Source organism: Psychrobacter sp. KFRI-CH2-11, assembly GCF_038239325.1.
Classification (GTDB): domain Bacteria; phylum Pseudomonadota; class Gammaproteobacteria; order Pseudomonadales; family Moraxellaceae; genus Psychrobacter; species Psychrobacter celer.
Genome location: NZ_CP151283.1, coordinates 115,343 through 230,685, shown reverse-complemented (window position 1 = coordinate 230,685; position 115,343 = coordinate 115,343). Strand labels below are relative to the sequence as shown.

Genomic DNA, 115,343 nt, shown 5'->3' with positions numbered 1-115,343 from the left:
TACAACCATAAGCGGGTATATCGCATCTACTGCGAGCTTGAACTCAACCTTAGAATCAAGCCTAAGCGTCGCATTAAACGTGCTAAACCAATACCATTAGCAGTACCTGATAGGATTAACCAAAGCTGGAGCATGGACTTTATGCACGACAGCTTAACTGATGGCCGCGGCTTTAGACTGTTCAATGTCATTGATGATTACAACCGTGAGGCACTCACCGTTGAAGTTGACTTCTCGCTACCGGCCGGGAGGGTCATACGCAGTCTTAATCAGCTTATTGAGTACCGAGGCAAACCTGTGCAGATAAGATGCGATAACGGCCCTGAATACATCAGCAATGCGCTCAAAGACTGGGCTGAGCAGCAAGGTATCATCTTAAGCTATATTGAACCTGGCAATCCACAGCAAAATGCGTATGTAGAGCGCTTTAACAGAACCATGAGATATGATTGGTTAAATCAGGAGCTGTTTGATAATCTAGAGCAGGTACGCGCACAAGCAGAAAACTGGTTATACCATTATAATCATAAGCGCCCAAACATGGGCAATGGCGGTTTTACACCGATACAGAAACTCAATCAGGCAGCTTAATTCTATTTATTAGGTGTCTTAAGTTTGGGAGGGTTACCAGCATACTTCATTATCACCGTTTATCGTCGGTTCTTTGCATGAGCTGCAACAAAACGGCGCTTTTACGATTTCATTTTCATCATATATATATGTTTCAGAACTATCGTTTGTCAAATAAGGCGTTGATGTTGTTTTCCCCACATTTACTTGCAGAAAAGGAATATTATACTTTTTTGATAATTCGATACCCTGCTGTAAAAAATTAGGTTTTATTCTCGGACCTGCAATTATTTTACTGATACAGTCTAATGGTATATACAAAATCATGTTTCCATTTATATTTTCAATATCCCTGTCATTAACTATCAACCTTCTTTCTAGTTCATAATTCCAACATGAACTCTTCGTGAAATAAGCAGCATAATACGCAGCTTGTCTTAGAAACATAAGATGCCTCGGCTTTCCTATCTGATAAGCCATCTGAAGACTGCTCTCTATTTCTGACCTTGCTTCGTCTTGATATGCGACATCATCTAAGCCTTTATGATCTATATGACTAGATAGCTTATCTTCATCGATCTCTATTACAAAACCTGTTCCATTATTAGCATAATGTGCCCACATTGGCGTCACAATAGGAGATTTTGAAAAGCAGGTTGTAGGATACTGACCTATCTCACTGACTACTTCTTTGTAAAAAGCAAGTACATCAGGGGTTTGTTGAAAACTGATTGTTAAAAAAAGCTCATAAGGATCATTATAATCTTTGGGGTAAGAGCATTTTAAGCTATAGTTAAGTCTTTATAAAATCGATACAGCCCATATCATGAAACAGTTTAGGTAGATTATTCTCCATCCACCCTTGGCGCAGAAACTTAGCCTGTGCCCATTTTTTCTCGATAGGGTTTAGATCAGGGCTGTACGGCGGCAGCCAAAGAATACGATGACCATGTCTGTTGAGTAGTTTTTGGATACGTCTGCTTTTATGAAACCTGGCATTATCCATAACGATCACGCATTTAGTCTTGAGACTTGGAATAAGTGTGAACTTACACCAGTCATAAAATATATTGCTATTGATATTCTGTTCAAAGTAATCAAGTGCAAACAGCATCTTGTTATAAAGAGCACCGATGACGTTAGTTCTCTTTTTTGCTTGCCAGTTGTAGCGATCAGTACAAGGTTTGCCTATCGGTGCATAGCCATAAGGACGTATGGTTTCAGCCTCAAAGCCACTTTCATCCATATAGACAACGGGATAGCCTTGCTGCATAAAGTGATCAAGCCTACTCTGGAATATCGCTCTTTTTATCGGACACGCTTTTGGATGTTCTAAGGTCTTTTTTTTGACTGATACCAAGACGCTTTAAAGCATTGAAGATACCTGTTTTACTACAGTTCAAGCGACGAGCTCTTTCGTAGTTATAATCATCGGGATATCTTTTTACGTCTTCAATCAAGGCGTCATCAGGTATTTTAGTCGGTGCTTTATTTCTGTTGGTTTTAGGAGCTAAATTCTGCTGCCAACTATGAATGGTGCTGGTACTAAGTCCATAAAAAAGCGCAGCTTCTCGTATGGTCATGCCATCAGCGATGCTATAGTCAGTTCAAAATAAAATTGTTATGCCTTGAACAAATATCATAAAACAATTTAGATAAATCATTCTCCATCCAGCCTTGGCGTAGAAACTTCACCTGAGCCCATTTTTTCTCGATAGGGTTCAAATCAGGGCTATAAGGTGGCAGCCATAGTATACGATGACCATGCCTGTTGAGTAGCTTTTGAACGCGTTTGTTTTTGTGAAATCGAGCATTATCCATCACAATCACGCATTTTGTTTTAAGACTTGGGATTAGTTTGTGTTTGCACCAGTTGTAGAATATGCTGCTGTTAATGTTGAGATTAAAGTAATCAAGCGCAAACAGCATCTTTTCATACAGAGCACCAATAACGTTGGTTCGCTTTTTACCTTGCCAGTTGTAGCTATCGATACATGGCTTACCAATAGGCGCGTAACCATGAGAGCGGATGGTCTCGTGCTCAAAGCCGCTTTCATCCATATAGACGATGGGATAGCCTTGCTGCGTAAAGCGATCAAGCTTTCCCTGATACGCCGCTCTTTTGATCGGACAAGCTTTTGGATGTTCTAAGGTCTTTTTTTTGACTGATGCCAAGACGCTTTAGAGCATGATAAATGCCTGTTTTGCTACAGTTCAGACGACGCGCTCGCTCATACTGGTAATCATCGGGATGTTCTTTGACATCATTAAGTAGCACGTCATCTGGTATTTTATAGGGCTTGGTTTGCCTGGTTGTTTTGCTATAAATACGTCTCTTCCAGTTCTGTATAGTGGTTGGACTGAGATTGTAAAACTCAGCTGCCTCGGCAAAGGTCATACCGTCATCTATACTTTTTAGTACCTGTTTGCGAAAATCTAGTGAGTAAGTCATGGTCTTTATAATAACAATTGGGTTTGATAATTAGTTTATAACACTTTTATATGGTCTTGACTATAGAAAGTACCTGTTTGCGATAGTCGATTGAATAAGTCATCGTTTATTTCATTAAATGCAATTGTTAATAGGATTGTATCGGTTTTATTTGGATTAGACTATACAGAAACCATTTTTTGCAAAAGCCATATTGAGAACTTCTGCTCCCATATATTTATAAAGTTTTTTCCCCATCCTTACAAGATCCTTTAACATGTGATAGTGTGCCAAAAAACATTTTGGCGTTGAAATTTAAGAATAAATCATACCCAGTTTACTACTGCTATAAGACCTTAATCATGTTAGAAGCTATTCGATTTTTTTCTCAGTATATTTTTTGATACAGCTTCTCATAGCTTATTGACAGCAATACAATCCAATAAAGATAAGTTATCATACTCTCTTATTATTTATCATGATATGCACATAATGTCCTTTTCAAAACAACTATTTGCCCATCCTGTGCGCCTACTTGCTCCAATGGAAGGTTTGACCGATCCATTAATGCGGCAAATTTTAACGCAAATTGCCGCCGACTTAGGCCGCCCCTATGATTGGTCTGTCAGTGAGTTTATACGGGTGACTCAAACACTACTGCCCGCGCATGTGTTTTATAAATATGTGCCAGAGCTATATCAAGACACCAAAACGACTGCTGGCACGCCCATACATATCCAGTTGCTCGGCAGTGACGCTAGCCTGATGGCAGAAAACGCTGCGTACGCCTGTGAGCTTGGCGCGCCCGCCATCGATATCAACTTTGGTTGCCCTGCCAAGACCGTCAATAGCCACCGCGGCGGCTCGGTACTACTCGATGAGCCAGAGGTCATGTATGATATTATCAGTAGCGTACGCCGCGCAGTGCCTGCCCATATTGCCGTCTCAGCAAAGATTCGCTTGGGCTACACAGATACCAGCCGTATGGACGATATCCGAGGTGCGATTGGGGCGAGTGGCGCAGACTGGTTGACCATTCATGCCCGCACCAAAACCCAAGGCTACAAGCCGCCCGCTTATTGGGACAAAATCCAAAATTTTAATAAGGTTGATATCCCAGTGATTGCCAATGGCGAGATTTGGAACAGTGAGCAAGCACAGCAATGCATGAGGCAGGCAGGCACGCCGCACCTGATGCTAGGACGCGGCGCTGTGACCCGTCCTGACTTGATTGCCCGTGTCGATAGCAGCCATGATGATGAGAGCGCGGCGGCCAGCGTTAGAGCAGATAGCAAGACCTTGACGTGGCACGCGCTCATACCGCATCAAATTAAGTTTTTGGAAGGGGCAGCAAAAAACGATATGGTACTGGTGGGCCGCTATAAACAGTGGCTGGGGATGCTAACCAAAGGCTATGATGAGGCGCAACCGGTGTGGGAGCGCATCAAGCGTGAAAAAGACAAAGCCGTCATCATCGATGCTCTTATCGCCAGCGTCTCATCAGCGACGGCATAAACAGCAAAGACAATAACGGCTCGTCTTTTATCATAAAACAGAAGCTCGCCGCGGTGGCTAGTTGTTTATAAGCCCTAGCGCTAGACGCTCACACGTATTGCTAAATAAAACAGCATGAGTGGACACGCCATCGATAACGTCCAAAGTATCGAACGAAACGTCGCTAAATTGCTGATATAAGCGATGCAAAAGCCAATACGAATCAGTACGTACAACCAAGCCAACACGTTGACAATCAGCTGAGGCACAAAAAACAACATCGCCACTAGCACTGCTGCCAAAAATACCGGCAACGTCTCATAGCTGTTTTGCTGAGCGGCATTGGCGCGCGCAGCGGCGCCCGTTGTCTCTTGCAAAAAACGGCGCGGATGGGCATTGTCAGCCAGCCGAAAGCCGCCAAGGGCTTTCGCACTCAGCGCCATCACGAGTGGCAACAAGCTTGCCACCACCATCGCCCAAATCGCGGATGCGGCGGTATCAGGAATCAACCCAAAAAATACATTCATGCGCGCTCTCGCCTCTACCCTGCAACCACTTCAAAATCATGCGTAACATTCACCCCGCCCTGTACCAGCATACGACTGGCCGAGCAGTATTTTTCTGCTGATAGGTTCACCGCTTTTTCGACCTGCTTATCCTTGATGTCTTGACCGGTCACGATGAAGTGCATATGAATGTCGGTATAGACAGCAGGGACGGTCTCAGCGCGGTTTGCGGTCAGCTCACAACGTACATCCGTGACCGCTTGACGTGATTTTTGTAAGATAGACACCACATCATAGCTGGCACAGCCGCCCAAGCCGAGCAAAATCAGCTCCATCGGGCTTGCGCCATTTTCTTTGTCGGCGTCGATTTGTACATTATGTCCTGATGGTGAGACGCCCAAAAAGGCTTTTTTCTCTTGCCACGTGACACTTGCTTTTGATTCTGACATGTTCGTTTTTCCTTATTTTGATTGGCAGATAATCTGATTATTATTTTCAATAATACACGCGATAAGGTTAGTGTAGCACAAGCCAAAACCAGATTTTATAAAGACCTGATAAAGCAGCAGCCATCTGTATTTATTTGACGGCAACTTATCGTCATAACGTTGCATACCTTATTAATAAATAGCCAAAACCAGCAAACAACCAAACCCTAGTTTGGTTATATTTATCAAAATCATCTTAAGAAACTAACTTACAAAAGTTTGTTTATAAGCTATTGATTTTAATAGGTAAAACTCGTGAAACATTTTATAGCAAAATACTGTTACACATTTTGCTTGTTTCTTGGTTTAATAACGGTAATGAATCTTATTTTGGCCAGATATAGGTGACAATTGACTTATAATAATTAAGATTGTCATCATGGTATCGGTTTGAAATAAGCTATTTTTAAACAAATTAAAAGGGTTAGTCATGATAGATGCAGACGGCTTTCGCGCCAATGTCGGCATCATCTTGGCAAATACACAAGGGCAAGTACTGTGGGCAAAACGTATTGGTCACAACGCTTGGCAGTTTCCTCAAGGCGGCATCGACCGCGGGGAGACGCCGATGGATGCGATGTATCGCGAGCTCTGGGAAGAGGTCGGCCTACATCCGCGTCATGTAGACTTATTGGCCGTCACTCAAGACTGGCTGCGCTATCGTCTGCCTAAGCGTTATGTACGCCATGGACAGCACCCTTTGTGTATTGGGCAGAAACAAAAATGGTTTTTGCTGCGCTTAGATGAGCCGAATACTCAACACATTCGCTTTGATGAAGGTAAACCAGAGTTTGACCATTGGCAATGGGTCAGTTATTGGTACCCTCTGGGACAAGTGATTCATTTTAAACGTGGGGTATATCGCCGCGCCTTGCAAGAGCTAGTGCGCGAGCTTCCCCTAAAACAAGAGCTGATCCTTCCGGAACAGGACAACCATTTGCTGGCATGACTTTGACATAATTTTGATAGCGTTTTGACATAGTTTTGGTGTGATTTTGGCATCGCTAATTAACTATATATGCTCACCGTGATACTGTTATGGAATCACCGTGAGCATTTTTATGCGCGGGTAGCAGCCGCGCTTGCTTCGCGGCTAACGATCGTGGCGGTGGTTTTGACACTTGCACTTTTATGCTTGTCTTGGCGCAAGGTTAAGATGCTTTGAGTACGGGTACCATAAGTAGGGAGAGGTGTCTGCCGCTGATCAAATGCCACAGGCTCAATATAGATAGAGGACAGCATCTGCTCAACCTCCCTACTCATGCCGGTATCGGGTAGCTGATCGGCGGGGGCTTGTCGGTTGTCAGATAGCACCGCATAGGCAGCGTCCTGCCAGTAAGCAGGCGAGCTGTCTTCGGCGATAAGTGGCAACACTTCCTGACGCAGCCTACCACGCAGTTTTTCGGTTTTGAACCAACCGTCGTCTGGCTGACCGTTTGAGATCACATGCAACCCTGCATAAAGTGGCGTGGGCGCATGACCGCGATTATTGACCATCACTGCCTGCATTGCATCGCCAACGATCAGGTTAAAACCTGCATAGTCTTGCAACTCAATTTGCCGCGCAAAGTCCATCGGGCTTCTATCACTGGTCAAAAAATCTGTAACCAGTGCCCCACGCGAGCGCTCATCTGCCCCTGCCTGCACCCCATCACGAAAATTTAGCACCGCCGCCCATCGTCCATTTTGCTCATAAAGACCATCGTGCATGACTTGGTGAATACCCAGCCAAGTACCGCCACTTTGCTGATCGCGACCTGCATAAATCGGCTTATCAGGCCACTGGTGCAGTGGCTCAGTCGGACGCTGCAAAAACTCATCTCGGTTGGATAAGAGCACCAGCGGCATCTCATCAAACAACTGCCAAGCGATGGCGACGATACACATAGTTTTCCTTTTATGGGATTGGTAGTTTATGGGACTGGTAGTCTTTTTAATAGGTAATCTTTTCAGTACAAAATAACGTCGTTCAAAATAGCCTGCATCTTTCTATTCTTATATTAATTGGTGCGGAGTTTTTTATCAGCAGGATAGCTAATCTGTGTGGTCGATTGAATCACTTTTGATTGTTTACTTGGCAAGTCAAACTCCCAAGCGACCATGCCAGTATTGTCATTCCAGTCGCGTTCAGTGACGGGCGGGGTATGCACAGTGGTTACTTTAAGACTGTCATCACGGCTGATAGGCTCACTGCCCAGTACCTGCAAGCGTCTGGTGCGGCTATGCTGATTGGTCAATTGATAAGCTTCGGTACTACTTAAGGTTTGCTTACGATTAAACGCGCCCTTATCGCCTTGTTTATCTTCGTCGGTTATTTGTTTGATGAGGATATTTGGATCAACGCCAAAGCCGATACCTTGCTCTTTGAGCGTTTGATACTGATAGCGCGCTTGACCAATATAGTTATCATCACGGTAGAGCTGAAGCGCTCCATCGGCCCACGCAGGTGTTAAAAATGGTGCCGACGCATACCAATAAGCCGTTTGCTCAACACTTGGCGTACTGCGGATCCAAAGCTTACTACGACCAGACTGCTCATCGACGACCGTACGCACGTGCCTGCCATCGCTTGGCAGACTCACGCGCTGCGGCAACTGGTACTCAATGATGCCGTTTTTGTTTTGACGACTCACGCTAAAGCTTGGCAGCGGTGCCATCGTCGGTGCCGCTGCTTCCCTGTCAGCGCTACTTCTTTCTGAGACGACGATGGGAGCAGGCTCCATCATAGATGATGCAACCCTAGCACGTGATGCTGGCTCTTTTTCATATAAAGACAGGCGCGCCACATTTGGCAGCTGGCCTGTGGTGCGTTGATTGGGGTTGACTGAGCTGAGTACGACAGGGACGTTTTGCCAATTCTCTCCGGTCTGCTGGGCGATGATGGCTGATGCGGTAATGCTAAGCTGCTCGGTATTGGTATCGAGACGCGCCTGATAAGTCGGCTGCCAACCTGCGCCGCGCACTTGATAATGAAGCTTTACCGCGGCGGGCTTGCGGCTGGCAGTACGCACACTGACCTGTGTCACGCGACTTTGCGTCGATGTGCTACTGCCCGCCATCGTTTGATTAAGCGTGGCCTGTGCCCGTGCTTGCCGCTGCTTGATATCCCATATGCGTTTATTGATACTTGCCGCTTGTGTTTCTATATCACGGGCGTTATTGGCCACTGTGCCCTCTGTACTGAGTTGACTGACCTTGGTGAGGTTTTGTAGATAGGCTTTTGCCAGATTGGCGGCTTCTAGCTCGGCACTGATTTTAGCAAGCGCGGCTTGTTGCGCTTGTACATTGGCATCGCCCTCATACTGACACTGCGCTGCTTGCTCACCGCTTAGCGTCTCGATACTGACTTCACCGAGATTGACGCTTGTGACGGCCTGCACGCTCACGCTGTCTTTGTCGATATAAGGAGACAAGCAAGAAAACACCAGCGTCTGCTCTCCATTACCCTTGACAGGTAGCACGCGGGTGACACTGGCCAAGCCTTGATAAATAGTGACTTGCTCGATACTGCTACTTGCTGCATATGCAGGCGTCAGGGATAGTGCCAGCAGACTGGGTAGGCTGAGCAAGATCGGGCCTTTTTTTGCCCAACGGTACTCAGTGGCTGCTGCTACTTTTGATACATCAGCTTGCATAATCTATCCTTAAAATACGGTTTATCCATTCATACGGCCTATCAGCGCCAGCCCATATCCGCTCATGCTTCTGAAAATATTGAGGTATGTATCATTAGCAGCTTTTTTATATCTTAGCGGTTTTCTGTCGTGGTTTCTAGCGGCTGGCAGGCGCAAATCACATTTATGCAGTCTCTGTGATGCAATTGTCTAACCGTAATTTGGTATGCCTGCCAAGCTATTTTTGCTATTATGACCCCCATTCTATTATCAATAATTATGATGTCCTTATGATGATTCATCCTCAGTACGATCCCGTAGCGCTGTCCTTGGGCCCTGTAGAAGTACACTGGTATGGCTTGATGTATCTGCTGGCATTTGCCGCCGCGTTTGGTCTGGCATGGTACCGCAGTGGCCAGCGTGAGAGCTGGAACACTGACATGGTGTCAGACCTTGTTTTTTATGGCGCGCTCGGTGTCATTTTGGGTGGCCGTATCGGCTATGTGCTGTTTTATCAATTTGGTGAGCTGCTACAAAACCCCGCCTATTTATTTAAGGTGTGGGAAGGCGGTATGTCGTTCCACGGCGGCATGATTGGGGTTTTACTCGGCATGTTGTATTTTGCCCGTAAGTACAAAAAAACGCCTTTTCAAGTGCTGGATTTTATCGTGCCGTGTGTACCGACGGGGTTATTGTTTGGCCGTATCGGCAACTATATCAACGGTGAGCTGTGGGGGCGCGTCTCTGATGGCGGCTATAATTGGCTGACCTACTTCCCGCAGGCCGCGGCTTTTGATATGCAGCAATTGCAAGCCAACCCTCAACTACAAGAATTGATGGTGGAGGTCAACGGCCAGTATTTACTGCCCCGCCACCCATCACAGCTCTATGAGGCCTTTGCTGAAGGTCTGCTGCTATTCTTGTTTTTGTGGTGGTACTCTGCCAAGCCGCGTCCACGTATGGCGGCATCGGCGATATTCTTATTAGGTTACGGTATCAGCCGCTTTATCATCGAGTTTTTCCGTCAGCCAGATGCCGACCAAGGCTTTATTTTACTCGGCTGGATGACCAAAGGCCAAATACTGAGCACACCAATGATTATCATCGGCTTTGTACTGTTGGTTTATGCCTATAAACGCGGCATCTATGACTGGGGTAAGCAAGCGGCTTATTAAGCGCGCTTGCACTATAAATGTCCGAAAAACAGATTAAGACTTATTTAATGACGCGCTTTGATAGCGTAGAAGAGCAATATTATGAGCAGTTACAGTAGTAAAAACGAGCAAGCTTATTTGGACTTGCTGCGTCACGTCATGAGTGAAGGCAGCGAAAAAGGCGATCGTACGGGCACAGGTACACTAAGCCACTTCGGCGTGCAGATGCGTTTTAACTTATCAGACGGCTTCCCGTTACTGACCACCAAAAAAGTCCACTTTAAATCCATCGTGTATGAGCTATTGTGGTTTTTGAGCGGTAGCACTCATGTCGATTATCTACAAGAGAACGGCGTACGTATCTGGAACGAATGGGCCACAGCGGAGCAGACGGCGCGCTTCAATCGTCCTGCGGGCGACTTAGGGCCAGTATACGGTCACCAATGGCGCAACTACGGCGCGACCAAAGACGAGAATGGCCGCTATAACAATGACGGCGTCGATCAAATCGCCCAAGTCGTGGAGCAAATCAAGACCAATCCCAACTCCAGACGCTTGATCGTCTCTGGCTGGAACCCAGGTGAAGCCGAGCAAGTCGCCTTGCCGCCTTGTCATACGCTGTTTCAGTTTTTTGTCGCGGACAACAAACTCTCCTGCCAGCTTTACCAGCGCTCAGCGGATTTATTCCTAGGTGTGCCGTTCAATATCGCCAGCTATGCCCTGCTGACCCACATGATTGCGCAGGTTTGCGGGCTGGGCGTGGGCGAGTTTATCTGGACCGGCGGCGACTGTCATATTTATCAAAACCACCGCGAGCAAGTTGAGCTGCAACTGACGCGTGAGTGTTATGCACTACCGACATTGACGCTCAACCCTGATGTTGATGATATTTTTGCATTTAATTTTGAGGATATTAGCGTAAACGGTTATGAATCACATCCCGCTATCAAAGCAAAAGTCGCGGTATAAAGACTGTTTTTTACTTCATATGACTGACGAAAACAATAAGGACATATTATGAGTTATGCCAATACCCAAGTCGCCCAAATCGCGGCTATCAGTAGCAATCGCTGTATCGGCAAGGACAATGAGCTGCCGTGGCATATCTCAGCAGATTTGCAGCATTTCAAACAAATGACCACCAAAGCAACAGGCGGTGCGGTTCAAGGTATCGTCATCATGGGTCGCAAGACCTTTGAGTCGATGGGCAGCAAGCCGTTGCCAAAACGTGTCAGCTTTATTATCAGCAGTCAAATGGACTATGCCGAAAAGAGCGGCCTAGTAGGCAAAGACAATGCGTATGTGGTGCATAATTTGGATGATGCTTTAACGCAAGCTGCCAGTCTCGCCCATGGTGCTCACTTAGATACGATTTGGGTCATCGGCGGCGAGCGGGTGTTTCGTGATGCCTTTATGTACACCGATCGTATTGAGCTGACACACGTCGATACCGAGATCCCTGACGGCGAGGCGTTTTACCCTGAATTGCCGAGCGACTTTGCAGTCGCAGAAGCGTCTGAGTCGATGCATGATGAAAAAAGCGGATTGGATTTTAAGTTCGTGACTTATAGAAAAAAAGCCACTGAGTAATAGAAGCTATTTTACGAAAAATATTAAAAAATTGGGGCTGCCTTAGAATCATTTAAGGCAGCCCCGTTTTTTATTGCCATAAGTCCGAATTTAGCAAATATCAATCGGCCTACTCATGCAGCACTTTATAAATGGTCTTGGCCAATACTGGACCGATGCCCTGCACGCCTGCTAGTTCTTGCTGCGAAGCCCCTAGCAGTTGCTGCATCCCGCCAAAGTGATTGAGCAAGTCGCGGCGGCGCTTTTCTCCCAGCCCCGGTATCACCTCCAGCACCGACGACGAACGGCGCTTATCGCGCTTCTTACGGTGCGCTGTGATGGCAAAACGATGCGCCTCATCACGAATATGCATCAGTAAATGCAGCGCCTTGCTGTCCATGGGCAGATCCAGCGGTTCATGATCGATAAAATGTAATACTTCTAAACCCGCCTTGCGCCCTTCTCCTTTTGCCACACTCACAAGCAGCGTGTCATTTAAGATACCCAGCTCGGTCAGCACTTCTTTGGCGATATTAAGCTGACCTTTCCCGCCATCAATCAGCAACAGATCAGGCAGTGGCTGTTTTTTATAGCGCCGCGTCAGCACTTGCTGCATCGCCGCATAATCGTCACCGCCTTGGATATCATGAATCGCATACTGACGGTAATCGCGACGCCGCGAACCTCCTTGATCGAATACCACGCAGCTGCCGATGGTCGCCTCGCCCATGGTATGCGAGATATCAAAGCACTCGATACGGTCTATGGCACGATCAGTGACATCAGCCAGTACGTTCTTTAGCGCACCAAAGCGCGCATGCAGCTCTAGATAGTCGCCCAGTTTGGTTTTTAGTGCATTATTGGTATTGAGCTTTGCCAAGTCCAGCCACTCTGAACGATGCTCGCGCACATTGGTTTTGATAACGACTTTGCTCTCAAAGTGGGTGGCCAATGCTTCGCTGACTGCTTGTTGGTCAGGCAGCGCATGACTGAGAATAATCTCACTTGGCAAGTCGTCGGTCACCTGAAAATAAAATGAGGTAATAAATGCCGACAAATTATCCGCGAGTGACTCACTACTATCGACATCAGGGAAGTAGTTTTTGCCACCGAGTACGCGGCCGCCGCGCACCGTCAGCACATTGACACAGGTCATGCCAGCTTGGCTAGCAATGGCAATCACATCGGCCTCGCCTTGCACCGTATAGACGGCCTGCCGCGCTTGTACTTCGCGCAGCATAGAGAGCTGATCCCGATAAAAGACTGCTTTTTCAAAATCCAACACTTCAGCAGCACTTTCCATTTTTTCGATTAGCGCACTGTGTATATCACTTGAGTCGCCTTTAAGAAAACGAATGGTGTTATTCACGTCTTCTGCATACTCTTCTGGCGACACCAACCCCACGCAGGGCGCACGGCAACGCTTGATTTGATACTCAAGGCACGGACGCTTACGCTGCTTAAAAAACGTATTGGTACACTGGCGCATCTGAAACATCTTTTGCATGAGCACCAAGGTTTCTTTGGCCGCATGAGCAGAAGGAAAAGGCCCAAAAAACCGACCTTTTTGGTGATTGCCTTTGCCGCGGCCATAAGCCAATCTTGGATAAGGCTTATCCGCTGAGATAAACACATACAGATAAGATTTATCATCACGCAGTAGGACATTATAAGGGGGACGGTATTCTTTAATCAGGTTTTGCTCAAGCAACAATGCCTCGGTCTCACTACGGGTAATGATGGTCTCGATATCGTGAATCCGTGCCACCAGTGCTCGCGTTTTTGGATGGTCAATGGTCTTAGCGAAGTAGCTATTGACGCGACTTTTTAACGATTTTGCCTTGCCCACATATAAAATATCGCCGTTTTTTCCCAGCATTTTATAGACCCCTGGCAAGTTTGGCAGGCGCTGGATTAGATGTTTGAGGCGGGCTTTTTTATCATCGACAGGACTCGACTCTGAGACATTAACCATAAAATTTATTGCTCTTAAGACACTGATATACAGCTATTTATGGGGCGGTAGCCTGTGTTTTACAAGCCGTCAAATTATCCGCTTACGCACAAAAAAACCAGCACAAGGCTGGCTTTTCTTTTTTATGGTAGTCAAAATTTCTAATGACGGAAGTTCGGTAATAGTGCAGGAATGCCCGGCAACATCCCAACCACCGCCATAACACCGGTCAATATCACAAAGGTAATAACAGGTATAATCCAGCGGCTCATCTTTGATAGGCTCGCACTACGCTCTTTTGAGCCAATCAAACCTAGGTTATCAAGCACCAAGGTAATCGACCAGCCAAAGGCTGGGTTGACCAATGCCGAGGCAAAGACCACAATCGCAGCAGACTGCGTGGTTTTACCTTCGCGCGTCATCTCCATCCCCGCTTCAAGCAATGGAATAAAGACCCCGACGATCAGTGCCACACACATGACCGGCTCCCAGATCGCCAAATCCATCGGATAGCCCCAGATACCAGCGATCAAACAAAACAGTCCTGTGAGTACCGCACCCGCTGGAATCGGACGCTTGGCGATCGCCGCTGGTACGATATACGTACCCCATGATGACGCAAAGTTTGCGCCGCCAAGGACAGAGCCTGCGACCTGACGAATAGAAGCACTGGTCATCGTGTCATCGATATCCATCAGCACGCGCTCGGTACGCTTTGGGTAGCTGATCTTTTGAAAGACTTGATGACCCAAAAAATCCGGCGACCACATAGCGACGGCCAATACCGCAAACGGCAATACCACCACAAAGCTTTCAATCGTCGGCAGACCCAGCATCCAGCCCGTGTCCTCCCCCCACCAGTACATCGGGTTCATATTTGGCAGGCCAGGCGCTGTCTCAAAAGCAAAGGGCGCGCCCATGGCAAAGGCCACACCGCCACCGAGCAAGCAGCTTAATGGTACAGCCAGCCAGCGCTTTTGGAAGTTTTCTAATACCGCGTACAGGATGATGGTCAGTAAAATCACCACAAAGGCGATATGCGCCATGCCGATACCTTCGGCCCATGCAAATAGATTTTTGACCTGCGAGAGGGTGCCAATAAAACCCAAATAAAGCAGCAGACCACCACACACACCTTTACTGGTCAAGTTTGCCAGCAGACTGCCTCCTTTACTAATGGCTAGTAATAGACCAAAAGCACCGATGAGCAAGCCAAAGGCCATTGGGTGACCACCAGCGGCAACGACGATAGGAATCAGTGGAATCAATGGGCCATGCGTACCAGCAAGGTTGGCCGTCGGTAGCAAAAACCCTGAGAATAAAATCACAAAGAAAGCAACAATTAACAACTCATAGCGCACGTTTTCTAATACAAAGGCATCGCTTAGCCCAAGCGGCCCTGCAAACGTAGCGGCAATAGCGCCTACCATCACGACCTTACCGATCGTTGCGGCCATCGCAGGGATGGTGTCTTCATACTCAAAACGATAATCACGAAACGGCAAGTTTACCCGCCAGCGCTTGGGCTGCATGATTTGTAGTTCATGATTTAAATAGGCGTCACGACTCTCAAAGCTTGAGCTAGGCTTGTGTAGATCAAGGTAGCTGCCTTGTGGCTCGCTGTCGTAATTGGATGGATTTGATGGTGGCGGAGTAGACCCTGAGGCAGGGATCTGAGTGTTACTCATCACATTTCCTTATGTCGACTGAGGCTTCGATGGGCGGGCAGTGCACTGATATGACTTGATAAAATCACAGGGCAGTACAAATTGCAGGCTATTGTATGTCACAGGACAGTGAAATGCGAGCGCGGAACCATGTAAAGATACTATGCGTCTCTGTTTTATTGATAACTTAAAGTTTTAAGTTATCATTTTTGCAAACTTATCAATCATTTATTTTAGAAAAACAACCCCAAATTGCTTAGCAATGACCATGCTCAAGGCGACGTGCTGCCGCATATATTCATCATTTATCTTATTTATAATGAGGCATACTTACGCTTTAAACCTAGCGGTCAAGACGATTTTTACTTATGATAAATAGCTTTCACGCTAGATACCCTGCAACAGGTGTCAGCCATTTGACTGAATAATTAAAAATCGAAAAGAAGTAACAGGATTCCTTTATGAGCTTACTACCCACCAACTTTGAGACCTTAAAGCGTCGAGCCAAACAAAGCATCATGCCATTGTTGACACCGCATTTACTCAAACTGCGTATCAACACCTACGCGCCTTACGTCGGTGCTGGCATCAAAATCGAGCATATCAGCCTCGATCAAGGTTTATGTGTGGTCAGTATGGGTTTGAATAGCTTGAATAAAAACATCGTCGGCACCCAGTTCGGTGGCAGCCTCTACTCTATGGTCGATCCGTTTTATATGCTCATGCTGATGCATCAATTGGGCAGTCATTATGTGGTATGGGACAAAATCTCACATATCGATTTTGTCGCGCCAGGCCATAGCAAGGTCACCGCAAGGATGAAGATACCGAGCGCTGAAATCATTACCATTCAAGAGCTGGCCAAAGATGGAGGGGCGGTATTTCGCGACTACAGTGTCGATATCGTCGATGAGCAGCAAAAGGTTGTGGCCACTGTCACCAAGACACTGTATATCCGTTTGCGCAAGCACAGTAAATCAAAGAATCAAAGCATACGCATCGACACCGATGCTGATAGCGCTTAACCTCATGCATCTGCGTTCATAGGCACACATGTATTTGCGACCATGTGCACAATAGACTCAGCAAGCACAGCGGATACAGTTACGCCCATACAAAAACCCCAATCCAGCTATCGCATAGATTGGGGTTTTGTCTTTTTGGTATGGCCCGCTTATTTATAAATAAACCTATGAATAAGGGCTGGTATCTATGCGTGTCCGAGCCTTTGCTGGCGGTGATAATCACAGACTAACAAAGACTCAGAGCACCGCTTAGATACTTATGATCACGTATGTGCTCACGTAACTTGTGCTTAGATACCTGGCGCTGTTTCAACCGCATCAGGAACACCAGCGTCAGTTTTTTTCTGAGCTGCTGGACGAGCACCAAGCTTTTCGCGGATACGTGCTGATTTACCAGAGCGCTCACGTAAGTAGTATAGTTTCGCACGACGAACCGCACCACGGCGTTTCACTTCGATGCTATCGATCAGTGGTGAATGCAACTGGAATGCACGCTCAACACCGACGCCGCTTGAGATTTTACGTACGGTAAATGCTGAGTTTAAACCGCGGTTACGCTTAGCGATGACCACACCTTCAAAAGCCTGTAGACGCTCACGCTCACCTTCACGTACTTTTACTTGTACGACAATGGTATCACCGGGTGCAAAGCTTGGGTGTTCACGCAATTGAGCGTTTTCGATGACCTGAACCAATGGATGCTTGTTGCTCATGAGAGTTATCTCCTCACATTAGATAATAGAGGCTTCACGCATATCACCTGTTTGTAATAATGAATTGCATCTTATTATAAAAAGACGCAACGTAAATGGGTTATAACCAACGGCCACAATGTGATGACTCGTTTTATTATTGCTCAAAATTTTATTTTTTAACTGTTTATCAAATTTAAAAACGATAAAACGAAAGGTTAACCCCTATTTTTATCTGTTTTTGCCAGTGCCTTTAGCCACTTCGCTTGCTCTGCCGTGGGGATAAACGCCTGCCATAAGTCTGGCCGACGCGCTTGTGTGCGACTGACTTGCTGAGCAAAACGCCACTTAGCAATATTGGCATGATGACCTGAGAGTAATACCTCAGGGACGCTCATACCTGCAAACTCATGCGGCTTGGTATAATGCGGACAATCAAGCAAGCCATCGACAAACGAGTCTTGCTCAGCGGACTGATCATCGCCCATGATATCAGGCAAACGACGTATCACACTATCCATCAATACCATGGCAGGCAGCTCACCGCCTGTCAGCACATAATCCCCCAATGACACCTCCCTATCGACATATCGTGATAGTAAGCGCTCATCAATACCCTCGTAACGACCACACAATATAATCATGCCATCGTACTCGGCCATGCTGACCACACTACTCTCACTGAGCGTCTGTCCTTGTGGCGACATATAAATCACCGGACAGTGCTCACTATCGACACGGCAGCCGTGCTGACTCGCTCGCAAGCGCGCATCCTCTATGGCTTTTGATAATGGCTCGGCCATCATCACCATGCCAGGACCGCCACCATACGGGCGCTCATCAATACGGCGGTAGTTATCGGTGGTATAATCACGTGGATTAATGCACTCAATCGTCACGTGCTCTCCAGCGACTGCCCTTCCTGTGATACCAAAATCACGAATCGTGGCAAACATCTCAGGAAAAATACTAATGACGGCAAAATACATCTGATATCTACTTAATTGACGCAGTGATCATACTGGCGCTAACGCCAAAAAATTGTCTTACTCGTACTATTACTAGTTAGTTGCTTAATAGCTACTTGATTCATAGATATTTGACTAATATCTATTTAACTAATAGTCACTTGGCCATGCCACCAGCACCGTTTTTTCAGTCATATCGACCTCAATGACGGTTTGTTTGTGCCATGGAATCAGGCGCTCTTCATCATCCAAGCTGTCTGAGTTTGCTTTCACGCGCATGATGTCATGCGCGCCAGTTTCAAACATTTCGGTGATATCGCCCAGATACTCTTCTTGCTCGTTTATCACGCGCAAGTCGATCAAGTCTGACCAATAATATTCATCCTCAGCCGTTTCTGGCAAGACGTCTTGCTCGACCCAAACGGTCACACCGTTCATCGTCTCCGCAACATTGCGATCAGGTACCTGCTCAAACTGAGCGACGATTCCTGTGCCTTGTTGACGCCATGCTTTCACCGTCAAAGGCTTCATGCCAGTGGCAGTTTTCATCCACCACGGCTGCATGTCAAATATCGCCGTCCGATCCTCTGTATCACTAAACACCCACAGCCAGCCTTTAATACCATAAGGCTTCTTAAGCTGACCGATTTTCATAAGGGTATTAGCGGCTGGAGCAGATGACATAACGGCTAACCTAGTAATGACTAACAAACAGTAAGTAAAACAATCACGATTAAAGCAACAATCATTAAAAACTGCGTTAAAAGCGATAAACAGTTAATGGCGCACCCTGGTCAGACCAGTTACGCTATGTGTTCTCAAGTCTATTGAGATTGCCATAGTCAAACTATAACCACCTCAGCGACCAACAAACTTAAGCAGTGGCTTCAGTTTGAGCGGCAGACTTGCTATAAGCTTTTGCTAATGAAGCAACGCGATCTGAAGGCTGTGCACCTTTGGCGATCCACGCATTGTACGCTTCCATGTTTAGGCGTACTGCTTCTTCAGACTCTTTAGCGAGTGGGTTAAAAAAGCCGATATTTTCAATATAGCGACCGTCACGCGCGCGGCGTTGATCAGCAACAACTACTTGATAAAATGGGCGTTTCTTGGCACCGCCCCGTGCTAAACGAATAACAACCATGTGAATTCTCTCTTTCGCAGGTATACCAAAAAGGGCATAATTATATCACAGTCTTGATTTATTGAAAACATAAACTGTGCTTATTTAATTATTTATTAACAATAGCTTAAATGGCTATCGATGTAAAATCCTCCTAGGATTTGCGTATGGCAATCCTCTGCTATTGCGCCGTTATTTTTGGTGGATGACATCCTTTCTAGACCAAATAACGCTATACTTTATAACGCCTCATGTAACCTATTGGATTGTTATGACTCCATCAAATCTGCCAACCCGTCGCAAAGGCTGGCTTGCGCGCTCTTACTCCAACACTTGGCTGACGACTTTGATGGTCGCCTTTATTGTGCTGATCAGTGTCAGTTTATCGATTTTATTTTTTTGGCGCAGTCTGTATTTGCCAGAGCTCAAAAATCATGCGCGTTATTTGACCAGTGAGCTAAAGCTGATGAATAGCGTCAATAAAGATTGGCAAGCGCGTCCTGAGGTGCGCCAGTGGATTTATCGGCACTCGCATGTGGTGGTGGTGGACAATCCAAGCGACTTTCCGGAAGTGGCTGATAAAGCCTTTGTCGGTGTCTTTACCGACGTGTTGCAGCGAGAGATTGGCGCTCAATTAGGGCGACCTGTTGAGGTGTATTTTAAATTTAAGCCCACGCCGCAATTATGGGTACAAGACAGCCGTGACGACAGTTTTTGGATTCGTGAGCCTGTGGTGTATTACTCACAGTATAGCCCCAGTCTGCTGGTGTTATTTTTGATTGGTTTGCCTATCTTATCATTGCTCACCATTGTTTTACTGGCGCGGCAATTAAACCGCCCGCTGCGCTATCTGCAGCGCGCCGCGACCAATTATATTCGTCTTGGTCACGCCACCACCCTGCCCACCCAAAAAGGCCCAACAGAGATACGTCAGGTCAATATGGCCTTTAATCGACTATTTACCACGCTCAGCCAAGCGCAAAAAGAGCGTACCATCATGCTCGCTGGTATCTCTCATGATTTGCGGACGCCGCTGACCCGAATGCGGTTGACCGCCGAGATGCTGCCGGATGATTTTTTTCGTGAAGGACTGATTTATGATATTGAAGATATGGATGCGATTTTGGAGCAGTTTATCTCGTTTATGAAAGATGGCTCCGATGAGCCTGTGAGCCTGACCAACCTAGACACCATATTTAATGAAATCATGGTGCAATTTGCGCCAATGGAGTTTATCTATCAATCTGAGTGCCATAAAGTGGTACCCGTCAGGCCGCTTTCTATCAAACGTTTGATTATCAACCTTGTAAATAATGCCAATCGCTACGGCAAACCGCCCATCTATCTATCGGCAACCGTCATACCGACCTTTGTCGAAACCGCTGTAGATGAAGAAACCGATGTGGTGACGGAAAACGTGGTAAACCAAGAAGCACAAGAACAATTGGTAATTTGTGTACGCGATTGCGGCGATGGCGTGGCAGAAGACCAATTAGAACGAATCATGCAACCATTTGAGCGTGGCGAGACGGCACGTACCACACAAGGCAGTGGTCTAGGCTTAGCCATCGTCAGCCGTATTGCAGGGTTACATCATGGTACGGTTGAGGCCATCAATCACCCTGATGGCGGTTTACAAGTGTGCGTACGTATCCCGCTACTCTCTAAGGTGGCTGGCGATGAAACCTTAGCCGCCGATACGCCCACTACCTCAGAGCCATCTGATGAGAAACACGCCACAGACAAGCCGCCTAACCCTTAAAAGTTAGGGTTAGGGGCAGACTCAAGCCGGCCCTTGGTCTTAAATCTCAGTCTTTGCTGCCAATCACCGGCGGGATGTACTTAGCACTATTGGTAAAGGCCAGCGGCTGGGTAATCTCCGCTTTGGCCGCCTCTACGGTCTGAGTGCTACTCGGCTGCTGCACAAATAAATAATACCCCAAGGTAATCGCATTTACTATCACCAAACCGCCAAATAAGTATGGCATCCTTTGCCCTCCTCTACTATTGCTCTGCTGAGCACTGGCTGTCTTTGCTTATCATTGGTTTTCAATATCACGCTCACTTCTTTCTTGCGTCAACTCATCTGCCGCCAATATCTGTGTCAAGGGCTTAATCGGCCAAGTCATGACAAACCTCGCGCCGCCAAGCTCACGGCTTTCATCTACTTTCATACTGCCGTTAAACCAAAAGGCAATGCGCGAAACGATAGACAGACCAAGTCCATAGCCACCCGATGCACGGGTGCGACTGTCATCCAAGCGCGAAAACGGGATAAACACCTTTTCGCGGTCTTCTTCTGGGATACCGTGACCATCATCTTCGACACTGACAAAGGCATTGCCCTTTTTGACGCCAGCACTAATGATAATGGTGGTTTCTGCATAGCGTAGAGCGTTGCCAGCCAAATTCTGAATGACACGGTGTAAATAGCGCTTATCAGCCACCGCCGTGACCTTCGCACTGGGGAGTTTGGTCACTATCTTGATGGGTTTACCTAGCGCGTTGGTTTCGCGCTCGACCTGCTCTAGCAGCTCTCGAAGATTGACAGGCTCTAGATCAAGCTTTGGTGAGCCTTCTTCTAGCTTGGCATACGTCAAAATCTCGTCAATCAAACCATTTAGCGACTCAATATCTTCATCGATATAGTCACGCTGCATAAAGCGCGAGTCCTCATCATCGGTATCGGCCAGCATATCGACGGCAAACCGTATACGGGCAACAGGCGTACGCAGCTCATGCGAGACCGCGCGTGTCAGCTCACGCTGTGACTCAATCAAACGTTTGATATGCGAGGTCATGGCGTTAAATGTCGCTGACAAACGCGCAATCTCATCTTGGCCGATGACCTGTACTTGGATATCTAGATTGCCTTTACTGACTTCGTTGACGCCCACTTGTATCAATTGTAGCTTACGCTCAAGCGGAAAAATCAGCGCATACACACCCAAGCTAATAAGGAACATACTGATCAAAATCATACTGATGATCAGATTGAGCGGAAACCAGTTAAACAAAGGAACCGGGCCGATCAAGATAGCCATGTCATTGATTTCGGAGGGCACTATCACTCTGATCGCTGAGTTGCTCTTACTACTGTTGGTATCCTGCAAAGAGATGACCACCTCATCACGGCGCAAACGCGCTATCTGATCAGAATCCAGATCGAGGGTGTTGACCGCCTGAAACGCAAGCGGAAAAGAAAACTTGTCTTCTAGCTCAGCGAGACGTGCACGCTTATCTGATAAAGTCATGTGATAAGACAAGTCATCTAACAAAAACACAGCAATAGCACGCACTTGCTGTTCGGTCACCTGTGACACCCTCGCGGTCAAGACGCTTTGGCTGTCGGGCAGACGATAATAAACATCTGCATACACCGGCTGATTGTTATAACGAACCACGGTATTGTCATTTTCAAAACGGCGTAGCTCGCTGGCGGTGAAGTCCACTTTATCAATCGGTATGACACTAAATGTCGAACCAAACAAGCTACTGGCATCTGACAACCAATACGCTCGCTGCTGCTCATTGTCCTGATGCGCAATTCCTTCACTGACCAAATGAAACGCTCCTTTGGCCATGGTTTCTCGATAGGACTGCACCCGCTCTTTATTGATGGTGTCCATCAATAACTGCGCAAACAAGGCCACGCATAAACAAACGATAAGCAGCCCGGCATAAATCCGAACGAAAATACTGTGTTTTAAAGAAGAAACTAATGACATACGTGCCGTGACCAACTTAGTAAATAAAATCCGCTGATAGTACTCAGCATAGTGCTGCTACATTATGATGGCTTAATTAAACCACATAACGCTGTATTTAAGTTTAAAAATTAAAATTTAGCCACAAAAAAACCAGCAAAGGTGCTGGTTTTTTTGTGAGAATGCGAGACAATCTGTTTTCACTCAGATGTGAGCTGATTAGTTGCCTTCTTTAACAAACAGATAACCCTTACTACGGACGGTCTTGATACGTTTAGGGTTTTCTGGATCATCACCGATTTTTGGACGGATACGTGAGATACGCACATCAATGGAGCGGTCTTGACCATCATATTCAATACCGCGCAGGCGCTCAAAGATATCTTCACGCGATAAAATACGACCAGCATTCGATGCAAGTAACCATAATAGGTCATATTCGGCGCTAGTAAAATCTACCAGCTCATCACTAAGCGTGACTGAACGACCACCATTATCGATGACCAACTCACCAAATTCAAGACGCTGTGGCACATCTTCTGATGGCGCGTTTTCTGAGCGACGTAGCAACGCACGAATACGAGCAAGTAGGACGCGTGGCTGCGCCGGTTTGGCAACATAATCGTCAGCACCCATCTCAAGGCCGAGTACTTGATCCATGTCTTCAGTACGGGCTGTCAGCATCAAAATTGGATTCTGGTAATGGGGACGTACTTCACGGCACACTGTCAACCCATCGCTACCAGGAAGCATGACATCAAGCACCACCATATCAGGCTGTTCGTTGACGATACGGCGAATCGCACGATTGCCATCGGTTTCGATGGCGACTTCTAGACCGTTTTTGACCAAGTAGTCTTGGGTCAACATGGCCAGACGCTCATCATCTTCAACAATCAAGATTCGGGGGGTGTTGTCTTCTTCAGTCGTTGTCATTGTTATATCCTCTAATACATCTCATTTAAAAGCAGTAAAAGTAAGAGCGGTAAAATTAATAGCACCATATTGTGGCACGATTGATGTTTGTATAGCTGTTACAACTTGGTAGCACAGTATACTATTAAACGTACGGCTTCCTATACTATAGCCTATAGTCAGTAACAAAACCTATAAACTATAATGATTAAAACTTTAGTTTACGTCCAAAAACTCTACCTTTTTCATGCAAATTAACTGTTTAAAGACTTTTTTAGCGCTTTAATACTGGCATAGATATTGACGCATCACTGTTTACGCATCGCTCAGCACCTATGACAATAGCAATCATGTTTTCAACGCTCACGCAGCATTTACATACTATCGTCTCTAATATAACTAGATACGCTCATTGTCGCCAGTATCTTTTTATCTCTGTTAATAAAGTCAGCAGCAAACCACGATATTGATTACTTTTGTCATATGATTTTAGCTGACACCGAATATATGACAAACAAACCTATATAACAGACATAAAAAAACAGCCCATGATGGACTGTTTTTTATGACTACCAACCATACTAAATAAGAGAGGCTGCTTAGTACGATAGAAAATACATTAAGCGCGGTTTTTATATTTACGAATCGTTTGTAGCTGTGCCACGGACTCTGCTAAAGAAGCCAAAGCGGCATTGGTCTGAACCGTATCAGACTGATTGACCAGCATTTGCTCTGCTTTTTTACGAGCTTCGATGATTTTACTTTCATCAAGATTGTGTGCACGCATGGCGGTATCCGCCAGTACGGTGATCATCTTTGGCTGAACTTCTAAAACGCCACCTGAAACATAAATCACTTCTTCTTCACCGTTTGGTGTTTGCACGCGCATCGCACCCGGTTTTAGCAAAGTAATAAGCGGTGTGTGACCTGGCAATACACCAATCTCGCCTTCGGTACCCGTAGCTATTAGCATGCTGATCTCGCCCGAATACAACTCTTCACGAGCACTTACGACGCGACATTGTAACGTTGCCATATTTAACTCCTTACGATCAAAACTCAATCAAAACTGCGATGCGTTATCTACTGGCAAGTAGACAGATAGTAGCCCACTTGCCTTTTAGCAATTGCTAACGCAACTTACGCTGCAGTAGATTTCATTTTTTCTGCTTTGGCCACTACTTCTTCGATGCTACCAGCCATGTAGAACGCTTGCTCTGGTAGGTCATCGTACTCACCAGCGATGATTGCTTTAAAGCTGGCAATGGTATCGCGTAGTGGTACATATTTACCAGGCGCACCAGTAAAGACTTCGGCAACGTGGAATGGCTGAGATAAGAAGCGCTGGATCTTACGAGCGCGATAAACAACCAGTTTGTCTTCTTCTGACAACTCGTCCATACCTAGGATGGCGATGATGTCTTTTAGCTCTTTATAGCGCTGCAACACTTCCTGGACACCGCGAGCGACGTTATAGTGCTCTTCACCGATGACTTGTGGATCTAGCTGACGTGAGGTTGAATCTAGTGGATCAACCGCAGGATAGATACCTTGTGAGGCGATGTCACGGCTTAGTACGACTGTCGCATCCAAGTGAGCAAACGTCGTTGCTGGTGATGGATCCGTCAAGTCATCCGCTGGTACATAGACGGCTTGCACTGAAGTGATAGAGCCTGATTGCGTTGAGGTAATACGCTCTTGCAGCAGACCCATCTCTTCAGCGAGTGTTGGCTGATAACCAACCGCTGATGGCATACGACCAAGTAGTGCTGATACTTCAGTACCGGCTAGTGTATAACGGTAGATGTTATCAACAAATAGCAATACGTCACGACCTTTACCAGTGGCAGGATCTTTGGTGTCACGGAAGTACTCCGCCATGGTCAGACCCGATAGTGCAACACGTAGACGGTTACCTGGTGGCTCATTCATCTGGCCATATACCATCGCAACTTTAGACTTACTGAAGTCTTCAGTGTTGACAACACCAGCTTCTTGCATTTCGTGATAGAAATCGTTACCTTCACGCGTACGCTCACCCACACCAGCAAACACGGATAGACCTTCGTGTTTTAGAGCGATGTTGTTGATCAGCTCCATCATGTTGACGGTTTTACCAACACCGGCACCACCGAACAGACCAACTTTACCACCTTTAGCAAACGGGCAAAGTAGATCAATAACCTTGATACCCGTCTCTAGCAACTCAGTGCTGTTTGACTGCTCAGCATAGCTTGGTGCATCACGGTGAATCGACCATTTCTCGTCAGCGACAACTGGACCTTCTTCATCAATAGGACGACCAAGAACATCCATGATACGACCTAGCGTACCTGTACCAACTGGTACAGAAATAGCCGCGCCAGTGTTGGTCACAGGCAAGTTACGCTTTAGGCCTTCAGTTGATCCCATCGCAATAGTACGTACAATACCATCACCTAGCTGTTGCTGTACTTCTAGGGTAGTTTCGGTACCATCTACTTGCAAGGCATCAAAAATTTGAGGAACTTCATTACGGTCAAACTCAACGTCAAGAACCGCGCCAATAATCTGTACAATACGACCGCTACTCATTGCGTTCTCCTTGAACTTCTATATATAGGTGTAGTCAATTATGAAACAGCAGCAGCACCGCCAACGATTTCCGAGATTTCTCGGGTAATCGCCGCTTGACGCAGCTTGTTATAAACCAACTGTAAATCGTTAATAAGGTCACCAGCATTATCTGTCGCCGCTTTCATCGCAACCATACGAGAGGACTGCTCAGAGGCAATATTTTCCATTACCGCTTGATAGACAATCGATTCGATATAGCGACCAAGCAATTCATCAATCAATGTCTTGATGTCAGGCTCGTAGATATAATCCCAGCTAAGCTCTGTCTGTATGCCGCTCTCTTCGTCACCAAATGAACCCTCTGGTAGCGGTACTAATTGATTGACTATAGGCTTTTGAGTCATGGCATTTACAAACTGGTTGTATACCACATAGATACGGTCGATATTACCGTTACTATAATCTTCAAGCATGGCCTGAACTGGTGCGTTTAACTGTTCAAACGTTGGTTTGTCGCCGTAGTCAGTCACCGCTGACGTCACTTTACCACCAAAGTTTTTGAAAAAACTCACCCCTTTAGCGCCAATGACTGCAAACTCAGTTTGTACAGACTGGTCTTGATAATCTTGGATACTTTTAGATAAGGCTTTGAATAAGTTAATATTCAAACCACCCGCCAGACCGCGATCAGAGGTAATGACAATATAGCCAACCTTATTGACCGGACGCGATTCCATATACGGATGTTTGTAATCTGATGAGGCATGCACCAAATGTGAAATAACCCGGCGCATACTATCAGCATACGGGCGACCCACTTCCATGCGCTCTTGAGCACGGCGCATCTTACTCGCTGCTACCATTTGCATAGCGCGAGTGATTTTTTGGGTGCTTTTAATACTGGTGACTTTGGCACGTATCTCTTTTAAGCTTGCCATAATGATTCCAATATAAGAAGGTTAAAAAGCATTGGCGCATGCAGCATTTGATAAACACTCACCTTTAAAAAAGGCAATATTTTGTGCATAACGCGATCTAATACCGACGGTGGTTAAGACAGTGGCGCTTTTGTCTTAGCAAAAAGCGTATCAGACAACGCGCCACTTTTTAAACGATCAGTCATCACCAGATCGGCTTAACCCATTAAATTAATAACTGTGATTTTGTTTAAAAGTCTGTACTGCTGACTTTAAACGACCTGCGATATCATCGTTGTAGTTCGCAGTGTCATCAATCTCGCGCATCAATTCACTTTGCTCATCATGCATATAGCGTAAGTAGGCTTCTTCAAAAGCACCAATCTTTTCAACTGGTACATCAGCTAAGAACCCTTCGTTTGACGCATAGATAACGGCCGCTTGTTCAGAGATTGACATTGGCTGATACTGTTTTTGTTTCATCAGTTCAGTCACGCGCTCACCATGATCAAGCTGTTCACGAGTCGCATCATCAAGATCAGAGGCAAACTGAGCAAAAGCTGCCAATTCACGATACTGAGCCAGAGCGGTACGAATACCACCAGAGAGCTTTTTGATGATCTTAGTCTGCGCAGAACCACCAACACGAGATACCGAGATACCAGCGTTTACTGCAGGACGAATACCTGAGTTAAACAAGCTAGACTCTAAGAAAATCTGACCATCAGTGATTGAGATCACGTTGGTTGGTACGAATGCTGATACGTCACCTGCTTGGGTTTCGATGATAGGCAGAGCGGTCAAAGAACCGGTTTTACCTTTTACTTCGCCATTGGTGAATTTTTCTACATAATCAGCGTTGACGCGTGATGCACGCTCAAGTAGGCGTGAGTGTAAGTAGAATACGTCACCAGGGTATGCTTCACGACCTGGCGGACGACGTAGCAAGAGTGAAATCTGACGATACGCAACCGCTTGCTTTGATAAGTCATCAAAAACAATTAGGGCATCTTCACCGCGATCACGGAAGTATTCACCCATCGTACAGCCTGAGTATGGTGCAAGGTACTGTAGTGCTGCTGGCTCTGATGCCGAAGCGACTACAACGGTGGTATATTCTAGCGCACCGGTTTGCTCAAGCTTACGTACGACGTTGGCGATAGTAGAGCGTTTCTGACCGACTGCGACGTATACACACTTGATGCCAGAAGCTTTCTGGGCGATGATCGCATCGATGGCCATGGCGGTTTTACCAGTCTGACGGTCACCAATGATAAGCTCACGCTGGCCACGACCGATTGGAATCATGGTATCAACGGCTTTATAACCTGTCATCACTGGCTGATCGACTGATTGACGGTCGATAACGCCTGGAGCGATTTTTTCGACTTTATCTGTCAATTTGGCATCGATAGGGCCTTTGCCATCGATAGGATTACCCAAGGCATCTACAACACGGCCTAGCAACTCAGGACCTACTGGTACTTCAAGAATACGACCAGTACAATAGGCTTTTTGACCTTCTTGCAGCTGTAGGTAATCACCAAGTACTACCGCGCCGACAGAATCACGCTCTAAGTTAAGCGCCATTCCATAGATTTCGCCTTCAAACTCAATCATTTCGCCGTACATGGCATCTTCAAGACCATGAATCTGCACGATACCGTCAGATACTTTGACAATCGTGCCTTCATTCTTTGCAGTTGCACCCGCATCAAGGTCTTGAATACGCTGCTTAATCAGGTTACTGATTTCCGCTGGATTCAATTGTTGCATTGCCTTGTTTCCTTTAATTTATGATAACCCGCCCACTGACTTAAATGCTCTTACGCTCACGCAGATTTTATTTGGCTGCGCTACTGAGTGGCATTAGGCAGTTAGCTGTGTTTTTAACTGTTGTAACTTGCCGCGCATCGAATCATCAATGATTTTGTCACCGACTTTGATCGTAGCGCCTGCCAATAGACTTGGATCGACCGACTCGTGAATCACCACACTCGCATTTAACGAGGCAGCAAGACGCGTTTGAATCGTTTCACGCTGGGCGTCGGTCAATGGATAGGCAGAGGTCACATATGCGTCAAGCTGCTTTAAGCTTATTGCCTTGTGACGGCGATAATGCTCATAAACTTCAGGAAGCAGCGCCAGACGCTCTTGTTCTGATAACTGTTTAACGAAGTTACTAAGTGCTACTGATACTTTAGGATAGCTGGTGTCAGCGCTTGGTTGAGCACCTTGGTTCTCATCTAATAGTTGCTTAAAAGCAGAGTCATTAGAACCCGCTACTTGTGTATCATAAAGATCGACCAAAGCAGCTGACTTATGCTCAGCAGAAACAGCTGGATTGTCCAGCCAAGTACTGAACGACTTGTCATTGACAACGCGGCTGGCAATAAATAAGAAGCTTTCCCACTCATTTACCACACCATTTTCGTTGGCATAGTCAAACGCGGCTTTAGCGTACGGTCGTGCTAAGGTTGATAAGTCAGCCATGATATCCTCACAATTACAGCTTCGCCGCCAGTTGGTCTAACATACTGGCATGTTTTTGCTCATCGACTTTGTCTTGCAAAATCTTCTCAGCACCAAGTACAGCCAGTTCAGCAACTTGCGCACGTAATGATTCACGCGCTTGATTGATTTCTTGGTCGATAGATGCTTGTGCTTGTTGGCGAATGCGCTCACCTTCTGCTTGCGCTTGCGCTTTTGCATCTTCGACAAGCTGGTTGGCACTCTTGTTGGCTTGCTCGATTAAAGCCGCGGCTTTAGTCTTCGCAAGATCAAGCTCCTGCTGGACATCTTGCTCTGCGGTCGCCAAGTCTGCTTTTGCTTTTTCTGCGGCATTCAAGCCTTCAGCGATTTTACGCTGACGCTCATTAATGGCCCCGATAAGTGGTGGCCACACGAATTTCATGCAAAAAATCACAAATATTGCAAAAGCAATGGCTTGACCGACGAGGGTAAAATTGATATTCACGTGATCACCTCTTTGTTAATGAAAAATCAGTTTCATTGATCATGTTTGGCAGTCAAATCTTGACTATATTGGATAATAAATCTTTGAATACCAAACATTTACAACTGAGCTTTCGGATTAACCTGCTAGAGGGTTAGCGAACAACAACAGCATAGCAATACCAACACCGATCATCGGAATAGCATCAAGAAGACCTGCTACGATGAACATACGAGTTTGCAACTGAGAGCCAAGCTCTGGCTGGCGTGCAACACCTTCTAAGAACTTGCCACCTAGAATAGCAAAGCCAATACCTGTACCAAGTGCGCCAAGACCGATAAGTAGCGCTACTGCGATAACTGTGTAACCACCTAATACTGGATCCATTGATGTATCCTCATTTACCTATTGAATGTCTAATTAATGTTCAGTTGATGATGCAAGCGACAAGTAAACTATCGTGAGCATCATAAATACGAACGCTTGAAGTGTAATAATCAAAATGTGGAAGATAGCCCACGGTACCGATAACGCCCATTGAATCCAAAACGGCATTAGAGCAATCAGTATGAAAATCAATTCCCCAGCATACATGTTACCGAATAAACGCAAACCTAATGAGACAGGCTTTGCAATTAGAGTAACGGCTTCTAAGATGAAGTTGATGGGGATTAAAATAATTTGTAAGATAGGATTCTTGGCACTAAATGGATGCAGCGTTAGCTCACCAATAAAGCCGCCCACGCCTTTCTCTTTAATGCTATAAAAAAGAATTAACAAAAAGACAGAGAATGACATGCCAAGCGTGATATTAGGATCAGTCGTTGGAACAATCTTGAAGAACACATGATGTGGATCATGGCCCATCATAGCGCCGATCTGCCCTGCCAGACTTGGAATAAAGTCGATAGGCAATAGATCCATCAAGTTCATCAAGAAGATCCAGACAAAAATAGTCAACGCCAAAGGCGCAATTAGTTTTGACGTACCACTGTATGAATCGCGCACGTTGTTATCAACAAACTCAACGATCATCTCAACCGCAGCTTGCGTCTTGCTTGGCACGCCTGAGGTGACTTTTTTGGCAACCATCCAAAAGATGGCACAAAATAAAATACCCAGACCAATTGACCATAGCATAGAATCAAGATGGATAGCGTTAAAGCCCATTTGCCCTGCTTCTTCAGCAGTATAAGCAACTTTCCAGCCCTCGCCCGGCAGGTAACCGTACGTCCAATTCGTTAAGTGGTGAGAGATATATTCTGATGATGTTTGCTCGGATGCCATAATGTAAGCTTCTTATTAATCAACGATTTAATCAACTACCAAAAATATGGTTGTCATCTGATGAGGTGTGATCTTTCTATGTATGTTGCGATTAAGCAAATATATAGAACAAACCAAAGCACTCATGTAACCAATAACATCCAACCCATAGTTCTATTACGATGCGATGTTTGATGGCGTAAGTTAAATTTTAGCTATCAAAAAAGGGCTTATGATAATTCAGTAATAGCCCTTGCATGTATACGCAAAATTATTATATATGTGCTTGCTTACTGCCACATTTTTGTAGCTATCGCTCAATTCGGCGCTTATAAGCAAAATATTTAGCTGCCTATATTAATGCAGCGTTGTATTCGTGTAAAGTCAATTATGACTTTTTTATCCGCCGTATGAATAAGTTAGCGGCCACTGACCTTTAGTCGTATAGGTTTGCTTCATTTGCTGGGTAGAAATATTTAATACTAAACCCAAAGCTTATTGAGACGTTGTGTTGTTTTAATCGTCATTTTGCGCTTATCAATGAATCTTCGTCGCCTATATCGCTATCTTTATATTCCTATCGATAAAAATCATATCAATAGAAATAAAGCACATGTCATTTTTTGACTTTATAGAATCAGTCATAGAGAAATTGGACGGCAGGGTGACTTGCCTAGTACTATTTAATCAGTAACCATCGCAGATAGATCATCATCGATACCATCATGAGCTACCAGCACTAGCGTATGTGCCACAACATCCAACTGTGACTAATTTGCATTACCATAAAACCGATAAACAGCGCTGGCGCAGATAGGGGTTGTACGGTAATAAAAATTAGTGCAAAACCAAACACAGTCAATAGCCATTTGGCCATCTGACCTCGATATAGCTGGCTGACAATGTGTCTGCGCGCGCGATATCCGGTGTACCAAAAAACAAAAAAAGCAAATACAGCCTGTGTGATAAAGCTCAGTAGTGCACCGATTGCGGTGCTCTTTGCGATGATAAGCTGACTATGTAGCCAGCTTATATCTATTATCCAAGCGGCAATGATCAAGATAAATAACAGCCAGGCTTGGCGTTTGATATAAATACCAATCTTGTCTTTTTGGGTGCGTTTGGCAGGTTTGGTCATGGTACGCCTATAGCCTTATAGCATTGGGATAAGGCAGCAAAAATACTTGCGACCTTTTTATCCGTGAATGACTCACTCTACAGGTGTTACCTTTTAACCAAAATAAAACGCCACTTATTATAAGGAGGCTGCAGCCGTTAAGCAAGCAAAATCTACCTTTTATCCCTCCCCTACCCCAATCACTGCTCATGAATGCCATCAAGAGCGGCAAGCCTGTGCCCGTTATCATTCATCCTAAATAAAGGGAGTAGCGCTATACCAGCGTGCTCCTGTGTTTATCTTATCGTCGATCAACTATTTTTCAGATAGCTTAAAATCAGATGCCTTAAAAAATACTGTGGCATTTGTATAATAGCCGTCAGTCATGCACGTCAGTCAGATACTTGAGCGTTATTGCGCTTAATTGCGCTTATTTATCGATACACTGATGGATTTGCTGCGCCATCGTTTGCCAGCCACTGATAAAATCGGTGCTGTTACTCATGTCTTCTGCTTGTACTGTGGTACTGACGGGCTGTAATTTGGCCAGCAAGCCTTTGGCAGGTGCATTTGGACTGACCAAGCACATTCGCTTGGTTGGGCGCTGCTCATTTAACCGGCGTAATTGACTGGCTTTTGGTGCTAAGTGATGATCGACACTCAAGCTACCAATGAGCTGTAAATTGATGCTGTCTTCGATATATTGATACGCATCATGATAAGCCCAGTAGGGTGAGGGAGTTTTTGTGCTATAAAAGCTGGCGGCGGCCACCGCACTGTCCAAACGCTGGGCGAATTTTTGTGCATTGGCATGATAAAGGCTTTTATATTGCGGATTGGCATGGCTATGGATAACAGCCAAGGCACGAGTGATGGCTTTGGCATTATCAGGATCGAGCCAGATATGAGGGTCTAGCGTGCCGGCGATGGGTTTGCCTTGAACATCACGTAGCGGATGACGATTAAAGGCATCAAACTCAAATAAGGCAATGGCATTAGGCGCTGTCTTTAAGCTTGAGGCCAAGTTGTTTTCTAGCGACTCACCAAACCAAACCACAAACTTACTGTCGCGTATCGCCTTGATATCACCAGGGCTGATACTGCCATGATGCCCGACCTCGCCAGCTTGTAGTAGCCGCTTGGCAGACGGCGCACCTTCGGTCACCGCCTCACTCAATAAAAACAGCGGATAGTTGCTGACGCTGACGGTGGCTGCATGCGCACTCACACAGGCCAGCCCCAACCATAGCAGTAGCGATGCTAGCAGACGCTGCAAAATCGGATAGGCACGCAAATAATCATAAAACATTGGATTCATAGTCAGCTCTTTGGTATATAGTTGGTAAAAAGTTAAGCAAATATAGATACTGGGCATCGGACATATCGTTTTGTGGTTGCTATCACCCCAGCTCGATCATTCCCATCAGATCACCCTTTGACAGTGGCAGGTCAATTTACTTGGTTATTCAATATTTTGGTTGCTCGGTAATTTTATTTTATTATGTTATACTATAACACTAGAAAACGCCATTGCTAAAATGCTACGTAATTTTTAGGAGTTTGCCTCATGTCTACGAGTTTGTCAGTCTGCGATCACTTGCATGATGTGCAAGATTTTACGCCGCATGATGTGACTGAGCGCCTGCGCGCAGCAAAGGAGCAGTGCCGACTCAGTGGTGCGCGTTTTACGCCGTTACGGCAGCAGATATACCAGCTGGTACTCGAAGCCAACCAACCCGTCGGCGCGTATGATTTGATCACCCAGTTGCAGCAAATGCGACTAGTCGCACCTGATGGGGCTGATGATGCGTCGGCGCAAAAAACGACAAAAAATGTGGCACCACCCACGGTATATCGCAGCTTGGAGTTTTTACTCGGTGAAGGCTTGATTCATCAGCTCACTTCTATCAACGCCTACGTGCCCTGCTGTCATCCTCGCGCTCAGCATACGGCGGCGTTTTTGATCTGTGCGCAGTGTCAGCGGGTACAAGAATGCAGTAGCGTACCGGTACAAGAGATGATGAGCTTTGCTGAAAAAGATGTGGGGTTTGTGGTGGAGCGTAGTGTCATTGAGCTGAGTGGTCGTTGCCAAGCTTGTCAGTAATACCGACGGTTTATTATTTGCTCGTTGATTTATCATCCATCGTTTATCTTACCTTGAGTCCTTGCCCTATGAGCGCGCTTATGTCACCGTTTACGTCTACCACTACGACTGATACAACACTTGATCGTAAAAAGCTACTGAGCTTGAGTGACATCAGTTTTCATATTGGTCAGCAGCGTCTACTGACGCATATCGATATCGATATTGCTGTCGATGAAACACTTAGCCTCATTGGGCCCAATGGCGCGGGCAAGTCGACTTTGGTCAAGCTTATTTTAGGCTTGCTTGAGCCGACCAAAGGGCAAATCACCGCTCACCAGCCTCTACAGCTGGGTTATGTCCCGCAGCGCTTTGCCGTGCCGCCGATACTGCCATTACGCGTCTGTGATTTGTTGGCACAAGCGGACAAAAAACGCCTAACGGCCAAGCAGCGACAATTTATTTTTGACAACTTGTCTTTGACGCATCTGCTGTCACAGCAGATGCTGCATTTGTCAGGTGGTGAGACGCAGCGCGTGTTGTTGGCGCGGGCACTGCTGGACAAACCCAATTTGTTAATTTTAGATGAGCCGATGCAAGGGCTTGATCCTGATACTGAGGTTTGGCTGTATCAGTTTATTGATGAGCTACCAGCGTTTCTGCGCTGCGCCATGCTCGTGGTGTCGCATGATTTACATTGGGTGATGAAAGGCAGCCGGCGGGTGATTTGTCTCAACAAGCATATCTGCTGTGAAGGTCAGCCAAGCGAGCTTGCGATTAGTAGTGAGTTTCAAAAGCTGTTTGGTCACCACTATGAGCAACCGTATGTGCATCAGCCGCATGCTTGCGAGCATCATGCTCCCAGCGAATTATAATACATGCACTCAAACACGTTGATGACTGCCTTAAAAACACAGCGTTAATGCAAACTAAAAACTGTTACGGATATCTTTTATGAGCGCTTGGTTAGCCATCATTGCCCCGGCTTGGATTGCAGGTAGTATTTTAGCGTTGCTCTCAGCGCCTCTGGGGTGTCTGGTATTGTGGCGACGCATGGCTTTTTTTGCCGATGCACTGGCGCATGGTACGCTGCTGGGCGTTGCTTTGGCAGTGTGGTGGCAATTACCGATGGGCGTTGGGATTGCTATCATTAGTATCGCGGTGGTCTTAGGACTGGTCCTTATCGATGATGAACGCTTGCCTGTCGATGCAGTACTGGCCGTCGTCGCGGTGTCGCTGCTGTGCTTGGGGCTACTGGCATTGACTCAGCTGACCGACCAGCAGGCCAATGTACTGGGGTTTTTGTTCGGTAATTTACTTGAGCTGGATTGGGCTGATCTGCCGCTGCTTGCCACCAGTGTACTGGTGGGTTTAGGACTGCTTATCTATATATGGCCAGCGCAAATCAAGCTGGCCACTCATGAGGCCTTAGCACGGATTCAAGGTATCAATCCTGCGCGCCAGCGGTTATTTTTTATGGGGGTATTGGCAGGGTTTTGTGCCATTGCCTTGCAGGCGGTGGGTAGCCTACTGATTAGTGGCCTTTTGGTACTGCCAGCCTTGAGTGCACGCTTATGGGCATCTTCGCCCAAGCAAATGGTCCTCATGTCTTTACTGATCGCTCAGGTTGGCGTCACGGTGGGCGTGTGGGGCAGTATTTGGCTGGACATTCAGACCGGTCTTGCTATTGTTTTGATATTAGCGATTTTGTTTTTTATTGCGTTGTTTTTTAGCAAATTAAAAACGCTTAGGTTTTGGTCAGCAGAGCGCCGGCACTAGGTAACCACCGGGTTATAAACAAGTTTTACCTTAATGTTGTCCAACTTTATTTCATCAATATTGCTAGAGCTTTCATTCACTTTATGTTATAAACTTGCTTTAATAGGGCTGGCATCAGCCATGCCAAATTACCATTGTTTATCCATAGTCGTTCTGGCAACTTTGCTTGTTTTGAGTCGATGAGGGAGCGCCCCAATGCCAAGCTATCCTGTCAACACGCTTTGCCCACCTGATGAACAGCTCAATATTTTACAAATCACGGATTTGCACCTATCAACGCCTATCAACAAGGGCACAGACGATAGTAGCGGTGACGCTGTTTTGTGTCAGCACAGCTTTGAGACGGTACTGGCGCAAGCATTAAACGATGATATTCGCTGCGACTTGATTGTGGTGACGGGCGATTTGGTCAATCGAGTAAAACCTGATATCTACGATCATATTTTTGCCGTCCTACAAGCGACTGGCATTCCTTTTGCTTGTATCGCCGGCAACCATGATGTGACCGATGAGCTGGGCTATGATTTGCCGTTTTTTCAGCGTGAGCTGGTGGCCAAACCAGCTGACCCGCGTTTGCTCAGTCGGCATGTGATTGAGTCTGCTCATTGGCAGTTGTTGTTTTTGGACTCATCCATCGCAGGCAAGGTTTCAGGTGAGATCGCGCCAAGCGATATCGATTGGCTATGTCAGCAGCTCAGCCACTGTAGCAAGCCTGCGCTCATTGCCGTCCATCACCATCTGATTCCTGTCGATTCTGACTGGATCGATACCCATATGGCAAAAAACAGCGAGGATTTTTGGCGACAGATGAGTGCGTTTACGCACTTAAAAGCAATCATCAGCGGTCATACTCATCAAGAGCAAGTACGCCACTATCAAGGGGTCACGGTATATAGCACCCCTTCTACCTGCTATCAGTTCAAACCTTTTGCAAATGACTTTGCCTATGATAAACGTGCCCAGCCGGGTTACCGTTGGTTGCAATTAGCCAACAATGGAGAGGTTGCAAGCTGGGTAGAAAGACTGGATACTTGACGCCCAGATTTATCGCGGCGAGCGTGATGCAGCCCTGATGTATCGGACTTCTTGCTGATATTGCTGGCTTAGATAGGTGATGTCTGACTGCATTAAAACACCAACAATGATAAAAACTGCTTCATTATTATGAAAAACAGTGATACAACTTATAAAACCAGATGATGATTAAAATATAAAGATAACCTATAGCCGAGATTAGACAAAATTATAATAGCTAGGATGGCTAACCTGACCACACGCTAAGTATTCATAGTCCGTGTTTTGTTATATTGTTTAGCGACCCGTAGGCCAATTACCCTATTTACACTTAGGTATTTGCATCAAGGTATTTAAATAAAAATATACATAACCATATACTGGGGTACTGATATGTCGCTGTCGTCATATCGAGACAACTTTATTATTAGATCAGCTGTGTTACTTGTGTTACCAAGTGGTAAAACGTTTTATAAAGGGACAACTTATAGCGTTTATAAATTGATAACGTCTTGTCTTTTGATGCGTCGTTTTATTGAATTAATTTGAAAAAGTAGGATACCCATATGAGCACCCTGACCACGAATCCGAGTGAAGTGAAGTTTACTCCTTATGTGCCAGCCGAAGGCGAAGAGTATATGTCTGATGCGCAATTGGCGCACTTTAAGGCGATTTTATTGGACTGGAAAAACCAATTGATTGGTGAGGCAGACCGTACCAAGACTTATATTCAAGATGAGTCAAGCGCCATGCCAGATATCAATGATCGCGCCACTCAAGAAGAAGAGTTTGCTTTGGCGCTGCGTACGCGTGACCGTGAGCGTAAGCTCATTCGCAAAATCGACAAATCCATGGCAGAAATCGAAAATGACGACTATGGCTTTTGTGAAACCTGCGGCGTAGAGATTGGCTTGCGTCGTCTCGAAGCACGTCCAACCGCGACCCAGTGCATCGACTGTAAGACTCTCTCAGAAATCAAAGAGCGCCAAAACCAAGGTGCGTAGGCGCATAGGTATATAAATCTGAGAGATAACAAATCAATAGCGTTATCTCAGCACAAGCGACCACTATGTGGTCGCTTGTTGCGTTTTATAAACATCTTTTGGCCAGCAGATACAGTATCCTATATGACCTAGTCCGCGATAACGGTGTCCCTTAACCCGTCATCGTTTATTTTAATTATCCTATAAATGCCTATGCCCACGACCTCCATACCCACACCGCCTATCGGCCGCTTTGCCCCTTCCCCAACCGGCGAGCTACATCTTGGCTCACTGACCACCGCCCTTGCCAGCTACTGCCATATAAAATCACTTGGCGGTAAGTGGTTATTGCGTATCGAAGACACAGATACAGAGCGCTGCGATCGGCAGTTTACTGAGCAGATCTTGATCGACCTAGAAGTGCTGGGGTTACACTGGGATGGTGATGTGGTGTATCAATCTGAGCGCATCGATATCTATAATGAGTATCTGGCCTCGACCCTGCGGCCGTTGACCTATGGCTGTCAGTGCTCACGTAAAGACCTAGAGCAATATTGGGCGCAGCAAGATCAAATCCCTACCCATACAGATACTGCGACACAGCTGACTGTGCTGCCAAACAGAAAACGCTATCCGCGGCGCTGTGTCACCAAAGCATTAGATAGGCTACGGCACAAGCTACGCATACAGCTGCCCGATTATCTCATTGGGTTTCATGATGGTATTAAGGGACAACAGTGGGGCAATCCGCAGCAGACCTTGGGCGATATGGTGGTGCGTCGACAAGACGGCATGATCAATTATATTTTGGCCGCCAGTCTCGATGATGGCTTGCAGGGGGTTACGCACATCATGCGCGGCTTGGATATTCTGCCCATGACCACCGCCCAAATCAGCATCATGCAAGCAGCACGCCTGCCCGCGATTGACCGATGGTATCATCTGCCGCTGATTTTCAGCCCAAACGGACAAAAGCTGTCTAAACAAAACCTAGCACAGCCAATAGACACCCGCGACCCAAGTCAACTAATCGCGACCGCATTACAGCTCTTGCAGCAGCCGAGTGTCGAGATAGACACACCTGCGCGGATGCTCAAGCAGGCGACTGCACAGTGGGACAATACGCCGCTACAAGGCCAGCAGCAGTTAAGTTTGGTAAATAAATAATAGACCAACAGCAAAAAGCGCCACTCATAATAGCGACGCTTGTTAATCATCTTGCAAAGACACTAAAGCCCTAGGAATATAGTAACGGTGTTTGGTTTAGGGCTTAATAGTAACGACACTGACTCTTTTCAATCTCAGGGCTTTCTTTATGGATTTTTAGCAGCAGCGCTACCATCACAAGACTGATCAGCATAGATGAACCACCATAACTAAAAAATGGCATGGTCAAGCCTTTGGTCGGAATCGCTCCCATATTCATCGCCGCATTGATGATGGTTTGCGCAATAAACACCACACCGATACCAAAAGCGGTATAGCTCATGCGCATCTGCCGACGTTTTAGCGCGTTGTAACTGATGCGCATCGCACTACCGATGATCAGCGCCTCAAGCACCAAGACCATCGTCACCCCAACAAAACCCAGCTCCTCACCTGTGATGGCCAATAAAAAATCGGTATGCGCTTCAGGCAAATGCGAGAGTTTTTGAACACTCTCACCATAGCCCACGCCAGTAAACTGCCCACGACCAAAGGCAATCAAACTGCGCGCCAACTGATAGTCGGTATCTTGTACATCATCGAACGGATCCATAAACGACATCACGCGCACCAAGCGATACTGCGCCGTTGTCACCATCAACACAGCCCCACCGATGGCAGCGGCAGTCAGTGCGACAAAGTGCTTGTAAGGCGCACCTGCGATATAAAAAATCGCAAAAATCGTGCCTAAAATAACGACAAACGAGCCAAAGTCTGGCTGCGAGAGTAGGAGCATGGTAATCAGAACCACCACCAACATAATGCGCAAAAAGCCATCTAAACCATTGCGCACTTCAAACGAGCGGCGTACCACAAAGTCAGAGACAAAGACAATCATTACAAGCTTTGCCAGCTCGGCCACCTGAAAGTTAAAGACCCCCAAATTTAACCAGCGTTTTGAGCCGTTAATCGGAGTACTAAACAAGGTAGCAACGAGCAGCAAGCCGGTAACCCCTAGCAGTATAAACTGGGTCTCTGTCTTATAAAGTCGCCGCAAAGATACCCCATAATAAGGGATGGCGGCGATGATAAGTCCAATGGTCATGTAAAGCAGCTGGTTTTTAAAAAAGTACAGCTCGCTCATACCACGGCTCAGGGCGAATGGGATAGAAGCAGAGGCGACCATCAACAAGCTGAGCACCAGCATACAGCCAACGCTCGCTATCAAAACAGCACGCGCTGACGGCATCGATAAAATACCATCAGCGCCAGTGGCTGTCTTTGGTTGGGACGAAGAACGAAAAAGAGAAGAGAGCGCCATAATTTTATATACACTAACGAACGAAAAACACGGCGTCTATACAACGCCACCGTTTAAAAAAACACATACCAACAAACAAACCTGAGGCTGAGGCTAAGACAAACAACGACTGACCATCATCGACCATCGGCGAGATTAACCATTACTCAAGCAATGACACAGTCATCTCTACGCTTGATTAGTAGGCTGGCTATAAAAGACAGTAGCAGCAATCTATAAGCAAAACAATCATTTATCAAAAAACACCTGTGCGTCTTGCCCATTCACCAGCTGCCGGCATAGAATGCCAGATAGCCACTCATACCACTAAGGGGTCGCTGTCTCTGCCGACTCACTTGCTAACTGATGAACCAATCGACCAAAATGCTCACCGCGCGCAGCATAGCCGCTGTATTGATCAAAGCTGGCACACGCAGGCGACAACAGCACAGCCTGTACTTGCGAGAGACTGCTTGAGGTCACTTGCAAAATAGTGGCAAAGGCGTTTTCTAGCGTTTGGCACTGATGCAGCGTCACGTCATGACTAATCTTAGCCGCGCGCAAATGCTGCTCTATCAGAGGGGCATCTTCGCCAATAAACAAAACCTGGCTGACGTACTGATTGATAAAAGGCGTCAGCTCACCAAACGCCTGCCCCTTGCCCTGCCCGCCTAATACCAGCAGCAGCTTGCCATCTTTTGGCGCATAGACAGCGCCAAGCCCTTCGATGGCTGCTATGGTCGAGCCGATATTGGTGCCTTTTGAGTCATTAAAATAATCGATACCAGCCACGCTTGCCACGTATTCACAGCGATGCTCAAGACCTGTGAACTGCTGCAAAGTCGCCAGCATACTCGCCAGCGGCAACCCCGCCAGCTCGCCTAATGCCAGCGCCGCTTGCGCGTTGAGCAAATTATGCCGACCTTTAATCAACAGTTTGTCTGCCGACAGTAGTTTTTGTGTACCACGCGCCAAATAAATCTGCCCATCGGAATCGACAATCAGCCCATATTGGTCTTTGTCAGGCGCATGAATGCCTGTACTGATTCTGGGTAAGTTATCAGCCACCAGTGGTCGCGTCAACGCATCTTCGCGGTTGATGACCACTGATTTAGCGCCTTGAAAAATACGATGTTTGGCTTGATGGTAGCCAAGCATATCGCCATGACGATCGAGATGATCAGGCGACATATTGAGCACAGTCGCCACTTGCGCACCCAGATTGCTCACCGTCTCTAACTGAAAGCTCGACAATTCAAGTACAGCCAGCGCCATCTCACTATTTTCTAATAGCGTCAGCGCCGGTACGCCGATATTGCCACCGACACCGACATTGACGCCCGCATCTGCCGCCATCTGACCAACCAAGGTGGTTACCGTGCTTTTGGCATTAGAGCCTGTAATCGCGACGATAGGGACACGGCAAGCGTCACAAAACAATTGAATGTCGCTGACCACTGGGATATGGGCTTGACGCGCCGCCGCCACCGCAGGCGTGCTAAGGGCGATGCCTGGGCTGATAATGATACGCGCCGCCTGCTGCAATAGCTCAGCGTCAATCGCGCCAAACTGACGCGTTGTCACGGCCTCTGGCAGCTTCACTGCCAACGCTGGCGCCGCTTGCGCATCGGTGACAGCGACCTGATAGCCTTGCTTGACCAAATAATGCGCCACCGACAGCCCCGACTGCCCCAAACCGACCACGACTTGTAACCCACTGCCTTTATGAAGTAAGGCTTCTGTTGTAGTACTGGTGGTCATATCTATTCCTTCTATTAAAATTAAACAAGCAAACGATGGGTAATATGGCTAAGATACAGGATAAGACGAATAAAAGAGGCTGTATATAGTGGCTGAAGCGGCTGGCATGGCATTAGCGATGCTGCTGTACCAAGCGTCAAGCGCTACCGTTAAGATAACAATCATGATAACGGTATCGTTCAGGTTTCGGTACTGATTTTTTATGACTTTATGCTATTATGCGCCTGTTTTTATATTCAGGGTCTAATGCTATAATAGCCGCCCTGATCTATCAGCACAGGGTTTTTGCTAAGTCCTACTTTAAGTCTTGGGCTTGGCATTTTAGTGTAGCATGTTGTTAGCGTTTGCGTGCTATTTGCCCCTCAGTCACTTTTGATTTGCGGCGACTGTAGGCTACCTTGCTATCAAAATCAAACTACTGTGCTTGTTGGACAGCGTTTTATCACCTTCTATTGCAGCATCTCATTGCTGACTCTATACGTTATTGTAGGTGCTATTTTATATACACTACTTTAAGCACCCATTTTAAATACTATTTTTTAGGCAATCTGATAGGATTTATCATCATAGTTATTATTGGTGAGTGTATTTGTGATACCCATCAATAAATCCATCGATGTGTTGATGATTGACCTCTGATAATTCAATGCCACAACATGACAAGGCGCATGTTGTGGTAAAAAAAGATGAACCGCTATTTTATAGCGACGCGATCATTTTATGGATGATTACTTTTTTTGCCTCTAACCCTATGCAGTTTACTTATGACATCTTTTATTGATAACTTACGTGACGAGTGGTTTTCCAATGTTCGTGGTGATGTGTTATCAGGTCTGGTCGTTGCCCTCGCCTTAATCCCTGAAGCCATTGCCTTTTCTATCATCGCTGGGGTCGATCCAAAGGTCGGCTTGTATGCCTCGTTTTGTATCGCGGTGGTGATCAGTTTTGTCGGTGGTCGCCCAGGTATGATTTCAGCGGCGACAGGCGCGATGGCACTGGTGATGGTCGACTTGGTCGCTGAGCATGGTTTACAGTATCTACTGGCCGCGACTTTACTGTGCGGCGGCATTCAGATTGTGATGGGTATTTTAAAGCTGGGTAATTTGATGCGCTTTGTCTCGCGCTCGGTGGTGATTGGCTTTGTCAACGCCTTGGCGATACTCATCTTTGCCGCCCAGCTCCCTGAGCTAAATCCAATGACTGAGCGCGTCGGGATGACGGTCTACCTCATGACCGCAGCGGGCCTTGCGATTATTTACTTGTTTCCGCTGATTCCGAAAATCGGACGGGTGATCCCATCGCCGCTTATCTGTATCGTGGGCCTGACGGCGGTGGCGATGTATATGAACCTTGATATTCGTAACGTCGGCAGCATGGGTGATCTGCCAGATTCGCTGCCGATGTTTTTGTTGCCAGATATCCCTCTAAATCTCAATACTTTACTGATCATCGCGCCTTACTCTATCGCGCTTGCCATCGTAGGTCTGCTAGAGTCTATGATGACGGCGACCATCGTGGATGAGCTGACAGATACGCCAAGTGATAAAAACAAAGAATGCCGTGGTCAAGGGATGGCCAACGTGGTGTCAGGTTTCTTTGGCGGTATGGCCGGCTGTGCAATGATTGGCCAGTCGATGATCAACGTCAAATCTGGCGGTCGGACGCGCTTGTCGACTTTGATTGCTGGTGTGGTGCTACTCATCTTAGTGGTGTTTTTGAGCGACTGGGTCAGTCAAATCCCGATGGCCGCACTGGTGGCGGTGATGATTATGGTGTCGATTGGCACCTTTAATTGGCAGTCTATTCGTGAGTTTAAAACGCATCCGATGTCATTTAACATCGTCATGCTAGCCACGGTCGTGACCACAGTATTTACGCACAATCTGGCGTACGGTGTCGGCGTCGGTGTCCTGCTTTCTGCCTTGGCCTTTGCCAATAAGATTGGTCAATTCTTAACCATCTTTAGTGAGTACGATGAGCGTAGCAACACGCGTTATTACTATGTGCAAGGGCAGGTATTTTTTGCCTCGACCACGCAGTTTTTGCACAGCTTTGATACTAAAGAAGCCCTAGATAGTATCGAGATTGACGTCAGCCAAGCACACTTTTGGGACGTCAGCGCCGTGGACACTTTGGACAAGCTGGTCATGCGCTTGCAACGAGAAGGCATTGATGTCAAAGTGGTGGGACTCAATAATGCAAGCCGAACCCTGATTGACCGTTTTTCTATCCACGATCGCCGAGACATTGGCTTGCTGGATTAATGCATTACCAGTAGATAATTGAATATATAGTTTAATAAACAGCTGCGTTGGTTGAGAGAGTTGGGCATCAGTCACATTGCCCAGCTTTTCGCCAAGCAGCTGTCTTTTTATTGTCGGAATGATGTGGTGGTCTTATGAGTAATTTAAAACCAGATAGTGTGATTGCCTGCTTGGACTGTCCTGATCACGTGCAAGCCGTGTTAGAGGCCAGTATGTGGGCAGCGACTCGCCTGCAGGCGCCTATCGGCCTGTTGCACTCGGTGCCAAGCTTGCAACAAAAAGCCGCGGTAAACTACTCTGGCTGCCTAAATATCGACGACGAAAACACCTTGCTTGAGCAATTTACCAATAAAGAACATCTAAGCAACTGTGAATTAAAAGCCCAAGGCAAGCTGCTGTTGCATCAAGCCACTACCTACTGCGAGCAGCAACGACAAAAACTCAAAACCTATACGTTGCATCGGCACGAAAACCTCAGTGAAAGTATCGATTATGTCGATGACAAAGCGCAATTGATCGTCATCGGTCATCATGTCACTTGCAAATCGACTTTGAGCCGACTCATCAGAGTCAGTCTTTGCCCCATTTTGGTGACTCATGCACCATTTTTGCCCCCTACGACGGCGCTATTTGCCTTCGACAACAGTCCCACTTGTCATAAAATGCTCAACTGGCTCTGTAAAACGCCGCTTATTCGCGCCTTAACCGTCCACATCGTGATGGTGGGCAAAGAAAACTCTGAAAACTGCGATGCGCTGCGCGAAGCTTACGCACGCCTCAAACAAGCGGGCATCAAGTCGAAAAAGGCGTTACTCGATTGCCGCGACGTGACAGCAGCCCTCAATTATTATCAAACCGAAAATGACATTGGCCTGTTGATGTCAGGGGCATTTGGGCAGTCGCGCTTACGTGAGCTATTGCAAGGCAGCGATACGGAAAAATTACTGGTCAGCACCCAAACCCCTTATCTGCTTTTTCCTAAAGCATAAGAGCTATCCCAAAGGCTATACGCCGCACCGTCTGCTGCCTGATTCTCTTATCTTACCAGCGCTGAGTAATGTGTTTATGCTCGGCGCGTTTTTTGACCTCATCCCCTATACCTCATCCCTTATATAGTGATGATAGGTATCCCTTTTCGTTTTTATTATTTATAAAAACCGCTTAGCAAATCGTCACATGAAATAAATCGATAGCCTCCCCAAGCACCTAGAAAGTTGGTTATAATAAAGTTTTCATAGGCTTAACGCCAAAGGTTGATTGACGCGGTATAACGCATGACGATGAGTATGATCGCGGCGTTATAGTGCGTGATGTGTGTCATGATACTGGTGATTTTTGTACCAATAAGCCCACTCCTACCTACCCCCTTGAGTAGGTTTGGCACAGTTCTTGAATGACCTATATCAAGCATGACCACGATGAGACGCACCACAACTTCTCTCAACCTGCGGCATCACACAAATAAGGAATTTTTTATGAAGCTAATCACTGCGATCTTAAAACCGTTTAAGCTCGATGATGTGCGTGAAGCGCTTTCTGACATCGGTGTCAAAGGCGTCACAGTCACTGAAGTTAAAGGGTTCGGTCGCCAAAAAGGCCACACAGAGCTCTATCGCGGCGCAGAATACGTGGTGGACTTTTTACCTAAAGTAAAAGTCGAAGTGGCTGTTATTGACGAAATGGTTGAGCCTGCTATCGAAGCCATCACCCGCATCGCGAGCACAGGTAAGATCGGTGACGGCAAAATCTTTGTCACAGCACTCGAGCAAGTCATTCGTATTCGTACGGGCGAGACGGGTCCTGACGCTATCTAAAGCGCACGACCTACTTACAAACGCTGATTTGTAAGTCCTACCTAACGCTCTATATTGCATCAATTCAAGGGGGAATTAACATGCAAAACCAAATCTTTGAGCTTCAGTACGCACTTGATACGTTCTACTTTTTAATGTGTGGCGCGCTCGTCATGTGGATGGCAGCGGGCTTTACCATGCTAGAAGCAGGGCTGGTCCGCTCCAAAAACACCGTTGAGATTTTAACCAAAAACGTCGCTCTATTCGCCACCGCCTGTACCATGTATATGATTTGCGGTTATGCCATTATGTATGGCGGCGAGTGGTTTTTGAGCGGTATCGCAGGTGGCGACGCCTTGGTCGCCGATGCGCTAGCTGCCTCTAGCGAAAACGGCTTTGGCGGTGACTCTGTCTACTCTGCAGCCTCTGACTTTTTCTTTCAAGTGGTGTTTGTGGCGACCTGTATGTCTATCGTCTCAGGCGCGGTGGCTGAGCGTATGAAGCTATGGTCGTTTTTGTTGTTTGCAGTGGTCATGACAGGGCTGATTTACCCATTAGAAGGCAGCTGGACGTGGGGCGGCAACGATGTGTTTGGTTTATATAACCTTGGCGACTTGGGGTTCTCTGATTTTGCTGGCTCAGGTATTGTGCATATGGCAGGAGCGGCGGCGGCCTTGGCAGGCGTACTACTATTAGGTGCGCGCAAAGGCAAGTACGGACCAAAAGGTGAAATACGGGCGATACCGGGGGCCAACCTGCCATTGGCCGCCCTTGGGACTTTGATATTATGGATGGGCTGGTTTGGGTTTAATGGCGGCTCCGTCCTCAAGCTGGGCGATATCGCCAGTGCCAACTCTGTGGCCATGGTGTTTTTGAACACCAACGCCGCAGCCGCAGGCGGCGCTATCGGAGCATTGCTGCTGGCACGTTTGATCTTTGGTAAAGCAGATCTGACCATGCTCTTAAACGGCGCACTCGCTGGGCTGGTCGCCATCACTGCTGAGCCATCGACCCCTTCTGCCTTACAAACCACGCTCTTTGGGCTGATCGCTGGAGTTATCGTGGTCTTGTCTATCTTGGCACTCGATAAACTAAAAATAGATGACCCAGTGGGCGCAATATCGGTACACGGCGTCGTGGGTCTGTTTGGTTTACTTATCGTGCCTATTACCAATCCTGCAGCGACTTTTTTGGGTCAAATCGCAGGCGCGGCGACGATCTTTGTCTGGGTGTTTGTCGCAAGCCTAATCGTTTGGGCACTGATCAAGCTGATCATAGGTCTACGCATCTCTGAAGAGGATGAATACGAAGGCGCAGATATCGCAGAGTGTGGCATGGAAGCGTATCCTGAGTTTGTGATATAAGGCAAAACCTAGCGTTTCTTAATCCAGTGCCTCTTCATCTAGCGTACTTTCACCGACTGTATTAAAGAGATGCCCCATCAAAAATCCCGCCAGACCTCTCGGTTTGGCGGGATTTTTGTGGTCTAACGCTTAATATAATGCGTGTGGTTTATTTCTTTTTCCACTCTTGGCTACGTGAGAATGGACCGATATAGCCTTTTAGCTTTAGAGTGTTGCCATTTAAACTGGCTGTCATGCGATAGTCTTTACCCTTTTCTGGATCAGTGATCGTTCCACCGCTATATTTACCACCACCGTCAGCTTTCAGGCCTTTGATGACGGTCATGCCGACGTGTTTTTTGCCTTTGGCGGAGTTCGTTGCAATGAGTTTACCGGTCAACACCCCGTTAGACTCGGTGATTTTTACCGTGCCTTTTGGCTTACCGTCGTCATACGTCTGCCATGTTGTATTGTGTAATGGATCAGCGGCAAACGCCATGGTCGCCATACTGATACCGGCAGCTGCTAAAGCGGTTTTTGTAAATAGTTTCATAGAGTGACTCCCTTCATACAATGATTAATCAAACAATGATTACTCGAAACGTGATGTTTCTGCTGTTCTATGCTCATCCTTTGCTAGAATCTTTTATATAAGCGCTGCGATTTTACTCATCAACACCGCACATCGTGAGTTAACATGCGCCGTTTGATAGTGGTTATCGCGATTGCTCACAAGCTTTTGTTCAAAGATTTGAGCGACATAAGCGATGTCTTGACCCATTATAAGCAATTTTATCTGTTTGCCTAGTAATTTTTTTGTACTTTATTATTTCTATAAAACCAAAACCATATCAAAGAGTTACAGGAAAGGGTTGTCGATATTCTTGTCCGATTGGTCATCATTTTCTTTTGACTTTTCCTCGTTATTACTATAAGGCAAACCATCGTCAAAAGCTTGCATAATTTTGGTTGTCAGTTCGTGTAGCTGCTGAGCCTGATGACGTCCTGCCGCATCGAATGTCACATCGATATCGCCATAAATCGTGATTTTGTCCTGCTGGTTTTCGATGACCAGCTCTCCAATTTGCATGCTTTGGTGGTTATTGGCAAAGGGTTCAATCATTTTGTCATCCTTTTTATAGTAATTCAATCATGTATGTCAGCACATTTAGATGTCGCTAAAAGCGCGTTAAGCCTGTAATTGAGTCAGTAACCACTCAATAATCGCCCAAACAAACAGCAGCCATGTCGGTTCCTCTACCGGCTGATCAGGCAAGTCGGCGCTCTCACCTGCCTTTAGTGGCAGCGCAAACGCTTGCGCTTTGGTCTGGCGATCGAGCACCGGCAAAACATCAATACCGACTTTAGCCGTTAGCTCATCTACACTAATGACCTCTATGCGCTCTGACTCATCATTGGGCGCGTAATATACCCCTGCTTGATTGGTCGCTGGAATATAGACGGCCTTAAAAAAATGACTGGGTACCAATACGCGCTTGGCAAGCTGTTTGGTCTTTTTGCCCGTAAAAGCCACGCCCGTGATGGTATACACTTCGCCATACTGCTGGGTTAAGTAGCGGGTAGCAGACTCGATATTACGCCAAATATAGCGATTGTTGCGCGGTGACTGCGGGGCAATATTCGCCAGACTAAAACTGTCGTATTGCTGGCTGCGATTGGCCATATTGGCATTGGGCGCTAGATGCCCACGATCATAGCCTGAGCCTGAATAATCAGACAACGAGGCACGCATGGACTTAGGTAGACGGCTCTCCTCATGAAAGCTGTCTTCGCGGTCGATGGTTTTTGCTTGCTGCAAGCGGCGGCGGTCTAGATGCTCAGCTGACCACAATGGTGTCCGTGACACACCCGAGTACATAACGGCAAACCCGTCCATACACAAGGCTTGAGTATTCTTATCAAGCTTGGTATTGGTAAACTCTGGATAAACCCCGCCATAAAAAGATTGACTACACTGAGTAAGATCATCTGCCTGCGCTGATGATAGCCCTACTACAATAGCAAATACCGCCATTATGCTGTTGTTCAAAACACCTTGATACCCACCAACTCTTATCATGCAACTCTCAATCGTCTATACTGGTTATTTCGTATGCGTATCCTAGCAGGCGTCCATCAATAAAGAAAGATAAGGCGTAAGTCGTGACATTTTAAATGGTATCCGCTATACTTAGCCAGTCAAAAATCAGTATCGTGCAAATGCGGTCTGTCTAAATGGTGAAGTGGGTGAGTGGCTGAAACCGCACGCCTGGAAAGTGTGTATACGTTCATAGCGTATCGAGGGTTCGAATCCCTCCTTCACCGCCAATCTTAGCTTTTTATAAGCGCTTCCTACCTTCGCTGTTAAAAACAACCGACTGATACTCTAAAACCTCATGTTTTTGCATACATACTACTGAGTAACGACGCCCATCGTTAGACTATGGTTTCCTGAGTTTTTTAAGCTAGTATTATTTGGGTTCATATTCAGCCTAGTTCCTACGCCAAGCCAACAATACACGCCATCCCTTGCTGTAAAATACTGACCAGCACCAGGGTTTGTATGATATAGCTCAATATCAGCGGTCAACTGACTTACCCCACTATCTCTTGCAAGCTTTGCATTCTTAAATGTCCCAATAATGGGATCATTGCCTGGGACAAAAGAGGTCGTTGAAGCAGGCGTGATAACGAATCTCGTGGCGTTGTTTCTTAAGTATCCCTTCATCCGAGTGTACTCAGCTGGGCACTCAGACTCTCTATTCACTTTTGTATAAAAATTAAATAAGCTCTTTTTATTGTACCGCCCACCATTATTTGGGAAATCTCTTTGTAGCATATTTAAGTCTAAGGACAAATCTGAAGCCGAAAAACCAGATAAGTTAACACTGCCCATCAGAGGAAAGGTTTGAATGGTGTTTCCTTTTGAGATAGCTCGACTTTTACCAGTAAGTAGCGCTTCTTCAGTGGGTGTATAGCTTAACTGTGAGGGGGTAAATTCTTGTTTGCAGAAAAATATCGTTTTGCCGCCAGAAGTACCTATGTTTAGTGACTCAACATTAAAACCACTGGCATTAGCTATCGGGCACTGAGCAAAAGCTGACTGGGCAAAAAAACTCGCTGACATTATCAAACCAGTTTTCAATAGGGCTTTACGCAGCTTACCTATATAGGCGATTAAAGACATCTTAGACATAGCGGCCTCTGGTGTAATCTCATATGAAGTTAAGGATGACTCACGACTCGCTTTAACAGTCATCATTTGCGTTTATTGTGTCGCACTATGGGGCGTTGGCTGTAACATTACCTGCATGACAAAGTCATTGGTAATATCCACTTTTTGAGCCTCATAACCTTTGGCCTGAACGGTATAAGTGCCTGGGCTCAGACCAAATATCTGATAGTAACCATAACTGCCTGTGGTGACACGTTGTACCAACTTATTTTCTTGATAGACAGTCACAACTACCCCATCCTTAGCATCAGCCAACCTTCCTGATACACCATATGACTTCTCTAATTGTAGGGGCACAGAGGTAGGTGCGTAGTTGCTGACTCTAATTCGCGGGGTTTGCAGCTCACCTGTACTATACTCCAAAGGCAGGTTTTCGCTATCCATAGTGAGCGTATAGTCGCCCGCTTTAATATTACTAATCAAGTACTGGCTGCGTGTTGGCTGGCTGGCTAGTAAGCTGGCTTTGACCTCTTGATTATCCAGCTCAAAACGCATACTGTCATGGTCTATGGGCGAATCGGCATGGTGATTGATATCTACGACCACATTTCCTGCGCTCTGCCGCGGATAATTACCAAATTTTAGCCCTTGTTTTGGGGCTTTGAACAGATCAAAGGATAACTTGGCAAATACATAGTTATTCTGTGTCCAAGCTGGTAGCTCACGCTCATTGATAAACGAGCCATCATTTATCAAATCTGTATAGCGACTACTAGGTACTGCATCTACATAACGATGTTTATATCCTAGGCTAAAATCGATGCCTTTACGAGTGCTTAACTGCCAGTCAACTAGCCAGCCTACCTGTCCATCATACAAGCTATAACCAGCATTAACTGAGCTATCTGTTGAGCCCAGACCTATGTTATGCAATACATGACTGGCATCAAATCGATGACTAATATCGCCTTGATATAAGACATTGTTGTTTTCATGCAGCCGGCTGATTGACTGCCCTAAGCTGGTCCAGTTATCAAGCTGATGCCGTAACGAGAGCGTATCACTATCGTTATCGCCAGATATGCCTATCGTATTGCGCGTACCCGACATCTGAGTAGCATTATCCTTTGCACGGAGATTGTAACCATCCTGCCAAGTGAGACGATAACCATAGCGATCATCTCTACTGTTCCAATTAACCCCTGCATTTAATGACTCATTAAACCTGTGATTGACACTGGTATAGGCATAGTAATCATCGGAATTAGGCTTCTTAATAGCCAGATCATCGTAGTATTGGTTCAGACTGATATTGGTTTGGTCACTTGGGCTATAATTGAGCAACAACTGATGACGACGATCACTCAATCGATCTATTGACCCTTTATTTTGCAAAGAAGTGTTTGCCACAGTTTTGTCATACTGACGAGCCTGATACTGATAATTTGCCCATACTTTTTTTCGTTGATACTGCAACTGCGCTTGCCACAAATCTTGGGTAGGCGTATTGGCATAGCTAATATCAGCATTGCTGTAAGGCGATAGGCTATAGTTAGCACCAGCATGCCATGATATGGAGTCGTTATCTTTGGGTAAGTTTTGTATGTTGGTATTGACGCCGCCCCGTACTGCTAAACGGTTATTTACCCCATACTCGGTGTATAGATGCGCGGCAGTGTCACTATTGTCATTGTTGTTGATTGCTCTTCTAGCATCACTATTGATCAGATTGCCTGTACGGCCAATACCTGCCTCTATGATCAGCTCGTCAGTCGCCGCATTGGTGCGACGTTTACCCAGTAAAATCGGACGAATATCAAGTGGTTGACGGGCCAGAGGATAGGCATAAATGGCCACCTCTACCACAGTGTCGGTCAATGACAATTGACTAACATCAAGGTTTAAGAACTCGTAACGTCCATCGAGCCCGATTTGTACTCGAGCGACAGGACGGCCACTTATGCGCAGCTCTGCTACGCCGCCCGCTGCGCCAGTACCTCGTAGATGTTGATAATCTTGGCTGGTGTTTTGCAATAAGCTACGGCTGTCTTCATCAAAGTAAGAAAGATGCCGTGAAATGTCTTGGTTACTATAGGCAAGCATAGCACCCGTAAATTCAGACCCTGATGTCTGGGCACCTTGTCCTAACGAATTGGGTCGATTGATACCGAGGCGTGTCGCTAAATGTTTCTCAGACTTGGCCCAATACAAATTATCTATTTCCCAATCATCCCACTCTGATGGCAGATAACCAAAGCCATCTAAAGCCGTCTTTCCAAAACTGTCACGATTGGGCCGCTTATCTTCGCTGCCCGCACCATACTCTGAGCCACTATCATAATCATAACCCCTAGCGTTGATACCCCATACACCACCGAAGGCATAGCCATAAGCACCGATATCCGCATACATTTGACGATTAGTAGAGGACGCTTTGTTTTGATCATCCCTGCTTTCGCTAGCACTCAAGCTACTATCAAATGATAGCCCCAGCAGGCCTGCTCGACTCGGGTGATAATCAATGGGTATCTTTTTAGGGGTATTACCATTTGTTTGTGAAGTGGCGTCTTTTGATGGCCGCCAGCCCATATTTAATATGATAGCTAAATCTGGTTGGCTATAATCTGCGGTAATTCCCAGTTTTTTTAATGTGCTTAGAGAAAGATAACTTTTGCCGCGGTAAGAAACGATCTTGTCAGCAGATATCTGCGTCTCACCAATAGGGGTACTAACCTTATAAGCATCCTTATGCGAGCTATCCGCTCTATCATGGTCTTGCCTATGAACAGTGGCAAAGCTGACCTGAGTCAATGCCGCTAAATCATCAACGGATAAGTAATAACGATTATTTTGATTGTCATATCGAGCGTCAGAGTCCGACTCGTAGAGCGCATCGATATTGCCCTGCTCTTGGCCGTTTACCAATACCCCTACTAAAGTAAGCGTCAATGCCTTATCGCTTTTAGCAGCAGCTTTAGCGGATGAAACCGAGGCCCCTGAGTTGGCAGCAATACTTTGCATTTGTGCAAGCGCTGTTGGACAGTAAACCACTACATAAGGCAACGTCACTAACGTCGCTAGACGCAAAGGGGTGATTTTTTTATTCATAAACAACGTATAGAGTCCATTTTCTTAACACAGAAAGCATAGCGAATGCCTACCTTTACCTACTTAACATCGATACGAACTGGTAACGCATAACGAGAGCCAAGCTCAAGTGTCACACCCTTACCATTTTCATCATAGGTTAGAGATTTATCGACTTGTTGTTCGATTGACAACACAGCAAGGCGCTTACCTGTGGCAAAATCCATAGGTAAGCGTATCGACATACGTACTGTCTGATAGCCACCAGCAGGAATAGTAAACTGTGTAGGATTGATTAACGTCCATGGCTTTAGTGTATTTTCATTGGGCTCTATTTGCGCCCCTGTTGCATCCATATCTATCAAACTTAACTTAATATTTTTAGGCTTACTGCCGTAATTATATAACGTTAAAGACTGATTAAGCTTGCTTAGGTTTTTGCGCTTAGTTAACGAGACAGTCTCATTGATTTGAGAGGGCCGAATGCCTAGCTGTGCAGGTGGCAGCTTTTTTTGACGATCATCACGCACGACCATATTGGCTCGACCTTTATCATCCGCAGAGCTATTGGTGATAAGCTCTGCTTTGGCAGTCTGCGTAAAGCTGAGCGTCATGAATAAAGCTGCAGCCACAGAACTCGGTAGTAACTTAATCAGTTTTGGGTTGGAAGAAGTCGAAATTTTCATCTGTTAACCTTTTTATCTTAAGTTACTTGCAGCTCACCGCATTAGGAGAGAATACAAGTTGCTAAAATACCTTGAAACGAAAAGTGTCATAAAAAAATACCAGCACATTTTAGCTGGTACTTTTTGATCGAAGCGGACAGCTATGTAGCGTTATGGGTTAGCCGTTAGGGTTAAAAGGAAAGTATCAGTTGCATCCTCTGTTGGGCCAGCCGCTCCGGCGGTAGCGCGCGTATTATATTCGCCAGCACTATCGGCACCGGTTAAGTCTAGATCAAACTTGATGTCACCCAATACTGCCTCAAACCCTGAGTCAATGGTTACCGTACCTGAGCCACTGCCTGTAAGGCCAGCAGACTCTAAAACGGCATTAGAAGTCGTAACGCTCGATGTCTGATCTGTAACACTGGTCAGTGTAGAGTTAGGGTTTGTTAACGCAAGATTAACACCACTAGCAGTAGATAAGTTACGTACCGCCCAAGCATTTTTTAACGTCACACTGATTGAGGTAGGAAACGCCGCTGATGTTGTATTAACGTCAGTGTTGATGGTATAAGAGCCAGACCCTAAGTCTGCAGTCAACTCACGAGTAGTAGTGTCACTAATCTCCCTAGCGTCGCTATCATTAGCTGGCGTAGTACCAACTTCTTCTAGAATCAGATGTGCATCGTCCCAGTGATAAAGCACCAAAATCTCAGGTAACGTCACACGGAAGTCCGTCGAACCACTGATTGCCGCTGACGCAAATGAAGATACTGATAAAGCCAAACCTGCGACCGCAGCTTTCGTAAAAATATTCATAATGTAAATCTCAAAATTCAAACCAGTTTAAAGTTAAGCCATATCAGTAGTATTGTTTAGGTTTTCTAAGTACGCATAAGGCAAAGACCCATAATGCAGAAGATATGGCAAAATGTGGAAAGTAAATAAAGCACATCCTATTACACAACAGACAGTTTTACAAATGTCCATAGATTGAGCGGTCTTTATAACAGATAAACGGCAATAACTTAGATTATTAACCATTCTTATCAAATAAACGGCCTTTATCAGCTTGTGGTATTTGAGTCTAAGGCATTGATGTCTTTGAATGATTAAGCATTTAACTATCAGAATCCTTCGACTAGAGAGCATGGTGCAAAATCGTAGCCACAACCTTAAAACTAGAAATTTGTTTTTACAAAAAACATACTTATCTATTATTTAATCTCATACAGAAAGATAGCGGCTGGCTATGACAGGCGGTTCAATCAGTGTTCTGCAAGTGTCGGATTGATAGATTGCCTAATACAAAAAAAGCTGCATGATAAAAATAATGGATATCTGCCGAGTATGATGACGAAACAGTAGTACTGCCAGTTTACCAAAAACAACTAAGAAAGTAGCCAAACAGGCTCAACCATCCACGGTAATGGCGCGTTACTTTTATCAGTGAGATTTGCATTTATTATTTTCAGTAGCACCACCCTGTACGACTTTACCAATCAATACGGTCAAAGTTTTACAGTACGTTATAATTAGTCAGTACTGTGCGATACATCAATAAAAACAATAACACTGGATTGCCTTATGCTGTTAGACATCCTGCTCACCATCCACTTTCTCTTACTGGTGCTCATCTCTTTACGAGTATTGTCGCGCCATGATCTGAGCGCCCCTGCTCGGCTGGCTTGGATTGTCATTCTATTTATCTTGCCTTATCTGGGGGTGGTGGTTTACTGGATGTTTGGTGAGGTACATCTGGGCCGCAACTTTGCCCGCGAGCGTGAGCAAGTCATCGATAGATTGAGCGCCTATCGCCCCGATGTGCTGGGCAGTGAGGCGGCCTTGACACAGGCTGTCAAAACAGAGTACCGCGCAGCCTTTGCTTACTCTGCCAATGCCACAGGTTTCCGTACGACGGTGGGCAACCGTGCCGAGCTAATGGCCGATGCCAACGAGACGCGTAGACGCATGATTGCTGATTTTGATGCAGCGACCGATCATATCCATGTGCTGTATTATATTTGGCTGATTGATGGCATGGGTATCGACACTGCCCAAGCATTGATACGGGCGGCAAAGCGCGGGGTGACATGCCGCGCGATGGTCGATGGCATGGGCTCCCGTAAGATGGTGCGCTCAAAGATATGGCAAGAAATGAAAGACGCCGGCGTACACGTTAGCGTGGCATTACCGATTAACAACTTCTTAAAGGTAATGATGTTTAGTCGAATCGACTTGCGCAATCACCGCAAAATCACGGTGATTGATGGCAAGATTGGCTACTCTGGCAGTCGCAACTGCGCCGACCCTGAGTTTCGGGTAAAGCCCAAGTTTACGCCGTGGGTAGATATCATGATGCGTGTTGAGGGGCCAGTTGTGGCGCAAAACCAGATGCTGTTTGCCAGTGACTGGCTCAGCGAAAACCCTTATACCCCGCTTGAGAGCTTCCCTTTTTTTACCCAGCCTGCGACCGCCTTGGGTGACGGTGCTGAGTCGACGTCTGAGATACAACCAACCAACACCTTTGCCGCGCAAGTCTTCTCCGATGGGCCGACCCAGCGTCACGGCACCACACCGCAGTTTTTGGGCGCGTTAATCAGCCAAGCCCAGCATACTCTTATCATCTCGACGCCCTACTTTGTACCGGACTACTCGTTGGTCAATGTGTTGTGTGCCACCGCCTACCGCGGTGTAGACGTGACGATGATTTTCCCAAAGCACAACGACTCTATCGTGGTGGCAGCCACCAGCCACAGCTACTACTGGCAATTGCTCGAATCTGGGGTAAAGATATATGAGTACAAACCCGGTCTACTACACGCCAAAACCCTAACCGTCGATGGTGAAATCAGCCTGATTGGCTCAACCAATTTGGACTTGCGTAGTTTTGATTTAAATTATGAAAACAATATTATTTTTAGTGATAGAGCGCTCACCGCTGATATCGTCGCACGCCAACACCAGTATATCGCGGACTCAGATGAGGTGACCTGCGCGCAGGTGGAAAACTGGCCACTGTCTTATAGAATTTGGAATAATATCGTCGCGACCATGGGGCCTATTTTATAAATGGCCGTTTAGATGGCTAAATGTCTCTCGATTGACTTGAGGACACGCTCTCATATCGACTCTGTTAATAAGGATGCAGGCAGACTCATTTCATCTACAGATTGCACTATTTACCCGCATGCTTTTGCAAAACATACACCACAAACCTGGCCTCTGTATTAAATGGCGCATGCTCACTAAGCTCCAGTAACGCTCGGCGTTTTTCTGCGCGGGCGCGATAAGCATACGGGGTCATGGTCATCAAATCTGCCAAATCATTTGCCGCTAATGACAGCTCGGTACTGACGTGATGCGTCGCAAGCAGGGTAAAGTGCGGGGCTAATTCGTGCAAAAACTTATCAGAATCATGCTCGCGCACACTATCAAACAACGCCTCACGCATCGATGCAAGATGCTGACTATCGGGTTTGGCAATGATGAGATAGCCTGTGTCACACAATACTTTGGCAAAGGCCTCGGGCAAGATAGGACTAAAGATGCTACTGATACCCGTCACACTACGGGCGCGTAGCGGCAGATGGGCGGCGCTGGTCACTAGTGGATATACCGCCGTCTGAGTCGCGTCCTCTTTGGGCTGCTGATACCACAGCTGCCCTGCCGCTTTGCTTGCTTTGGCGAGAGTAGAGACAGCAGGCTTGCTGATGTCAGCCGCTATCAGCGATGCTATACCGTCTATCTGCGCCATTGCTTGGGTATAATATCCCTCACCGCAACCGACATCCAGCCAATTTGCGGCAGTCTCACTCTGCCCGAGTAGCTGCCTCATTTGCTGCTCAAGCAAAGCCTGTAATGGCTGGTAATGTCCTGCGGCCAAAAACCGCTGCCGCGCTTCGATAGAGGCTTGGCTGTCTCCTGGCGCTTTGGATTTTTTTTGTTGTACTGGTAACAAATTGACATAGCCTTGACGCGCCACATCGAAAGGGTGCTTGGTCTGCTTTGGATGCAAGCTGCCATCACAGCGCCATGTATCGGCTGCAGGCTGCATGGGTGACTGGCAAAGGGGACAAATAAATAACGACACAGGTTTCTCAAAATCAGTCAAATATGGCCGTCATTTTAGCAAAGTTTGCTTCAGCTGCGGCATAAAACCCCTCACTTAACAATAAGAGACAGAACCCAAAAAGCCACCTCAAACACGATGAGATGGCTTTTGCAGAGCGCTGGATCAAAAAGCTCAGCTTGCTAAAACACCAGCTTGTTAAAGCACCAATTTATTAAAAAACCAGCTTGTTAAAAAGTAGTTAGCGCAGTTTTAGCGTCATTAGCCCTAAGATTACAAGGATAATGGCAATAATCCAAAAGCGTGCCACCACTTGTGTTTCTTTCCAGCCAATCTCTTCAAAATGATGATGCAGCGGCGCCATACGAAAGACGCGTTTTTTGCGCAGCTTATATGAGCCAACCTGTAGCATCACCGACAGCGCTTCTGCGACAAACAAACCACCCATAATGGCAAAGGCAATCTCTTGACGAGTCATGACCGCGATGGTACCGAGCATCGCGCCCAGTGCCAGTGCTCCGACATCACCCATAAATACTTGGGCTGGATGGGCGTTAAACCACAAAAAGCCCAAGCCTGCCCCAATCATCGAACCACAGACAATGATGACCTCAGAGTTATAAGCGATATAAGGCACATGCAAGTAGTCAGCAAAACGCACATCACCTGAGACATAAGCCATCGCGCCCAAACCTGCCGCCACCAGTACCACTGGCAAGATAGCCAAACCATCCAAACCATCGGTTAAGTTGACGGCATTAGAAGCGCCATTAATCACAAAATAGGTAAAGATAATAAACCCAATACCAAAAGGTAGCGCAGAGAAAGGAACGATCCAGTTTTTAAAGACAGGCAGTAGTAAATCCTGCATCTCGCGGGTGGTCGCCATATCTGGCTGCAGCGTGGCGATATAGTACAGCGACACCCCAACAAATAACGCGCCCATCGACAGCCAAAAGTACTTTTTGCGAGCGATTAGGCCTTTGGGGTCTTTATACTTAATCTTTAGCCAGTCATCAGCCCAGCCAACCGCGCCAAACACCACCATCACCACCAGCAAGATCCATACATAAGGATTGTCTAAGCGCGCCCATAGCAAGGTCGATACCCCGATAGCACTGAGTATCAGGACGCCGCCCATGGTCGGTGTGCCCGTTTTGGCCAGATGCGACTGCGGTCCATCATTACGGATGGCCTGCCCATATTTGAGCGCACGCAAGTGGCGAATGACGCGGCCACCAAACATCATGCTAAAGACTAAAGCGGTAATGACCGCTAATAACGCGCGTAGCGTCAACGAAGAAACCGCAGAAAACGGTGTATAATACTGGCCAAGCCAGCCAAACAACCAAACTAACACCGCCTACTCCTCGACTAGCGCATTGATAAGGGTTTCCATTTGCATGGCACGTGAGCCTTTGAACAGCACGGTACAAGGCTTAGCCTGCTGCGCTTGCAAATACGGCTGTAAATATGCCAATAGGCTGTCTTTATCCGCAAACGCATGCGCACTGATATCAGAGATTTCTTGCGCACCTGCTACGGTATACGGCGCATACTCACCGACGCACAGCAACACGTTGATACCCGTGGTGGCAATGGTACGACCCAAGCTTTGATGCTCGCTCACTGCCGCGTCACCCAGCTCAGCGATATCGCCCAACACCATCACTTGCGTGCCTGTTTGCGCCGCCAGCACCTTGGCCGCTGCCCGCACGGAATGCGGATTGGCATTATACGTGTCATCGATCAGGCGATGCATCCCCAGTATCTGGCTATTGAGACGACCTTTGGCGGGGCGGGCGTTTTCTAAACCAATCACGATATCACTGACATCGATGTTTAGCGCATGCGCACAAGCGGCCGCCGCCAAGGCGTTATTGACATTATGCTCGCCCGCCAATGGTAGGTTGATGTCATGGACTTGATTACCAATATGCAGCTTGAACTCACTACGCTCAGGCTCGACATCCAAATGACTGGCACTGACATCGGTATTGCCAAAACCAATCACATGTGAGGTATGTTTTTCGGCGATACGGCGCAGTTGATTGGTAAAGTCGTCTTTGTCAGGGACAATAGCAAACTGAGTATCGGTTAATGTATGGTAAATCTCCGACTTGGTTTGACAGATGCCTTCACGGCTACCGAATTCACCCAAATGCGCGGTACCAATATTGAGGATACAAGCCACATCCGGTTGGACGATTTCTGCCGTGTAAGCAATCTCGCCGATATGGTTGGCGCCCAGCTCTAAGATGGCATAGCGATGATGATCGGACAACTCGAGCAGCATCGTCGGTACGCCCAAATCGTTGTTTAGGTTGCCACGGGTGATCAGAGTCGGTGCTAAACGACCAAAGATACTACCAAGCATCTCTTTGCAGGTGGTTTTACCGCTTGAGCCGGTGATAGCAATCACAGTCAAGTCTTGATGCTGCTGACGACGATAAGCGGCCAGCTGCCCCAAAGCCAGACGCGTATCACTCACGACCAACTGCGGGATGCTCGTCGAGATGGGACGTGAGACGATAGCGGCGACAGCACCTTGGGCAGCGGCTTGATTGATATAGTCATGACCATCAAAATTGGCACCGCTTAGCGCCAAAAAGATATCGCCGCTCTTTATCGTGCGGGTATCGGTGGCGATACGGTTGCTGGTGACCGTATTGTTGGCAAGCTCAGTTTGTCCTGCATTGCTTTGTCCTGCGTTGCTTTGTCCTGCTGCTAGCTGCCAATGCCCATCCAGCGAGGCTGTCGCAGCGAGCAGATTATCTACCTGCCAGACATAGAGACCTTGCGACTGAATGGTATTGTCGTTGTCGGCTGTCATAATGATTACCTTGTATGATGACTACTTAATTTTTATAAATACTGTTTGTTACGCTTAACATGATTTTATGAGCGCGCTTAAATGATGGCGCAACCCTCAAAATCATGACGCTGCAAACCCATCGCCTATCTGCGCCCAGCCTTTTGTAAGGCTTGTTGCAAGACCACACTGTCATCAAAATCATAACGGACATGATCGATCTCTTGATAGGTCTCATGACCTTTGCCAGCGATGACGACGATATCATTGGGCGCTGCTTGCATGACAGCATACTCAATCGCCGCTTGCCGTGCAGGCTCGATATGGGTGCGCTGATACTGCGCGGTGCTCATGCCCGCTTGCATATCTTGCAAGATGGCTTCTGGGTCTTCGGTGCGCGGATTATCCGCGGTCAATATAACCCTATCCGCGCCCGCCAGTCCTGCCTGCGCCATCAGCGGACGCTTGCCCGCGTCACGGTCTCCGCCGCAGCCAAACACCGCCCACAGCTGCCCCTCGCAGTGGGTGCGCAAACTGGCCAGCACCTGACTGAGCGCATCAGGGGTATGCGCATAATCAACGATAAAGCAGCCATCACGCGATGCGACGCGCTGCATACGTCCTACCGCGCCTTGTAACTGCGGGACGAGCTTAGCGATACGCTCAAGACTCATGCCCAACGCGGCGGCAGCGGCAATGGCAGCCAGCAAATTGGCGACATTAAAACGCCCGAGCAAAGGACTAACGATATTTATGCGACAGCTCTCTTTATGGCCAGGGTCTGTATCACCAGTTCCTTTATCAGCGGTATCTCCACCGGCGATGTCTGTCTGCAGTGTAATTTTCACCCCTTCTAAGCTTGGGGTAATATCGGTGGCAGCAAAAGTCGCAGGCTTTGAGGCATCCAGACTATACGTCCATACCGTCAAACCACTGGCATGCGCCATATCTAGCATGACCTGCGCGTACTCATCATCGATATTAATGATGGCGTGCGTCAAGGAAGGAAAATGCGTTTTGTCAAAGAGCCTAGCTTTTGCCGCGGCATACGCTGCCATATCGGCATGGTAATCTAAATGATCGCGGCTTAAGTTGGTATAAATCGCAACAGATATCGGCACGCCTTGTAGACGCTGCTGATCAAGGCCGTGCGAGCTGGCTTCTAACGCCAATATCTCTGCCTTCTCAAGCGCCATTTGATACACAAACTGCTGCACGGCAAGAGCGTCGCCCGTGGTATGGCTAGCCTGTACCAAGGCACCCAATCGACCGTTACCCGCGGTCCCCATCACAGCGCTGCTCATGCCAGTCAGCTGCGTCAATTGCGCTACTAGCTGGCTGATGGTGGTTTTGCCATTGGTGCCCGTCACTGCCACCACCGTGGGTAATCGGCTATGCTGCTGGTACTGCAAACGCGCCTGAATGAGACTGCCCAAAAAATCACGAATATACGGCGTGTATATCAAAGGACAGGGCAAGACATCTTCTGGCAACTGTCCATCATCAAACAAGTCGCTTGGGTCAATCTCCGAGAGAATAAAAGCCGCCTGTGATGCGGCTTGTAGCAGATAGTCGCGGCTTTTTTGACAGTGGCCTGTCTGGCTTTTTAGCAGGACAAACACATCGTGTGCCGCAACGTGGCGGCTATCCAACCGAAACTGTGCAAATGGTATATGCGCGACCGAGATGCCCTCACTGGTATTGTCCGCAGCAGCGAGCAGCGCGGTGAGCGATGACTGTAGCAAAGAATGCTGACGATCGGCGCGCTCTAAAAGCTGCTGCAAGGTAACCGCAGCGGTGCTGGGCGATGAGGTAAGCGTGGTCATGGGCAAATCCTAAACGGTGAACACAAATCAGCGGCTGGCGCTGGATACTGACCGACATCAGTCGTCGTGTTTATGTGGCAAGATACTTATGGCTCTTCGGTTTTTAGCGGCTTATCTAAAGGCACATTATACAAACGCAGCGCCTCTTTCATGACATTATGAAAGACAGGAGCGACCGTCAGACCCGCATAAATCTGCGCGCGCGGGTCTTCGATGAGCATCACGCCCACCAGCCTTGGGTTTGATGCTGGTGCCATACCCGCAAAGACGTTACGATACTGGTCAGTATAGTAGCCTCCTTTTGGGTTGATACGGCGCGACGTTCCTGTTTTACCCGCCACACGGTAGCCATCAATGGCCGCGCCTTTCGCGGTACCACCCGGCTCGGTGACGCTCTCCATCATCTGCACGATAGACATTGCTTGCTCGTGCGCCATAATGCGTTTACTTGGCTTCGGTTTGTCGTCTTTGATCAAGGTCAGCGGATGCATGACACCACCTGCGGCCAATGCCGAATAGGCCTGCGCGACCTGTGCAAGTGTCACCTGCAGACCATAACCATAACTGACGGTAGCGCGGCGCGAGGTTTCTTTTTCTTTTGGCGTGACCACCAGACCACTACCCTCACCAGGGAACTGTAATGGGGTTTTTTTACCAAAGCCAAACTGCTTTTGCATATTGGTAATGGCATCAGGCGGTAGGGATAATGCAATCTTGGTCGAGGCGACGTTACTCGATTTTTGTAGTAGTGTGCCCATGTTGATCATGCCGAGATTACGGTGATCGCGAATGGTATAACCACGGACACGGATGGAGCCTGGATTGGTATCAATCAATGATGTCGCGGTATATTTACCCGAGTCTAACGCCGCAGCTACAGTAAATGGCTTCATCACCGAGCCTGGCTCAAAGACGTCTAACAGCGCACGGTTTCGCTGGTTTTCACCGGTCATCTCATTGAGGTTATTGGAATTAAATGACGGCCATGTCGAGAGGGCGAGCACCTCGCCTGTCTGTACATCGACGACCATACCTGTCGACCAGCGCGCCCGCTGTAGGCGCCCTGCTTTTTCTAACTCTTTATAAAGCAGATACTGCAGGCGCGAGTCAATCGTCAGCGCCACATCTTTGCCCGGTATCTCAGGCTCGACTTGCTTGATTTCTTTTAGGCTGTTTTGTTTGGCATCTTTTAGCACCAGTACCTTGCCATCTTTGCCCGCCAGCTCCTTTTCGTACTGACGTTCGATACCCGCACGCCCTTCATAGCCGCCCTCAGGGTCATTGGCGTTTTGTCCCATAAAGCCGAGCAATTGCGAGTTGGGCTGAGGCTGCGGGTAATAACGCTGAAAGAAGTTTTTTTCATATACCCCAGGGAAATCTAAAGAGCTGACACTTTGGGCAATCTCTGGCGTGACTTTATTAAGAAGCGGTAAGTAGTGCGAGCCTGCGCCTGATGGCAACGCTGCTTTTACTGCTTCCTCGTCGGTGACATCGATGCTGTCATCGATCGCGGTGACTCGTTTTAGCTCACTTACTGAGATATTGGCGGCAGCGGCCAAGGTCGTCAAATCCATAGCATCCAAGCGTTTTTGCATGCGCGCTCGTAGCTGCGGACTGTCAGGGTTGGTCAAAATGATGCGTTTTAGCTCATAGTATTCACGCGCATAGTCATGCGGACTAAAGGACACTGTCGCCAGCGGCGCACTCACTGCCAGTGGCAGTTTGTTGCGATCGGTAATCATACCGCGATAAGATGTTTGTGTGCGTACGCTGGTGATCAGCTCATTGCCCTTATCTTGATAAAACTGGGCATTGGCGACTTGAATGTAGTAAGCACGGCCTATCAGTGCGACCAATATGGCAAGCGCCAATCCCCAAACCGTCCAAAATCGCGCTTTGTCTTGCTCAAAACCGCCCCGTGAGGATGCCCCTGATGCTTTATTTAAAAATGCGGTTTTACGGTTTTTAACACTGGTATAAGCACCTTGATTGTCATTCTTTTTTAGTCGCCCAAACAGTTTGGCCTTACGGCTATCTGCCGCACTACTATCAGTTTTTTTATTATCAGTTTTTTTATTTTTTTGTCCTGATTTGGCCGCACTGACACGGCGCAGCGGCTTGGTGACTTTGCCACTGGTGGGTTTTTTGCTGTTGTTTTTTGCTGTTGACTTACCGATTTTGGCTTTGGATTTTTTTTCACTCATCGCCCAGCCTCCGCCGCATTGGTATTAATTGATGTAGCTCTAGGCGGCGCATCAATCGACAAATCGGTACTGGCAACCTCTTGCATGACATCACTGTCATTGGCGGTGATATCTGCCTCGCTAGAGGCGGCTGGCGCCAGTGCCGTAGGAGCGCCTGGCTGAATAATCAACTTATCTTTGAGGGTTGGAGAGTACATGCCAAGCTCGGCCACAGCGCGGCTGGCAATTTGCGGCGTGGCACTAAAGGTTTGCTGCTCGATAAGCAACCGCTGATGCTCAACTTGTAGCTTGCGCTGTTGTTTTTTCATGTCTTGCAAGGTTTTATAGTCCTGATGGTATTGCTGGACGCCTTCAGCGGTCTTGATACCGCTCCAGATGATTGCCGCCGCCAGCAATAATAAAATCGTCACATAAATGCTGACCACATTAAACCGGCGCACAAACAGCTCGCCGATATCGACATTAGGAGGGGTGCCGGCGCGGCGAGTAGGTTTGTCAGATATTGCCATGACGCTCTCAAAAAGTGGACTTCAAATATAAAATCGGCGACGGTTTTAAATGGTTTTTATGCGCAAATGTCTCTATCAGATATTCAGGCCGCATCGGTGACATAAAACCAAATATCACTGTCATGCGCGCTACAAACAAAAAACCAACTGCTGAGCCTAGCAGGTAATATTTACAGCTTTTTAACACTAGCGTAGCCATTCGCACATTTGTATCTTATTTAGATGAACAACAGTAAGGCGATATGACTACTCTTAAACCGCTTCACTGAAAATGTAGCTAATCTTGGTTTGCCGCCTGTTGGTACTCAACATCGCTGCGCGTGGCCAGTCGTAACCATGCACTGCGCGCGCGCGGGTTGCCGCTGATCTCGCTCTTGCTAGGCCCCACCCGTTTTGGCTTACCAAAATAGCGCGGACGCTTGGGCGGCATCGGCAGATTGTCATCCTCTGGATATTGCCCTTTGCTATGGCGCTGCAAAAACTGCTTGATTCGGCGGTCCTCTAAGGAGTGAAAGCTAATCACTGCCAGCTGACCACCTGCTTTTAAAATCGGAATGCTTTGCGCCAAAAAGTCATCGACATCGCCCAGCTCGTTATTGATAAAAATACGCATGGCCTGAAAGCTTTGGGTCGCTGGATGCTTGCCGCGCTGCCAGTTGGGGTGCGCCGTTTTGATCACCTCTGCCAGCTCAAGCGTGGACTCATAGCTGTCCATCTGCTTGATGGCGCGCGCGATACGGCGACTGTGGCGCTCTTCGCCAAACTCATAAAGCACATTGGCCAAGGTTTCGTCATCGACCTGCTCGAGCCATTCGGCCACCGACTGGCCACGACTGGTATCCATACGCATATCGACCGCGCCATCACGCATAAAACTAAAACCGCGGCTACCATCATCAATCTGCGGCGATGAAATGCCCAAATCTGCCATCAAGCCATCCACCTGATCGATACCCAGCGCCGCTAAGCTGTCCGTTAAGGTCGCAAAACTATCATGCACCACTTTGACACGGCAGTCACTATTTGCCAATTCGTGAGCAACGCTAATGGCCGTTGGGTCTTTATCAAACACCACCAGCGTCGCGTCGTCACTCAGATGACTCAATAATAGACGGCTATGACCGCCACGGCCAAAGGTAGCATCGACGTAGATGCCGCTCATTTGCAAGCTGGGTTGTGGGGCGTCATCTGTGCGTTTGGGAAGAGATTTGACGCCCAGTACCGCCGCCACCGTCTCTTGCAATAGTACGGCATCATGGACAAAGCGCTGCTCGCTGGACGCCGCGCATGCAGACCCTCCGTCACGGGTGGGCTGCGCGGTATCAGAGGTTACAGCAAATAAATCAGCCGCCGACTTGGCAGGGTCAGTGGCCAAAGAAGGGCTTTGTTTATGAGTGGACGTACTGTTTTGCTTATTATTTGGTTTATCATTCAATGTGGACACAAACGACTCAGTAGATGACGACCATATCGGCCGGTAATAGTAAAAAATCAGATGAAAATAAACAAGTTATGTCTTGCTTTACCTTATTATCGCAAGGATACACGGTGAGTCAAGCACTAGACAGGCTTTTCATTAAAAATATCGCAGCTGTCTGTTATACTAGCGCTATATTTTACGCTATTTTTTGCTATTGACGGCCACTCTTTCATTGCTATTTTAGTCATATTTTTCCTTTAGTTATTTTGTGGCTATTGTTGCTATTTATCGCCCACGACTTTTTGAGATTTTTATTATGCAAACATCGACCCACGCTCCCTCCGATACGAGCAATGCCCGTCCTATTCGCACGCGTATTGCGCCCTCGCCGACTGGTTTTCCGCATGTCGGTACCGCTTATATCGCGCTCTTTAATTTAGCCTTTGCCAAAGCCCACGGCGGTGAGTTTATTTTGCGTATTGAGGACACCGATCAAACGCGCTCAACTGCCCAATCCGAGCAGATGATTTTGGACGCGCTACGCTGGGTCGGACTTGACTGGAGTGAGGGACCAGACGTTGGTGGCCCGCACGCACCTTATCGTCAGAGCGAGCGTAGCGATATTTATAAAAAACACGCCGAGCAGCTGATAGCAAGCGACCATGCGTTTCGCTGTTTTTGTACTACAGAAGAGCTAGATGCCATGCGCGCTGAGCAAATGGCCAATGGCGAGACCCCACGCTATGACGGCCGCTGTGCCCACCTACCTCCAGAAAAAACCGAGCAATTGGTAAGCGAGGGCACCCCGCACGTGGTTCGTATGCGTGTACCCACCGACGGTGTTTGCCAGGTACATGACATGCTGCGCGGCACCGTCGAGATTCCTTGGGCGCAGGTCGATATGCAAGTGCTGCTAAAAACTGACGGCATGCCAACTTACCATCTTGCCAACGTCGTCGATGACCATTTGATGGAGATCACTCACGTCATGCGCGGCGAAGAGTGGCTCAACTCTGCCCCCAAGCATCAGCTGCTTTATGATTACTTTGGTTGGGAGATGCCAACACTCTGCCACATGCCGCTACTGCGTAACCCCGACAAATCAAAGCTGTCGAAGCGTAAAAACCCAACCTCAATCACTTACTACCGTGATGCCGGCGTACTGCCTGAAGCGCTGCTCAACTACCTAGGCCGTATGGGCTACTCAATGCCTGACGATACCGAAAAATTCACCTTGGATGAAATGATTGCCAGCTTTGATATCCAGCGCGTGTCTCTTGGCGGCCCTATCTTCGATACCGAAAAACTCAATTGGCTAAACAGCGAATGGCTACGCGCGCTTACACCTGAAGAGCTTAAAAACAAAATCCTTGAGTGGGCCAGTGACAGCGATAAACTCACCGCGATCGCCGCTGCGATTCAGCCACGCATCGAGCTGTTGTCTGACGCGGTCAACTGGGGCGGCTTTTATTTCCAAAACCTGCCAGACATCACCGCTGAGAGCTTTACGCATAAATCACTTGAGCCTGAGCAAATCATCGAGCTGTTACAACTGGCGCTTTGGCAGCTTGAGACCTTGCCGACGTGGTCGGAGGAAAACATCTATACCACGCTAAAAGGCCTCGCCGCCCACCTCGATATCAAGATGCGCGACTTTATGGCGCCATTCTTTATCGCGATTGCGGGTAGCACCTCGTCGACGCCCGTTATGAACTCGATGGCGATTATTGGCGCGGACATGACCTTGACGCGCTTGCGCCATGCGGTTGATGTCCTAGGCGGCCTCGGTAAAAAGAAACTTAAAAAACTTGAGAAAAAAGCGGCGGATCTGCCTAATTTTTTGGCTGATGCATAGTTTGGCAGCAGGGTACTATCGTACTTGCCGATGAAGAGTAGAATGGACAAATAATAAAAAAGAGTCAGCTCGATACTGGCTCTTTTTTATGCAACCTCCATACTCAAACGCCCATAATTAGCCATTTAAATACTTTTAATGACTTTTTTTGCATTATTTTGCATTTTTTTAAAAATAGCGGTTGACAAGACTGCTGGTCTTACCTAAAATACGCACACTCTTAGCGAGGGGCTATAGCTCAGTTGGTAGAGCACTTGCATGGCATGCAAGGGGTCAACGGTTCGACTCCGTTTAGCTCCACCATACTATTTATCGCTCAACGGATAAATATTGCTTTGAGAACAATGTCAGCACCTAGGCAAGGCTTATTAATAAATAAGCGCTCTGATATTGTGAAGTACCGTTATAACCATAGGTTATGACACTCTATGCGTCCCCATCGTCTAGAGGCCTAGGACACCGCCCTTTCACGGCGGTAACGGGGGTTCGAATCCCCCTGGGGACGCCACTATTCGGCGTCACTTATTAGCACTTTTGCTTAGCATCAGGTTAGACTAATAAGCGAACACTAAAAAATCCCAGTCATCATCCGGTGACTGGGATTTTTTTCGTTTGGCGTTTATAAAAACCATCGATATGAGCTGCTCATGATGACCGATACCATGTAAACTACGAAATAAACGATAAATAAAACACTCCCTTATTATTGCTATCACAAGGAAGTATGAGCCATGTTCGGTATCGAAAACTATCTGGGCTTTGTCTTGGCGGCGATTTTGTTAAACCTCACTCCAGGCACCGATACAATGTATATCATTACCCGTAGCGTCTCACATGGCAGCGTAGCAGGGTTTTATTCTGTCCTCGGTATCATCTCAGGCATCTTGGTACACACGGTATTCGCCGCATTGGGTCTATCGATCATTTTGATCAACTCACCTCTGGCCTTTACGATTGTAAAATATATCGGTGCCAGCTACTTGTGTTATCTGGGTATAAAAATGCTGATGAGTAAGCAGCCCTCTTTACTGGCAAATCATTTACCAAAAAGCAGCCCATCGGCACCTGCCAACTCTATAGCGCACTGGCAAATATACAAACAGGGCGTATTAACCAATGTCTTTAACCCAAAAGTCGCGCTATTCTTCCTTGCATTTTTTCCGCAGTTTATCGATCCTAACTATGCTCATAGCGCCTTGTCATTTCTGATTTTGGGATTGAGTTTTGCGCTGACGGGCTTTGTATGGTGTTCGTGCCTTGCTTTATTGGCCTCAAAATTTAGTGCCAACTTAAGAAAAAACCCAGCTATCGAAGTGATTTTAAATAAAATAAGCGGCGTGGTGTTTATTGGTTTGGGAGTTAAGTTGCTTACAGAGAAGGGATAAACAAACTGCAAATAATGATCAAATAAGCTGATTTTTATAAAATCTAACTACCCATAAAAAAGCCCAATCCCAGATTTTACTGGAATTGGGCTTTGTATTATTTAAAAGCTAATCAATCATTACGCAGCGTCTTTGTGATCGCTTGCAAGCTGTCGCAGTACATAGTGCAATACACCGCCATGACGTACGTATTCACGCTCTTTTGGTGTCTGCAAGCCGACGTTGACCTCAAAGGTTTCGGTCGAGCCATCAGCACGGGTGGCAGTGACTTGAGCGGTCTTACTCTCGCCATTGTTCAGACCAGTGATGCTCAGCACTTCTGAGCCATCGAGCTTGTAGGTTTGAGCGTCTTCGCCATCTTTGAAAGTCAATGGCAGCACGCCCATGCCGACGAGGTTTGAGCGGTGAATACGCTCGAACGAGGTGGTCAATACCGCTTTTACACCAAGCAAAATCGTACCCTTCGCTGCCCAGTCACGGCTAGAGCCTGAGCCATACTCCGCCCCGCCGAGGACGACGAGTGGACGCTTATCTTCTTTATACTTCATCGCTGCATCATAGATAGCCATTTCTTCGCCATCTTGTAGCGTCGACTTATCGTCTTTGAAGTAATAGGTGTAGCCGCCCTCTTTGCCATCCATCATTTGGTTTTTGATACGGATATTGGCAAAGGTACCACGGGTCATGACTGCATCATTACCACGGCGTGAGCCATAACTGTTGAAGTCCGCTTCCATGACACCGCGCTCTTGCAGATACTTACCTGCTGGTGAGTTTGGATCAATGTTACCAGCTGGCGAAATATGGTCAGTGGTGATTGAGTCACCAAATAGACCTAAGATACGCGCGTCTTCGATATCAGGGATACCTTCTGGCTCCATGGTCATACCATCAAAGAACGGTGGATTTTTGATGTACGTTGAGCCTTCATCCCATGGATATAGCTGACTATCGGCTGAGCTAATCGCGTTCCATTCTTTACTACCATCGAACACTTCACCATAGTTTTTACGGAACATATCAGCATCAATGTTATTGGCAATCAGCTCATTGATCTCATCTGACGTTGGCCAAATGTCTTTTAGATAGACATCATTGCCGTCTTGGTCTTGACCAAGCGGCTGGGTGGTCAAGTCGATATCAACCGTACCTGCCAGCGCATAAGCGACGACTAATGGTGGCGACGCCAAATAGCTTGCCTTGACGTGTGAGTGAATACGACCTTCAAAGTTGCGGTTACCAGAGAGTACCGCTGCCGCAACTAAGTCGTTTTCTTCGATACCTTGTTCGATACTTTCAAGCAGTGGTCCTGAGTTACCGATACAAGTGGTACAACCATAACCGACGAGATAAAAGCCTGTTTTTTCTAGCTCATCCATCAGTTTGGTTTTTTCTAAGTAATCCGTCACCACTTTTGATCCTGGTGCCAATGAGGTCTTAACCCAAGGTTTGGCTTTGAGGCCTTTGGCAGCGGCCTTTTTGGCGACCAGTCCAGCACCGAGCATGACGGCTGGGTTTGAGGTGTTGGTACAAGAGGTAATCGCGGCAATCACCACCGCGCCGTCACGTAATTTATACTTCTCATCATTAATGTCAACGATACTACAGAAGTTACCGTCTTCATCACAGTTTTTCGGCTTAGCTGCTAGGTTTTTGGCTTGCTCTTGCTTACCGCCTTCTTCATCGAAACGTACCTTAGCTTCAACTTCTTTTTTACGGTCCTTGGTCATCTTCTCAAGCGTTTCGCCGAATTTTTCGTGCATATCAGATAAGTTGATACGCTGCTGCGGTAAGTTAGGGCCTGCCAGTGCTGGCTGGACAGAGGACAGTTCAAGCTCTAGCTTACTTGAGTAAGTTGCCGCTGGCGTATCGGCATCATGCCATAAGCCCTGTGCCTTGGCATATTTTTCGACCAGCTCAATTTGCGCTTCGTCACGGCCTGATAGACGCAGATAGTCAATCGCCATTTGGTCAATCGGGAAAATACCACAAGTCGCGCCATATTCTGGCGACATATTGGCAATCGTCGCTCGATCTGCTAATGGCATTTGATGCAAGCCTTCACCGTAAAATTCGACAAACTTACCGACCACACCATGCGCCCGTAGCATCTCAACCACACGCAATACCAAATCCGTCGCGGTGACGCCTTCTCTGAGTTTGCCTGTCAGCTCAAAACCAACCACTTGCGGAATGAGCATTGAGGATGGCTGACCGAGCATTGCCGCTTCAGCTTCGATACCACCAACACCCCAGCCAAGCACACCGATACCATTAATCATCGTGGTGTGACTGTCGGTACCAAACACCGTGTCAGGATAGGCCGTCAGTTCGCCATCGACATCTGCTGCCATGACTACGCGCGCAAGATACTCTAAGTTGACTTGGTGCACGATGCCGGTCGCTGGTGGAACAACGACAAAGTTTTCAAAGGCATTTCGGCCCCAATGGAGAAACTCATAACGCTCATTATTACGCTTAAACTCAATCTTCTCGTTGAGATCCAGCGCATCTTCGCGGCCATAAGCATCCACTTGTACCGAGTGGTCGACGACCAACTCACTGGGGATAAAGGGATTAATTTGCTCAGCACGACCACCCAGCTCTACTACCGCATCGCGCATCGCTGCCAGATCGACGACTGATGGCACGCCGGTGAAATCTTGCAGCACCACGCGTGCTGGCATGAATGCAATCTCTTTGGACGCCTCAGCGCCAGCGTCCCAGTTGGCCACTGCTTCGATGTGGTTTTTGCCCACAGACTGACCATCATCTTCGTTACGCAATAGGTTCTCTAGTACGACCTTCATACAGTACGGTAGCGTATTGATATTGTCGTAAGTCTCGGCAAGTTTGGGCAAGCTATAATAGGCATGCTCCTTGCCATCGACCGAAATGGTGTCTTTTACATTAAAGATATCACTCATGGTAGCTTCCTTATCGTTGTTATAAATCCTAAACATAAATGGCTAATCGTAAGTCAGCATTTATGTTGATATTGGTGGCTCAATAAATGGTGGTTTATTAAAGCAATACTGTGTCAAAGTAGGCACTAAAAACATTCATGACTACAAAACCATGTAAGACAAAATCCTAAGACATATGTTTTCATCAACCCAAGCTCTAAAGGTGCTTGTAAGACCTGACATCAGCTTGTTTTTACCATAACAAATATATAGTGCTTTGTTAACGTCTAGACGTAGTCAAATCGTGGCACAATCGTAACTGTAACAATGTGTTAGCGAGTTATTAATTAAAGGCTAGACAAATCCATTTTTATTACTTTTTACGGCGACCACTACGAAACACAAATGCATCATCATAAAAATGAGAATCTTCATTCTCGGCCCAAAAATGCGGCACACCTAAAATAGGCAGTGGCGATAAATGACGCGGTGTGACTGTGTCCTTTGATAATAATTCATTCATATAATCAGCCAATTTATCATCCAAAAAGGCGATGCGCTGCTGCGTTGACAAGGCAAAGAAATCTTGGCCGACGTTGATGACCACACTATGCGCGCACAAGGGCTTACGCGGTGCTATTAATTGCTCAAGAAGGGCATGACCAAAAATATAAACCGCCGCTTGCGCCTTTGGACTAGGACTTATAGGGTCATCCCACTGCGTGCGGGGCTGTACCAAACTGCCCTGCCAGTCAAAGTCGATCAACGCCTCGCCAATACTAGGATTTGCGGTAACCAATACCGCGCCGTTTTCATCAAACACAGTGATGGTATCGCGGACGCGGCCCCGACTGGCACCGTTCCCTTGCTGCTCAATCTCAAGCATATGATAGTGGTTTAGCAGGGCTTTGGTCTTAGGGAACGTCAGCCAAATACTGCCGTTAAATAAGTCGTGTAAGTTATCACGCGTCGGGATATTACCCGTACTGCCGATAAACCTTTCGTAAGCCTCGCCCTCTGGCAACGCATCTTGTGAGACAAACTGTAAAGCCTGCGCCTTATGGTTAGATGCAGGCTTGGTGTGTGGCAGTCGCTGCTGCAAGGCTGCTGCCTGCTGATGCAATGCGGTATTTAATACTTTAGCGATGATGTCTGGCGTGTTTTGTGTGCGGCTGATATCAAGGACTTGAGTCTCAGGAGCAGAGCTTTTAGTATTAGCGCACCTAATGCTCAAGCCTTTTGTCGCACTGAGCTGAGTAATAGTTTGACTAATGGCATCTAACTGCTGCACATGACGAAGCCACGGCGCGCGCCAGTCAATCTGGGCAAAGCTGTCATCAAGTCTGTTGGCAACTATGGCTGACGTCTGTACAGACGAATCATTTAGCAAAGGCTGGTCAAAACGCGCATCTAAACGATGCAAAGGAGGCAGGTTACTGGCAGTCATATCAAACTATCTCTCATGGGCAATGGGCGGCTTATGGTATCATGGTGCGCTTTTTTACGGCTAGACGGGCAGCTCGAAACGTTGTGTTCGTGCGCTATTTATTGATGAGTTTTTATGGCAAATTTTAACACCCACTTAAATGTTGCATTTATGGTCAGCGGTACACTGAGCTTAACGGTCTATAAAGCGGGGCTGGTTGATGACTCTGGGTTTTTGATGTGTGCAGCGCTCGGTACCATCGGCGGCCTCTTGCCAGACTTGGATTCGGATCACTCAACACCGATTAAGCTTGGCTTTAACCTCATCTCTTTTGTCTTCGCTTTTGGGCTGGTGATGCATTGGCGCGGTGAGCTGAGCTTATTGGCATTGATGGTATTGTGGCTGGCAGGCTATGGGTTTATGCGTTATGTAGTATTTCATATCTTCACCACGATGACGGTGCATCGCGGCGTTATCCATTCTGTGCCTTATATGGCGATATTGGGCTTGGCGCTGACGTATTTAAGCCATGATATTTTGCACCTGCCCTTAACGGTGAGCTGGTTTTATGGTTTGTTTTTATTTGGCGGCGCGATGGTGCATTTGGCTCTAGACGAATTATATAGCGTCAACTTGTCCAATATGAAAATGAAGCGATCGTCGGGTACGGCGATGAAGTTTTATCAGCATAAAGACAAATGGTGGTATTTGCTGCTATACGTTATTTTGGTGTTATTGTTATATATAGCGCCGCCGTTTGACACCTTTTGGCAGCAGGTCAGTGATCCTGCAGCTTGGGCAAAGCTTAAGCTCGGTCTATGGCCAGAATTGATAAAAGGCTGGCTAAGTTAAGGCCGCCTCTACCAGCAAAAAATGATAAATAATGAGAGTACACTATGTCGACTTCTGCCGCCCTCCAAACCTGCCCTTGCCAAATCAACCCCGCGTCAGAGACCGCCACCGCGCCCCTACTTTATAAAGACTGCTGTCAACCTTATCATGACAGCGTTTTAAATAAAGAAATGAATAAAGAAATGAATAAAGAAGTGAATAAAGAAGTGAATAAAGAAGTGAATAAAGAAGCGGATAAAACTGACGGCGTACAGGCAGAAACAGCGGAGCGTCTGATGCGCACGCGTTATAGCGCTTTTGTGCTTATCAAGCCAGAATACATCGTCAAAACCACACTACCCGCGCAGCAAAGCTTGCTCGATGTCACAGCGATTGAGGAATGGGCCACTAAGACCGATTGGGCAGGATTAGAGGTTGTAGAACACAGAGCAAAGCTTGGCAAACGGCACGCGCAGGTCGAATTTAAAGCTTATTTTAGAACGCCTGATGGCTTGCAAGCGCATCACGAGTTGTCTGCCTTTGTAAAGGTAGTGAGTAAAGCCCATCATGATACGCGTTGGTATTTTCTCGACCCAACCGTTCCTATGTCTGTCGCCCAAAAGCAGCCGTGTATTTGTGGCTCGGGTGAGAAGTTTAAGCGCTGTTGTGGATTATACAGTTAATTCACTTTAAAACCGATACGGTGCCTGCCGGCGCTATACACTGGCCCCAACCGCCCGTGCCACTGCAATCCCTTCATCAATGGTCAAAAACTTACGCTGGCTTGGGCTGTCTTTATAAATAATCTCACCCTCAGAGAATATCAGACATTCATTGACCGCCAACTGTTGCCATTTTTCATTTTCAGTCAATGGTACGGTCACCAAAATCGTCACCTTATCGGTATCGGTGGTGACATCGCTAAAGTTAATCGCTAAGTCATCGTCCGCCAGTTTCGCTTCACCAAATGGTGCTTGGCGGGTGAGATAAAACAACAAGCTACCGGCATACGCCAATTGCCAGCGGCCGTTGGAGATTAGGCAATTAAACAGGCCATTGGCCGATAAATAACGGCACTGCGTGGTCAAAAAGTTAAACAGCGTCTGGTCGTCAGGACGGGTTTTAAAAGTGCTTTTTAAGCGATTGACCAGATAACAAAACGCCATTTCTGAGTCGGTGCTGCCAACAGGTTGGCAGTGCGAGGCGTTGCCATTGTCTTGCAGACGCTGACAGCGCTTGATAAATTCACCATTCATCTGCCCGTTGTGGGCAAATACCCACTGCTCGCCCCAGACTTCGCGAACGAAAGGATGGGTATTTGCCAGACAGTTTTGTCCCTGCGTGGCTTTACGAATATGGGCGATGACATTCATGGCCTTAATCGGATAATTATTGACCAAATCTGCCACTGGCGACAGATGGCTTGGGCGATTGTCATGAAACAAACGTAGCCCTGTTGAGTCGTTTGCCGTCTCGCCATTATTGGTGCAGTCACTACGCTCAAAAAAAGCAATACCAAAGCCGTCCTCATGACTGTCCGTCATACCGCCGCGACGACGAAACCCTGCAAAGCTAAACCCAATATCGGTTGGGGTATTACAGTTCATTCCTAAGAGCTGGCACATTTATAGATCACCATCATGATTGTCGTTATGGTCGTCGTTTTTTGTAGGATGTACAGTCGCGCTTGCGCCATTTTCTGCCCCTTCATCAAACATCTCATAGGGCGTCGCGCCTTCGGTATCGATACTGTCCAAGATACGTTTGGCATGCGCCAGCTCGGTATCTTGTATCCATAGAATAATACCTGAATTCATCCCTGGCATCGCGCTGAGCGGCTGCAAGGACACCGTGATACCATTATTACGCAGCAGATTGGCATGCAGCTCACCTTGCATATTGGTGTCATAGCGTGCCAGTTTGTGCCAGTTATCAACTTGATCGGTCATAGGGTCACCTCTGTGGTTTGGATGCAAAAAATGGTATCGAGCAGAAAAAACTTACGCCAATTGATCGAGCGTATATTCTTTGATGCTCAACTCACGACGATTACGTAAAGTAGCACGCGCTTGCTCAGCGTGGGTGATATCACTAAATACGCCAATGATTTGCTTGTCGCTCTTATCATTTGATAATACAAATACCGTCTTTTGCGATTTTTCGACATGGGCCCAATGATAAGCCGCCAGACGCTTCATGAGGTCAGGATTTTTCACCATGATATTGTCGCCCGTCCGACCTTCGGTACGGTTGTAATGAATGACATTAAGACGCAAAAGCCAGAAAATCACCGCTGCCTTGGCAAGCATCACCGGCATGGCACGCTTTTCAATATCAGTAAGCACTCTTTTGGATTCATAGCCTTGTAAAAAGGCCGTCATTTTTTCACGGTCAAAATGAACCCTTTCACCTTGCTCGGCATCGCCCCACGTGGTACAAAAATCATTGATGGTAATGGCGATATCCATCACATAATGCTCGACACTGACCTCAGTAAAATCCAATAGACCTGTTAGCTTTTCCTGCCCTTTAGTCAAGTCCCATAGCGTATTGTCAGCGAACATATCGAGATGACACAAGCCTTTTGGTAAGTCGGTCAGAGGTAGATTTGAGTAAGCTTGCCAAATATCACGCATGAGCTTGGCTTCATCGCCGGGCATAAACTGCATTTCACGGTCGCGCACCTCGCTCCACGGGTAGAGGGGCACGCCGTAGTCTTGTGCCGGTTGTAGCGCTTGCAAGGTCTCATGCAGCATCGCTAACGCCGCGCCGATCTCATGACACATCGCAGGCGTGGTCTCTTGCGGATGGGCGCCTGCCAAGCACGGCACCAAGGTGATTGCTTTGTCCTCATAATGAATGACATAGCGTTTTTTCGTATCAGCGTTATCATCAGCACCTAATGCTACCAGTGCCAGCGGGGCAGCGACCGGCAGCTTGCCATCTAGTTGGTTTAATATCACTGCCATTTTTTCGATATCCTCTGGTGGGCGCTCTTCAAACAAGGTAAACACATAAGCGTGCGCGCCATCGACATCGTCCGTCGTTTGAATAAACCAGTTAGAGTTTTTGATGCCTTGGGTAATCGGAATCGCGCGGGAAAATGACACGCCAAAACGCTGGCAAAAGGCGGCAAATTGATCATCAGTTAACTGGGTATAGACGGACATGACATCTCACTTTGGCAATTGGATAAGAAGATAAATAGAATAAATCTGGACGCTAATGACAATAATCGTCCCGCGCATCAGCAAACCATCATAAATAGCATAATAATCTTGTGAAAACCTGCCTGATATGGCAGTGATTTTGCTAGACTAGCGCTTATGGTTGAATTGATTATAAGGTGAAAGACCCTATGTTAGCAAAGCGTATCATTCCTTGTTTGGACGTGGACAATGGCCGCGTGGTCAAAGGCGTACAGTTTGTCGATATCAAAGACGCTGGCGACCCTGTCGAAGTGGCGCAGCGCTACAACGAACAAGGCGCTGATGAGATTACTTTTTTGGATATTACTGCCACCAGCGATGAGCGTGATACCACTTATCATACCGTCGAGCGTATGGCGGAGACGGTATTTGTCCCATTAACCGTCGGCGGCGGTGTGCGTAAAATCGCTGATATTCGTAACCTGCTCAATGCTGGCGCGGACAAAGTGGCGATTAACTCAGCCGCTGTTTTTACGCCTGAATTCGTCGGAGAGGCGGCGCAAAAATTTGGCAACCAATGTATCGTCGTCGCCATCGATGCCAAACGCGTTGAAGATGTAGAGGTGGATGGCGTACTCACACCACGCTGGGAGATTTTTACCCATGGCGGACGTAAGCCGACTGGCATTGATGCCGTCGCTTGGGCAAGCAAGATGGCCGATCTGGGTGCTGGCGAGTTACTCGTTACTTCGATGGACGGTGACGGCACCAAAAAAGGCTATGATTTGGCGCTGATGCGTGAGATTACCCGCCGCGTCAATGTCCCTGTTATTGCCTCTGGCGGCGTGGGCAACCTGCAACATTTGGCGGATGGTGTGCTTGAAGGTGGTGCTGATGCGGTGCTGGCAGCCAGTATCTTTCACTTTGGCGAATACACCGTGTCGGAGGCCAAAGCCTATATGGCAGCAAAAGGCATACCCATGCGCCTATAAGCTTGGTAAAATACAACTGCCTTGACAAAAAATGTTATCATAGCGCTACTTATTTATTTTTGTCAGTTAACTATTGAAAACAATCGAGATTTTGTACAAAAATTTTGCTTATAATGCTACTTATTCAAAGGATTTTTTATGTCAAATTTACAGCAGCAGCGCAACGATATTACCCATATCGATGGTAACTTGCATCAAAACGAAGCGGCACGTATCGGTATCGTTGTTGGCCGCTTTAATGGGTTTGTCGTCGAGTCATTAGTTGACGGGGCTATCGACGCCTTACTACGTCATGGCGTATTGGGCAGCAACATCACTGTGATTCGTGTACCAGGTGCCTTTGAGCTACCCCTTGTCGCCCAGCGCGCCGCTGAGTCAGATCGTTTTGATGCCATCATTGCCCTCGGCGCGATCATCCGTGGTAGCACGCCACATTTTGACTTTGTCGCTAGCGAGTCAGCCAAGGGTCTGAGCAGCGTTGCGATTGATTATAATATCCCTGTGGCCAACGGCGTTATCACCACTGACAGCATCGAGCAGGCAATTGAGCGCTCAGGCACGAAGGCGGGCAATAAAGGCTCAGAAGCAGCGATGGTCGTCCTTGAGATGCTAGCGGTTTTATCACAGTTAGATATTGATGACGATTACGACAATGATAATGACGCGTAATATAGTCAGTTGAAAACCAAACTGGCATAAGTTCCAAAGCGCGACTGGGATGAATTTTGCGCAACCTCTGTGTATACAGCACGCAAGGAAAGTTTATACCAGTAGCGCTATAACATTTTTAAATTGAATCTACTACATCGCAGTCGTTTTATAGATTTATTATTTATTGTTTTACTGTTTTTGATTGGCGCTGATGGGTTAAAAACTCGTAGCGTCAGTGTCTTAAAGCTCGCGGCACTGCCGACAAAGCGCTGCAATTTTGCTTTAACACTCGATTGTCATCATCTGCCAGTCGATTACTATTTAACATTTTTAGTTCAAACGTCTATGCTTTTCTTATCACAGGCTATTTTTTACAATCAAGCTGATTGTACCCTGACGCTATTGGTATCAATATATCTATATTAAATAGTCGTTAAATAATTGATGAATACAGTCAATCAAAAAATAGTTAATAAAAGCAGTTACTCAAAACAGCCACTTAACATTCAGGTATTTACCCCCTATGACTGACCAACTCAAGCGCGCCATCAACGCTGCAAAAACCGCACAGACCAATGACCAACAAGCTGAAGCGACTCGTCTCGCAAGCAGCAGTGCAGGTGAGCAAAAATTTGATATGAGTGAGTCTTCTTATAAGACCAGTCACACCGCTGTGCGCAAAGCCAGACGCTTTGCCATGCAAGGCTTATATGAATGGCTGGTCACCGACCGCCGTTTTGATAAAGACGGTAAGCTTGGCTGGAAAGACAATGCGCCGCACGATATCGCCGCGCGCACCCGTGCGACCAACGCCATGCATACGGTACATATCGGCTACTATCACGAAATGATGCGCGATATTCCCGAGCAAATCGAAGCACTAGATGCGCTTATCAGTCAGCATCTCGATCGCGATATCGATAAATTAGACACTGTTGAGCATGCTATTTTATTGATTGGTGCCTACGAGCTGCAAAACCGCTTAGAGATTCCTTATAAAGTGGTACTAGATGAAGCAATGAAGCTCAACAATCACTTTGGCGCCACTGACGCGCACAAGTTAATCAACGCGGTGCTCGATAAAATGGCCACAGATCTGCGTGACCTCGAAGTACAGGCCGACATCAAGGCCAACCGCCGCAGCTCACAAAAAGCCGCTGCGCCCGCCGCACAGCCGCAGCCGCAAACTACTGATGAAACCAAGGCTGTCACTAACGCTGACGACACCAGCGAGACGCCGACCACAACTGGCAAACCTCGTATCAGTGCCAATAAAGCCATTAAACGGCCACGTGCTAACAAGGCTCAGGCAAATATCAGTGATTATAGAGCCAGCAAAAAAGCCAGTGCGCAAGGACATAATGAGGCAGCAGCCGCGCCTACCCCTGAGAGCACTGCCGCCGATGTGGGGCTACATGATTCAAACCTTGTCAACTCAGACGAAAAAAGTAAAGACTAACCATGAATGAATTTGAGCTGATCGAGCGCATCTTTGCACAGATGCAAATATCGCCAGCACGCACGGCAACGGACGTCGAAAAAGGCATCGGTGATGACGCGGCGGTGATGAGCGTGCCTACAGGCGCGCGCTTGGTCAGCTGCATTGATACTCTTGTTCAAGGGCGGCATTTTAGCGCCGACTGGGATGAGATACATCAATTAGCCTTTCAAATTGGCTATAAAGCGGTCGCGGTCAATGTCTCAGATATCGCTGCGATGGGTGCGGCGGCGCACAGTATTTTGTTGGCGCTGGCATTACCTGAGCGCTTAGCGACTGAGACTTGGCTCACTGAATTTGCCAAGGGTTTGTTTCATGCCTGCCAGCTCTTTGGCGTGACCCTGATAGGCGGTGATACCACGCGCAGCGATAACTTAGTGTTAAGCGTTAGCGCGCAAGGGTTTTTAGCCGCTGATACACCAGCCGTCTATCGCTCAGGCGCGCAAGTCGGTGATAAAGTCTATGTATCAGGCACGCTTGGGGATGCCGCATATGCGCTGCAGCATCCTGATAGCAGCCAAGGCATAGCGCTGGCGCATCGCTTGCACATGCCGACGCCGCGTATCACCTTAGGGGCCGCGCTGGCCAAAGTGGGCGCCACAGCGATGATCGATATCTCTGATGGTCTGTATCAAGACCTTGGGCATATCTGCGAGCAAAGTGGCGTTGGCATACGTCTTGATTTAGAGCAGCTGCCAACCAGCCAAGCGTTAGCGAGCGTGGATATATCTGAGCGCTTACTATGCCAGCTGGCAGGTGGCGACGACTACGAGCTGGCTTTTACTTTACCTGCTGATATCGAGCCACCCGTCAACGATATCAGTGATACGCCAGTGACCTGTATTGGCGAGGTGATAGCATTGGCCAAGGCAGACACGGCAACAAATAGGCATGCTGAGCTGTATTATCAAGGACAGCGGGTAACACCGACGCACCCTGCCCCTTTTGCCACATGGCCCACGCTGACGGGTTACCAACACTTTGCAGGTTAATCCATGACCGATCACGATCTATCCAAGCCTGACATCCGGCAAGCCAATGACTGCCCGCCTCTACCTGCCACGGCCAGCACGATCGATCGTGTGGTTTATTGGCTTGGTATTGGTCTCGGTAGTGGCCTGCCCCGCCGTGCCCCCGGCACATGGGGGACAGTGGGCGGGCTACTCGTCGCGATACCGCTGATGAGTTTCGGCTTTTTGCCGTTTTTGATAATCACTATATTGTCTTGTGTCGTTGGTAACTCAATATGCGGCAGAACCTCCACCCTGATGGGCGGTCACGATAACCCGCATATCGTCTGGGATGAATGGGCGGGTATGTGGCTCACTTTGCTGCCGATGTCTTATATGGGCGTTGCCGATAGCAGTTTTTGGCAAAATATCAGCCAAACCTCTTCTCTCATCGCGCTTCTTATCGCCTTTATCCTGTTTCGTTTTTTTGACATCATCAAGCCACCACCGATCGGCTGGGCGGATAAAAAAGTCGCCGGTGGCTTAGGTATCATGCTCGATGACATCATCGCAGGTATCATGGCGGCAATTGTTTGGATTGTTCTTTATAGTAGCGTATTATCACTTGCTAACTGATGCTGCTATGAGTCGTTAGCACATTTCGTGACGCTGCAAATAAGACGTTACAAAGATGTCACGACTTAGCAGTTTGGTTGGTTACGCATTTACGTTATAATTCAAATCATATCTTGTTACATTTGTAGGCCATTATGACTTCTCCTCTTTCGGTAATTATCCTAGCAGCGGGTAAAGGCACGCGTATGCAGTCGGCCAAACCCAAAGTCCTGCAGACATTGGCTGGCAAGTCTTTACTCGCTCACGTCTTAGATACCTGTCACCAGCTGACGGTCGATGAGACCATCATCGTGCATGGTTTTGGCGGTGAGCAAGTCAAAGCTGAAATCACCACCCAGTATGCCCAGTCAGCCCTTACTTGGGTGGCACAAACTGAGCAGCTAGGGACCGGGCATGCGGTCAAGGTCACGCTGTCTGATTTGCCAAAAGACGGGCAAAGCCTGATTCTTTATGGTGATGTACCATTGGTCAGTTGCCAGACGTTAACCGCATTACAGTCGGCCAATACCGATGGCATGTCGATGCTGACGCTAACGGTAGATAACCCATTTGGGCTAGGCCGTATCAAACGTGACAACAACGGTAATATCGAAGCCATCGTTGAACAAAAAGACGCCAGCGCTGATGAGCAAGCCATCAAAGAAATCAATAGCGGTATTTACTGCGTCGATAATGCTCTGCTTCATAAATACTTGCCGAAACTTTCAAACGACAATGCCCAACAAGAATACTATCTGACAGATATCGTCAAGATGGCCGTGGCCGATGGCATCGCTATCGCTGCGATCGAGCCTGAGCATACCTTTGAGATTGAAGGCGTCAATAACCGTCAGCAGCTCGCCAGCTTAGAGCGGACGTGGCAAGGAAAGTTAGTCGCCGACTTACAAGAAGCCGGCGTGCAGTTTGCCGATCCTAGTCGTGTCGATATTCGAGGGACCCTAAGCGCCGGTCAAGATGTGTTTGTCGATGTTGGCGTGGTGTTTGAGGGTGATTGTACCTTAGGCGACAATGTCTATATCGAGGCAGGATGCGTCATCAAAAACGCTCATATCGGCAATGCTTGTCACATCAAACCCTACTGCGTCATTGATCATGCCAAGATTGGCACTGGTGTCGATGTCGGGCCTTTTGCGCATTTGCGTCCTGAAAGCGTACTAGCAGACCAGAGCAAGGTCGGTAATTTTGTCGAAATCAAAAAATCCACCATCGGTCAAGGCAGCAAAGTCAATCACTTAAGCTACGTGGGCGACTCGACCGTCGGGACAGGCGTCAATATCGGTGCAGGTGTCATTACCTGTAATTATGATGGTGCCAATAAGTCACAAACCATCATTGAGGACAACGCCTTTATCGGCTCCAATGCCAGCTTGGTGGCACCGGTTACCATCGGTGATACAGCAACTGTAGCGGCAGGCTCGGTGATTACCAAGGATGTCGATGCCAGTGCCTTAGCGTTTGGCCGCGCTCGGCAAACGCAAAAAGAGAACTTTCAGCGTCCAACTAAAAAATAAAGACGGCGGTGATCGTCAACACGATAAAAACGGTGGTAAGACCACTAAGGCAGTACGACAATAATTTGTGGTGCTGCTTATTTATATTTATAGATTAATGATTATCCATGTGCTGATGCCTTGCAAAATCACATGGTATGAAAACATAAAATTTAAGGAATAATTATGTGCGGAATCGTTGGAGCAGTTGCTGAGCGTAATATCGCCAATATCTTACTTGAAGGACTAAAACGTTTGGAATACCGCGGCTACGACTCCGCTGGCCTAACAGTCATTCGTGATGGCGAGCTACATCGCGAACGCCAAGTGGGCAAGGTACAAGCCTTAATCGATGCCGTCGCCGTCAACCCTGAATTTTTTGATGGTCATATCGGTATTGCCCATACCCGCTGGGCGACACATGGCGAGCCTGCCCAGCGCAACGCCCATCCGCATATCTCTGGTAAGATCGCGGTGGTGCATAACGGCATTGTGGAAAACTATGCCGAGCTTAAAGAAACGCTGATAGCAAAAGGCTACGAGTTTACCTCAGAGACCGATACCGAAGTCGTTGCGCACTTAATCAATGATATCTATAAAAACACACCTGACTTATTAGACGCGGTGCGTGCGGTCATTCCCATGTTGCACGGCGCTTTTGCCCTTGGCATTGTGCATATCGATTGCCCAGGCGAGCTGATTACCGTCCGTTTAGGTTCGCCATTGGTCATCGGTGTGGGGATTGGCGAGAATTTTATCGCGTCCGATCAGCTAGCACTTCTGCCCGTGACCAACCGCTTTATGTATCTAGAAGAAGGCGATATCGCTAAATTAACCCGAAATAGCATTGAAGTATACGCAGACGGTATAAAAGTAAAACGTCAAATACATGAGATTGACGCCGCCCAGCATAATGCCGATAAAGGCGAGTTCAGACATTATATGCTCAAAGAAATCTACGAGCAGCCAGATGCAGTTGCTCGTACCATTGAGATGGCAGTAGATAGCGATGCGCCATCTAAGCTGCGCGATGATTTTTTACAGCGTCATGAAGCGCAGTTAAAAAGCATTAAACAGATCCAAGTCATCGCTTGTGGCACCAGTTATCACGCAGGTTTGGTGGCAAAGTATTGGTTTGAAAGTCTCATTCGTGTGCCGTGCTCAGTCGAAGTGGCTAGTGAGTTTCGCTACCGCAATCCGGTCGTCGTCGATAACACACTGGTCATTTGCATCTCGCAGTCTGGTGAGACAGCCGATACCTTATCGGCGCTACGCGATATTCAAAAACACACACCAGCCGGTCTTGTGAGCTTGGCACTGTGCAACGTACCGACGTCGTCTTTGGTACGTGAGACCGATATCTTTTTGCCAACGCTTGCAGGCCCTGAGATTGGTGTCGCTTCCACCAAAGCTTTTACCACTCAGCTGGCCGCCTTGATGCTACTGGTGCTAAAGGTAGGCGCCGTCCAAGCGCGCATGACAGGCGAGAAGCTGAGCATGCTGCTAGAGAAACTACAAGCGCTGCGCGGCCAACTGCATGCCAGCTTACACCTCGATGCGCCTATCAAAGTCATGAGCGAGCATTTTGAATATAAGAAAAGCTGCTTGTTTTTAGGTCGCGGTTTACAATTTCCTATTGCACTAGAAGGCGCATTGAAGCTAAAAGAGATCTCTTATATCCACGCTGAAGGCTATGCCGCCGGCGAGCTAAAACACGGCCCATTAGCCTTGGTGGATAAAGACATGCCAATCGTGGTGCTCGCGCCAAAAGACAGTATGTTTGATAAACTCAAAGCCAACATGCAAGAGGTGCATGCGCGCCATGGCGAGCTGTTTGTCTTCGCCAGTGAAGAGAGCAAGATGGTTGCAGAAGATAGAATGCACGTGGTCTATGTGCCTGAGGTTTGCGAGACACTGGCCCCTATCGTCTATAGCATACCTGTGCAGCTGCTGTCATACCATGTGGCCGTGATGCGCGGTACAGATGTCGACCAGCCTCGTAATCTCGCAAAATCAGTGACGGTCGAATAATACAACTTATTGATTTTAAATGGTTTTTTATAAATTAAACCATTGTATAACACTAAACCCTTTGCTGTCTAGCATTACTAGATAGCAAAGGGTTTAGTGAACGTTGTTAACGGAAATAATATGATTAGGGCGTGTTCTCTCTCTAAAGAGAACACGCCCTATTATACAAATATCACTCTCTAAACCAGCCCTTTATACAGAAAATAAAACCCAACGACGGTCAATAACACCGCAAAACATTTCTTTAATAATTGCGGTGATAATATATGAGCGACTTTTGCGCCCAATTTTGCGGTAAAAAAGCTCATGATACTAATACCTAAAAAGGCATAAATATGCACAAAGCCGATGGTATTGGGCACATCTACTTGCTTTTGCATCCCAAAGAGCATAAACCCTAGAGCGCCTGCAACCGCAATCGGTAGACCGCACGCCGCTGAGGTGCCCACCGCTTTTTGCATCACCACATTATAACGCGTCAGATATGGCACCGTTAAGCTGCCACCGCCAATCCCAAAGATAGCTGAGGCAATACCGATGACGCCGCCTACTGCGAGCTGCTTGGGTTTTGATGGTAGTGTTGTATTGCGATAGTTGGCACCACTACTGGCGCTATTGGCATTATTCATGGCTTGTTTTTTACCAGCAAAAAACATCTTATAAGCGACCCACAGCAAAAACACCCCAACAACAATCTGCAGATACAGCCCAGAGATTTGCCCAGCAATCCCTGCACCTAGAAAACACCCAAGCGCCATACCAGGTGCCAGATTTTTAAAGACCGGCCAGATGACGCCGCCCTTTTTATTATGCGCCATCAAAGAGCTGATCGAGGTGACGATGATGGTGGCAAGCGATGTCCCTAACGCCAGATGCATGATCGCGTCGGCATCATAACCCATTTGGGTAAAGACGATAAACAATAGCGGTACGATGATGGTACCACCGCCTACCCCAAACAGCCCTGCCGCAAACCCTGCGAGCGCGCCTATTACTAAAAAAATGATTAATTCCACAGGATAGCTACTTCTTATTTGATTTTAGTGAAAGGATGATTGTATTGATACACGCGTGCCCTGCATTTATGCCAAGTCTGTCTGACCCACGCGCGCGTAGGCTCGATTAAAATATACCAAACTCTCATCGTTGATACCTGCTGAGCCAGACTGTTTGATGGCGACCACGCGGCACATAAACACACTATGCGTGCCCACTTCTTGCACCTGTTCAATCTCACAATCAAAACTCACCAGCGCATCTTCTAGCACAGGCGCGCCAGTGCTCAGCTCCGTCCAAGCACCATGGGCAAATCGCTCTGCTGGGCTGAGCCTTGAGGCAAACACGTTAGATAACTGTTGGTGCTGAGTGCCCAACACATTGACGCTCAGCGTTTTATTGTCGATAAAATGACTGTGTGAGCGCGAGGCTTGGTTCATACAGACGAGCAGTGTTGGCGGCGTGTCTGTGACACTACATACCGCAGAGGCAGTAAAACCATGTCGGCCTGTGTCTCCGTTTGTAGTGACCACGTTGACTGCTGTCGTCAACAAAGACATGGCCTCTCTAAAACCGCTTGCTTCAATCATCGCTTTTATCCTCAGTTAGCATGTGACCCGTGTCAGACAGACGTTAAGCGCCCAGCTCTTTACGCACGATTGCCGCGCCCGCGCTCAACGCATTTAATTTACCGCGTGCAACGCCGCGAGATAGTGGTGCCATGCCGCAGTTGGTGGACGGATACAGCTTGTCTGCATCGACAAACTGCAAGGCTTTGCGTAGTATCTCTGCCACCGCTTCAGGCGTCTCGATACTATCGCTCGCCACATCGATGGCACCGACCATTACTTTTTTACCGCGGATTAGTTCAATCAGATCCATCGGGACGTGCGAGTTTTGGCACTCAAGCGAGACAATATCTATGCTCGACTGTTGCAGCTTTGGAAAGGCCTGCTCATACTGACGCCACTCTGAGCCCAGTGTCTTTTTCCAGTCGTTATTGGCTTTGATGCCATAACCATAACAAATATGCACCGCTGTTTCACACTTTAGGCCTTCGATAGCACGCTCCAACGTAGCGATGCCCCAATCATTGACGTCATCAAAAAACACGTTAAATGCAGGCTCGTCGAATTGAATGATATCCACACCAGCTGCTTCTAACTCTCGGGCTTCTTGATTTAAGATTTTAGCAAACTCCCACGCCAGTTTTTCACGGCTTTTATAATGACCATCATATAAAGTATCAATCATGGTCATCGGCCCGGGCAATGCCCATTTGATCGGCTGGTCAGTTTGACTGCGTAAAAATTTTGCATCATCTACAAACACAGGCTTTGAGCGACTGACATTGCCCACTACCGACGGCACGCTGGCCTCATAGCGATTACGAATTTTGACCGTTTCACGATTGGTAAAATCCACACCCTCAAGATGCTCGATAAAGGTGGTGACAAAATGCTGACGAGTCTGCTCGCCATCACTCACGATATCAATGCCTGCTTGTACTTGCTCCTGCAGTGACACCCGTAGCGCGTCTTGCTTGGCCTCTAGCAGCTCATCGCCTGCTAGCTTCCAAGGTGACCACAGCTTCTCAGGCTCAGCCAGCCATACAGGTTTTGGCAAGCTGCCAGCAGTAGAAGTTGGTAATAATATGTCCATGGCTTGTCTCTTTTTACTGTGATAGTTTTTACTATGTTTGGTTGTCTAATAAACGACAGATAACTGCCTGATAGGTCACTGATGCCATCATGCTGCTTGTCTTTTTGCCGCGGTTTGTTTTAGCGCTGGCGTTTGCACTGGGTAGTTTGTCGCCCATTCCTCTAATATGGCTTGATACGGCTGGATAAAGGCCTCTTGGGTAAACCTGCCTTGTGTCACCGCCAACTGGCTACGCTCCTCGCGGTCATAGACTATTTGGGTGAGTGAATAGTCTTGATAGTTTAGGCTTGGCTGGTACACCTGAGCGGCAGCGGCGTTGGCATTATAAATCTCTGGGCGATAGATCTTTTGAAACGTCTCCATAGTGCTAATGGCACTGATCAGCTCAAGGTCGGTATAGTCACTGAGCAAATCACCAGCAAAATAAAAGGCTAAAGGCGCCGCGCTACCCTCAGGCATAAAGTAGCGAACGCTTAAGCCCATTTTAAAAAAGTACTCATCGGTCAATGACCCTTTGTTCAATGAGCCACCGTCTTGTCTGTACTCAGTCCCCAAGACAGGATGCTGGTTGCCCGTGCGATAATAAGTCTTGCTAGTCGACACACTCAGGCAAATGACAGGCTGTTTGTTAAATCTTGCGTGGTAAGCGTCTGAGTTCAACAGATGCTGAAACAGCTTGCCGTGCAAGTCGCCAAAATCCTCCGGCGGCGGGCACTCAGGGTTTTGAGCGAAATGCGCTGGCAAGACAACACTAAAATCGTAATCGCGGACATAAGAAGAAAAGCTGTTGCCAATCATGCCATCGATACGGGTGTTTTCTTTGTGATCGATGATGGTGGTTTGCAATGTCTCGATGACAGGGAAAGTGTTGCCATTGCCTTCCACGTCCAAGTCTGCCGAGATGATGTCGACTTCTACTGAGTAACGGTCGGCATGAGGGTTGTCCCAATGCGCCAAGGCATTAAAACGATTGTTTATCATAGTGAGCGTTTTGCGTAGGTTTTCTTGACGGCTGGCACCGCGCGCCAAGTTGGCAAAGTTGGTCGTCAAACGCGTGCTATCAGCTGGCTGATAGTTTTCATCAAAACGAATACTTGAGATGGAGTAGGTAAATGGTTTAGTCATGATAATTGGCTACCTTTATTTTTTGATATGAATCCAAGGTCTGTATGAGATAAATCATACCCAATCTATTACATGAATAAAAACGATGTTATTTAAATATAAGATGAATTTAATTCAACTTTATAGACTAAATGAATGAGCGGAAACCAAGAGGAATACCTGACAAAACTAAATAAAGCTGGAAGCATGGACTTTATGCATAATGGATCAACAGATGGCAGAGCTTTTAAACTTTTTAATATGACTGACGATCATAACCGTAAAGAACTCACGGCGATATTGATTTCTCACTGCCTATTAGAAGGGGTTACTTATCTAGAGTTAGTCAATTGAATACCGAGATCGCTTGATACAAATGAAAAGCGATAATGATTTTAAGTACATTAGCAATGTGATTAAAAAATGAACAGGGCACTCAAACAAGGCATCATCTTAAGCCTGCAACTTAAAAAAAATGCTTATGTGGAGCATATCAACAGAGCCATGAGGTATGATTGGTGAAATCAGGGGCTACCTGGTCATTTAGAATAAGTACGCAAATACACAGAAAACAGGTTGTATCACTATAATCATAAACGCCAAAATATGGGTAACCGTGGCTTTACGCCAATATAGACACTAAATCAGGTAGCTTAATTCTGTTTTTATATGTCATAGGTTGGAGAGGGTTATCCATCTACTCACTGTTTAATATTTTTACTGGTTCAATATTCGCTGCGCTATAAGCAGGATAAATCGTCGATAATAAAACCACGACAAAGGTCGATAATAAAATAAAAAACAAATCTACACCTTCAAGCTTAACTGGCAAAGCTTCAACGAAATAATTATCAAACAAACCTAAATTAAATGTTGTATTTACCCACCAAGAAACACTTGGGAGACTAAGAGAAAGTAGAACTCCGAGTACTGTCCCAATCAATATGCCGCTCATCCCTATAAACATACCTTGTACTATAAAGATACGTGAAACTAACTTAGTTGAGACACCAAAAGTCCGCAATATTGCTATATCAGATCTTTTCTCTACAACACTCATTACTAATGTTGAGATAATATTGAAGGCGGCGACTAAGATAATTAGAAATAACAATAAAGACATTATCGTTTTCTGCATACGAATAGAGCTATACAAGCTACCATGACTTTGAGTCCAATCATTACTTGTAAAAGTAAGCTTTGTAGATAGATTCTGATGTAATGAAGCAGTATTAGACACTGCAGCGTGCGCATTCTTAGCTGCTTCTTTGGATAAAAAAACATCTTTTAAACGAAGCCTAATACCGGCAGCACCGTGGTCTGAATTAACTATGTCAGAAGCATCATCCATAGCGATGTAACTCATCCACTTGTCTATCTCTTGACTTACATGGAACACTCCGGTTAATGTATAGCTATGAAAGGTTGGCGTAACACCAGTTGTAGAACGAGAAGGACTAGAAATAATAATTCCTATTTTGTCGCCAATTTTTAAGCCGTATTTTTCTACTACGTATTCACCCAGGATAATATGTTTGCTACCTGCGTCTAAGCTGTCAAAGTCACCAGCCACCATGCTTTCTTTAAGGATTGAAACGTTAGCATGAGAGCTGGGTTCTATCCCATTTATGATAGTACTGTTGACTTCTCCTCCTAGAGACAACATACCTCGAGCTTGTACAAAAGGCGCTGTGCCAATAACATTCGGATCGCTCTCTTCTACAATACTCGCAATGCTAACCCAGTCCTCTAAAGGCTGCGAGGCATAAATTGAAGCTTGAGGAACCATACCTAAAATCCTCTTAGACAGGGCATCCTCAAAGCCATTAAGTACTGACATTACGACAATTAAAGCAGCTACACCGAGTATCAAGCCAGTCATAGATACTAATGATATAAACGATAAAAATTTATTAGCGTTTTTTGAGCGAGTAAACCGCAATCCTATAAAAAGTGGTAAAGGGCGGTACATAATTACTTTCTCTTATTTCTATGAAGTATAAATACTAAAATGCTTTGGTTAGCTCGACTGAAACATCGTTCTTATCGTACTCTTCAAAAGGCGAATTGCTGGTAACTTTGCTATAGTCCCAGCTGACTCTAGGAGTCAGCCCTAGTATTGAAAACCCTCTGTTCCACGCTGTAATACCAGCACTATATTCTTTGTTTTCACGTTTAATACCAAAGAAGTTTTCACCATCGTAATTACGTTCAGCATAACCCAAGTTCAGTCTAGTCGTATAACCTTTTGGCCAAGTTTGACCCCAACCAACTCTTACCCCAGGACGATCAAAAGCCTGAGAATCATCTTTCGAGCTCTTGGTAACATAGTCTACACCAAAGGTCCAATACTGCTGGCCATTTGGAAAGTAGATTGCCGTGTTAGAAAACAGTAAATCCTTGCCATCATTAAAAGCATAGCGGTCTATATAATCAGTATTAGAATAACTTACTAGGCCTTGATACCGCAGTTTGGGAGTAAGGAACTGGCCTAGACTTACTCTAGCTCCTAGAGTGTCTGAATAAGTGTGTAGATTACCATCACCATTTCTACCTTGAGCGTACCAGCGTTTATTATAGAAGGGTACAAACTCAACCTCAGTCATTGCATTTTGATAGCCAATACCAGCACCGATACCAGCAGTCATATCATTATAATCTTTATTATCCCAGTAGTATTTACCATAGGTATTGAGATGAACAGCCGTAAACACCTTATTATCTCTCAACCATTTTTTATCAGCATTTAGACGAAAGTTCAAACCTTTACCTGATTCGCTAGGTGAAGTGTAGGTAATCATCTGCCCATTACCTAAATCTAAACTGGTGCCTTGTTCTGGTCCATTGGTAATATTGTTATCGTCAATATAAGAAACAGAGGCATTAAAGTCCCAACTATTTTGCTTATTGATTGCTTCTAAATAGTTATTAATAACGTTTATATCAGCTTCTACAGTAGTCTCACCACGTAACCTTTCAAATTCAGACTTTGCGGCGACAAATTGACGATTATAAAATAATGCCATGGCTAACTGGAACCTTAAAATCTTAACTTCAGGTAGCTGTGCATTAATTTTACGATATATACGTACCGCTTCGTCTAGGTTTCCTTTCTTGGCAGCGATAATAGCATTGCCCCAATCTATAACAGAAGGATCATAGTTGGGAACTTGTTTATATACAGGCAATAGCTCTTCTAAAGCTTCAGCATTACCTTGTTTCAGCATATTACCTAGCAATGTCTCAAACTCACTAGGATTGGCTTTGAGATAAGCTTTACTTTCCTCTTTTGTCATAGTTGGACCAGAATCTTCCGAAGGTAAGTCTGTTGAAAGATCTTTTACATCATCAGACTCTACTATTTGGTCAGTTATATTTGCATAGGCCTCTGGTGACCTATCTTGCGGAGCTAGTAGGGCATTAGCAGCGTAAGCCGTCATGTTAGTACAGCCTATAATCAACACCAAAGCACCATACATTTTAGAATATCTCGAATATTGCATAAAGGTTCCAATTGGTAAGTTATGATCAATAGATACGCAAACGACCATCTATTTTATAGATGGCCGTTTTGTGGTAACTAAAATATGTTATAAAAATAATAACTTATTTTTTACTGTCTTTACCAGTGTTGAAGATAGGTGGTACAGTATCATCAGGGGTTGGTGTTACAGTTGGTTTGTCACCTGCTAACTGCTGTGCACCAAATACGCCGCCCCATTCTGATTTGCCATATTGGCTAGAAATAGAGTTTAGAGCGCCGCCCATTTCTTCAGCGTTATCACCAAAGAAACTACCTTTAAAGCTACCTTTATTAGTTTCGTCGTAAGTTAGATTAGCGTCACCGATAATAGTGTTGCCTTTCACATTACCACCGAAATCAACAAGATCAACTTGCTCAGTCGTTCTTACAGTATCGCCATTGTCATTTACAGTGTCACGGTTCCAAACGTTGTAGATACTACCTTTTACTTCACGTGTTTCAGCATCGAACTCAGCTTGTACAAAGTTACCAATAGCTTCACCATTATTACCGAAGGCTACTGAGTTAGAATCACCTGCTCCGCCTTTACCATTATAGCTGTTGTCAATACCATACATTAGGGCATGACCAGCATATTGGTATTTACCAGTTGTAATACTATTAACAGTATCAATATCTGTAGCGTTTAGACCACGATAGAAATAGATATCAGTTTGTGAGGTATTTCCTGCGATATCTTTATCAGCGAACTTAGCTTTTACGTATGATTTGCCAGCAATCTCGCTAACTGCTTTAGACTCTAAGTTGCCAGTTACGCGACCATATTGTACGTTGTTCAGCTTGATACCTTTTACGTCAAAGCCGTCAGTATCATAATCGTTCGCGTTGAGATCTACGCTGTTGCCTTTATTGTCGTTTACATAATAGGCAGAGCTATTATTTACTACGTTATCACCATCAATACCTGACAATGCACCAAATATACGTACGTTGTTTTTTTCCTCTACTGAAGCAGCGACTGAATCTTCATAGCCTTCAGTAATATTGGTATTGTTTTTTGCGGTATCAGTAATAGATTCAACACCTGTGATATTGTACGAAGGTGCGTCATTTTCTTCTTGTGTCTTAGTTACATTAACAAAAGCACCTAAAGCATCGAGATCATTTTGTTGTTGCAAAGAATCTTCATCCACAACATCAGGATTGCTGTTTGGCTTAGCACCTAAAATATACTGAACAACGCCTGGGGTACCATCAGAATTAGGGTTTGACTTATCTGCATACTGAGCAACAACGATGTTTGTCATTTTTTTGTTCTGTAACTCTTTAAAGTTAGTTACAGTTGAGCTGCCATCGTTATCAATATCGCTATTCGTTTGCTCAGTGAAATCGAACTTAGAGCTGCTACCACGAATATACTGTTGACCAACTACAGATTTATCAGTTTCGAAGTTACCACCTTCAGCTGGGTCAGTAATACCTGAGTCTTCATCTGCACCAGGAACATCTGGAGTTTCAGTATCTGGGGTCTCTGTATCTGGGGTCTCTGTATCTGGAGTCTCTGTATCTGGAGTCTCTGTATCTGGAGTTTCAGTCTGTGGATTATAGTTGCTATCATTATCGCTACCACAACCTGCCAAAGCTGTTGCGAAGACAGCACTCAGGGCTAATGCTAAATACTTTTGTTTCATCTTTATTTCCTCATATCGATGTAAGAACTACTTATGTATAGACAGTACAGTATACTTCGCTATTGACTACAGCACGTAGGAAGCGAACAGCTTGACGCTCAGATTACCAAACCGTATGATTCATGTCAACGTAAAATTCTATAGTGTAACAATAGACATATGACGTCATAACATCATCACTTTCAGTAAAATTTATAGCGCTACAATAAAGTAAAACTTACGCAAATTCAACACTTTTATCGACCCATGTATGTTTTTTTCGTAAAGAAAAAATTTATTACCAGTTTAAATTCAATATTTTAGATATCCCTGCTATCGTAGTTATATCATAAAGCAGTAAACATCTATTTTATTATCAAATTTAAACATATATAATTTGACAGTGAAATAGTGTTCTATCCATAAGTACCATCTAAATAGCAAAAAACCACACGTTTACTCATATTTTAATTAGGGCGTGTTGAACACTCATAGTTTCAACTACAGCAGATAAGCACAAGCTAAAGCTGCTATAGTTCTATAGCTTTGTTTGAGCTTATTAATCCTAGTTGCAAATGAAAAACGTATCTGATTCATGGCAGCATTCCTTTACCAAGTTGATTGATCCATCATTTCTTTATGGTGATAAGGTGAGCGTTCATCATGATGTTAAGGCAATACTAATGCAAACAGTTTCGTCTTAACATCAGCAAACAAACCTACAGCACCGATGACAAGTAAGCCCAAACAAAACCATATTTAAGTGTGATTATCAGTGCTCGACTGCGGCTTGCCACTCGGCGTCAACCATTTGGCAAACCATCCCGATAGATCATCCATCAATGTATATACCACCGGAATCACTACCAAGCTCAGTAGTGTCGAGGTGACAAGGCCGCCCAACACAGCTACGGCCATCGGGCGACGGAACGTCGGATCGGCATCGCCCCACCCAAATACCAAAGGCAGCATCCCTGCGCCCATGGCGATGGTCGTCATGATAATTGGGCGCGCACGCTTGCGACAAGCATCAATGATGGCATCAAAACGAGCCAAGCCGCGGCGCTGAGCGATCAAGGCATAATCCACCAATAAGATAGAGTTTTTGGTAGCGATACCCATGAGCATAATAAAGCCAATCATCGATGGCATCGACAGGCTACTATTGGTAATGACCAAGCCGACAAACGCACCGCCAATCGAAAGCGGCAACGCCATCAGGATGGTAAAGGGCTGCAATATACGGCCGAATAATAAGATCAGCACGCCCAAAATACAGACCACACCGACCGACATGGCAATGACAAAACCACTAAACAGCTCTGCCATGTTTTCTGCCTGACCTTGGTCAATGATGGTAATCGATGGCGGCAGCGTCTGCATCGCTGGTACCGACTTGACCGCCTGCACCAAGTCGCCAAGCTCACCATCAGAAGGCTGCACAGTAATACTAATGGCGCGCTCGCGATCGAGCCGTTTGATCTGGGCCGGTCCTGTCCCAAAGTTTAGATCGGCCACTTCGCCCACGCTTACCCCTTGCCCTGCAGGCATCGCGCTTGGCACGTATAAGCCTTCTAATTGGCTGACGTTTTGTTTGGCGACATCAGGGAGTCGCACCACAATAGGAATCTGCCGGGTATCGAGATTAAGCTTAGATAAGCGCTGCTCATAGTCGCCGACCGTCGCCACTCGTAGCGTGGTGGCGATATCTTGCGTGGTGACGCCTTTATCTGCCATTGCCAGTCTGTCAGGTATGACCGTAAGCTCTTGCCGCGGCAGGCTACGGTCACTGGTCACTGCGCCGGCGCTGGGCAGCGCTCGGATTTCAGTCATAATCTGCTGGGCGGTCTGCTCTAGCACCTCTGGATTGGTACTGGTTAAAGAAAAGTTGTAGCCTGTCTCGCCGCCGCTCGATAACCCAACGGTAAAGCGTGCCCCAGGTACCTCCGCGAGCAGATGACTGATTTTGCGCTCAATCTCTTGCTTAGAGATACGCTCTGCACGCGGCGCAAGGACGACATCTAGCCCTGCGATATTTTCGGCTTTGCCGCCAGAGCTGGGCTCCATAGCAGCTTGCGCCTCCCCTACCGAGGTAAAGATATTGGTCACTTCAGGCATGGCCAAGATACGCTCACTGGCCATCGCTGCCACGCGCTCGGTATCTTCGAGCGCCACATCTGGCGTCAGCTCTATCTCAACACGCGTCTGATCGATATCATTGTCAGGAATAAAGGAGGTCGGTAGCAACTTCACCAAAGCCAACGACGCCACAAACAATACTAAAGTCGCTCCCATCGTTATCCAACGATGGCGCAGCGTCCATGCAACCACTTTAAGATACCAATCCATCAGCGCGCTTTGTTTTTCCACGCGCTTTTTTTCTGGCCGCAGTACGTAAGCTGCCATCATCGGCGTGATCAGTCGCGCTACCATCAAGGACGCAAATATCGACAAAGCCGCTGTCCAGCCAAACTGACGGAAGAACTGCCCAACAATACCGCCCATAAAGGCCGTCGGTAAAAACACAGCAATCAAGGTAAAGGTAGTAGCAACAACTGCCAGACCAATCTCATCAGCCGCTTCCATCGCCGCCTCATAAGGTGTCTTGCCCATACGCAGATGACGAATGATGTTTTCGACCTCTACAATGGCATCATCGACCAACACCCCAATCACCAATGACAATGCCAATAAGGAAATAATATTGAGACTAAAGCCAAACAGATACATGCCCAAAAAGGTAGGAATAACGGACAATGGCAACGCCACAGCTGCGACAATGGTTGCACGGATATTGCGCAAAAATAAAAACACCACCACGACGGCCAATAGTCCGCCTTCTATCAGCATACGCAGTGATGCTTGATAATCCTCGGCGATAGGCGTGGCACGATCATAGACTTTTTCGATACTGATATTTCCCGTATCGGCCGCCAGTTTGGCAAGCTCGGCATCGACGCGCTCCATGACCTCGACCTCACTGGCACCGCGCGAGCGGGTGATGTTAAACGCCACCACCGTCTGCCCATCGAGCTTAGCAATCGAACTTGGGTCAGCAGCACCATCGGTGATTTGCGCCATACGTCCAAGCGCTTGCGTGCCACCAGTCGGCACGGCCACTTGTAGGTCGTTTAAGTCGCTTGCGCGCTCGACCGCCCCAAGCACGCGAATGGTTTGGGTGGTTTTACCGACCTCGGCTTCACCGCCTGAGCTGTCCTGCTGAATCCCAGCGATTTGCTGCGATAGCTGAGAGATAGGAAAATTTAAACCACTGAGCGCAATCGGGTCTGCTGCCACGGTGATCTCACGCTGCAGGCCACCGATACGGCCAACGGTACTGACACCAGGGATGTCTGATAAACGCTTGGTGACCGTATCATCAACGAACCAAGACAGATCTGCCACATTCATGTTTTCTGCGGCGACAGAATAAGTCACCACCGGAAACCCTGCGGTTGAGACCTTAGTGATAATAGGATCATTGGCCGCGGCTGGCAGATCCCCTCGCACCTCACCGACGGCTGAGCGCACATCATCGACCGCTTCTTGGATGTCTTTTTCTAGGACAAACTCAGTGACCATGGTGGCAGCGCCGGTTTGTAGGGTGGTGCGAATATGCTTGACACCTTCGATACTGGTCAGCTTATTTTCGACTTTTTTGGCAATGTCGTTTTCGAGTTGGGTAGGTGCCGCGCCAGGCAGGGTGACGGTCACCACCACGGCAGGCAAATCAATGTCAGGGAACTGCTGCACCTTCATTTGCATAAAGCCATAGATACCGCCCAACGTCAGCAGTACAAACAGCAAAATAGCGACCAACGGATTTCTAATCGAGTAAGCAGATACATTTAGGCTCATGAGCGCGCCTGCGAAGCTGTATCAGCGTTATCATCGTATTGGTTCAGACCATCGACGATGCGCACCAAGTCGCCATCATTTAAAAAACTACCGCCTTGCTTGACGATTTGACTGTCGCTCGGCAATGGCTCAGTGACCGCCACATTATCGCCGAGACGCTCACCCAAACTCACACGCTGCTGCTTGATACGGCCTGTTTTTTGCGCTGCGTGGTCGGTGCGAATTTGTGTGACCATCATCACATAGTCATAGCCATCATTGCTGACCACCGCACTGTTAGGAATGGTTTGGGTTTTGCTGCTACCCAATAAAAACTCGCCCGTTTGATACATGCCAGCGCGTACTTTTGCGTTGGCCGCTAGGCTAGCATAGATGGTGATTTGGCGATTGTTGTCCGCTGTCGGCGCGATGCGATTGACTTTCCCCATTACAGAGTCGCCTCCTGGCAGGCTGACACGCACAGGCGTACCAACACTGACTTCCCCAACAAGCTTTGGATCGATATCTGCGCGCCACTCTAATACCCCGCCTTTTATGATGGTAAATAGCGGTTCACCGCCTGCGACCATGCCGACCTCCACCATTTTGTCACTGATGACGCCGCTGACTGGCGCGACGACCTTAGCATTATCCAAGGTCAAACGCTGACTGTTTAGCCGCGCTTTTGCCGCCTGCAAAGACGCTCTAGCACGCACCTCAGAGGTGCGATAGCGATCGGCTTCTTGCCTACTAATGGCATCGATGTCTATCAAGGGTAAGACCCGTGCGGCATCGGCACTGGCATTGGCAAGGGTGGCATCGGCTTCGGCCACGTCGGCTTCGGCTTGCAATACCTGCTGCTCCATCGCATCGGTATCAAACACCGCCAGCACTTGGCCTGCTTTGACGCGATCGCCCTCCTCCACCAAGACGCGCTCGACAGCCACGCCATTGACTTTGGCACTGACATTGGCCGTGTCTTTGGCACTAATCGTACCGTCGGCGCTCAAGGTATTGCCAATCGTATCTTGGCTGGGCATTACTGTCTCAACCGATAGCACCGCCTGCGCGTCACTGGCCGCCTTATCCCCTACCTCATTGCTTGACGCGTTAGGCGCAGTGGGAGTATCCGTCGCCGCCGTCTTATCAGCGCCCCAATATCTCCCCAACAAGACACCAAATACCAGTACCACCACTAGTACCGGCCACAGCCATAAAGGCAGCTTTGCTGAACCGGTTTCGGGCGTACTGGGCTGACGGTACGGCGGTAGCTCTGTCTCGTTTACGGGTTTTAGGTGCGTCTTGTCAGAATCATTCATGGGTAGTCTCTATCAATACAAGCCATCATAAGATAAAACAGGGCGAGCAATGATGATTGCGCTACTTACTCATAACCTACTGTTTTTTAGTATAGTAATTTATAAAACCATTAAGAATAACATAATTTTGTTATTCGCTTATTGCTCGCTGTCTTAAAGCTTTCATCTGTAAAGTCCTCAGTTTAAAATACCTCAGGCAACTCAACCAGCTCAAGCATTGGTATAACGGCTGGCCTCCGGCATCCAGCGGTGTATCAGCTGACTGACATCGGCTTTACGCATGGGGTCTGCAATCAAATGCTTGGCCAAGCGCTGCGCAATAGCAAATAACTGCTCATCGCGAATTAAATCAGCCAAATAATAGCCGACATTGCCTGTTTGTCGTTTGCCCAGTAGCTCACCTGGTCCGCGCAGCTCCAAGTCTTTTTGGGCAATGACAAAACCATCAGTGCTATCTCGCAGCACATTTAGCCGCTCAGTGCCCGTCTCTGATAAAGGCTTTTGATACAGTAGAACGCAGAAGCTCTTGGTAGAGCCACGTCCAACGCGGCCGCGTAACTGATGCAGCTGTGATAGACCCAGACGTTCGGCGTTTTCGATGACCATCAGCGAGGCATTGGGCACATCGACGCCGACTTCGATGACAGTGGTGGCAATCAATAAATCAAGATTGCCTGCTTTAAACTCCTGCATGATGGCTTGCTTGTCAGCAGGTTTCATTTTGCCATGCACCAGCCCGATACGAATATCTAAGCGTGCACTTAAATCCTCAAACGTCGCTTCTGCCGCTTGCGCATCAAGCACGCTCGACTCCTCTACCAACGAGCATACCCAATACGCCTGCCTACCTGCAGCACAGTTCACCGCAATACGCTCAATCACTTCATCACGGCGATTACGGTCAATCGTCACGGTGGTGATGGGCGTACGTCCCGGTGGCAGCTCATCAATGATAGAGGTATCCATATCACCATAGACACTCATCGCCAGCGTACGCGGAATAGGAGTCGCGGTCATGATCAGCTGATGCGGCGTACTGCCTGCCACGCCTTTATTAGTGAGCGCCATACGCTGCTCAACGCCGAAACGATGCTGCTCATCGATAATGACCAAGCCCAGTTTGGCAAATTGCACTTGCTCCTGAAACAGCGCATGAGTACCGACCACCACTTGCACGGTGTTTTCACTTACCGCCTCTAGCGCTTCGCGGCGCTGCTTGGCGGTTTGCTTGCCCGCCAGCCAGCCCACACCGATGCCTAATGGCTCAAACCACTGCTTAAAGTTTAACAGATGCTGCTCTGCTAAAATCTCGGTCGGTGCCATGACTGCCACCTGCCAGCCACTATCGAGCGCATAGCCCGCCGCGCCTGCGGCAACCAATGTCTTGCCAGCGCCCACATCGCCCTGCACCAGCCTGAGCATGGGGATCGACGTTGCCATATCTGTGGTAATGTCTGTGAGCACGCGCCGCTGCGCACCGGTCAAATCAAACGGCAACGCGGCAAACAGCTTGTCAGCCAAAGGGCTGTGAGCGGCACATTTAGGCGCTTTGTACTGATGCAACTGCTGGCGACGATATAGCAAACTTAACTGATGGGCGGTCAACTCCTCAATGATAAGGCGCTGACAAGCCGCGTGGCTACGAGCGCTGAGCTGAGTCAGCAGCTGATATTGCTGTCTGGCATCGGTATAAGTGGGCGGGGTATGTAGCAGGACCAATGCTTCAAATATCGTCAAGTTATAGACATTATTATTGGCCGTACTAGCAGCGCTGCTGGACTCATCGGCACCATGAGCTAGAGTATGATCTGGCACACGCCGCGCAAGCGTTGAAAATATATCGTCTGGATAGTCGATCTCTGCGGTCACTGCCGGTTTTGGCGCAAAAGGCACCAATGGCAAATCTGCCACTACCGCAAAATCCGCTGGCGTAAATAGCGTCATCGGCAGACCTTGGCTGCGCACCGTCTGGAGAGCCAGCTTAATCAAAGTGCGCAATTTGTTTTGATGCAAGCCTTTGACAGTAGGATAAATGGGTTGCAGGCCGGTATTGGTGATGGCAGTACTATCAGTTAGCACCTGATATTCAGGATGGTGCATCTGCTTGCCATAGCGGCTGACTTTGACCTCACCAAACAGTTGCAGCCGCGTACCCACACTCATGGTCTGAGCAAGACCACGATAGACCTTAAAAAATCGCAGAGAAATCGTGCCCGTATCGTCATCGACAATGACGGTCATGCCATTTCGTTTGGTATCGACATGCACCACACGCCCCGTAATCAACGCCGCTTGCCCGTGCTCCACGTCAGCGATGGCCACCAAGCGACTACGATCTTCATAATCACGCGGCAGATGGAGCAGCAGATCAAATATCCGCTTGATATTCAACTGCGCCAACTGTGCAGCGACCTTTGTCCCAACACCCGCCAGCGCTGTCACTGGCATATCTAATGGCGAGACTGCGCCTGCTGGCCGTGCAGGTGCGGTAAAATGACTGAGGGACTGATTGGCGGATGTGGTCATCGAAGATCCTAACAATTTTTTATTTCCATCGACAAAAGCGAGTATTATCATCACACTATAAATCACTGGCTGATTTTATTATAACTGACAACACCATCGATTATGCCAAGCGATTTGATAACACGGTATCTAGCAGTCGACCCCCTCTAACAATGACATAGTGCTACTGGTCTAAACTTTACTTGCGTACTGCGTGCCTTCGATTCAGTCGCGTGCTTACACAGATAACCACTTTATTTTGAACTGACTAGGGCGTGTCGTGCGCACGTGCTGCAAAGATGCCTAATATGATAAAAGCACCACAATTGATACATTGCAGTGCTTTTTATTCATTTATCTATCGTTAATACACTATAAAAATGACTATATAAATAATGTGATGCCATGACTTAACGAGCAGTCATATCATCATCGCCGGCTACGAGGCTACTTGACGCGTGCACGGTATTTTACTGCCACGGTGTCATTGAGACCGACGCCCTGCAAATCCCAGCGTACGGCTTTGTAATGCTTGAGATCGACATCGACCAGTTGATTGTCTACGCGAGTACGCAGCGGCATGCGAGCAAAGGTGTTACCATCGACACTGCCGTATGGAAAATCAGGCGCTACTGTACGCAACAGCTCGACCTGCTCAGGTATGGTCATGGTCACGGTCATCTTACGCACGCGGTCAGCGTTGGTATTGGTAAAGTATCCTTGATACTCCAGCACGTTGCCTGACTGCAGGCGGGTGTTGGCGTTGACTGGTACCAGCACTTCTTCGCCATTGGCATCGACACTGACCAAAGAGGCGGTGATTTTACTAGTGACTGCTTGAGCGCTTGAGTTACCTTCATTGCTAGTACTCGTTTGCACCGCAGCTGAAGCGTCTACCGTCTGCTCTGGCGTTGGCAACATGGCCGAGGCTTGCGTGACGACCATTGCGCCGATAAGCGTACCGGCAACAACGTGAAATAAGCGATGTCCGCTCCATGCGCTAAATGGACTGGCAAAGTGGTTGGTTTTTTTCATGGTATTCATTATCCCTCGTTGATATATCGATAAAACGCCGCGATACCGCTTCAATCGGTATGACGCTCGCTCATCTATTGATGCGCGCGTGGCTCTCCGGCATTGGGCAGTATATAGTCAGTTCAAAACAAAACTGTCATAAGTTCCAAAGCGCTACTGGGATGAATTTTTCGCAGCCTCTGTGTATACAGCACGCAAGGAAAATTTATACCAGTAGCGCTATAACATTTTTAAATTGAATCTACTATAGTTGCATACCAAAGGCGGCATTTATTTTTCTTGATTATCTTCGTTCGCGGTCTGTAAAGCAATAGCGTTTAGCATAGCAAAAACCCTATGGCTGTACATAAGCCCCGTGTTGCGGTTGTGTATATAGTGCATCGGCTCTGAAAATGATGAACACCACTGAAATAAAAGATGGCTCATAACGGCGTTTTTTGCTATGGTAATTCTTTAGCGATCGGCTTGTTTGCCGCGCCTTTTTTATTCTAACCACAACTGCCCCTATTATGACTACTAGCGCCATGCCACAGATCAATCCTGAATACGTTCATTGGTTTCGCAACTCAGCCCCTTACATCAATACGCATCGCGGCAAAACGTTCGTGATTATGTTTGGTGGTGAAGCGGTCAACCATCCAAATTTTAGCACCCTAATCCATGACTTTGCCTTACTCCATAGCTTAGGTATCAAGCTGGTGCTGGTGCATGGCTCTAGGCCACAAATCGAAAAAAACTTAAAAGACGCCGCCATCACCTCGCCCCTGCATCAAGATATTCGTGTCACGCCGCGAGAAGCGATGCCGGCCATCTTACAGGCGGTCGGTGCCATCCGCCTACAGATCGAAGCGCAGCTATCAATGGGCTTGGCCAACTCGCCCATGTACGGCTCTCGTATCGATGCGATTTCTGGCAACTTTGTCACAGCGCGGCCTTATGGCGTTCGTGATGGCGTCGACTACCAAATGACAGGCGAAGTACGCTCGATCGATGTTGAAGCCATCAAAAACAATCTGCTCCACGACCATATCGTGATATTGGGCTCGATGGGCTACTCAGCGACAGGCGAAGTGTTTAATTTGCTCGCCGAAGACGTGGCGCTTAGCACCGCAGTGAGCTTGGGTGCCGATAAGCTTATTTTCTTAGGCGAAGAAGCCGGCATCAATGACAATGATCGCTTGCTACGAGAGATGATTCCAAACGAAGTCGATCGCTTCTTACGCGACCGCGACCTAAATTGTGAGATCAATTATTTCTTACACTGTGCCAGTGTGGCTTGCCGCCAAGGTGTCCATCGCACGCACATCATCTCATACGCCAAAAACGGCGCGCTCCTCGAAGAGCTATTCACCCGTGATGGCTCTGGCACCCTAATCAGCCACGACCCTTATGAAGAAATCCGCCACGCCAACATCGATGACGTGGTCGGCCTGCTCGAGCTTTTGACGCCACTTGAAGAGCAAGGCATCTTGGTGGCTCGCTCGCGTGAGCGCCTCGAGCAAGAAATCGACAACTACAGCGTCATCGAGCGTGATGGCATGATTTTAGGCTGCGCCGCTTTATACCCACTCGATGACGACTCAGCAGAGGTCGCTTGCGTCGCCGTCCATGCCGAATACCGTAACGGCAGCCGCGGCAATGATTTGCTGGCATTTATCGAGCAGCAAGCACGTAGCCATGGCCTACACAAGCTCTTTGTTTTGACGACTCGCACCGCCCATTGGTTTGTCGAGCACGGTTTTGCCGAAGTCGATGCCAGCGCCCTGCCCGCTGCGCGCCGCGAAAAGTACAACAACGGTCGTAACTCTAAGGTCTTTCAAAAAACCTTATAATTAATCTAGGCAGGCTTTAGCTTTAGTCAACCGCCGCGCCAAACCAAAAAAGCCCTCATTTATAAATGAGGGCTTTTTTATCAACGCTAAAAATTGGTAAGGTAGCTTTTTAGTTGGTCACTGATACTTTATCAATGTCGCTTTATAAATGGCACTTTATAAGTAATGCCTTATAAATGACACCTGCTAGAGACAATCTCGCACAGGTATCAGCCTATCAATGTCAAACATAACACTAAAAGCAATGAGTGCCCTAATGCATTATTTTACGTTTAATAGCTCAACCGTAAAGATAAGCGTACTGTTTGGCTCGATACCCGCGTTACCCGCTTCACCATACGCGATGTCAGATGGGATATAAAACTCGTATTTGCCGCCCTCTTTCATCAGCTGCAGACCTTCTGTCCAGCCCGCGATGACTTGATTGAGTGGGAACTCAATTGGTTCGCCGCGCTCGTATGAGCTATCAAATACTGTACCGTCGATCAGCTTACCTTCGTAATTGACTTCGACCACATCAGTGGCTTTTGGTGATTTGCCTGTACCTGCTTCGATGACCTTGTACTGCAGACCAGAAGAGGTTTCTTTTACGCCTTCCTTCTTAGCGTTTTCTGCTAAGAAGGCTTCGCCTGCCGCTTTGTTTTCTGTGGCTTTGGCTTCCATGTCTTTAACAAACTTTTCTTCTTGCTCTTTTTGATAATCCATCAATACTTGTTGCATCTGCTCTTGGGTCAGTGCTGAGTCGTTGCCTTCATAGCCATCGCGAAAGCCTTGCTCAAAAGTATCAAGATTTAGATCACCGACCGCTTCTTTGTTACCTTCGGCCATCATATAACCCAAGCTATAGCCTACTTTTTCGTTCGCCGAGCTTTGCTCAGTGATTGAGATGCTTTGCGCCGCGGTTTCTTGATTGCCGTTATTGGTGCTACAGCCTGTAACTAACAACATAGCGCTAGCAAGTGCACCAACGCTTAAGGTAGTGATTTTTTTCATAAAGTACTCTCAAATTGTAAGAATAGTGGCAAGATGTCACATGTTCCTATGATAGCAAATCTTGGTTTTAGGAGCCATGTTTGGCAAAAAATTATCGGGCGAATGTACAGTCTGTGTTAATATTTCCTGTCACGATAACAAGTTATCACACAAATACAGTAACACGTTAAGCTTTCTATCTTTAAATCCCCTAATACATCAGCTAAGCTGAATGAGTTGAGGTGATAAGTAACCGAGTGTAACTCTTTATCATGGATGATACGACATTGGTAGTACAGCAGTTGGTACAAGATAAGCCGATGTTTTTTCGATGAATTTTTACACTTAAAAATTATAATATCACCGCATAACTGACTTAAAAAAACTATTTATCATAACCATCTATGTTGGTTTCGCTCGCTGATAGCAGTACCTAGCCTATCGTTTGGCGGCTTTTATATGATGATTAAAGGAGGATAAGATGAATCCAATGTTTGCGTCTTTTAACGGTTATCTGGGTGGGCCTATTGGTTCCATCATTGGGGCCATTTTGATATTTATTATTGGTTGGCTTGTCGCACTGGGTATCGCGGCTTTGGTTCGCAATGTATTGTCTAAGGTGAATCTCAACCAACGCATGAATTCTTCAACCGGCAAAACCTACGATTTAGAAGGCATCATCTCTAAAATCGTATTTTGGTTTATCTTTATCATCGCCATTTCTGGAGCGTTGAACCAATTGAATCTGAACTCCATTTCGACACCGTTTGCCAATATGGTCAATCAAGTGCTGGCCTTTATCCCTAACTTGATCGGCGCTATCGCCGTTGGGGTGATCGGTTGGGTCGTCGCCACTGTGGCGCGTACTGCTATCAACGCCGCCCTTGCTAAAACCTCGATGGATGAGCGACTAAGTGCACAAGCAGGCGTAAAACCCATGAGCAGCACGATAGCCGATATGGTTTATTGGTTCATTTTATTGGTGGTATTGACCATGGTACTCGGTCAATTAGAGCTTGATGGTTTGTTTGCGCCATTGACCAACATGGTTGATAAAATCTTTAGCTTTATCCCTAACATCATCATTGCTGGCGTGGTGTTTGTCGTCGGCTACATCATTGCAAAAGTGGTGCGCGGTATCGTCACCAATCTTGTGTCTACCTTTAATATACAAGAGCTGGCCTCAAAAGCAGGTTTGAGCGAAAAAAACAGCCTGCCGAATATTGCAGGGTCTTTGGCGTTCTTAGTGGTGATTATCCCGACGATTATCGCGGCATTAAACGCTTTAAAAATCGAAGTAATTTCGCGCCCAGCGACCAATATGCTAAACAAAATCATGGAAGCGTTGCCAAACATTTTTATGGCTGCGGCTATCTTAGTGGTGACGTTTTATGTGGTGCGTATGGTCGCCAATATCATCAAAGGTTTGATTGAAAACACAGAGATCAATCAGATACCTGCCAAGGTTGGCCTACAAGAAACCATGGGTGATAAGAAGGTCTCTGATCTTGTCGGTTATGCCATTGTCTTTTTTGCCATGTTGTTTGCTGCTATCGCTGCCGCTGATTTATTAGGCTTTGAGCCAATCTCAGCCATCATCGCGATGTTTATCGCCTTTGGTGCCAACATTATCTTGGGCGCGATTATTCTGTTCATCGGCTTTTGGCTTGCCAACATCATCGCTGGTGTGGTGGAGCGCTCTGAGCAAGGCTCACAGTTCTTAGCAAACATCGTGCGTGTCTTAATCATGGGTCTCGTACTTGCTATGGGTCTAAAAGCGATGGGCATTGCTGACTCTATCGTCAACCTAGCCTTTGGTCTGACACTAGGCGCAGTTGCCGTGGCCTTTGCTCTCTCGTTCGGTCTTGGTGGTCAAGAAGCAGCAGCCCGCTTCTTACGCAAGATGCAAGACAAAATGGACAAAGAGCAAGATGAAGCTCAAGCCAAGTCTACGCTACAGCCGAGTGCATCGACTCGTGAGAAGTTTGCTGACGCTGTCCACGAAAATACCCCATCAGCGGCAACGAAGACCATTGATACTCACACTGATGTCATCGATACCACTCGCGTCGATACCGATACTATCGACACCGCTGATATCGATAACGATAACAACGTTACCGATGGTAGTATCACTGATGCAGATATCGACAATAGCAACTTGCTACCAGGTAGCGGTCTAAACGACGATATCAATAATAAATAATTTGCTCTCGAAATATGTATTTTTGAGATAAATTCATCAGTTTTATGCTCGCTTAAACCAAAGAAAAAGACAGCTTAAGCTGTCTTTTTTTATGGGCATAAATGTGTGTTTTATACCCACCAAGCGCTATCAATAGTGCTATTTATTACTTTTACGCGCCGGAATGGTGAGGTTCAAGCGAACTTGCGGCAGGGCTTCTGCTGGATGATCGTTATCCCCAGAAGTGCCTGCCACTGGCATTTTTTGCTGTTGCAGCTGTTGTATCTGTTTGGTGAGTTGGCGCTCACGCTGGGTCATGGTCGCAACGGGTTGGATCCACAAATCAATATCCATAAAGGTCTCTTGCCCTTCATCGATAAACTCCACCCCCAAGATAATGACATGATGCAGTGCTTCTATCGGTAAGCGCGTGGCCACATCTTGAGCAATTTTTGCCAAGTTTGGCTGAATAGCTTGTTTGCTATGCTGCCCTTCCTGATTTTGGCCATAAAATATCAGCACATAATGCCGACCCAGACTCTCATACGAGTGCTGATGTACCACGTAACCGGCGCTTTTTAGGTTGTCTGGTTGCTTTGGATGTCGGTATAAAGTGCGTACCAGCTCATGACGAGAAAACAATGACTCGTCGAGTAGCTGCTGCTGCCAATATAAAAAATCAACCTCTGAGGACATTTGGGCACTATTTTTCAGTCGCTCATCACGGCACATCGCTATCATCTGGCCGCTTAGCTGTGACCATAGTATGGCAGCTTGTGCCATATGCTGCTGATACATCTGCGCTGTCGCACTTTGGTTTTTGTGCGCCAGCGTCATGGCGATCAATGCCGCATTGGGCGCATCTTGCACGCCCGCTTTTATAAGGGCATTGTCGATGGTGATGGCATGAGTAAATACAGACGGACTGTACAAAAACTGAGTGACCAAATCTGCCACCGTCTCAAAATATGCGTGCTGATCGCTAAGAGACTGCTGGAGCTGCTGTAAATGATGGCGCAAAAACCGCCATAGCTCACAAGGCGTCTGTAGCGTTGACGACAGCTTCTGCCAGTCAGCGTGACTGAAGATTTGTAGCGGCCGCGGCTCACCACTCATATCGATGACCAAATCTTCCATAAAATAAGCAGTATCAAAATGATGCGTCAGGCGATTTGCTAAGCGCTGTTGCGGTGAGAGTGTCGGTATATCGGCGCTCATCTCTGTCTCATCGAAAAAGACGATATCAAAGACCAATACATCGCGGCGGCTTTTCTTGTCATGATTTTGAGTATCGCTTTGATCATCGCTTTGACCGTTATCGCTTCGATCATGCTTATGTTGATTGTCATTGCTATCCGCGACGCAAGAAGTCTTATACCATGCCAGCACCGCCTTTAGCGTCGCCGTTCGCGCCGACTTAATAGTCTTCGCGCTACTATGCTTTGGTAGATACAGTGTCAGATCCAACCGTTGCAACCGCCCAAGCGGCAGCTGATAGCAGGATTGCCGCGCGTCATAGTAGGCGTTATATTGACGCGTCACTGCTTGCATATCGCCAACGCTTACGCCTGCCGCTGCGCCCTGCAGGTAGCAAGCCAGATCCTCGGTTAGGTCAGTCAAATCAGCCACCGTTTCAACCTTTTATGATTATGGCGTGTTCAACACGCCCTAAATATTATGAAAAATTAAACGACATAAGCGTCATGAGACACAGTCGCTTTCACCGCAATGAGTTGTTATGATGATATCAGCACAGCAGCGCTTACGTGCATCTTTCTATAGTTTAGGGATTTGACGAGATGAGCCAGACGCGACTCGATACAGCTGATGGTCTTTTATCCCCTCAGCATCTGTCATATCTGACACCTCAAGGATACTCGGCTCACATCGCCCATGATTGTCATATAATAACAAGGATTGAATACCATGAAACGCTTTAAAGAAAAAACCGTCATCGTCACAGGCGCAGGCTCAGGTATTGGCCGGGCGACTGCTATTCGTTTTGCCCAAGAAGGTGCCAATGTCGTCTTGGTCGGTCGTACCGCTGAAACCTTAGAAGAGACTGCAAAAGAGTTTCCACAAGACCGTACGTGGATTCATACCGATAACTATCTGACCATCACTTGTGATATCAGCATACAAAGCCAAGTACAAGAGATGATCAAACGCGCCGTCGATAAGTTTGAACAGATTGATATTTTGGTCAATAACGCTGGCAAAGCCATGCAAGGGAAAATCACTGACTTGTCAGCCGAAGACTGGCGAGCTGCCATCGATGTCAATCTAAATGGTACGTTTTATGTCTCGCAAGCCGCCATGCCGCATCTGATTGCGACCAAGGGCAACATCGTCAATGTCTCCTCGCTCTCAGGGGTCGGCGGCGACTGGAACATGGCCGCTTATAACGCTGCCAAAGCCGGAGTGACCAACCTCACCCGCACGCTAGCCTTAGACCATGGGCCAGATGGCGTGCGGGTCAATGCGGTCAATCCCAGCGTTACCAAAACTGACATGAGCAGCGCCATTCAAAACAACGACAATAAAACCGATAAGTTTTTGGCGCGCTGTCCACTCGGCCGCTTAGCGACACCAAACGATATTGCCGCCGCCATTACTTTTTTGGCCAGTCACGACGCAGCGATGATCACGGGGGTCAACTTACCCGTCGATGGCGGCGTCAGTGCCTCAAACGGCCAGCCGCAGTTTTGATCCAGCCATCAATCAAACACTATCAAACCTCATAATTACTGTTACCTCGCTCGCTAATAGCCAGCGCTTCTTGTCTTTGTCATAAAAAGCAGCCCTTGATATCATCAGATATCAAGGGCTGCTTTTTATATAAAACCTCAAAGCCTACGCGGCGCATAAAACCCATAGCGCTTAATCTGTCGCGCGATTGATGTCTTGCAGAGGCTGCGACAAACGCTCAGGATGTCTGGGCACCACCCCTTTGTACTGCGCATAAATTTTTGGCAAATCAGCGTCGATATCGCCACTCGGATAAATGGGTGACATAAAACGTATCTCTTTGGTTTTATAATCCATCGCCACTGGCAATATAGGCACGCCCGCACCCATTGCCAAGTAATAAAATCCCGACTTCCAGCCTTTGGTGTACTGGCGCGTGCCCTCTGGTGCCAAACCCAAAAACAGCGGTTGACCGGTTTTAAACTTATCGATACTCGCTTGTAGTACCGAGCCTTTGTTGCCCCGATCAATCGGAATCACGCCTATCCAATCTAACAACTGGGCAAAGACAGGCACTTTAAACAAAGTATGTTTGCCCAAAATGCTGATCTTAAGATCCAGCGCAAATAGGCTTGGAATGGCATAAATACCATCGACATTTGAAGTATGCGGCAGTGCCAACACCACCGCTTGCGGGATATTGGGCACCTCACCGACTGTACGCCAGCCAGCTGCTTTGAGTAAGGCAGAGGCAAGGACAGGCGCAAACTTATTGCCCCGTCTTGGTACCAAATCACCCAGATGTTTTTTGCTAAGTTTTGGTAATGCTTTGACTGATGCAGACTCAGAGCGGCCCAATTTAGCACGATTAAATAACGTTGATGTCATGACGGCACCATATAATTAAAGATAGCCATATCATAACATTAAGCTTATCGGGCGAGATTATCTTTTATACTTTTATTGCATAGGCGCTCGGCAGACACTTGCCCATGGGAGAGCGATAAATGACAAACATCACGGTATGTCTGCTAAATTACCTTTATTCTCTAACCAAGACTTGCGATCGGCGGCGCGTTTTTTGGCCAGCAGCATATCCATCACGCCATTGGTCAGTATCATGTCATCCATATCCAGCTGCACCAGACGCCGCGTATCACGGTTCATGGTGGTCTCACGTAGCTGCTCAGCGCTCATCTCACCGAGTCCCTTAAAGCGAGTGATTTGCGCTTTTTTATTCCCCGGTACGCCCGCTAAAATATGCTCAAGCTCAGACTCATCTAACGCATAATGCACCTCGCGACCGACATCGACACGATACAGCGGCGGCATTGCGACAAATAAATGCCCGGCATCCACCAGTGCTGGGAAGTGTTTGACAAACAGTGCACAGATAAGCGTGGCAATATGTAGGCCATCAGAGTCGGCATCGGCGAGGATACATATCTTGTCATAACGCAGCTCAGAGAGATCATCTGAGGCAGGATCGACACCGATAGCGATGGCGATGTCATGAATCTCTTGGCTCGACAGCACCGTATCTGATGACACTTCCCACGTGTTCAAAATCTTACCACGCAGCGGCAATATCGCTTGATAATGTCGATCGCGTGCTTGCTTGGCACTGCCGCCCGCAGAGTCGCCTTCAACCAAAAACAGCTCTGCCCCATCACGCAGATCGCCGCGACAATCGGCAAGCTTACCTGGTAGCGCAGGCCCTTGGGAGATTTTTTTACGGGCGACCTTTTTGGCAGACTTGAGCCGTCGACCAGCTTTATTAATAGCCAACTCGGCGATTTGGGTACCCATATCGGCATGCTGATTGAGCCATAGGCTAAAGGCGTCTTTTGCGAGTGTCTGCACCGCACCGGCAGCTTCACGGCTTGAGAGACGCTCTTTGGTTTGACCAGAAAACTGCGGCTCTGAAAATTTAAGGGACAAGATATAGTTGACCCCATCCCACACATCTTCTGCCGTCAGCTTCACATTGCGAGGCAGTAGATTATGAATATCGCAAAACTCGCGCAGCGCCTCTAAGATACCAGTACGTAGACCATTGACATGCGTGCCGCCTTGCGCAGTTGGAATCAAGTTGACATAGCTTTCTTGAATCGGCGTACCACCCTCAGGCAGCCACGATAAAGCAAAGGTAATACCCGCGCGCTCGCCGTCTTTTGCCTCATGACTATAATAAAATGGCTCAGGTGGCAGGGTCTCAAGTCCATCTAGCTGCTCACTGAGGTACTCAACCACCCCATCGGTAAACTGCCAGACGACTTTTTCGTCATTGATATCATCGACAAACTCAATCGTCAGACCAGCGGCCAAT

General features: G+C 47.1%; 97 protein-coding genes and 3 tRNA genes (2 of these 100 running past the window's edge). 36 read left to right on the top strand and 64 right to left on the bottom strand.

The features are described from left to right. The gene (locus AADH33_RS01000; RefSeq protein ID WP_348549156.1) for an IS3 family transposase occupies positions 1–591 on the top strand; it begins 497 nt to the left of the window's first position. Within the gene, positions 1–591 belong to an annotated coding region that runs on past the window's edge; the region does not span the whole gene. A 33-nt stretch (positions 592–624) separates the two neighbouring features. Here the strand turns inward: AADH33_RS01000 and AADH33_RS00995 are convergent. The 5 genes from AADH33_RS00995 to AADH33_RS00975 form a co-directional block, all read right to left on the bottom strand. Beyond that, positions 625–1,194, bottom strand: coding sequence for a DUF2971 domain-containing protein (locus AADH33_RS00995; RefSeq protein ID WP_348549270.1), 570 nt, complete (start codon positions 1,192–1,194; stop codon positions 625–627). Positions 1,195–1,363: 169 nt separating this feature from the next. Next, the gene (locus AADH33_RS00990; protein ID WP_348549269.1) at positions 1,364–1,930 is read right to left on the bottom strand and encodes an IS630 family transposase; all 567 of its coding nucleotides are present in this window, start codon (positions 1,928–1,930) and stop codon (positions 1,364–1,366) included. Then, complete coding sequence (locus AADH33_RS00985) at positions 1,857–2,153, bottom strand: IS630 transposase-related protein (RefSeq protein ID WP_348549268.1); 297 nt, start codon at positions 2,151–2,153, stop codon at positions 1,857–1,859. The genes AADH33_RS00990 and AADH33_RS00985 overlap by 74 nt, the downstream gene beginning before the upstream one ends. Positions 2,154–2,172: 19 nt before the next feature. After that, the gene (locus AADH33_RS00980) at positions 2,173–2,745 is read right to left on the bottom strand and encodes an IS630 family transposase (RefSeq protein ID WP_348549267.1); all 573 of its coding nucleotides are present in this window, start codon (positions 2,743–2,745) and stop codon (positions 2,173–2,175) included. Then, positions 2,666–3,022 carry an IS630 transposase-related protein gene (locus AADH33_RS00975; RefSeq protein ID WP_201585383.1) on the bottom strand — a complete coding sequence of 119 codons (357 nt, stop codon included), beginning with the start codon at positions 3,020–3,022 and terminating at the stop codon, positions 2,666–2,668. The genes AADH33_RS00980 and AADH33_RS00975 overlap by 80 nt, the downstream gene beginning before the upstream one ends. Before the next feature lie 471 nt (positions 3,023–3,493). Here AADH33_RS00975 and AADH33_RS00970 point away from each other — a divergent pair, with 471 nt between their 5' ends. After that, positions 3,494–4,516 (top strand): tRNA dihydrouridine synthase, encoded by a 1,023-nt coding sequence (locus AADH33_RS00970; RefSeq protein WP_348549266.1) that lies wholly within the window; start codon positions 3,494–3,496, stop codon positions 4,514–4,516. A gap of 80 nt (positions 4,517–4,596) precedes the next feature. Here AADH33_RS00970 and AADH33_RS00965 read toward each other — a convergent pair whose 3' ends face one another. Together AADH33_RS00965 and AADH33_RS00960 are read right to left on the bottom strand one after the other, a co-directional pair. Continuing rightward, on the bottom strand, positions 4,597–5,022 hold the full coding sequence (locus AADH33_RS00965) for an MAPEG family protein (protein WP_075101930.1): 426 nt from the start codon (positions 5,020–5,022) through the stop codon (positions 4,597–4,599). Between the two features lie 14 nt (positions 5,023–5,036). Next, positions 5,037–5,450, bottom strand: coding sequence for an OsmC family protein (locus AADH33_RS00960; protein ID WP_348549265.1), 414 nt, complete (start codon positions 5,448–5,450; stop codon positions 5,037–5,039). A gap of 469 nt (positions 5,451–5,919) precedes the next feature. Here AADH33_RS00960 and AADH33_RS00955 point away from each other — a divergent pair, with 469 nt between their 5' ends. After that, positions 5,920–6,438 (top strand): RNA pyrophosphohydrolase, encoded by a 519-nt coding sequence (locus AADH33_RS00955; RefSeq protein WP_075101928.1) that lies wholly within the window; start codon positions 5,920–5,922, stop codon positions 6,436–6,438. 110 nt (positions 6,439–6,548) lie between these two features. Here the strand turns inward: AADH33_RS00955 and AADH33_RS00950 are convergent, their stop codons facing one another. Next, positions 6,549–7,376 (bottom strand): NRDE family protein, encoded by an 828-nt coding sequence (locus tag AADH33_RS00950; protein WP_348549264.1) that lies wholly within the window; start codon positions 7,374–7,376, stop codon positions 6,549–6,551. A gap of 113 nt (positions 7,377–7,489) precedes the next feature. Then, positions 7,490–9,124, bottom strand: coding sequence for a DUF4139 domain-containing protein (locus AADH33_RS00945; RefSeq protein WP_348549263.1), 1,635 nt, complete (start codon positions 9,122–9,124; stop codon positions 7,490–7,492). A gap of 269 nt (positions 9,125–9,393) precedes the next feature. Between AADH33_RS00945 and lgt the strand changes: the two genes are divergently transcribed. The 3 genes from lgt (at position 9,394) to AADH33_RS00930 (ending at position 11,847) form a co-directional block, all read left to right on the top strand. After that, a complete protein-coding gene (gene lgt, locus AADH33_RS00940) occupies positions 9,394–10,278 on the top strand; it encodes a prolipoprotein diacylglyceryl transferase (RefSeq protein ID WP_348549262.1) in 885 nt (294 codons plus the stop codon). An 81-nt stretch (positions 10,279–10,359) separates the two neighbouring features. Then, a complete protein-coding gene (locus AADH33_RS00935) occupies positions 10,360–11,226 on the top strand; it encodes a thymidylate synthase (RefSeq protein WP_348549261.1) in 867 nt (288 codons plus the stop codon). Between the two features lie 48 nt (positions 11,227–11,274). Continuing rightward, positions 11,275–11,847 carry a dihydrofolate reductase gene (locus tag AADH33_RS00930; RefSeq protein ID WP_348549260.1) on the top strand — a complete coding sequence of 191 codons (573 nt, stop codon included), beginning with the start codon at positions 11,275–11,277 and terminating at the stop codon, positions 11,845–11,847. Positions 11,848–11,956: 109 nt separating this feature from the next. Here the strand turns inward: AADH33_RS00930 and uvrC are convergent, their stop codons facing one another. Both uvrC and AADH33_RS00920 read right to left on the bottom strand, forming a co-directional pair. Continuing rightward, the gene (gene uvrC, locus AADH33_RS00925) at positions 11,957–13,801 is read right to left on the bottom strand and encodes an excinuclease ABC subunit UvrC (RefSeq protein WP_348549259.1); all 1,845 of its coding nucleotides are present in this window, start codon (positions 13,799–13,801) and stop codon (positions 11,957–11,959) included. A gap of 140 nt (positions 13,802–13,941) precedes the next feature. After that, positions 13,942–15,468 carry a DUF3360 family protein gene (locus tag AADH33_RS00920; protein ID WP_207969497.1) on the bottom strand — a complete coding sequence of 509 codons (1,527 nt, stop codon included), beginning with the start codon at positions 15,466–15,468 and terminating at the stop codon, positions 13,942–13,944. Between the two features lie 440 nt (positions 15,469–15,908). Between AADH33_RS00920 and AADH33_RS00915 the strand changes: the two genes are divergently transcribed. Continuing rightward, a complete protein-coding gene (locus AADH33_RS00915; RefSeq protein WP_348549258.1) occupies positions 15,909–16,472 on the top strand; it encodes a DUF4442 domain-containing protein in 564 nt (187 codons plus the stop codon). A 290-nt stretch (positions 16,473–16,762) separates the two neighbouring features. Here the strand turns inward: AADH33_RS00915 and rplS are convergent, their stop codons facing one another. From rplS to rpsP, 4 genes are all read right to left on the bottom strand, one after another. Further along, positions 16,763–17,185, bottom strand: coding sequence for a 50S ribosomal protein L19 (gene rplS, locus AADH33_RS00910; protein ID WP_075101890.1), 423 nt, complete (start codon positions 17,183–17,185; stop codon positions 16,763–16,765). A 197-nt stretch (positions 17,186–17,382) separates the two neighbouring features. Continuing rightward, on the bottom strand, positions 17,383–18,153 hold the full coding sequence (gene trmD / locus AADH33_RS00905) for a tRNA (guanosine(37)-N1)-methyltransferase TrmD (protein WP_348549257.1): 771 nt from the start codon (positions 18,151–18,153) through the stop codon (positions 17,383–17,385). Between the two features lie 129 nt (positions 18,154–18,282). Further along, positions 18,283–18,816, bottom strand: a complete 534-nt coding sequence (gene rimM, locus AADH33_RS00900; RefSeq protein ID WP_075101888.1) for a ribosome maturation factor RimM — start codon at positions 18,814–18,816, stop codon at positions 18,283–18,285. 190 nt (positions 18,817–19,006) lie between these two features. Beyond that, complete coding sequence (rpsP, locus tag AADH33_RS00895; protein WP_075101887.1) at positions 19,007–19,276, bottom strand: 30S ribosomal protein S16; 270 nt, start codon at positions 19,274–19,276, stop codon at positions 19,007–19,009. 250 nt (positions 19,277–19,526) lie between these two features. On the opposite strand from rpsP, the gene AADH33_RS00890 reads away from it, so the two are divergent. After that, on the top strand, positions 19,527–21,017 hold the full coding sequence (locus AADH33_RS00890) for an ATP-binding protein (protein ID WP_348549256.1): 1,491 nt from the start codon (positions 19,527–19,529) through the stop codon (positions 21,015–21,017). Between the two features lie 46 nt (positions 21,018–21,063). Here the strand turns inward: AADH33_RS00890 and AADH33_RS00885 are convergent, their stop codons facing one another. The 13 genes from AADH33_RS00885 to AADH33_RS00825 all read right to left on the bottom strand — a co-directional run bounded on the left by AADH33_RS00885 (position 21,064) and on the right by AADH33_RS00825 (position 34,007). Then, positions 21,064–21,243 carry a hypothetical protein gene (locus tag AADH33_RS00885; protein ID WP_075101885.1) on the bottom strand — a complete coding sequence of 60 codons (180 nt, stop codon included), beginning with the start codon at positions 21,241–21,243 and terminating at the stop codon, positions 21,064–21,066. Between the two features lie 51 nt (positions 21,244–21,294). Next, a complete protein-coding gene (locus tag AADH33_RS00880; RefSeq protein WP_348549255.1) occupies positions 21,295–22,983 on the bottom strand; it encodes an ATP-binding protein in 1,689 nt (562 codons plus the stop codon). A gap of 198 nt (positions 22,984–23,181) precedes the next feature. Continuing rightward, on the bottom strand, positions 23,182–23,898 hold the full coding sequence (locus AADH33_RS00875; protein ID WP_071002805.1) for a response regulator: 717 nt from the start codon (positions 23,896–23,898) through the stop codon (positions 23,182–23,184). 598 nt (positions 23,899–24,496) lie between these two features. Then, positions 24,497–24,913, bottom strand: a complete 417-nt coding sequence (locus AADH33_RS00870; RefSeq protein WP_348549254.1) for a F0F1 ATP synthase subunit epsilon — start codon at positions 24,911–24,913, stop codon at positions 24,497–24,499. A gap of 104 nt (positions 24,914–25,017) precedes the next feature. Beyond that, positions 25,018–26,451: a F0F1 ATP synthase subunit beta gene (gene atpD, locus AADH33_RS00865; protein ID WP_075101882.1), complete on the bottom strand. Its 1,434-nt coding sequence runs from the start codon at positions 26,449–26,451 to the stop codon at positions 25,018–25,020. Between the two features lie 38 nt (positions 26,452–26,489). Beyond that, the gene (atpG, locus tag AADH33_RS00860; RefSeq protein WP_348549253.1) at positions 26,490–27,371 is read right to left on the bottom strand and encodes a F0F1 ATP synthase subunit gamma; all 882 of its coding nucleotides are present in this window, start codon (positions 27,369–27,371) and stop codon (positions 26,490–26,492) included. A gap of 210 nt (positions 27,372–27,581) precedes the next feature. Next, entirely contained in the window at positions 27,582–29,126 is a 1,545-nt protein-coding gene (atpA, locus tag AADH33_RS00855; RefSeq protein WP_075101880.1) for a F0F1 ATP synthase subunit alpha, read from the bottom strand. A 93-nt stretch (positions 29,127–29,219) separates the two neighbouring features. Then, a complete protein-coding gene (locus AADH33_RS00850) occupies positions 29,220–29,843 on the bottom strand; it encodes a F0F1 ATP synthase subunit delta (protein WP_348549252.1) in 624 nt (207 codons plus the stop codon). 13 nt (positions 29,844–29,856) lie between these two features. After that, complete coding sequence (locus AADH33_RS00845; protein ID WP_075101878.1) at positions 29,857–30,327, bottom strand: F0F1 ATP synthase subunit B; 471 nt, start codon at positions 30,325–30,327, stop codon at positions 29,857–29,859. 117 nt (positions 30,328–30,444) lie between these two features. Further along, the gene (gene atpE, locus AADH33_RS00840) at positions 30,445–30,693 is read right to left on the bottom strand and encodes a F0F1 ATP synthase subunit C (protein WP_010197960.1); all 249 of its coding nucleotides are present in this window, start codon (positions 30,691–30,693) and stop codon (positions 30,445–30,447) included. A gap of 33 nt (positions 30,694–30,726) precedes the next feature. Next, positions 30,727–31,593: a F0F1 ATP synthase subunit A gene (gene atpB, locus AADH33_RS00835; protein WP_075101877.1), complete on the bottom strand. Its 867-nt coding sequence runs from the start codon at positions 31,591–31,593 to the stop codon at positions 30,727–30,729. Positions 31,594–32,311: 718 nt separating this feature from the next. After that, a complete protein-coding gene (locus tag AADH33_RS00830) occupies positions 32,312–32,710 on the bottom strand; it encodes an ATP synthase subunit I (protein WP_348549251.1) in 399 nt (132 codons plus the stop codon). Between the two features lie 409 nt (positions 32,711–33,119). Continuing rightward, positions 33,120–34,007 (bottom strand): metal ABC transporter solute-binding protein, Zn/Mn family, encoded by an 888-nt coding sequence (locus AADH33_RS00825; protein WP_348549250.1) that lies wholly within the window; start codon positions 34,005–34,007, stop codon positions 33,120–33,122. Between the two features lie 249 nt (positions 34,008–34,256). On the opposite strand from AADH33_RS00825, the gene AADH33_RS00820 reads away from it, so the two are divergent. The 6 genes from AADH33_RS00820 to gluQRS all read left to right on the top strand — a co-directional run bounded on the left by AADH33_RS00820 (position 34,257) and on the right by gluQRS (position 39,715). Next, positions 34,257–34,793 (top strand): Fur family transcriptional regulator, encoded by a 537-nt coding sequence (locus AADH33_RS00820; RefSeq protein WP_192993460.1) that lies wholly within the window; start codon positions 34,257–34,259, stop codon positions 34,791–34,793. 80 nt (positions 34,794–34,873) lie between these two features. Beyond that, positions 34,874–35,647, top strand: a complete 774-nt coding sequence (locus AADH33_RS00815; RefSeq protein ID WP_348549249.1) for a metal ABC transporter ATP-binding protein — start codon at positions 34,874–34,876, stop codon at positions 35,645–35,647. 79 nt (positions 35,648–35,726) lie between these two features. After that, positions 35,727–36,551: a metal ABC transporter permease gene (locus AADH33_RS00810; protein ID WP_348549248.1), complete on the top strand. Its 825-nt coding sequence runs from the start codon at positions 35,727–35,729 to the stop codon at positions 36,549–36,551. A 195-nt stretch (positions 36,552–36,746) separates the two neighbouring features. Beyond that, positions 36,747–37,586 carry a metallophosphoesterase gene (locus AADH33_RS00805; RefSeq protein WP_348549247.1) on the top strand — a complete coding sequence of 280 codons (840 nt, stop codon included), beginning with the start codon at positions 36,747–36,749 and terminating at the stop codon, positions 37,584–37,586. A gap of 545 nt (positions 37,587–38,131) precedes the next feature. Further along, complete coding sequence (gene dksA / locus AADH33_RS00800; protein ID WP_075101871.1) at positions 38,132–38,569, top strand: RNA polymerase-binding protein DksA; 438 nt, start codon at positions 38,132–38,134, stop codon at positions 38,567–38,569. Between the two features lie 192 nt (positions 38,570–38,761). Then, the gene (gluQRS, locus tag AADH33_RS00795) at positions 38,762–39,715 is read left to right on the top strand and encodes a tRNA glutamyl-Q(34) synthetase GluQRS (RefSeq protein ID WP_348549246.1); all 954 of its coding nucleotides are present in this window, start codon (positions 38,762–38,764) and stop codon (positions 39,713–39,715) included. Positions 39,716–39,818: 103 nt separating this feature from the next. Here the strand turns inward: gluQRS and ftsW are convergent, their stop codons facing one another. Both ftsW and murD read right to left on the bottom strand, forming a co-directional pair. Continuing rightward, entirely contained in the window at positions 39,819–40,943 is a 1,125-nt protein-coding gene (ftsW, locus tag AADH33_RS00790; protein WP_348549929.1) for a putative lipid II flippase FtsW, read from the bottom strand. 378 nt (positions 40,944–41,321) lie between these two features. Further along, positions 41,322–42,755, bottom strand: coding sequence for a UDP-N-acetylmuramoyl-L-alanine--D-glutamate ligase (gene murD / locus AADH33_RS00785; RefSeq protein WP_348549245.1), 1,434 nt, complete (start codon positions 42,753–42,755; stop codon positions 41,322–41,324). A gap of 764 nt (positions 42,756–43,519) precedes the next feature. On the opposite strand from murD, the gene AADH33_RS00780 reads away from it, so the two are divergent. From AADH33_RS00780 to AADH33_RS00765, 4 genes are all read left to right on the top strand, one after another. Further along, entirely contained in the window at positions 43,520–45,019 is a 1,500-nt protein-coding gene (locus AADH33_RS00780; protein WP_207969510.1) for a SulP family inorganic anion transporter, read from the top strand. A 134-nt stretch (positions 45,020–45,153) separates the two neighbouring features. After that, positions 45,154–46,008 carry a universal stress protein gene (locus tag AADH33_RS00775; protein WP_075101867.1) on the top strand — a complete coding sequence of 285 codons (855 nt, stop codon included), beginning with the start codon at positions 45,154–45,156 and terminating at the stop codon, positions 46,006–46,008. Between the two features lie 486 nt (positions 46,009–46,494). Continuing rightward, complete coding sequence (locus AADH33_RS00770; RefSeq protein WP_010197981.1) at positions 46,495–46,833, top strand: P-II family nitrogen regulator; 339 nt, start codon at positions 46,495–46,497, stop codon at positions 46,831–46,833. An 80-nt stretch (positions 46,834–46,913) separates the two neighbouring features. Next, complete coding sequence (locus AADH33_RS00765; RefSeq protein ID WP_348549244.1) at positions 46,914–48,176, top strand: ammonium transporter; 1,263 nt, start codon at positions 46,914–46,916, stop codon at positions 48,174–48,176. A gap of 148 nt (positions 48,177–48,324) precedes the next feature. On the opposite strand, the gene AADH33_RS00760 is transcribed toward AADH33_RS00765, so the two are convergent. The 3 genes from AADH33_RS00760 to AADH33_RS00750 all read right to left on the bottom strand — a co-directional run bounded on the left by AADH33_RS00760 (position 48,325) and on the right by AADH33_RS00750 (position 50,205). Further along, positions 48,325–48,708 (bottom strand): DUF2147 domain-containing protein, encoded by a 384-nt coding sequence (locus AADH33_RS00760; RefSeq protein WP_075101865.1) that lies wholly within the window; start codon positions 48,706–48,708, stop codon positions 48,325–48,327. 306 nt (positions 48,709–49,014) lie between these two features. Further along, complete coding sequence (locus AADH33_RS00755) at positions 49,015–49,278, bottom strand: hypothetical protein (protein WP_348549243.1); 264 nt, start codon at positions 49,276–49,278, stop codon at positions 49,015–49,017. Between the two features lie 66 nt (positions 49,279–49,344). After that, positions 49,345–50,205, bottom strand: coding sequence for a DNA/RNA non-specific endonuclease (locus AADH33_RS00750; protein ID WP_348549242.1), 861 nt, complete (start codon positions 50,203–50,205; stop codon positions 49,345–49,347). A gap of 187 nt (positions 50,206–50,392) precedes the next feature. Here AADH33_RS00750 and AADH33_RS00745 point away from each other — a divergent pair. Beyond that, positions 50,393–50,483: transfer RNA gene (locus tag AADH33_RS00745), tRNA-Ser, on the top strand. Between the two features lie 85 nt (positions 50,484–50,568). Here the strand turns inward: AADH33_RS00745 and AADH33_RS00740 are convergent. From AADH33_RS00740 to AADH33_RS00725, 4 genes are all read right to left on the bottom strand, one after another. Beyond that, complete coding sequence (locus tag AADH33_RS00740; RefSeq protein WP_348549241.1) at positions 50,569–51,351, bottom strand: hypothetical protein; 783 nt, start codon at positions 51,349–51,351, stop codon at positions 50,569–50,571. A gap of 72 nt (positions 51,352–51,423) precedes the next feature. After that, the gene (locus AADH33_RS00735; RefSeq protein WP_348549240.1) at positions 51,424–54,438 is read right to left on the bottom strand and encodes a carboxypeptidase-like regulatory domain-containing protein; all 3,015 of its coding nucleotides are present in this window, start codon (positions 54,436–54,438) and stop codon (positions 51,424–51,426) included. A gap of 59 nt (positions 54,439–54,497) precedes the next feature. Further along, positions 54,498–55,103 carry a hypothetical protein gene (locus AADH33_RS00730; RefSeq protein WP_348549239.1) on the bottom strand — a complete coding sequence of 202 codons (606 nt, stop codon included), beginning with the start codon at positions 55,101–55,103 and terminating at the stop codon, positions 54,498–54,500. Positions 55,104–55,253: 150 nt separating this feature from the next. Further along, on the bottom strand, positions 55,254–55,901 hold the full coding sequence (locus tag AADH33_RS00725; RefSeq protein ID WP_348549238.1) for a hypothetical protein: 648 nt from the start codon (positions 55,899–55,901) through the stop codon (positions 55,254–55,256). Positions 55,902–56,669: 768 nt separating this feature from the next. Here AADH33_RS00725 and cls point away from each other — a divergent pair. Further along, complete coding sequence (gene cls, locus AADH33_RS00720; RefSeq protein ID WP_348549237.1) at positions 56,670–58,154, top strand: cardiolipin synthase; 1,485 nt, start codon at positions 56,670–56,672, stop codon at positions 58,152–58,154. A 106-nt stretch (positions 58,155–58,260) separates the two neighbouring features. Here cls and AADH33_RS00715 read toward each other — a convergent pair whose 3' ends face one another. The 7 genes from AADH33_RS00715 to rsmH form a co-directional block, all read right to left on the bottom strand. Beyond that, complete coding sequence (locus AADH33_RS00715; RefSeq protein ID WP_348549236.1) at positions 58,261–59,196, bottom strand: putative RNA methyltransferase; 936 nt, start codon at positions 59,194–59,196, stop codon at positions 58,261–58,263. Between the two features lie 199 nt (positions 59,197–59,395). Further along, on the bottom strand, positions 59,396–60,514 hold the full coding sequence (gene mraY / locus AADH33_RS00710) for a phospho-N-acetylmuramoyl-pentapeptide-transferase (RefSeq protein WP_075102493.1): 1,119 nt from the start codon (positions 60,512–60,514) through the stop codon (positions 59,396–59,398). A gap of 3 nt (positions 60,515–60,517) precedes the next feature. Next, a complete protein-coding gene (murF, locus tag AADH33_RS00705; RefSeq protein WP_348549235.1) occupies positions 60,518–61,987 on the bottom strand; it encodes a UDP-N-acetylmuramoyl-tripeptide--D-alanyl-D-alanine ligase in 1,470 nt (489 codons plus the stop codon). A gap of 125 nt (positions 61,988–62,112) precedes the next feature. Next, a complete protein-coding gene (locus tag AADH33_RS00700) occupies positions 62,113–63,792 on the bottom strand; it encodes a UDP-N-acetylmuramoyl-L-alanyl-D-glutamate--2,6-diaminopimelate ligase (RefSeq protein WP_348549234.1) in 1,680 nt (559 codons plus the stop codon). Positions 63,793–63,878: 86 nt separating this feature from the next. Next, positions 63,879–65,996: a peptidoglycan D,D-transpeptidase FtsI family protein gene (locus tag AADH33_RS00695; RefSeq protein ID WP_348549233.1), complete on the bottom strand. Its 2,118-nt coding sequence runs from the start codon at positions 65,994–65,996 to the stop codon at positions 63,879–63,881. Next, positions 65,993–66,505 (bottom strand): cell division protein FtsL, encoded by a 513-nt coding sequence (locus tag AADH33_RS00690; RefSeq protein WP_348549232.1) that lies wholly within the window; start codon positions 66,503–66,505, stop codon positions 65,993–65,995. Before AADH33_RS00690 ends, AADH33_RS00695 begins: the two co-directional genes overlap by 4 nt. Before the next feature lie 277 nt (positions 66,506–66,782). Then, positions 66,783–67,949, bottom strand: coding sequence for a 16S rRNA (cytosine(1402)-N(4))-methyltransferase RsmH (gene rsmH / locus AADH33_RS00685; protein ID WP_348549231.1), 1,167 nt, complete (start codon positions 67,947–67,949; stop codon positions 66,783–66,785). A gap of 292 nt (positions 67,950–68,241) precedes the next feature. Between rsmH and gltX the strand changes: the two genes are divergently transcribed. From gltX to AADH33_RS00665, 4 genes are all read left to right on the top strand, one after another. Beyond that, on the top strand, positions 68,242–69,780 hold the full coding sequence (gene gltX, locus AADH33_RS00680; protein WP_317052806.1) for a glutamate--tRNA ligase: 1,539 nt from the start codon (positions 68,242–68,244) through the stop codon (positions 69,778–69,780). Positions 69,781–70,007: 227 nt separating this feature from the next. Next, positions 70,008–70,083, top strand: a tRNA-Ala gene (locus tag AADH33_RS00675). A 129-nt stretch (positions 70,084–70,212) separates the two neighbouring features. After that, positions 70,213–70,288, top strand: a tRNA-Glu gene (locus tag AADH33_RS00670). A gap of 223 nt (positions 70,289–70,511) precedes the next feature. Further along, a complete protein-coding gene (locus AADH33_RS00665; RefSeq protein WP_348549230.1) occupies positions 70,512–71,165 on the top strand; it encodes a LysE family translocator in 654 nt (217 codons plus the stop codon). Between the two features lie 119 nt (positions 71,166–71,284). Here AADH33_RS00665 and acnA read toward each other — a convergent pair whose 3' ends face one another. Next, complete coding sequence (acnA, locus tag AADH33_RS00660; protein ID WP_348549229.1) at positions 71,285–74,092, bottom strand: aconitate hydratase AcnA; 2,808 nt, start codon at positions 74,090–74,092, stop codon at positions 71,285–71,287. 352 nt (positions 74,093–74,444) lie between these two features. Then, on the bottom strand, positions 74,445–75,518 hold the full coding sequence (locus tag AADH33_RS00655; protein ID WP_348549228.1) for a DUF3025 domain-containing protein: 1,074 nt from the start codon (positions 75,516–75,518) through the stop codon (positions 74,445–74,447). A gap of 114 nt (positions 75,519–75,632) precedes the next feature. Here AADH33_RS00655 and AADH33_RS00650 point away from each other — a divergent pair, with 114 nt between their 5' ends. Together AADH33_RS00650 and AADH33_RS00645 are read left to right on the top strand one after the other, a co-directional pair. Next, positions 75,633–76,349 (top strand): hydrolase, encoded by a 717-nt coding sequence (locus tag AADH33_RS00650; RefSeq protein WP_348549227.1) that lies wholly within the window; start codon positions 75,633–75,635, stop codon positions 76,347–76,349. Between the two features lie 44 nt (positions 76,350–76,393). After that, complete coding sequence (locus AADH33_RS00645; RefSeq protein ID WP_348549226.1) at positions 76,394–77,011, top strand: YchJ family protein; 618 nt, start codon at positions 76,394–76,396, stop codon at positions 77,009–77,011. Between the two features lie 33 nt (positions 77,012–77,044). On the opposite strand, the gene AADH33_RS00640 is transcribed toward AADH33_RS00645, so the two are convergent. From AADH33_RS00640 to AADH33_RS00630, 3 genes are read right to left on the bottom strand one after another with little or no spacing between them, the layout of a single operon-like run. Beyond that, complete coding sequence (locus AADH33_RS00640) at positions 77,045–77,953, bottom strand: class II glutamine amidotransferase (RefSeq protein ID WP_348549225.1); 909 nt, start codon at positions 77,951–77,953, stop codon at positions 77,045–77,047. After that, on the bottom strand, positions 77,954–78,277 hold the full coding sequence (locus tag AADH33_RS00635; protein ID WP_348549224.1) for a hypothetical protein: 324 nt from the start codon (positions 78,275–78,277) through the stop codon (positions 77,954–77,956). Between the two features lie 51 nt (positions 78,278–78,328). Next, a complete protein-coding gene (locus AADH33_RS00630) occupies positions 78,329–79,498 on the bottom strand; it encodes a homoserine kinase (RefSeq protein WP_348549223.1) in 1,170 nt (389 codons plus the stop codon). Positions 79,499–79,686: 188 nt separating this feature from the next. On the opposite strand from AADH33_RS00630, the gene hisF reads away from it, so the two are divergent. The 7 genes from hisF to glmS all read left to right on the top strand — a co-directional run bounded on the left by hisF (position 79,687) and on the right by glmS (position 87,725). Beyond that, positions 79,687–80,469 (top strand): imidazole glycerol phosphate synthase subunit HisF, encoded by a 783-nt coding sequence (gene hisF / locus AADH33_RS00625; RefSeq protein WP_348549222.1) that lies wholly within the window; start codon positions 79,687–79,689, stop codon positions 80,467–80,469. Positions 80,470–80,607: 138 nt separating this feature from the next. Then, positions 80,608–81,138 carry a 6,7-dimethyl-8-ribityllumazine synthase gene (gene ribE, locus AADH33_RS00620; RefSeq protein ID WP_207970090.1) on the top strand — a complete coding sequence of 177 codons (531 nt, stop codon included), beginning with the start codon at positions 80,608–80,610 and terminating at the stop codon, positions 81,136–81,138. 505 nt (positions 81,139–81,643) lie between these two features. Next, entirely contained in the window at positions 81,644–82,579 is a 936-nt protein-coding gene (gene nusB, locus AADH33_RS00615) for a transcription antitermination factor NusB (RefSeq protein WP_348549221.1), read from the top strand. A 2-nt stretch (positions 82,580–82,581) separates the two neighbouring features. Beyond that, complete coding sequence (thiL, locus tag AADH33_RS00610) at positions 82,582–83,610, top strand: thiamine-phosphate kinase (protein WP_348549220.1); 1,029 nt, start codon at positions 82,582–82,584, stop codon at positions 83,608–83,610. A gap of 3 nt (positions 83,611–83,613) precedes the next feature. After that, positions 83,614–84,204 carry a phosphatidylglycerophosphatase A family protein gene (locus AADH33_RS00605; protein WP_348549219.1) on the top strand — a complete coding sequence of 197 codons (591 nt, stop codon included), beginning with the start codon at positions 83,614–83,616 and terminating at the stop codon, positions 84,202–84,204. A gap of 134 nt (positions 84,205–84,338) precedes the next feature. After that, positions 84,339–85,715 (top strand): bifunctional UDP-N-acetylglucosamine diphosphorylase/glucosamine-1-phosphate N-acetyltransferase GlmU, encoded by a 1,377-nt coding sequence (gene glmU / locus AADH33_RS00600; protein WP_348549218.1) that lies wholly within the window; start codon positions 84,339–84,341, stop codon positions 85,713–85,715. 165 nt (positions 85,716–85,880) lie between these two features. Continuing rightward, positions 85,881–87,725: a glutamine--fructose-6-phosphate transaminase (isomerizing) gene (gene glmS, locus AADH33_RS00595; protein ID WP_348549217.1), complete on the top strand. Its 1,845-nt coding sequence runs from the start codon at positions 85,881–85,883 to the stop codon at positions 87,723–87,725. Between the two features lie 179 nt (positions 87,726–87,904). On the opposite strand, the gene AADH33_RS00590 is transcribed toward glmS, so the two are convergent. The 11 genes from AADH33_RS00590 to AADH33_RS00540 all read right to left on the bottom strand — a co-directional run bounded on the left by AADH33_RS00590 (position 87,905) and on the right by AADH33_RS00540 (position 105,346). Further along, positions 87,905–88,741 (bottom strand): sulfite exporter TauE/SafE family protein, encoded by an 837-nt coding sequence (locus AADH33_RS00590; RefSeq protein ID WP_075102470.1) that lies wholly within the window; start codon positions 88,739–88,741, stop codon positions 87,905–87,907. A 66-nt stretch (positions 88,742–88,807) separates the two neighbouring features. Continuing rightward, complete coding sequence (locus AADH33_RS00585; protein ID WP_075102469.1) at positions 88,808–89,311, bottom strand: flavin reductase; 504 nt, start codon at positions 89,309–89,311, stop codon at positions 88,808–88,810. 43 nt (positions 89,312–89,354) lie between these two features. Beyond that, positions 89,355–90,383 carry a methionine synthase gene (locus AADH33_RS00580; protein ID WP_075102468.1) on the bottom strand — a complete coding sequence of 343 codons (1,029 nt, stop codon included), beginning with the start codon at positions 90,381–90,383 and terminating at the stop codon, positions 89,355–89,357. Positions 90,384–90,470: 87 nt separating this feature from the next. Next, a complete protein-coding gene (locus AADH33_RS00575) occupies positions 90,471–91,508 on the bottom strand; it encodes a DUF1852 domain-containing protein (RefSeq protein WP_100750118.1) in 1,038 nt (345 codons plus the stop codon). Between the two features lie 676 nt (positions 91,509–92,184). Next, positions 92,185–93,459 carry a lipoprotein-releasing ABC transporter permease subunit gene (locus AADH33_RS00570; protein WP_348549216.1) on the bottom strand — a complete coding sequence of 425 codons (1,275 nt, stop codon included), beginning with the start codon at positions 93,457–93,459 and terminating at the stop codon, positions 92,185–92,187. A 34-nt stretch (positions 93,460–93,493) separates the two neighbouring features. Next, positions 93,494–94,990, bottom strand: a complete 1,497-nt coding sequence (locus tag AADH33_RS00565; protein ID WP_348549215.1) for a surface lipoprotein assembly modifier — start codon at positions 94,988–94,990, stop codon at positions 93,494–93,496. 103 nt (positions 94,991–95,093) lie between these two features. After that, on the bottom strand, positions 95,094–96,662 hold the full coding sequence (locus tag AADH33_RS00560) for a transferrin-binding protein-like solute binding protein (RefSeq protein WP_348549214.1): 1,569 nt from the start codon (positions 96,660–96,662) through the stop codon (positions 95,094–95,096). Between the two features lie 738 nt (positions 96,663–97,400). After that, complete coding sequence (locus AADH33_RS00555) at positions 97,401–100,499, bottom strand: efflux RND transporter permease subunit (protein ID WP_348549213.1); 3,099 nt, start codon at positions 100,497–100,499, stop codon at positions 97,401–97,403. Beyond that, on the bottom strand, positions 100,496–101,797 hold the full coding sequence (locus AADH33_RS00550) for an efflux RND transporter periplasmic adaptor subunit (protein ID WP_348549212.1): 1,302 nt from the start codon (positions 101,795–101,797) through the stop codon (positions 100,496–100,498). Before AADH33_RS00550 ends, AADH33_RS00555 begins: the two co-directional genes overlap by 4 nt. A 210-nt stretch (positions 101,798–102,007) precedes the next feature. Further along, a complete protein-coding gene (gene recG, locus AADH33_RS00545) occupies positions 102,008–104,323 on the bottom strand; it encodes an ATP-dependent DNA helicase RecG (protein WP_348549211.1) in 2,316 nt (771 codons plus the stop codon). A 426-nt stretch (positions 104,324–104,749) separates the two neighbouring features. Continuing rightward, positions 104,750–105,346, bottom strand: coding sequence for a hypothetical protein (locus AADH33_RS00540; RefSeq protein ID WP_348549210.1), 597 nt, complete (start codon positions 105,344–105,346; stop codon positions 104,750–104,752). A gap of 500 nt (positions 105,347–105,846) precedes the next feature. Here AADH33_RS00540 and argA point away from each other — a divergent pair, with 500 nt between their 5' ends. Beyond that, positions 105,847–107,169 carry an amino-acid N-acetyltransferase gene (gene argA, locus AADH33_RS00535; RefSeq protein ID WP_075102463.1) on the top strand — a complete coding sequence of 441 codons (1,323 nt, stop codon included), beginning with the start codon at positions 105,847–105,849 and terminating at the stop codon, positions 107,167–107,169. Between the two features lie 261 nt (positions 107,170–107,430). Here argA and AADH33_RS00530 read toward each other — a convergent pair whose 3' ends face one another. Further along, positions 107,431–108,162: an FKBP-type peptidyl-prolyl cis-trans isomerase gene (locus AADH33_RS00530; protein ID WP_075102462.1), complete on the bottom strand. Its 732-nt coding sequence runs from the start codon at positions 108,160–108,162 to the stop codon at positions 107,431–107,433. 460 nt (positions 108,163–108,622) lie between these two features. On the opposite strand from AADH33_RS00530, the gene AADH33_RS00525 reads away from it, so the two are divergent. Then, a complete protein-coding gene (locus tag AADH33_RS00525; protein WP_348549209.1) occupies positions 108,623–110,347 on the top strand; it encodes a mechanosensitive ion channel in 1,725 nt (574 codons plus the stop codon). Between the two features lie 138 nt (positions 110,348–110,485). On the opposite strand, the gene AADH33_RS00520 is transcribed toward AADH33_RS00525, so the two are convergent. Further along, positions 110,486–111,955 (bottom strand): hypothetical protein, encoded by a 1,470-nt coding sequence (locus tag AADH33_RS00520; RefSeq protein WP_348549208.1) that lies wholly within the window; start codon positions 111,953–111,955, stop codon positions 110,486–110,488. A gap of 297 nt (positions 111,956–112,252) precedes the next feature. Between AADH33_RS00520 and AADH33_RS00515 the strand changes: the two genes are divergently transcribed. Further along, entirely contained in the window at positions 112,253–113,035 is a 783-nt protein-coding gene (locus tag AADH33_RS00515; protein WP_075102459.1) for an SDR family NAD(P)-dependent oxidoreductase, read from the top strand. Positions 113,036–113,206: 171 nt separating this feature from the next. Here AADH33_RS00515 and AADH33_RS00510 read toward each other — a convergent pair whose 3' ends face one another. Together AADH33_RS00510 and parE are read right to left on the bottom strand one after the other, a co-directional pair. Further along, a complete protein-coding gene (locus AADH33_RS00510) occupies positions 113,207–113,902 on the bottom strand; it encodes a lysophospholipid acyltransferase family protein (protein WP_348549207.1) in 696 nt (231 codons plus the stop codon). Positions 113,903–114,031: 129 nt separating this feature from the next. Beyond that, positions 114,032–115,343: the 3' portion of a DNA topoisomerase IV subunit B gene (gene parE, locus AADH33_RS00505; RefSeq protein WP_348549206.1), read on the bottom strand. Its footprint extends 575 nt past the window's final position; the window shows 1,312 of its 1,887 coding nt (coding positions 576–1,887); the start codon falls outside the window, past its right edge; it ends in the stop codon at positions 114,032–114,034.

Coding starts and splice junctions, on each gene's coding strand:
- AADH33_RS00995 (WP_348549270.1), bottom strand. CDS start 1,194: ATGTGGGCACATTATGCTAATAATGGAACAGGTTTTGTAATAGAGATC.
- AADH33_RS00985 (WP_348549268.1), bottom strand. CDS start 2,153: ATGACCATACGAGAAGCTGCGCTTTTTTATGGACTTAGTACCAGCACC.
- AADH33_RS00975 (WP_201585383.1), bottom strand. CDS start 3,022: ATGACTTACTCACTAGATTTTCGCAAACAGGTACTAAAAAGTATAGAT.
- AADH33_RS00970 (WP_348549266.1), top strand. CDS start 3,494: ATGTCCTTTTCAAAACAACTATTTGCCCATCCTGTGCGCCTACTTGCT.
- AADH33_RS00965 (WP_075101930.1), bottom strand. CDS start 5,022: ATGAATGTATTTTTTGGGTTGATTCCTGATACCGCCGCATCCGCGATT.
- AADH33_RS00960 (WP_348549265.1), bottom strand. CDS start 5,450: ATGTCAGAATCAAAAGCAAGTGTCACGTGGCAAGAGAAAAAAGCCTTT.
- AADH33_RS00955 (WP_075101928.1), top strand. CDS start 5,920: ATGATAGATGCAGACGGCTTTCGCGCCAATGTCGGCATCATCTTGGCA.
- AADH33_RS00950 (WP_348549264.1), bottom strand. CDS start 7,376: ATGTGTATCGTCGCCATCGCTTGGCAGTTGTTTGATGAGATGCCGCTG.
- AADH33_RS00945 (WP_348549263.1), bottom strand. CDS start 9,124: ATGCAAGCTGATGTATCAAAAGTAGCAGCAGCCACTGAGTACCGTTGG.
- lgt (WP_348549262.1), top strand. CDS start 9,394: ATGATGATTCATCCTCAGTACGATCCCGTAGCGCTGTCCTTGGGCCCT.
- AADH33_RS00935 (WP_348549261.1), top strand. CDS start 10,360: ATGAGCAGTTACAGTAGTAAAAACGAGCAAGCTTATTTGGACTTGCTG.
- AADH33_RS00930 (WP_348549260.1), top strand. CDS start 11,275: ATGAGTTATGCCAATACCCAAGTCGCCCAAATCGCGGCTATCAGTAGC.
- uvrC (WP_348549259.1), bottom strand. CDS start 13,801: ATGGTTAATGTCTCAGAGTCGAGTCCTGTCGATGATAAAAAAGCCCGC.
- AADH33_RS00920 (WP_207969497.1), bottom strand. CDS start 15,468: ATGAGTAACACTCAGATCCCTGCCTCAGGGTCTACTCCGCCACCATCA.
- AADH33_RS00915 (WP_348549258.1), top strand. CDS start 15,909: ATGAGCTTACTACCCACCAACTTTGAGACCTTAAAGCGTCGAGCCAAA.
- rplS (WP_075101890.1), bottom strand. CDS start 17,185: ATGAGCAACAAGCATCCATTGGTTCAGGTCATCGAAAACGCTCAATTG.
- trmD (WP_348549257.1), bottom strand. CDS start 18,153: ATGTATTTTGCCGTCATTAGTATTTTTCCTGAGATGTTTGCCACGATT.
- rimM (WP_075101888.1), bottom strand. CDS start 18,816: ATGTCATCTGCTCCAGCCGCTAATACCCTTATGAAAATCGGTCAGCTT.
- rpsP (WP_075101887.1), bottom strand. CDS start 19,276: ATGGTTGTTATTCGTTTAGCACGGGGCGGTGCCAAGAAACGCCCATTT.
- AADH33_RS00890 (WP_348549256.1), top strand. CDS start 19,527: ATGACTCCATCAAATCTGCCAACCCGTCGCAAAGGCTGGCTTGCGCGC.
- AADH33_RS00885 (WP_075101885.1), bottom strand. CDS start 21,243: ATGCCATACTTATTTGGCGGTTTGGTGATAGTAAATGCGATTACCTTG.
- AADH33_RS00880 (WP_348549255.1), bottom strand. CDS start 22,983: ATGTCATTAGTTTCTTCTTTAAAACACAGTATTTTCGTTCGGATTTAT.
- AADH33_RS00875 (WP_071002805.1), bottom strand. CDS start 23,898: ATGACAACGACTGAAGAAGACAACACCCCCCGAATCTTGATTGTTGAA.
- AADH33_RS00870 (WP_348549254.1), bottom strand. CDS start 24,913: ATGGCAACGTTACAATGTCGCGTCGTAAGTGCTCGTGAAGAGTTGTAT.
- atpD (WP_075101882.1), bottom strand. CDS start 26,451: ATGAGTAGCGGTCGTATTGTACAGATTATTGGCGCGGTTCTTGACGTT.
- atpG (WP_348549253.1), bottom strand. CDS start 27,371: ATGGCAAGCTTAAAAGAGATACGTGCCAAAGTCACCAGTATTAAAAGC.
- atpA (WP_075101880.1), bottom strand. CDS start 29,126: ATGCAACAATTGAATCCAGCGGAAATCAGTAACCTGATTAAGCAGCGT.
- AADH33_RS00850 (WP_348549252.1), bottom strand. CDS start 29,843: ATGGCTGACTTATCAACCTTAGCACGACCGTACGCTAAAGCCGCGTTT.
- atpE (WP_010197960.1), bottom strand. CDS start 30,693: ATGGATCCAGTATTAGGTGGTTACACAGTTATCGCAGTAGCGCTACTT.
- atpB (WP_075101877.1), bottom strand. CDS start 31,593: ATGGCATCCGAGCAAACATCATCAGAATATATCTCTCACCACTTAACG.
- AADH33_RS00830 (WP_348549251.1), bottom strand. CDS start 32,710: ATGACCAAACCTGCCAAACGCACCCAAAAAGACAAGATTGGTATTTAT.
- AADH33_RS00825 (WP_348549250.1), bottom strand. CDS start 34,007: ATGAATCCAATGTTTTATGATTATTTGCGTGCCTATCCGATTTTGCAG.
- AADH33_RS00820 (WP_192993460.1), top strand. CDS start 34,257: ATGTCTACGAGTTTGTCAGTCTGCGATCACTTGCATGATGTGCAAGAT.
- AADH33_RS00815 (WP_348549249.1), top strand. CDS start 34,874: ATGTCACCGTTTACGTCTACCACTACGACTGATACAACACTTGATCGT.
- AADH33_RS00810 (WP_348549248.1), top strand. CDS start 35,727: ATGAGCGCTTGGTTAGCCATCATTGCCCCGGCTTGGATTGCAGGTAGT.
- AADH33_RS00805 (WP_348549247.1), top strand. CDS start 36,747: ATGCCAAGCTATCCTGTCAACACGCTTTGCCCACCTGATGAACAGCTC.
- dksA (WP_075101871.1), top strand. CDS start 38,132: ATGAGCACCCTGACCACGAATCCGAGTGAAGTGAAGTTTACTCCTTAT.
- gluQRS (WP_348549246.1), top strand. CDS start 38,762: ATGCCCACGACCTCCATACCCACACCGCCTATCGGCCGCTTTGCCCCT.
- ftsW (WP_348549929.1), bottom strand. CDS start 40,943: ATGCCGTCAGCGCGTGCTGTTTTGATAGCGAGCGTTGGCTGTATGCTG.
- murD (WP_348549245.1), bottom strand. CDS start 42,755: ATGACCACCAGTACTACAACAGAAGCCTTACTTCATAAAGGCAGTGGG.
- AADH33_RS00780 (WP_207969510.1), top strand. CDS start 43,520: ATGACATCTTTTATTGATAACTTACGTGACGAGTGGTTTTCCAATGTT.
- AADH33_RS00775 (WP_075101867.1), top strand. CDS start 45,154: ATGAGTAATTTAAAACCAGATAGTGTGATTGCCTGCTTGGACTGTCCT.
- AADH33_RS00770 (WP_010197981.1), top strand. CDS start 46,495: ATGAAGCTAATCACTGCGATCTTAAAACCGTTTAAGCTCGATGATGTG.
- AADH33_RS00765 (WP_348549244.1), top strand. CDS start 46,914: ATGCAAAACCAAATCTTTGAGCTTCAGTACGCACTTGATACGTTCTAC.
- AADH33_RS00760 (WP_075101865.1), bottom strand. CDS start 48,708: ATGAAACTATTTACAAAAACCGCTTTAGCAGCTGCCGGTATCAGTATG.
- AADH33_RS00755 (WP_348549243.1), bottom strand. CDS start 49,278: ATGATTGAACCCTTTGCCAATAACCACCAAAGCATGCAAATTGGAGAG.
- AADH33_RS00740 (WP_348549241.1), bottom strand. CDS start 51,351: ATGTCTAAGATGTCTTTAATCGCCTATATAGGTAAGCTGCGTAAAGCC.
- AADH33_RS00735 (WP_348549240.1), bottom strand. CDS start 54,438: ATGAATAAAAAAATCACCCCTTTGCGTCTAGCGACGTTAGTGACGTTG.
- AADH33_RS00730 (WP_348549239.1), bottom strand. CDS start 55,103: ATGAAAATTTCGACTTCTTCCAACCCAAAACTGATTAAGTTACTACCG.
- AADH33_RS00725 (WP_348549238.1), bottom strand. CDS start 55,901: ATGAATATTTTTACGAAAGCTGCGGTCGCAGGTTTGGCTTTATCAGTA.
- cls (WP_348549237.1), top strand. CDS start 56,670: ATGCTGTTAGACATCCTGCTCACCATCCACTTTCTCTTACTGGTGCTC.
- murF (WP_348549235.1), bottom strand. CDS start 61,987: ATGACAGCCGACAACGACAATACCATTCAGTCGCAAGGTCTCTATGTC.
- AADH33_RS00700 (WP_348549234.1), bottom strand. CDS start 63,792: ATGACCACGCTTACCTCATCGCCCAGCACCGCTGCGGTTACCTTGCAG.
- AADH33_RS00695 (WP_348549233.1), bottom strand. CDS start 65,996: ATGAGTGAAAAAAAATCCAAAGCCAAAATCGGTAAGTCAACAGCAAAA.
- AADH33_RS00690 (WP_348549232.1), bottom strand. CDS start 66,505: ATGGCAATATCTGACAAACCTACTCGCCGCGCCGGCACCCCTCCTAAT.
- gltX (WP_317052806.1), top strand. CDS start 68,242: ATGCAAACATCGACCCACGCTCCCTCCGATACGAGCAATGCCCGTCCT.
- AADH33_RS00665 (WP_348549230.1), top strand. CDS start 70,512: ATGTTCGGTATCGAAAACTATCTGGGCTTTGTCTTGGCGGCGATTTTG.
- acnA (WP_348549229.1), bottom strand. CDS start 74,092: ATGAGTGATATCTTTAATGTAAAAGACACCATTTCGGTCGATGGCAAG.
- AADH33_RS00655 (WP_348549228.1), bottom strand. CDS start 75,518: ATGACTGCCAGTAACCTGCCTCCTTTGCATCGTTTAGATGCGCGTTTT.
- AADH33_RS00650 (WP_348549227.1), top strand. CDS start 75,633: ATGGCAAATTTTAACACCCACTTAAATGTTGCATTTATGGTCAGCGGT.
- AADH33_RS00645 (WP_348549226.1), top strand. CDS start 76,394: ATGTCGACTTCTGCCGCCCTCCAAACCTGCCCTTGCCAAATCAACCCC.
- AADH33_RS00640 (WP_348549225.1), bottom strand. CDS start 77,953: ATGTGCCAGCTCTTAGGAATGAACTGTAATACCCCAACCGATATTGGG.
- AADH33_RS00635 (WP_348549224.1), bottom strand. CDS start 78,277: ATGACCGATCAAGTTGATAACTGGCACAAACTGGCACGCTATGACACC.
- AADH33_RS00630 (WP_348549223.1), bottom strand. CDS start 79,498: ATGTCCGTCTATACCCAGTTAACTGATGATCAATTTGCCGCCTTTTGC.
- hisF (WP_348549222.1), top strand. CDS start 79,687: ATGTTAGCAAAGCGTATCATTCCTTGTTTGGACGTGGACAATGGCCGC.
- ribE (WP_207970090.1), top strand. CDS start 80,608: ATGTCAAATTTACAGCAGCAGCGCAACGATATTACCCATATCGATGGT.
- nusB (WP_348549221.1), top strand. CDS start 81,644: ATGACTGACCAACTCAAGCGCGCCATCAACGCTGCAAAAACCGCACAG.
- thiL (WP_348549220.1), top strand. CDS start 82,582: ATGAATGAATTTGAGCTGATCGAGCGCATCTTTGCACAGATGCAAATA.
- AADH33_RS00605 (WP_348549219.1), top strand. CDS start 83,614: ATGACCGATCACGATCTATCCAAGCCTGACATCCGGCAAGCCAATGAC.
- glmU (WP_348549218.1), top strand. CDS start 84,339: ATGACTTCTCCTCTTTCGGTAATTATCCTAGCAGCGGGTAAAGGCACG.
- glmS (WP_348549217.1), top strand. CDS start 85,881: ATGTGCGGAATCGTTGGAGCAGTTGCTGAGCGTAATATCGCCAATATC.
- AADH33_RS00585 (WP_075102469.1), bottom strand. CDS start 89,311: ATGATTGAAGCAAGCGGTTTTAGAGAGGCCATGTCTTTGTTGACGACA.
- AADH33_RS00580 (WP_075102468.1), bottom strand. CDS start 90,383: ATGGACATATTATTACCAACTTCTACTGCTGGCAGCTTGCCAAAACCT.
- AADH33_RS00575 (WP_100750118.1), bottom strand. CDS start 91,508: ATGACTAAACCATTTACCTACTCCATCTCAAGTATTCGTTTTGATGAA.
- AADH33_RS00570 (WP_348549216.1), bottom strand. CDS start 93,459: ATGTACCGCCCTTTACCACTTTTTATAGGATTGCGGTTTACTCGCTCA.
- AADH33_RS00565 (WP_348549215.1), bottom strand. CDS start 94,990: ATGCAATATTCGAGATATTCTAAAATGTATGGTGCTTTGGTGTTGATT.
- AADH33_RS00560 (WP_348549214.1), bottom strand. CDS start 96,662: ATGAAACAAAAGTATTTAGCATTAGCCCTGAGTGCTGTCTTCGCAACA.
- AADH33_RS00555 (WP_348549213.1), bottom strand. CDS start 100,499: ATGAGCCTAAATGTATCTGCTTACTCGATTAGAAATCCGTTGGTCGCT.
- AADH33_RS00550 (WP_348549212.1), bottom strand. CDS start 101,797: ATGAATGATTCTGACAAGACGCACCTAAAACCCGTAAACGAGACAGAG.
- recG (WP_348549211.1), bottom strand. CDS start 104,323: ATGACCACATCCGCCAATCAGTCCCTCAGTCATTTTACCGCACCTGCA.
- AADH33_RS00540 (WP_348549210.1), bottom strand. CDS start 105,346: ATGAATACCATGAAAAAAACCAACCACTTTGCCAGTCCATTTAGCGCA.
- argA (WP_075102463.1), top strand. CDS start 105,847: ATGACTACTAGCGCCATGCCACAGATCAATCCTGAATACGTTCATTGG.
- AADH33_RS00530 (WP_075102462.1), bottom strand. CDS start 108,162: ATGAAAAAAATCACTACCTTAAGCGTTGGTGCACTTGCTAGCGCTATG.
- AADH33_RS00525 (WP_348549209.1), top strand. CDS start 108,623: ATGAATCCAATGTTTGCGTCTTTTAACGGTTATCTGGGTGGGCCTATT.
- AADH33_RS00515 (WP_075102459.1), top strand. CDS start 112,253: ATGAAACGCTTTAAAGAAAAAACCGTCATCGTCACAGGCGCAGGCTCA.
- AADH33_RS00510 (WP_348549207.1), bottom strand. CDS start 113,902: ATGACATCAACGTTATTTAATCGTGCTAAATTGGGCCGCTCTGAGTCT.